Genomic DNA, 110,438 nt, shown 5'->3' on the forward strand with positions numbered 1-110,438 from the left:
CGGTGCGAGCGCGACGAAGATTCCCGCGCCGACCATCGAGCCCAGCCCGATGACGACGGCGTCGAAAACGCCGAGCCGCCGCTCCAGCACAGCCCCGCTCACGCTCCGCCCGTCGGTCCGATCTCGTCGATCTCGTCGAGCAGTCCGCGGATGCGCCGCTCGATCTCGTCGCGGACGGGGCGGACGGCGTCGACGTCCTGTCCGGCCGGGTCGGGGAGCTCCCAGTCGAGGTAGCGCTTGCCCGGGAAGACCGGGCAGGTGTCGCCGCAGCCCATCGTGATGACCACGTCCGACGACTGGACCGCTTCGACGGTGAGCACCTTGGGCACCTCGGCGGAGATGTCGATGCCCGCCTCGGACATCGCCGCGACGACGGCCGGGTTGACCGTGCCGGCGGGCGCGGACCCGGCGGAGCGCACCTGCACGCGGTCGCCCGCGAGGTGGGTGAGGAACGCCGCGGCCATCTGGGAGCGGCCGGCGTTGTGGACGCAGACGAACAGTACGGACGGACGTTCGGCGGAGATCGCCATGGCGGGAGTCTTTCTGGGCGGAGGCCGGTCAGGGAGATGCCGGGGCGGAGAGTTCGGGTTCGCCGCGGGCCGGGACGGTGTGGACGCGGGCGGTCGCCGGCCTCGCGAACACCGCGGCGACCAGCCCCACTCCCACTGCGGCGCCGACCAGTTGGGCCGCGACGAAGGGGCCGACCGAGGCGGGAGCGATGCCGGCGAACGTGTCGGTGAAGGCGCGGCCAATGGTGACGGCCGGGTTGGCGAACGACGTGGAGGACGTGAACCAGTACGCCGCTCCGATGTACGACGCCACCGCCATCGGGGCGAAGTGCGAGCGACCGGTCCGGCCGAGTCCGAGGACCAGCAGGACGAGACCGCTCGTGGCGACCAGCTCGCCCAGCCACAGGTGACCGGAGGAGCGGTCCCGCGTGGACCAGTGCACCAGGGGCTCGGCGAACATGGCGTCGGCCAGGATCGCGCCGCCGATCGCCCCGGCGGTCTGGGCGGGCAGGTACGCGGCCACGTCCCGGCCGCTCGTCCCGCCCTCGGAACGGCGGTCGGCGAACCAGGCCGCGAGGGTGACGACGGGGTTGAAGTGGGCGCCGGAGACCGGCCCGAGGAGCGCGATCAGCACGCCCAGGCCGAGGGCGGTGGCCAGCGAGTTGGCCAGCAGTCGTACTCCCGCGTCCTGGGTCAGTCCGGTGGCCTGGATCCCCGAGCCGACGACCATCGCGACCAGCGCGGCCGAGCCGAGGGCTTCGGCGAGGGCCCGCCGTGCCAGCGAGGCGCTCACACCGTGGCCTCTGCCGCCTGCGTGGTCGTCAGGAACGCGGAGAGCCGGTCCAGGGTGCCGGGAAGCACCCGGTAGTAGACCCAGGTGCCCCGGCGTTCGCAGTCGATCAGGCCCGCCTGCCGGAGCAGCTTGAGGTGGTGCGAGATCGTCGGCTGGGACAGGTCGAAGGCGGGGGTCAGATCGCATACGCAGACCTCGCCACCCGCCCGCGAGGCGATCATCGACAGCAGCCGCAGGCGGACCGGGTCACCGAGGGCCTTGAAGAGCTTCGCCAGCTCGACGGCCCGGTTCTCGTCCAGGGGCGCGGTCGTCAGGCCTGGACAGCAGGCGGCGGACCGGTCCTCCTGTCCGAGCACCACAAGTTCTTGCTTCGACATGCTTCTATGTTGACGTTTTTCGATCCAGCGCGCAAGGTTGCATCGACAGGTATCAATGCAAGCAGATGGGAGACCCGTCATGTCCCGTGTCACGTCCCGTGCTCAGCTGGCCCTGCGCGTCAGCGACCTGGAAGCGTCGATCACCTTCTACTCGAAGCTCTTCGGCACCGAACCGGCCAAGCGGCGTGAGGGCTACGCCAACTTCGCCATCGCCGAGCCCCCGCTCAAGCTCGTCCTGATCGAGGGCGAGCCCGGACAGGACACCCGCCTCGACCACCTCGGTGTCGAGGTCGGATCCACCGACCAGGTCACCGCCGCCACCAGCCGCCTCAGGGACGCCGGCCTGGCCACCTTCGAGGAGAACGACACCTCCTGCTGCTATGCCCTCCAGGACAAGGTGTGGGTCCACGGCCCCGGCCAGGAGCCCTGGGAGGTCTACGTCGTCAAGGCCGACGCCGGGACGCTCGGCAAGAGCGCGGACCCCGGCGCCCCCGGCGACGGCTGTTGCACCGGCCACAGCGGCGAGGCCGGCGAGGCCGTCCCGGCGGCAGCGGGATGCGCCTGCGGTCAGTAGGCCGAACGCGCACCGCCCCTTCCGCCCCAGGCCCTACCGTGTGGGCATGACAGCGAGCTGCCAGGTCTGCGGGGGCCCGATCGAGAGTGACGGCGGGCCGGGACGGGTCGCGTCGTACTGCTCGCAGGCGTGTCGTCAGCGTGCCTACCGGGAGCGGCGGCGACCGGCCGATGTACCCGCCCGGGAGCTGGTTTCCGAAATCGGGGACCGGCTGGGGCGGGTGCGGCTCAACCCCGGTCTCGCGTTCCACGCCGATGTCGAGGCTCTGTCGACACGGTTCGCGCAGCTACGGCGTCTTGCGCGGCAGGCTCATCAGGGGGCGGATCGGCACGATGGCGCCGCGGGGGGCGGCGCGGGCGACACGGGATTCGTCACACCCGCCGGCGTGACGAATCCCGACGTGCCCGGTCCCGGCGTCACGGAATCCGGCGTGACGAATCCCGACGTGACGGATCCCGGCGTGCCGAATCCCGGCAGGTCGTATTCGGCCGACGACACCCTCACCGCCCTCATCGAGCTGCACCGCCGCGAGTTGCGCGCGCACTGCTATCGGATGCTCGGGTCGTACGACGAGGCGGAGGACCTCACTCAGGAGGCGTTTCTGCGGGCCTGGCGGGCCAGGGAGACGCTGGAGGGCGTCGACAACGCGCGGGCCTGGCTCTACCGGATCGCCACCAACGTGTGCCTGGACTTCCTGCGCAGGCACAACCGGCGCCCGGCTCCCTACGAACCGGTGCCCGGCATGGACTCGGGTGGTGGGCCACCGCCACCGCGGATGCCGTGGCTGCAGCCGTTCCCGGACGACCAGTTGCCGCAGGCCCCCGCGCACCGGCACGAGCCCGCCGAACAGGCCGTGGCGAGCGAGACCCTCGAACTGGTCTTCCTGACCGCCATCCAGCAGCTCCCGCCGCGCCAGCGGGCGGCGGTGATCCTCCGGGATGTCGCGGGATGGTCGGCCCAGGAGACCGCCGAACTGCTGGGATCCAGCCTGACCTCGGCGAACAGTGCCGTCCAGCGCGGCAGATCGGCCCTGCGGCAGGCGCTGCCGGGCCGGCGTGAGGACTGGTCGGCCGGTGCGCCCAGCGCCGAGGACCTGGCGCTGCTTCAGCGCTACATGGACGCGGCCGCCCGGACCGACATCGACGCCATGATCGAGCTGGTGCGGGAGGACGCGGTGCTCACCATGCCTCCGAACCCGTTCTGGTTCACCTCCCGCGACGCGCTGTTCGCGTTCGTACGGCCGAATCTGGAGCCGGAGTCGCCCATGTTCGCCGGGCACTGGCGGCACCTGCCCGTGCGGGCCAACGGCCAGTTGGCGGTCGCCGGGTACCTGCGACGGCCCGGGACCAGCGTCTTCAGGGCCCAGCTCATCGACGTACTGCGGATCGAGGAGGGCCGGATCGCCGAGATCACCACCTTCGAGCCCCACCTGTTCGGCGCGTTCGGGCTGCCGATGACGCTCTGACCGCCGCCGAGCGATGAGTTTTCCCGGCGAGCGCGTCATAGGGGTGTCGGGCGCACACGGCGCCCCGGTCCCAAGGAGCCGAAGTCATGCTGAAGAACAAGGTCGCGGTCATCTACGGCGGCGCGGGTTCCCTCGGCGCGGGTGTCGCGAAGGCGTACACGGAGGCGGGGGCACGGGTCTTCCTCGTCGGCCGTACGGCGGCGACGCTGGAGAAGGCAGCCGCCGGGACCGGTGCCGAGTACGACGTGCTCGACGCCCGTGACGAGGAGGCCGTCGAGGCCCACGCGGCGTCGGTGGTCGAGCGGGCGGGCCGTTTCGACATCTCGCTCAACCTCGTGCCGCGGGGCGACTTCCAGGGCGTACCACTGACCGAGATGTCGGTCGAGGACTACACCCGGCCGGTCGTGCGGGGAATCGCCTGCCAGTTCATCACCGCGCGGGCGGCGGCCCGCCGGATGACCGCACAGGGCTCGGGCGTGATCCTTTCCCTGAACAGCGCGTCCGGCAACGGCAGTCCCATGATGGGCGGCACCGCGGCGGCCGACGGTGCGATCGACGCGCTGATCCGTCAGTTCGCCCAGGAGGTCGGCCCGGCGGGTGTGCGGGTCTGCGGGATCTGGACCGCCGGTGTCACCGACAGCCTCACCCCCGAGAAGCTCGCCGTCGCGGGCGCCGCGGGCCTGGACGAGGCCGCCGTGCAGGGCATCCGCACCCACCTGGACAGCCTCCGTATGACGAGGCGTTCGCCCCGGATCGCGGACATCGCCGCACTGGCGACGTTCCTCGCCTCCGACGCCGGCGTCACCGTCACGGGCACCTGGGTCAACGCGACCGCCGGGATGTTTCCGAGCTGAACCCGCCCGCTCCGCGTCATGGCGTCCGACGGCGGGCTCGGGTCTCCAGGCCTGAGCCGCCGTCCTGTTCGCCGCCGGAAGTGGATCGGAAGCAGATCGGTTCTGGTGGCGGAAGCGGCCGGGCTGGTGACCTCAGGAGTGTCAACCAGCCTTTCCGTACGCTCCCTTCCGTCGGCAGACGGGTCACAGCGGGTGCCGTCGGCCGAACCGGCAGTCGGGTGAGCGAATCGGTGCACTGCCGTGAACCGTTGGAGTACGCCATGAACAACCTCGGACCGCCGCCGCCCACCACGACACCCCACCCGCTGGCCACCCCGGTCGCACCGGGGCCGCCGCTGTCCTATCGCGGTGGCGGGCTGGTGCCGCCCGCCGGTCCCGCCCGCACGTGGGGGCTCACCGTCACCGGCGTACCCCTTCTGCTCGTCCTGATCGCGGGCCTGGTCGGCGGCTTCGACTCGAACGAGACGGGAAGCGCCGCCTCGCCCTGGGCGGAACCGGCCACGGAGTACAGCGAACCCGCCCTGCCGGAGGACATCTACAGCACCCCCGACCCGGCCCTCACGACGGACTCCGGGGACGGCGGGGGCCTCTTCACCGAGCCGACGGACGTGGCCACCGACACCGCCTCCGCGACGACGGGACCGGAGGCGGTCGTCACCGCCTACTTCACGGCGATCAACAACCGTGACTACGGAACCGCCTGGGAACTGGGCGGCAAGAACCTGGAGACCGACTACAACTCGTTCGTCTCGGGCTACTCCACCACCCAGCACGACACCATCAGCATCGTCTCCGTCCAGGGCAGCGTCGTACAACTGGTCCTCGACGCCCTGGAGACGGACGGCACGTCGCGCTCGTACGACGTCACCTACACCGTCATCGACGGCGTGATCACCGACGGCAAGGCAATCCCGACCACCTGACCCATGTGGCCGGTACGCCGGCACGAGCGGAGCGCTGAACCACCGTGACCACCCGGACACTGCACCACCCGCGTCCCCCCGGCCCGCCACCGGCGCCGCCGGTCCAACGCCGGTACGCGCGCACCAAGGCCACCCGCCTGCTGTCAGCGGGCACTTACCTCGATCCGGGCTATCGCCGGACCGTCATCCGGGAGTTGCTGAAGAAGCGCTTCCGGGTGGTCGCGCCCTCGTACGGCTACGACGCCGTGTCGGTCCTCGCCCACGCGCTCACGGCACGCCGGCTGCGCCGCATCCAGTGGAGCGCGGCCGTCGGCTCGCTCCTCGTGCTCGTCGTGCTGATGGAACAGGGCGTGCTCAGCCAACTGGTGGCCGCGCAGCTCATGTTCTGGGTGCTGTGGGGCGCGGCCTACCTGCGCCGGATCGTCACCCTGAACATCCTGATGACCCGGCTGAAGGAGACCGCCCCCGACGGCGGCTTCGACGGCTCCTACCCGGCCGACGGCAAGCTCACCGACGCCCTGATCCACAAGATCGACCTCGAGCAGGCCGCGGACAGCGGCCTGGTCTTCTACGGCGGGTTCCGGCCCTTCGTCGGCGCAGGTGAGCCCCTGCGCGACTGGTCGAACGCCCAACTGCTGCTCGGCGCCCGCAAGAACCGCTTCACCGCGCGCAGGGATTCCGAGGGGTCCAGCCTCGACCTGGACGTCATGGAGCGGAAGTCCGTCCTGCCGTTCACCGTCCACGACATCACCACGTACGTCGCCGCGAGGATGGCCGCGGAGCTGCGCGACGAGGCCCGCCGGGACGAACGTATCGAGGGGCTGACCGTCGAGCAGCGCCGCTTCACCACGGCGGTCCGCACCAACGACCGTACGCTCGGCGCGGGCTGGTCCCAGCTGCCGGGCGCCGACGACCTTCCGGACGTGCACTGGCGGGAGGACTACGACTCGGCCCGCGAGTACCTGTGCGTGCGCGTCGGATCGTGGAACGAGGAGCTGGTGACCTCGATCTTCGTCGGGTTCGACCTCAAGGGCGACACCCTGCACACCGAGTTCTACACCTATGTCCTCGGGCCGCTGGTACGGGAGTTCCACCTCGTCGACCAACTGCCCGACGCCTTCGACGCCCGCCTCGCGGTGCGGGTGGCGTGGGACATGGTCATGTCCGTGGTGCGCTGGTGCCTGGCGCTGTCACTGTGGCCGTTGTGGCTGGTCCCCGCGCGTTTCCTGCCCTCGCCGCTGCGCAAGCTGATGCACCCGCGGCGGGGCGAGCGGACCTTCACCGGGTACCGCACGGAGAGCCCGGTCGACAGCAGCGAGTTCCGGCTGGGCCGCTACGCGAACGAGGCGGTCGACTGCGGGGCGCTGACGAGCGTCCGCGAACTGGCCACCAGCGACACCTACCACCACTTCTTCCAGAAGTCCGACGCCGTGAAGTACACGCAGATCGTCGAGCGCCGTCTGCTCCTGAGCATCCGTTCGTTCCTGAGCGAACACAACGTGGACCTCGCCGACCACGACCGCGCGCAGACCAACATCCTCATGGGAGACGACAAGAGCCAGAACATCTACGGCGGCCAGAACGAGCACATCGGCTACAACTACCATGCGCCCGGCGGCAGTTCGCCCGACGGCGGCGGGGGGCAGTCATCATGAGCGAGAGCCACACGTTCGGCGAGAAGAGCCAGAACATCATCGGCGGGGAGAACCGGCACATCGGCTACAACTACTACGCCGCGCCCGCCCCCGAACCGGCGGCACCCGCAGCCGGGCGGTCCGGCACGGCGGACCGGCCGTCCGGGCAGGTGCCCTCCGAGTACGGCCGCAGCCGCAGCGTCTTCGTCGTGCACGGCCGGGACGAAGAGGTGCGCCAGGCGATGTTCGGTCTGCTGCGCCGGCTCGACCTGCGGCCGCTGGAGTGGGAGGAACTGGTGCGGGCCACCGGGAAGACCGCGCCCTTCCTCGGTGAAGTGGTCATGAACGCACCGGCGCAGGCACAGGCGGCCCTGGTGCTGCTCACCCCGGACGACATCGCCAAGCTCCACCCGCACCTGCTCGGCAACAGCGAACGGGACGACGAGACCCAACTGACCGGCCAGCCCCGGCAGAACGTGCTGATCGAGCTGGGCATGGTGCTGATGGCCTATCCCGAGCGGACCGTCATCGTCGAAGTGGGCCGGCTGCGGCACGTCGCCGACACCGCGGGGATCAACGTCATCCGGTTCGACGGCACGGAGGCCTCCCTCGCGAAGATCGCCGCGCGGCTGAGGCTGGCCGGCTGCCAACTCGACGACACCCGGCCGGAATGGCGCGAGACCTGGCACTTCCAGAACCTGTCCGCCTACCGGCGTCTCGCCTGATCCGCCCGCGGGTGGGGACGGGCCGTCAGGGTGCCCGTCCCCACCCGCACCTTTTCCCCGACCGGCGGACGGGAACACCACGGATCCCGTAACGGAAGCACCGAAGCACCGCCCATACCTCAACGGGGGCCGTCGCGGTTCCCACTCATGGGAATCACCCCGAACACACAGCTACCCCAAGACATCATGATAATCTTCCGGTCACTTCTAGTGACGTACGGTGACGCAGTGATGCGGCGGGGGTGGCTCGAGTGGCCGACGCACGAGCGCGCGTCCAGGTCAAGGTATTAGGACCGGTCCAGCTCGAGATCGACGGAGCTCCGGTCCGGCTGACACCGCTGACCACCCGGCTGCTGGTGCGTCTGGTGGCCGCCGAGGGCGAGGCCGTGCCGGTACGGCAACTGCGCCGCGACGTATGGGGTTTGGCGGACGAGCCGCGTCATCTGGCCCAGCGCAACCGCAACGAGGTACAGAAACGCGTCCTGGAACTGCGGCGGGCCCTCGACCCCGGCCAGGACGGCACCGCCGCACGCGTCCTGCGCACCGAGCAACAGGTCACCGTGCACGGCCCGGAGACCGCCTACCGCCTGGTGCTGCGGTCCGACGAACTGGACAGCGCACGGTTCACCGCGGTCGTCGGCCACGCCCTGCTCGCCCCGCCCGCCACCGCCGCCCACCGGCTCGCCGAGGCGCTGTCCCTGATCCACGGCCGGCCACTCGCCGAGGTCAACGGCGAGGGTTTCGCGGACCCTTTCATCCGCCGCCTCACCGCCCTGCAGGACACCGCCCGCCGTGAACTGGTCCGCGTCCAGACCGATCTCGGCCGCCCCGACCTCGCGCTGCCGGTCGCCGAACTGATCGTCCGCGACCACCCCGACGACCTCGAGGCCGCACGCGTCCTCGACTCCCTGCGTGCCGCCCTCCGCGCACGCCACGGCGCGGAACTGCTTCGCCACAAGGTGCCGTTGCCCGGCCAGCGGGCCGATGTCGTCCTGATCCGCGGCGACCTGTTCGAGCAGGCGGACTGCAATCTGGTGGTCGGCTTCACCGACACCTTCGACACGGAGAACGACCAGGACATCGTCATAAGCCGCGACAGCGTGCAGAGCCAGCTCGTCGACCGCCTATTCGCCGGCCGGCGCCGCCTGCTGGACGAGAAGCTGCGGACCGGGCTGCGCACCGTGCGGTCGGTCGGCACCGAGAGCGCGCGGGCCAAGCCCCGTGGTCGGCGGGTCCGTTATCCGGTGGGCACGACCGTCGTCCTGCCCGTCGACGGCCGCCGGGTGTTCGCGACCGCCTACTCGCGGCTCGGCAACGACCTGGTGGCCAGATCCGGTTACGCGGACCTCCAGTTGAGCCTGGACAACCTCTGGGCCTCGGTGTCCGTGCACGGCCTGTTCAAACCGGTCGCCATTCCGCTCATCGGCTCCGGGCTCGCCCGCATCACCGACCTCGACCGTGGCCAGCTCGTGGCCCTGATCGTCGACTCGTTCATCGACGCCTGCCGCCGGTATCCCGCGCTCACGCCCGAACTGCGCATAGTGGTACGCCCGGAGGACCTCGCCAGCACCGATCTGACGCCGGTCGAAAGGCGCTTCCAGGAGCTGGTGCCGGACCTGGATTCCGGTGCGGGCCCTGACCGGGTGGAGTGACCGAGGGCGGCGCATCCCCGCCGGGCCGTCGGCAGGGCCGAGTCCAAGGTGAGGCCGGGCAGTTCTCGGTGTCCGCCCCCCGGTCCGGTGGGTGCCTCCGCATCTTCCGGCTCCCCCATGCGGCCTCGTCCCACCGGTCGCGCGGTCCGCACCGCCCGGCCTCACCGGACCTCAGTGGACCCCTTCCGGCGCTTCCTCCGATAGCCGCCATCCGCTTCCGATCCGGTTCCGATGACAAGCGGGACCCGGGCCTCCGCCCTGCGAGAACGCGGGGACCGGGCGGCGCGCGGAGTCAGCCGGCCGGCATGCCACCAGGGCGGATCAGCCCGACCTCATAGGCCAGGATGGTCGCCTGCACCCGGTCCCGCAGCCCCAGCTTGGTGAGCAGGGCGTTGACATGGGTCTTGACGGTTCCGGTGGTCACGCCGAGGGTGGCCGCGATCTCCGCGTTGGCCAGGCCCGACGCGATGTGCAGCAGCACTTCCCTTTCGCGCGGGGTGAGTTGGCCGAGGGCGCCGGTGACGGCGGGCGGCGGGGGCGCGCCCTGGGCGAAGGTGTCGATGAGGCGGCGGGTGACGGCCGGAGCGAGGATCCCCTCGCCGGAGGCGACGACGCGGACGGCGGCCAGGAGGTCCTCGGGCTGGGCGTCCTTGAGCAGGAAGCCGGAGGCGCCGGCCCGCAACGCCTCGTACACGTAGGCGTCGTGGTCGAAGGTGGTGAGCACCAGCACGCGGGGCCCCGTCGCCGCGGCGGTGATGAGACGGGTCGCGGTCAGCCCGTCCATGCCGGGCATCCGGATGTCCATCAGGACCAGGTCGGGGGCCTCTTGGGCGGCGAGCTCCACGGCACTCGCACCGTCACCGGCCTCGCCGACCACGGTCAGGTCGGGTTCGGCGTCGACGATGGCGGCGAACCCGGCGCGGACCACCGCCTGGTCGTCGACGACGATCACACGTGTGGCGACGGGGACACCTCCGGGGCCGGGGCCGGACCCGGAACGGCGGGCAACGGCAGCAACGCCCTTACCGTACCGACCGGTTCGAGGGTGACCAAGCATTCTCCCGCGGCGGCCCGCACGCGCAGGCGTTCCGCGACCGGTCCCGTCACGGCCAGGCGTACGCCGGTGATCGTGAGGTGCAGCGCTCCCCGGCGCCGCCGCAGTCTCACCCGGGCGGGCCCCCGGTCTCCCGCACCGAGTGCCGCCTCCACGATCCGGTAGGCCGTCAGGATCACCGGCCCGGGCAACCCCGCGGCGGCCTCGGGGATTCCGCGCACGGTCACCTTCCGGCCGGTAGGACCCACTCTCCGGCACAGCGCGTCGAGATCGGCCGCGGTCGGCTGCGAGGCGGGCCTCCTCGCGGAGGCCCGGGCATCTCGTACGTCGCGGGCGTCGCGGGTGTCGCGGGCATTACGGGTGTCACGTACGTCGCGAGCATCATGGGCGTCACGTACGTCACGGGTGTCACGTACGTCATGGGCGTCACGGGCGCCGTATCCGCCCCGCCCGTCACCCTCGCCCCCTCCGTCGCGACCATCACGTCCGCCATCTCCATCACGTCCGTCGCGTCCGTCTCGTCCATCACGTTCGTCGTTCATGTCGTGGAGCAGTTCCCGCATGGCCGCGAGCGCCGCGCGGGCCTCCGCGGCCACGTCGTCCAGCCGTCCCTGGCGGGCGAGTTCGACGAGTGCCGAGGTGCGGTGCAGCACCGCGTCACGCAGCCGGGTGGCCAGCCGGTACCGCTCGGCACCCGCCGCGGTCTCCGCCTGCCACACGGAGTGGCTGAGGGCGAAGTCGTCGCGGGCCACCGCGCCCAGCCGCCGGCTCCGGACGATCAGCCCCACACCCCAGGCCGACGCGAACACCAGAAGCAGCAGCATTCCCAGCGGCACGATGACGAGCACCAGGATGAGCTCCGAGGCGGCCTCGCCGACGACCGCGCCGTCGGCGGCAGCCGTCGCGGTCAGCGCACCGGCGCTCGCCCCCGCGGCCACGAACGCCGAGGGCCAGGTGTACGCGGGGCCGCGACCGTAGGCTCCCAGGGCGTAGACGGCCAGCGTCTCGACCAGCAGACCGCCCACCATGAACTGCGACCACTGTCCCGACAGTGTGGTCGACACGCAGGCCACCGGCCACAGCCACGACGTGGCCAGCACGGCGGCGAGCACCCCCCAGGGCGCACGTCGCCGCCACAGCAGCGGCAGCGCGTGCAGAGCCAGCAGCGCGGACACCAGCACGATGTCCCAGGGGCCGCCCCCGGCGTCGTACCGCTCCCACTCCTCCGCGGCCACCAGCAGGACGACCAGGGGGAGCACGGTCGCGGTGAAGGCGAGTGCGCCGTCCGTCATCCGCTGCTCGCGCGGGAAGTCGCGCCGCCGGGGACGTACGGCGGCCTGCCGGGGCCCCGTGGTGTCGGGCAGTACGGCACGAACACGCCAGCCCCCGTCGGGCCCCGGGCCGGCGGTCAGTTCACCGCCGACGGCCACCGCGCGCTCCCGCATCCCCGCGACGCCCCTGCCGGAACCCATTCCCCCGTACTCGGCCGGACCGCGCGCGGCGGCGTTGTCCACGGTCAGCTCCAGCGTCCCGTCCTCCCGGCGTACGACGACCCGTACAGCCGCTCCGGGTGCGTAGCGCAGGGCGTTCGTGAGGGCTTCGCGCACGATGCCGTGCACCGCCTCGGCCGCGGGTCCCGCGAGGTCGTCGGGTATCTCGGTGGCGATCGGGCGACCCAGCCGGCCGAATCCGGACACGAGGTCCTGGATGCGGCCGGTCATCGGCTGGGGGCCGGCGTGGCCCGCGTCCCGCATCACGGCGACCAGCCGATGGATCGCGGTCAGGGTCTCGCGCCCCGTCCGCTCCGCGAACTCCAGTGCCTCGGCCACGAGTTCGGGCTTGCGGTCGCCGAGTCTGCGGGCCACGTCCACCGTGACCACGACCGATGTCAGGTGGTGGGCGCTGACGTCGTGCAACTCGCGTGCGAGCCTGCCGCGTTCGGCTTCGCCGGCCTGCTTGCGGCTCTCCTCCGCCCCGGCCAGCAGGCGGTCCGCCGCCAGCCTTCCGGCCAGCCACTGCCGCCGCGCCTGGCCGAGACCCGCGCAGATGACGTACGTGCCCGCCTGGAGCGCCAGTTGGGACGCGAAGGCGATGTGGAAGCCGGTCTGCACGGCCGCCGGCAGCGAGGCGGAGGCGATCGCCGCGAGGAGGACGCGTGCCGTGACCGTGGCGGAACAGCGGACCGCGACGGAGTAGAGGGCGACCGCCAGACCGAGATCGGCGTACTGGTCGTACGCCGTCGCCTGGCCGAGGGCCGACGCCCCCAGGGTCCACAGCAGCGCCCGCACAGGCGTGTACCGCCGCCGGCTCAGCGCCACGGTCTCCACCGCGACGGCGACGAGAAGACCGGCGACGCCCACCGGGCCCGGTGTCCCGATGTCCGCCAGGGCGAGCCCCGGCCACAAAAAGAGCACCTGTACGGCGGCGAGGAGCCCCGGCAGCGCCCAGTCCCGTGTTCTCTCCATGTCGGGCACGAGCGTAGGGCCCGCCGGGCGGTCAGGACACAGGGCCTCGGCCTCTACGGCGGGGGTGTCTCCACCCTGCGGTAGAGGCTCTGTTCGTCCGCTGCGCCGACGACTCGCCGCCCGGCCGACGGAATGCTGATGGGCATGGACATTACTTCGCTCGTCGTCGCGCTCAGTGCGGTCGTCATCATCACGGCCGCCCTCCTCACCGTCACCAACGAACCCCCGCTGTGGGTCTACCTGTTGTCAGGCGCGGGCACTCTGCCCCTGACCGGCGCCCTGCTCAAGACGTCTGCCCTCACCTCCGCCGTCGGGGGCAGCTCCGTCGGCGAATGGGCCGTACGGGTCGCCGTCGTCTCCACCGTCACGGCCACGCTGAGCTTTTTCATCGGCGGCAGCAGCCACAGCGGCGCCGACGACGACCACGCCTCCGACAGCCCGCCGTCCCCCCACCCAACGGCCTGAGCCCCTGGAGCAGGAGAGTGCCTCTGCCGCTCCCCGGCTCCCCACGGCCCGGCACCCGGCACGCCGACCGTCCGCAGGTCACCAGCCGCGGGAAGGAGCCCGCTCGTCCGACGGCGGGTTCCACCAGGCCGGCGGCGGGGGTGCGGGAGTCCAGTCCGGCCCGCGGTGCTCCCACCACCATCTCCCTATGACGTCGACCTTCTCCTCGAAGCCGCGGTCCCAGGCGAGGAACCCGGTGATGGGTGCGCGCAGCCGGGTACGGCGACCGCTCACCTCGTGGATGACGACCGTTCTAGTGCCCAGGAGCGGCTCGACACCGATGGCCTGGACGTCGCTCCAGGGGATGGTCCGGCGACGCAGGTTGTGCACGACGGCCGCCGCCGGGGTGAGGGTGATGCCGAAGTAGGAGGGGAGCGCGCCGCCCAGGACCAGGGCGGCGGCCCAGACCACCGACACGGCGATCAGACCACCGGAGTACATGCCGCCGGTCCAGAGCTGGCTGCCGAAGACCGCGGTCGCGAGGAACGAGGGCACGACGGGCAGCACCCGTTGCCAGACGGTCACCCGGTAGCGCGGTTCGACCGACGACGAGGTCCCGCCCGGCGAACGCCCCACCACAGCCACTCCGTTACCCGAGGCGGCCACCGCCGCGATGATCATCGGTGCAGCTTGTCGGCCCGCTGCCTCGGTGTCCAGCCCCTTCCTGTCACCAGGCCAGGGCGTCGGCCATCTCCGTCTGCCAGTACGAGACGCTGAGCGAGCTGTCGACGTACACGCCCTTCGCGGGCAGCGACGGCCTCGCGGCGGCACTCGCGCCCGTGTCGAAGTAGACCTCGAGGGACTTGGCCGTGTAGCCGTCCGAGCCGCTGCCGTCGGCGGCGGAGAGAAGGACGCTCGCGTAGCCCGACTCGCCGGGGACCAGCGTGACCACGGCCTGCGGCTTGGAGTCCTCGATGGCCGGCGGGACGGACTGGGCGTCGCCGAACCGGACGGCCGGATAACCGACGAGGTCACAGTTCTTCGAACCGGTGTTGGTGACGGTGAGAAGGACGTGGTTCAGCGGGCGCGAGACCACCGTCGCGGTCGTCCTCGTGGCGGCGGGGGAGCAGGGGTCGAGACGGGAAACCGAGCCGTTCGAGCCCGAGGAGCCGGAGGAGCCCTTGGAACCGGAGGCGCCCGCGGAGCCCGTCGAACCGGTCGAGCCGCTCGCGCCGCCGCTCGTCGAGCCCTTGGAGGTCGAGCCCGCGGGGTCGGCCTGCCCCGCCCCCGTGGACGTTCCCCCGCTCGCCTCGGGCGAGTTCGTGCCGGACGCCGTGGGCGAGGAGCCGGCCGTGAAAGCCCCGGAGGCGCCCTCGTCCTGGACGCCCTTTCCGGTGTTGCACGCCGTCAGCGTCAGCGTGGCGACCGTGAGGACGGCGGCGGCGAGCAGCTGGGTGCGGCGAGTACGTGTGGACATGTGATCCCCTTGGTGCGGTACGGGTCTGTGCACCGGCCGCTCGACCGGGTGCCGGGAGCGGCGTGCTTGGATGGCCAGAGCTTGTGCGGTGATCCGTCCCAGCCGCCACAGCCGCCAGGACATCCGGGACGCTGGAACGCTGGCACCACCTCTGACCTGGGGGAACGACCTCCCCCTGGAATGACGGTCCGGGACGGGACGAAGGGGAGGAACAGTGGCGGGGGAGGACTTCTCGGAGCTGTTGGGCCGGCTGAAGGAGCGGTCGGGGCTCAGTTACGGGGTGCTCGGAAAGCGGCTGCACATGAGTGCGTCCACGCTTCACCGGTACGTCAACGGGGATGCCGTACCGACGGACTACGCACCCGTGGAACGGTTCGCCCGGGTGTGCAGGGCGACATCCGAGGAACTGGTGGACCTGCACCGGCGCTGGATCCTCGCGGATGCCAGACGGGGACAGAAGGCGGCCGGGGCCTCCGTCGGGGGAGAGCCACGGACGGGAACGGCGGAGGTTCCCGAAACCGATCCCGAAGCCGTTCCCGAAACCGAGTCCGCCCCCGAGCCCGCTCCCCAGTCCTCTCCCGAAGCAGCTCCCGCGGCCGACCCCAAGGCCGTCCCCGCAGCCGTCCCCGAGGTCGAGCGGCCGACCCCGGCGGGGGCTCCTACAGCTCGCCGCCGGCGTACCGTCCTCCTCGCCGCCGTCGCGGTGGTAGCCGCTGTCGCCGCGGCCACGCTCGTGGTGAACCTGGTACCCGACAAGGGCCAGAACGACCGGGACGGTAAACGGTCCGTGGGGGCCGCCGCCTCCGAGTCCGCCGAGACGGCGGCCCGCTCCTCCAAGTCGCCCGACGGGAAGGGCGGTTCGGCCTCGCCGTCCGCCTCGCGCAGCGCCAGTCGTACGGCTTCCGCCTCTCCCGGTGGCGGGGCCGAGGCGGTCCCGTCCGGCGGTTCGGAGGACGACGGGGCCACCGCGCCCACCGTCACGGTCGATCCGTACAAGTGGGACAACCCGTGCAGCCAGCACTACCTGGTCGACCAGGAGGCCGGGCAGGTGCCTCCGCCGCCGGCCGAGCCGGACGCGCGTGGCTGGGTCAGGGCCCTCGGCGGAGTCGCCGCCGGGCAGCAGATGCTCGCGCTGACCGTGCAGGGCACCGGAGAGGCGACGGTCGTCCTGGAAGCGCTGCATGTCCGGGTGGTGGAGAAGAGCGCTCCGCTCGCCTGGAACGACTTCTCGATGGGGGTCGGGTGCGGTGGCGGCGTGGAGACGGCGTCGTTCGGTGTGGACCTCGACGACGGGCGCCCCTCGCTCTCGCCCAAGGCCGGGCAGCGCGACTTCCCGTACAAGGTGACCGAGTCCGACCCCGAGGTCTTCTACGTGTTCGCCGACGCGCGGGCGTACAACGTGAGCTGGTACCTGGAGCTGGACTGGTCGAGCGGCGACCGGCACGGCACCGTACGCCTCGACGACCAGGGCAACCCCTTCCACACCAGCGGAAACGCGGGGCGACCCGCGTACACCTATCCGCCCGGCTACTCCGAGTGGGGCCTGGACGAGTGGGAACCGGAGATCCCCGGCTGAGCGGGCCGCGCTCGCTGCCCACGGGTCCAGGGAGTCCCGCCCACAGGTCCAGGGAGTGGAACACCCCTTTCCGGCGGGCTGCCGCTGCTGTACACCTGGGACACATGACTCACGAGCTCCTGGTGCGAAGGCTGGTCATCGACCTGTGCCACCGCCCGGCCCCGTGTTGTCGCTGATCCGGCGCTTCTGACGCCCCCTTCCCGCCGCGCGGTCATGGCACCCGGCGAGGACCTTCCCCTGTAGCACCCCCTTGCGGACCGCCGTCGAGGACGGCGGTGTTCCGCGGCTCCCGCGGCTCGGTGCCGACCCCGTCCCGAACTCCCAGCAAAGGACACACAGATGAGCATCCTCAGCGACCGTCCTGCGGCGACGCGGCTGCCGGTCATCGAGCTCGGCCCGCACTTCGGGGCCGAGGTCCACGGCATCGACCTCGGCCGCCTCGACGACGACCGGGTCACCGCGATCCGGGAGGCACTCGTCCGGTACAAGGTGCTCTTCGTGCGCGGGCAGCACGGTCTCGGCGACGCGGCGCAGATCGAGTTCGGCCGCCGCCTGGGCGAGGTCACCGTCGGGCACCCGGTCCACGACTCCGGTGACGTGGCGCCCGAGGTGTACGCCCTGGACAGTCAGGACAACGGGTTCTCCGACGTCTGGCACACGGACGTGACGTTCGTACGGCGGCCCCCGGCGATCTCCGTCCTGCGGGCCGTGGTGCTACCCCCCAACGGCGGGGACACGAACTGGGCCGACAGCCAGCTCGCCTACGAGTCGCTGTCCCCCGGGCTGCGCACGTACGTCGACACGCTCACCGCCGTCCACGACGGCAGCCGCGAGTTCGGCTACTACCTGGCCCAGCGCAGGCAGGGCCGCGGCAACCTCTGGGACGGCGAGGTGTTCACCGAACTGACGCCGGTGGAGCACCCGGTGGTGCGCGTGCACCCCGAGAGCGGCCGCAAGGGCCTGTTCGTGAACCCCGGCTTCACGTCGCACATCGTCGGCGTCTCGGAGTACGAGAGCCGCGGCATCCTCGACATCCTGTACGCCCACCTCACCAAGCCCGAGCACGTCGTACGCCATCGCTGGCAGCCCGGTGACGTCGCCCTGTGGGACAACCGCAGCACGGCCCACTACGCCAACCGCGACTACGGCGACCGGCACCGCGTCATGCACCGCATCACCCTGCGCGGGGACACACCCGTGGGCCCGGCCCGATGAGCTGAGGACGCGGACCGGTCAGCGCCACGATCCCGACAGGCTCCGGGTGACGACCGCGCTGAGGACACGCACGCCGTGCGTCGAACCCGGGTCGAGGTCCGTGAGTTCGCGGACCCGGCGCAGCCGGTAGTCCAGGGTGCGCGGGTGGACGTGGAGGGCTTCCGCCGTGGGGCCGCGGTTCATGTCGTGGCGGTAGTACGCGTCGAGCGTGACGAGAAGGTCGGGGCCGGGCTCCAGGCGCCGGGCCACCCGGTGCAGCCAGTCGTCGACGAACGGCACGTCCGCGACCGCGAGTTCGACGAAGACGTCGGCCATGGTGTGCGGCCGCAGCCACGCGGACGCCGGCCGCAGCGGGGCCGCCCCGCTGATCCGCCGCGCCCGGTCGAGGCCGCCGGCGAGCCCGGACAGCGGTGCGCCGGCGGTGCCGACGGCGCAGGGGCGGCCGAGAACCTGGGCGAGGTCCCGCAGGAGTCCGCTCACGGCGGGCGGCCACGGGGTCTCGGCGGCTCGGGGCACCAGGGCGATCAGCTCGCCGGCGCCCCCTCCGCGCTCCGGATTCCAGGTGAGCGGCATCTGGTGGGTCTTCACCAGCACCTCGATCTCGCTCTCCAGGGCCCGATCGCCGACGGGCAGGTCCGGCACCCGGATCACCGTCACGTCGTAGTACTCGGCGAGTTCCATGCCCGCGACCAGGGCGAGTTCCTCGGCCGTGGGGTCCTCGGCCAGCAACGACCTTGCCAGCAGGGTGACTTGTTCGACGTACGGCAGGCGGCGCCGCATCACCGTCACGAAACCCTGACGGTAGGCGCCGATGCCGCGCTCGCCCTGCGGGGCGAACCAGCTCATGATCCGCATGAGTTCGTCGACGTTGCCGCCGCGCTGGGCGTCCGTCGCCTCGTTGATCTCGCGCAGCATGAGCGCGGTGTGTACGCGCAGGACCTGTTGCCGCGACTCCCGGGACATTCCCGACCCGGCCCGTGACTCGCCCATCGACGCGATGTAGCCGAGGTCGTCGTCGGTCAGCATGCCGTTTTCCGGGGCCAGTTCGACCGTACGGCGCCTGAACCACACCGAGTACTCCAGCGTCTCGGCCCTGGCCCGGGAGTTCACGTCCAGGGAGCCGAGTTCCGGGATCTCGCGCACGTACGTCTCGACCTCACGGCGGGCGTTGGCCGACGCGTGCCGGGCCAGCTCGGCGAAGAGGCTCCCCATGAGCGTGAGCATGTCACACAGGGTGAGGAGTCGACAGACGAAAACTGGACGGGGATTTGTCACTCCGGGTGAATCGGTGAGGATTGCGCCGCGGGCCCATTTGTCACCGTGCGCGAAGTTCCCGGAACCGGACGTTCCGATCGCTCGATCCGCTTGTCGGGCAGGGGCGGCCTGGGCTTAATGGAAACCGCGCTGCCGCCTGCGGAGTACACGCATCGCTTTCACCGCGCGAATCACCCGGAATCCCAGGCGGCCCCATTCTCCGCGCGCGCCGGAAAACCACGTTCATTCACCTGGGAGGGAAACACCCATGAAGTCTGCGAGCAGAAAGAGAATCGCGGCGGCGGTCGCGCTCATGTCCGCGGCGACCGCGCTCACGGTGGCCGCCCCCGGCTCCAGCTCCGCCGCCCCCACCGCCGTCCCCAGCCTGCGGGCGTTCGGGATCACCGGTGACGGCACCCTGATGGCCACGTTCACCACCGACCGGCCGCAGGTCCTCGACTGGGTCCGGGCCGTCACCGGTCTCGTCGGCGACACCAAGCTGCTGGGTATCGACCACCGGGTACAGAACGGACTCATGTACGGCCTCGGCGACAAGGGCGGCATCTACACCATCACCACTCCGCCGGCCACCGCCGACGTGGTCGTCACCAAGGTCTCCCAGCTCCAGACCGCGCTCTACGGCACGACCTTCGACATCGACTTCAACCCGGCGGCCGACCGGTTACGGGTGATCAGCGACTACGGCCAGAACCTGCGGCACAACCTCAACGACCACACCACGGTCACCGACAGCGCCCTGAACATCCCGCCCGCCACCACGATGGCCCAGGGCGTGACCGCCGCCGGCTACACCAACAACGACCTGGTCGGGTCCACCGGGACGACCCTGTTCGACATCGACACCCTCAACGACCAGGTAGTCATCCAGTCGCCGCCCAACGCCGGCAACCTGGTCGCCACCGGCCTCCTCGGCTTCGACGCCGGCCTCAACGCGGGCCTGGACGTCTTCAGTTACCTGACCAACGGCAAGACGACCTCGACCGCCGCCTTCGCCACACTCACGCCGTACGGCGCGAGCACGCCCTCGCTCTACAGCATCAACGTCCTCACCGGAGAACCGACGGCCGTCGGCCAGTTCCCGCTGAACATCACGGACCTCGCCATCTCCCTCACCGGAAGCTGAACCACTCCCGGCACTTCCCGCCTCGCCGCGGCCCGGCTCCTCCCGGACCGCGGCGAACCAGTTGCGCCCTTCGGGCGTAGGGTCGGCGTGCCCGCTGTCCACCAGCCGCCCGTACCCCGGCCGCGACCACACCTCGTGGGCACTCAGCCGGCACGAAGCACAGGGAAGTGGCACACAACCATGTACGACCAGACACGCGCCCAGCAGCCCGCGACCAACCTCCCCGGCCGCGCCGACCGCCGCACCCCGGGCCCGGAGCCACTGCTCCCGCCGGACGAACGCGAGCAGCTCGCCCTGCGCCTCCAGAAGGCCCTCAACACCTTCGCCGACAACCCGGCCCAGGCGCTGGGAGAGGCCGAGGCCGCCTTCGACGAGGCCACCGCCCAACTCGTGAGCGCCCTCGCGGAACGGCGCAGCGCCCTGCACGCGGCATGGCAGGAGCAAGAACGGGAACAGGAACAGGACCAGGGCCAGAACCAGGGCCAAGACCCCGAAGCACGATCGACGGAACTCCGCCTCGCACTGAGGCAGTACCGGGAGATCACCCAACGCCTGCTGCGCATTTAGGCAGTCGGCGATCGAGCCGTGCGAGCAACTCCAGTTCCAGCAGTCCAGGCGATTCCAGCAAATTTCCAAAAATTCACGAATGTACCGAGAAGTGCCATCCGCAGTAAAATGATCCGTGGGTCGGCGCACTCTCACGTGCGGCCGCCCGGAAGGGCGACTCCGGCGTGTCCGCGCCGGAGTCGTTGCCGCAGGCGCGGCGGGAAGGAAACGGCATGATCCAGGCAGCCGACATCCGGGAGTGGCGCACGCATGACGTCGTCGACGAGAAGGGCCACAAGATCGGCGTGCTCGAGGCGGTCTATGTGGACACCACCACCGACGAACCGGCCGTGGTCACCGTCCTGACCGGGCTGCCGACCCGCCGACGCCTGGTTTTCGTCCCCGTCTACAAGGCAGTCCTCGGGCCGGGCTACCTCAAGGTCTCCTACGACAGGAACCACGTGCGGAAGGCTCCCTCGATCGGCACGGACGACGTCCTGCCCGCCGAGCAGGAACCCGGGATCTTCGAGTACTACGGCCTGACCTACCAGCCCGGCGCGAGCGGCGAACGGCAGCTCGCGCGCCGCTGAGTCCCCCGTCCGGACCAAGGGAGGTGTTCGAGTCGTGGTGGTCTTCCTGCTGCTCGCGCTCGTGGCAGTCGTGCTGGGAATCATCGGCGCGGCAGCCGACGGCCTGGGCTATCTGCTGATCATCGGCATCGTGGTGCTCGTCGCCGACGTGGCCTTCGCCACCGTACGGCTGTCCCGGCGCGCCCGGCGGCGACCGCTGCGCTGACCGCCGGTACCGGCCGGACAGACGAAGGGCGGGCTTCGGAACCCGCGTCCGCCAGACGTCCATCCCCCGCCGCGGATCCTGCCCTTCAGGGTTCCCGCCCGCCCTCTGGGAGGACGGGGACGGGCCCTCGCCCCACCCGGCCGCCGTGGCCCTCAGCGTCCCGCCGGGCCCGCGGCGGCGGTCATGAGCGGCTCGGCGGTGTCCGGCGGGGTGTCGGGCGGTACGACCAGCAGGTCCCATCGCCCCCGGCTGGGGGCGAGCAGACAGACCGTGTGCGGAGCGGACACGGCGGTGGAGCTGTGCAGGCGCACCATCCGGTCCAGGACCAGCATCCGGGCGGGCACCGACGCCCAGGTCGCCCCGTTCACCGTGACGCTGCCGATGTGGCCCCAGCCGCGCGGCAACCCGGCGAGCAGCCGGGGGAGTTCCGCGAGCAGGTCGTACGAGCGGGGCCACCACGCACCGTCGATGCGGTGCGGCAGGCCGCCGTGGGGCGCGAGCCGCAGCCGGAGAAGGGGTTGCGCGGGGAGCGGGGACTGCGGTGCGGTGAGCATGAGGGCTCCTGTCGACTTCCGTACGGCGACGGACGGGAAGGGACGGCGAGGGTGAACCCGGGTGTTCACACCCGGCGGGCGGCGACGCGTTCCGGCGCCGGCCAGCGCACCTCGCTCACCCAGCCGAGACGTTCGAGAAGGCGGATGACGGCGGCGGACGGATCGAGCTGACCGCGGTCGACGCCGTGGCGGGCGCTGGTGGGGTCGGCGTGGTGGAGGTTGTGCCAGCTCTCACCGAAGGAGAGCAGGGCCAGCGGCCACAGGTTGGTGGCCCGGTCGTGGCGCCGGGTGCGGAACGGGCGCTCGCCGATCATGTGGCACAGGGAGTTCACGCTCCAGGTCACATGCTGGAGCAGGGCGATGCGCACAACTCCCGCCCACAGCAGGGCGGTCGCGCCGTGCTTCCAGGTCCCTCCGATGGCCCAGCCCGCAGCGAACGGCAGCACGAGCGTGAGGACGCACAGGGCCGGGAAGGCGCGGGAGACGGCGCGGATGTCGCGGTCGGCGAGCAGGTCGGGGGCGTAACGGGCGGCGGGCGTCGCATCGTTGCGGAACAGCCAGCCGATGTGCGCGTGCAGCAGTCCGCGCAACTGGCCGCGCAGATGGGTGCCGTAGCGGTACGGGGAGTGCGGGTCCCCCGGCCGGTCGGTGAACGCGTGGTGGCGTCGGTGGGTGGCGACCCAGCCGATGACATCGCCCTGGAAACTCATCGACCCGGCCACCGCCAGGGCGATCCGGACAGGGCGCACGGCTCGGTAACCGCCGTGGGTGAGCCCGCGGTGGAAGCCGACCGTGACGCCGAGGCCGGTGACCGTGTAGAGGACGAGGGCCAGCAGGATGTCGACGGGATGGATGAGGCTGCCCCACAGCAACCATCCGGCCAGGCCGAGCGCCACGAACGGCAGGGCGACGATCGCCGCGGTCACGCTGACGTACAGCCGCTCGCCGCTGCCGCGGGGCGGAGCCGGGGCGTCCTCGGGAAAGGGGCCCGTCCCGTCGTACTCGTCGTGCTGTTCCCGGGACGGCTGGGCGGTGTCCGGCGGGACGGCCTGCGGTGGGGGTTCGGCCGCGGACGTGGTGGAACTGAGCGTCATGAGGAGCTCCCTGACCTCGGTGCGGGTGGCGCGGCCGGGGTCACGGGCTGCTCCGGTAGACGGAAGGACGCTGTGCTGCGGCCGGGTGGCCGGGCCTTCGTCACAGGCGAAGAGCCGACGGAGCCACGCCGGTCGAGGAACAAGGGCTTCGGTGGTCACCGGGCAGAGCCTGCCCCGAGCGCGAAGCACCAGGTGTCATGGAACCGCGAGGCCGACACCGGCCTGAACGCCGGCATACGAAGGGTCCTCGCGTCCCCACCGTACTCCTGGACGCCCGAAAGGAGCCGGTCCCGGGCGCTTCGCCCCCGGCGGGCCGACGTCGGGAGGCTTCCTCCGGTCCGCGGACGCACAGGTCAGCGCGTCTGCCGCGGATCTTCTTCAGGGAGGCCTCAGGTTCCTGCTGGAGCCTGGGCGCATGTACGGACACGGACACACCCCCCGCTCTCCCGAAGCCGAGCGCAGCCGGCGCTGGTTCATGAACAAGTCGCTGCTCGTCGGCGGCGCCGCCGCGGTGACGGTCATGACCGGATGCTCCTCGGGCTCCTCGGGCTCGGCGAGTTCCGCCTCGTCCGCCGCGGCCTCGGGCCCGCCGAGCGGCATGCCCTCCGGCGGTCCCGGCGGAGGTGGTGGCGGGGGCGGGATGGGTCCCGGGGCCAGTGAGGTCAAGTACGCCGACTTCACCGGCGTCACCACGGACGGCAAGATCGTCGAGGACCTGTACTCGATCCACTCCACCGACGTCTCCACCGACAGGATCGTCAAGGCCGCGCAGGCCTTCCTGGACGGGCTGACGACGAAGGAGCGCAAGGCCTCCGTCTTCGACGTGGACGACGACGAGTGGCTGAAGTGGAGCAACGTCGACGGGTACGAGCGCGAGGGCGCCCGGATGGGCGACCTGACCGAGAAGCAGCGCGATCTCGGGTACGCGCTCCTCGGCGAGGCGCTGTCCGCCGACGGGCTCACCCAGACCCGCAACATCATGAAGCTGAACGCGTTCCTGGGCGACTACAACGGCGGCGGCAAGGACACCCTGACCGAGGGTGCCTACTTCTTCACGTTCATGGGCACCCCGTCCACCACCAAGCCGTGGGGCTTCCAGTACGAGGGCCACCACGTGGCCATCAACTACTTCGTCCTCGGCGACCAGGTCGTCATGACACCCACCTTCATGGGCTCCGAGCCGACCTCCGCCACGTACAACGGCGAGAAGATCGTCACCTTCAAGACGGAGACGACGGCGGGTCTGGCGATGCTGCGCTCCCTGACCACGGCGCAGCAGGCCAAGGTGGTCTCCTCGACGGTGGAGAAGAGTGGCGACGACATGCAGGCCGGCGCGGGCAAGGACAACGCCAAACTCGCCTACCAGGGCCTGGCCGGCTCCGAACTCACCGACGCGCAGCGGGACAAGCTGCTCGACCTGGTTCGCGTCTACGTCGGTTACATGAACGACGGGCACGCCGAGGTGAAGATGTCGGAGGTGGAGGAGCACCTGGACGACACGTACTTCTACTGGATCGGCGCGACCAAGGACACCTCCGCGTTCTACTACCGCGTGCACAGCCCGGTCGTGCTCATCGAGTACGACGCCCAGTCCCCGATCGCGTACGGGAACAAGTCCAGCGGCACCGCGTCCAGCAGCGGCGCTCCGGCCGGCGGCATGGGCGGCATGGGCGGGACGCCCTCGCAGGATCACATCCACACCATCATCCGCACCCCCAACGGCGGCGACTACGGCGTGGACCTGCTCAAGCTGCACCTGGAGAACGACCACTGAGATTCGCCGCGGGGGAGCCCGACTCCCCTTACTCCCCTGCCCACTTGCGCAGCAGTGCCTCGCGCTCCTCGCGGCGCGGGGTGCTGTCGTCGGCCTGGTCGCGGCGCCAGGCGAGCAGGTCGCCGACGGCCGCGGTGCCGTCGGCGAGGCGCTCCAGGAGTGTGCGGGAGAGCTCGCGCTCGCTCTCCAGGTAGATACCGCCGGGGGCCGCCGGGAGAGCGCTCACCTCGACGGTCTCGTCGAGGGTCGCCACGTGCACGGTGAAGGCGGGCGGGAGTTCGCCGTCGCCGGTCACCAGGACGACCAGCGAGTCCAGGGCCATGGAGGCGAGGCGCCGGCCCGCGGACCGTACGACGAGGTCGCGGGCCTCCAGCCGCCGTACCCGGTCCCAGCTCCAGGACGCGCCGTTGCCGAGCCCGAGGGTCTCGACCCCGTCCTCCGTCAGCCGCACCCCGGACGCCGTCCCGGTGGGCTCGGCCCCCACGTACACGGCGTCCTCGGTGATCCAGAACAGGCCGACCATGGCCATCGGGTGCCTCCAGCGGCTGTGCGGTGCTCGTGGGCGAACAGCCTCGCGACGCCCACGTGTTGGCCTGTGAGACGGCCGGGGCACCCGGGTGGTTTCGTCCGCGCCGATGAATTCGCGGATACGCGGCCGACGCGTTCGCGGGTACGCGGGCGGTGAATCGCGGATACGCACCCGGCCGGCGCCCGGTCCCGCACCACCCGAACTCGGCCACCGCGAGGGGCGGTTCACCGGAAACCCCCTCCTCATCTGTCACAGGCATGCCATACGCTTCGGACAGCAGCCGCGCCCCGCGCGTCACCGCACTTCAGCGGTCATGTCCGGGTGTTGCGCGGCGCACTCAACTCCCGGCCATCCACCGGGATTTCTTGTGGGGGTACATCACTGTGCGCAGGCGCAGCATTTCGACCGCGACGGCGCTCGCGGTTCTTTTCAGTTCGGCGGCGCTGAGCGTCGTCGCGGCGGGTCCGGCGTCGGCGGTCACCGCGACCTTCGGCTCGCCCGCAGGCGTCGTCGTCGACGGAACCCGCCAGCGGGTCTTCGTCGGCGACGATTCGAACGGCAGGATCGTCGCCGTCAACTACAGCGGCAACCGTGTCGACTCGGTGAGCGGCATCGACGGCATCTTCGACCTGGCCCTGTCCGACGACGGCACCACCCTGTACGCGGCGGCGCGAGGCAGTCACGAGATCGTGGCCGTCGACGCGGACACCCTCGACATCGTGGCCCGGTATCCCGTGGCCGCGAGCATCGGCCCGCTGTACGTCGAGTTCACCGGCGGCAAGGCCTGGTTCTCCTACGAGGGCCAGGCGGACGGCGACGGCAACCTGGGCTCCATCGACCCGTCGGCCGACCCGGCCGGGACCGACGCGGTGGCACTCGGGCAGCTCCCGGGAGGTGCGGGGGCCGGGATCACGCCGTTCCTCGACACCGACCCGTCCGCGCCCGGACTGCTCGCCGTCGCCGGGAGCGACTTCTACGACTCGGCCAAGAACGTGCTGGCCGTCGTCGACGTCTCCGGCGCCACCCCCCAGGTGACCGCCAGGCAGACCGGCGACTACCCGCTGGGCAGCGTCGACGACATCGACCTCGTACCGGGCGCCCCGCAGGTGCTCATCGACGGCGCGTCCCGGCACTCCTACGCGGACGGGGCGTTCACCGCCGCGGGCGCCTACCCGGCCGCGCGGGAGGCGGACATCGCCCCGAACGGTCTGATCGCCCAGGTGAACGGCAACCAGGTGTCGGTCTACCGGCCGAACGCGACCAAGGCGGTCCGCACGTACACCGGCGACACGTCCACCATCGCCTGGGCCCCGGACTCCTCCCGGATCTTCGCGCTCGTGTCGTCGCCGAACGGCTACACCGTCAAGTCTCTCCTCGACCCCTCCCTGAGCGTCCCCACCCTCACCGTGAGCGCCCCCGCGTCCGCCACCCGGGCCAGGAAGCTCACCGTCAGCGGCAAGATCTCGGCGACCGTGCCCGTGAAGGCGGGCGCCAGGCTGACGGTCACCCGGACCGACCTGGAGAGCCCCAACGGCAAGGCGCTGCCCGCCGCCACGGTGAAGGCGGACGGCACCTACGGCTTCTCCGACACCCCGCCGGCCGGCGGCACGGTCACCTACAAGGTCGGCTACGCGGGTGACGCCGAGCACACCGCGGCCACCGCGTCCGACAAGGTCACGGTCTCCCGCGCGAAGCCGGCGCTGACGCTCGACAAGAACGGCAAGGTCTACAACCACGGCACCGACGTCGCCTTCACCGCGCACCTCGGCTCGACGTACAAGAACCGCTCGGTGGAGATCTGGGCGAACCCCTTCGGCGGCGACAAGCCCAACAAGCTGGTGAAGACCGGGAAGGTCAACTCCAGCGGGAACATCGGCGCCTGGGTGGACATGACCCGCGACACGGAGATCACCGCGGTCTTCAAGGGCGACGCCCGCTACGCGCCCCGGACCGTGAAGGTGACGGCGTTCGCCCGGGTCAAGATCTCCACCGCCGTCTCCAAGCACTACAAGACGGCCAGGATCGGGTCGACTTCGTACTACTGGTTCCACAAGAACACCGACCCGGTCCTGACCACGAGCATGTCGTACTACCCGGGCCGCATGCAGCGCTTCGACCTCCAGGTCTACTACCAGGGCTCCTGGTACTCGTCCGGCTCGGAGTACTTCGCGCTCGGCACGAACGGCAAGTCCGCGGTCAGGCTCGGCGCGCCCGGCGAGTCCGGCATCCGGGCCCGGATGCGTTCGGTCTACGTCAACAACACGTCGGGCGACACCGTGAACTCGACGACGTACGGGGCCTGGAAGTACATGTACTTCTCCAACTAGCCCTCTGGGCAAGGCCTCTCACCGGCCCGGTTCCGGTCACGTGCGCGTGGCCGGGGCCGGGCCGACCAGTTCCGAGAGCACGTCCTCCATCGTGACGAAACCGAGCACCGCGCCCTTCTCGCCGGTGACCGCGGCCAGATGGCTGCCCGTGGCCCGCAGTGCGGTGAGGGTGTCGTCGAGCGGGGTGTCGATGCGGACCCGGGTGACGGGGTGCAGGGCGGCCGGCGGGAAGGGCCGGTCGCGGTCGGCGACGCCCAGGGTGTCCTTGATGTGCAGGTAGCCGAGCAGGGTGCCGTCCTCGCCGGTGACCGGGAAGCGGGAGAAGCCCGCCCCGGCGGCCTCCCGCTCCAGCCGCGCCGGCGTCACCGTGTGGTCCACCGTGCGCATCTGCGGCACCGGGACGAGGATCTCGCCGACCGGGCGGGTGCCCAGTTCCAGCGCGTCGCGCAGCCGCTCACCGTCCGCGGGCGTGAGCAGTCCGGCCGCGCTGGAGTCGACGACCATGCGGGCGAGCTGGTCGTCGGTGAAGGCCGACTCCACCTCGTCCTTGGGCTCCACCCGCAGCAGCTTGAGCAGCGCGTTGGCGAAGGCGTTGATCCCGAAGATCACCGGCTTCAGGGCCCGGGTGAGCGCCACCAGGGGCGGCCCGAGGAACAGCGCCGTCGGCACGGGCGCCGCGAGCGCGATGTTCTTCGGGATCATCTCGCCGATCAGCATGTGCAGATACGTCGCCACGGTCAGCGCGATGACGAAGGCGATCGGGTGCACCAGCGCGTGCGGGATGTGCGCCGCCTCGAAGGCGGGCTCCAGCAGATGGGCGATGGCGGGCTCGGCGACCGCGCCGAGCACCAGCGAGGAGACGGTGATGCCGAGCTGGGCGGTGGCCATCATCGCGGAGATGTGCCGCAGCCCCCACAGGGTCATCCGGGCACGCTTGTCGCCCTCCTGGGCGCGGGGTTCGATCTGGCTGCGGCGCACCGAGATCAGGGCGAACTCCGCCCCGACGAAGAACGCGTTGGTCAGCAGGGTCAGGGCACCGATGGCGAGCTGGACGACGGTCATCGGGCTTCCTCCGTGACGAGGTGCGGCGCCGCCGACGGTTCGGTGATGCGGACACGGTCGGCGCGGTGGTGCTCGACGTCCAGCACGGTCAGCCGCCAGCCGTCGAGGTCGACGGTGTCGCCCTCGACGGGGATACGGGCCAGGCGCGTGGCGACGAGTCCGGCGACGGTCTCGTACGGGCCGTCGGGGGCGGTCAGCCCCATGCCGGTCAGCTCGTCGATCCGTACGCCACCGTCCGCCTCCCACACCGCGCGGCCGTCCTGCGTGGCGGGCGCGGGCAGCAGGTCGGGGACCTCGACGGGGTCGTGCTCGTCCCGCACCTCGCCCACGACCTCCTCGACGATGTCCTCCACCGTCGCCACACCGGCCATGCCGCCGTACTCGTCGATGACGACGGCCATGGTGCGGCTCTCGCGCAGCCGCACCAGCAGCCGGTCGGCGGTCAGGCTGTCGGGCACGAGGAGCGCGGCGGTGGCCAGTTCGGTGACCGGCGTCACCGCCCGCGCGGCGGGCTCAAGGGCCAGGACGTCACGGATGTGGACGGTGCCGACGACCTCGTCGAGACTGCCGGCGTAGACCGGGAAGCGGGACAGCCCGGTGGCATGGGTGAGGTTCGCGGCGTCGGCGGCCGTGGCGTGCGCCTCCAGCGCGCGGACGTCCACCCGCGGGGTCATCACGTTCTCGGCCGTCAGCTCGCTCAGGTGCAGGGTGCGTACGAAGAGTTCGGCGGAGTCCGCCTCCAGCGCGCCCTCGGCGGCCGAGTGCTGGGCGAGCGCGACCAGTTCCTCGGGGCTGCGGGCGGAGGCCAGTTCCTCGGCGGGTTCGAGGCCGACCCGGCGTACGAAACGGTTCGCGGTGTTGTTGAGGTGGCGGATGAACGGCCCGAACGCGGTCGTGAACCCCCGCTGCGGCCCCGCCACCACCTTCGCGACCGCCAGCGGACGGGAGATCGCCCAGTTCTTCGGCACCAGTTCGCCCACCACCATCAGCACGACGGTGGAGATGACCACCCCGAGCAGCGTCGCGACGGACGAGGCCGCGCCACCGAGGCCGACCGCCTCCAGCGGACCGCGCAGCAGCACGGCGAACGACGGCTCGGCGAGCATGCCGATCACCAGCGAGGTGACGGTGATGCCGAGCTGGGCACCGGACAGCTGGAGGGTCAGCTTGCGTACGGCCTTCAGCGCGCCGTCGGCGCCCCGCTCCCCGGCCTCCGCGGCCCGCTCCAGATCACCCCGCTCGACGGTGGTGAGGGAGAACTCGGCCGCCACGAACACCGCGCAGGCGAGCGTGAGCAGCAGGGCCAGCAGCAACAACAGGATCTCGGTCACCGTGCCACCCCCGATCCCCCGCACATGCCGGTCGGGCGGGATGTGGCACGGCTGGTACTGGGAGGTTCACCCATCGCGGAACCGTCGCTCCTCTGTCGTCGTTCTCGTGGCCAGGTCCCGTCCAGTGTAAAGGGATCGCAAAGTTGGTCCACCCGGCACCCCGCCCGCGGCGCGCCGGCGCCCCGGGACCGCCACACTCCGCCGACCGGCTTCCCGGCAGAAACACTGGATCCCGAGGCAGCCAATATCTATGGCCGCGAAATGAGAATTTACCGCGACGCGCGATGAGAGTTTTTCGGCCGACAGGCGGAACACATTTACTCACCACACCCCGCCGATCGCAGCGTGCTACTGTTGATCTCAGTTGCAGTTGTGGTCCCCAGAAAATCCTGAGGGTAATCATCACGGCGACACGGAATGCGCACAGTGTGCAGTCCGACGCACCGCCCCGAAGGAGATTCAACATGGCTGCCGGTACTGTGAAGTGGTTCAACGCGGAAAAGGGTTTTGGTTTCATCGAGCAGGACGGCGGCGGAGCTGACGTCTTCGCCCACTACTCGAACATCGCCGCCCAGGGCTTCCGCGAGCTCCAGGAAGGCCAGAAGGTCACCTTCGACATCGCGCAGGGCCAGAAGGGCCCGACGGCGGAGAACATCGTTCCCGCCTGACGCTGACGCAGACTTCGCAGCTGGGGCCCGCACCTTGGGGTGCGGGCCCCAGCTAGCTGCGTTCCAGAGCACGGAATCGTCGGGCCGCCTTGATCAGGCACCGCATCCCGTGTGTTTTTACTGCCGACCAATTTCGGTCCGGCATTTTCTTCGGCTCGTTCTTGCGATTCTCTGCGCTGTTCATACGCTGCGGGAATTCCTTGATACGTGCCATATCAAGGAAGGTTTCGCATGAATCGCGACCGCACACGTAGCCGTACTAACGATCGTTTCTCGCGCACGCGCACCGGGGGCTCCAGCTCCGGCGGATATGGCTCCGGAAATTCCAGCTCCGGGGGTTCCGGTTTCGCCAGGGGCGCCGGCCGCTCCGGTGGCGCCGGCCGCGGGGCGGGTTACGGCCGTCGGCCGGCCGCGCCGCAGGGCGAGTTCGCGCTGCCGAAGACGATCACTCCGCCCCTCCCGGCCGCCGAGGCGTTCGCCGACCTCGACATGCCGGCGGCGCTGCTGACCGCGCTCGGCCAGGAGGGCATGAGCGTGCCGTTCCCGATCCAGGGGGCGACACTGCCGAACTCGCTCGCCGGCCGTGACGTCCTCGGCCGTGGCCGCACCGGCTCGGGCAAGACCCTCGCCTTCGGCCTCGCGCTGCTTGCCCGTACGGCCGGTCAGCGCGCCGAGCCCAGGCAGCCGCTGGCCCTTGTCCTCGTCCCCACCCGCGAACTGGCCCAGCAGGTCACCGACGCGCTCACCCCGTACGCCCGTGCCGTGCGGCTGCGCCTGGCCACCGTGGTGGGCGGGATGTCGATCGGCAGGCAGGCCGGTGCGCTGCGCGGTGGCGCGGAGGTCGTGGTCGCGACCCCCGGCCGGCTCAAGGACCTCATCGACCGTGGCGACTGCCGGCTGAACCAGGTCGCCATCACCGTCCTCGACGAGGCCGACCAGATGGCCGACATGGGCTTCATGCCCCAGGTGACCGCGCTGCTCGACCAGGTGCGTCCCGAGGGTCAGCGGATGCTCTTCTCGGCCACCCTCGACCGCAACGTCGACCTGCTGGTCCGGCGCTACCTGACCGACCCGGTGGTGCACTCCGTCGACCCGTCCGCGGGGGCCGTCACCACGATGGAGCACCACGTGCTCCACGTGCACGGCGCGGACAAGAACCGGACGACCACCGAGATCGCGGCCCGCGAGGGCCGGGTGCTCATGTTCCTGGACACCAAGCACGCGGTGGACCGGCTGACCGAGCACCTGCTGAGCAGCGGCGTCCGCGCCGCCGCCCTGCACGGCGGCAAGTCCCAGCCGCAGCGCACCCGGACGCTGGACCAGTTCAAGACCGGGCATGTGACGGTGCTGGTGGCGACCAACGTCGCGGCACGCGGGATCCACGTCGACAACCTGGACCTCGTCGTCAACGTGGACCCGCCCACCGACCCCAAGGACTACCTGCACCGCGGCGGACGTACGGCCCGTGCCGGCGAGTCCGGCAGCGTCGTCACCCTGGTGACGCCCAACCAGCGCCGCGAGATGAGCCGGCTGATGGTAGCCGCCGGCATCACCCCGCAGACCACCCAAGTGCGTTCGGGTGAGGCCGAGTTGAACCGGATCACCGGCTCCCAGACCCCCTCGGGCGTCCCGGTCGTCATCAGGGCGCCGGTCGTGGAGCGGCCGCGTCGCGGCGGCTCCGGCTCGTCGCCCTCCTCGTCCCGGGGCCGGCGCGGCCGCACCGGGCAGCGGCGGCCCGCCGTCAAGCCCGCGGCCTAGGCTCCGTCGAAGGCGGGTGGATCCGTCCACCCGCCCCCGGTCAGCAGCTCGTCCCCTCCCCGCCCCCTCCTCAGCCCCTGTGAGGCATCATGCGCTGTGTCATCGCTCGTTTCCCGTTCGACCTCACCAAGTTCGGCGTGCTGGAATCGATGAAGGGTGTCAAGCCCGAGCCGATCACGGGTGAGTCCGTGATCATCGGCCGCACCCACTACCCCGTCAAGCAGGTGGGCGAGGTCATCACCCGGCAGGACCGCCGCGACTTCACCGGCGGCGAGGTCACCCGGGCCATGGCCCGGCTCGGCTTCACCTGCCGCAGCGGTCAGGAGACCGCGCCCGCCGCACCCGTGGCGCCTCCTCTCACCCCGCTGGAGAACGCGTCGGCGCTGCTCGGCAGCCCGGCCCCGCTGGAAGTCTGAGCAGCACAGCGGTCCTGGTAACACAACGTTGAGGGCCCTGCCGACACACGTCGGCAGGGCCCTCGTCGCGTTTCGACGGGTTCTCAGTGGTCGGAGTAGCTGAAGTCCCCCACGGTCCAGGCGCTGACGTCCTTGATCGCGACGCGGAACATCCCGCCGGTCTCGGGGATCCCGACGTTGCCCTGGAGGATCCGGGCGAGGTGGAAGTGCAGGTGGGTGGGCGCCTCACCAGGGTCGGGCCGGTCCGGCGTCCGGTCCGGCGACCCGTCCGGAGCCTGGTCCGGCGCCTCGTCCGGCATTCGCTTCGCGGTGAAGACGCCGGAGAACGTGCCGAGGCGGTCCGAGTCCTTGAGGACCTCCGACACGCGCTCCCTCCACACGGTTTCGGGGGCCAGCCGGCCGGTGATGACAGCGCCGCCGACGACCACGGTGAGCGACATCTGATTGCTTTGCCCGGACTCCACCATGGCGGAGATGTCAACGAGCAGCTCGTCAGGGTTCGACATGGGAGCTGATTCTATTACCGGCCGCCCCGCCTCGCCCCCAATCCCGCAGGCCGTAGAATACTTGCCTCTCCAGCCCTCCGAAATCTACTCTTGACAGAGTAGACATTGATCGGTGCCCTGGCTAAGGTTTCTCGCAGAGCTGTAGTCGAGCAGGACCCGCGGACACGGACCGGCGGGTAGCGGTACCTGAAGTTCGCAGATCGGGAAGGTTCGGGAAAGTCGACGCAGCGGCAGCACCTGCCGATGGTGTTGAATTTCCTGCGGGGCCCTGGTGCCGTACGGCGCCAGGGCCCCTTGACGCGTTGCACATCGAGGTGAAATGACAGCAGATACTCCGCTCAGTGGCCATCTGGACGATGACGACTACCCGGCGTACACGATGGGCCGGGCCGCCGAGATGCTCGGCACCACCCCCGGCTTCCTCCGGGCCATCGGTGAGGCCCGTCTCATCACTCCGCTCCGCTCGGAGGGCGGGCACCGGCGGTACTCCCGCTACCAGTTGCGGATCGCCGCCCGCGCCCGCGAGCTCGTCGACAAGGGAACCCCGGTCGAGGCCGCCTGCCGCATCGTCATCCTCGAGGACCAGCTGGAGGAAGCACAGCGCATCAACGCCGAGTACCGCCACTCCACGAAGGAAACGACCGACAGTTCGAGCTGAGCGTCCGGGTGGCCGGGCGTGCGGGTCAGGGCTGGACGAGGACCTTCAGGGCGGTGCGGTCGGCCATCGCGCGGTAGCCGTCCGGGACACCCTCCAGGCTCACCGTGCTGTCGAAGACGCGGCCCGGCAGGATGCGGCCCTCCAGGATGTCGGGCAGCAGTTCCCCGATGTAGGCGCGGGCGGGAGCCACCCCGCCGGTGAGGGTGATGTTCCGCATGAAGTCCGGGAAGCCCATCGGCACCTCGGCGTACTGCGGGGCGCCGACCCGGCTGACGGAGCCGCCGGCGCGGACCACGCCGAGCGACATCTCCATCGCCGGCAGCGTGCCGACACACTCCAGCACGGTGTGGGTGCCGTCGCCGCCGGTCAGTTCCCGTACCCGCTCGACGCCTTCCTCGCCGCGCTCGGCCACCACGTCGGTGGCACCGAATTCGCGCCCGAGGTCGGTACGGTCCCGGTGCCGGCCCATCAGGATGATCCGCTCGGCGCCCAGCCGCCTGGCGGCGAGTACGGCGGAGAGGCCCACCGCTCCGTCGCCGACCACCGTCACCGTCGTACGGGGGCCGACGCCCGCCGTGACCGCGCAGTGGTGGCCGGTGCAGAGCACGTCCGACAGGGTCAGCAGGGAGGGCAGCAGGACGGAGTCCTCCGCGACGGGCAGCCTGACCAGCGTGCCCTGCGCCTGCGGGACCCGTACGGCCTCGCCCTGGCCGCCGTCGACGCCGTCCGCGCCCCACTGGCCGCCGTGGCGGCAGGAGGTCTGCAGGCCCTCGGCGCAGAAGTCGCAGGTGTTGTCCGCCCAGACGAAGGGCGCCACGACCAGGTCGCTGGCCTTCAGGCCGGACACGTCGGAGCCGGTGTCCTCGACGACGCCGAGGAACTCGTGGCCGATGCGGTCGCCGTGCTCAGTGGCGGGCCGCGAGGCGTAGGGCCACAGGTCGCTGCCGCAGATGCAGGAACGCAGCACGCGGACGACGGCGTCGGCCGGGTGCTGGATCTTCGGGTCCGGCACGTTCTCGACGCGGATGTCACCGGCGCCGTAGATCAGGGTTGCTCGCATCAGTTCTTCCGTTCTCTGTTGCCCGACAGGGGCGCACCGGCGCGCCTCTCCCCCCGCCACTTGGCCCGATGAACGCTACTTTCCGTTCCGGCCCGGCGCCCGCTCAGCTGTCGAGGTCGTCCGCGTAGTGCCGGAAGCCGTGCCGCGCCCGGTGGATGTTCCACAGGGCGTCGGCGAGCGCCGCGGGCGCCTTCCTGTCGTGGCCCTCGATGATCGCGCCGGGGATGACGAGCTGCGCCACATGGATGCCCTCGCCGGCGAGGGTGTCGTGCAGCAGGTGGCCGTACGCGCTCTCGGCGGCGAAGGCGATCGAGGTGCCGGCCCGGTCGGGGTGGGGGACCGCGGCGGTGCCGCCGTTCACGAGGAGGACGGTGCCGCGGCCCAGCGACCGCATGGCGGGCAGCACGTGCCGGACGGCCGCGGCGGGCCCGTACACGGAGAACTCGATCGGGCCCACCAGATCGGCGGGCGCCGTCTCCAGGACCGGCCGCATGAAGTCGCGGTGCGGAACGGGGCTGTACTGGAGGATCTCGATCGGGCCCAGGGTGGCCGCCGCGGCGTCCAGGGCCGCTTCGAGGGTTTTCGGGTCGCGTACGTCGGCGGTGAAGCCCCGCGCCGTGACGCCGGCGCCGGCCAGGCTCGCGGCGAGGGCGTCGACGCGTTCGCGGCTGCGCGAGATGAGGGCGACCTCGTGGCCCTCCCGGCCGAACCGCCGCGCGACGGCGGCTCCGAGTCCGGGTCCCGCACCGATGATGGCGATGGTGGTCATGGGATGGGCTTCCTTCGGTGAGGGGGCAAAGGCCTGCGGGTGACGTCCGGGGGAGGACCTCCCACGAGCATCCAGAGTGCTGGCCCGACGCGCATCCCGACAGGGCCCTGTCCGGGCCGGCCGCCCTCGCGGAAGGGCGCGCGCCCTGTCCCCGGGGCCGGGCCGCGGTCCATGATTCTTTCGACGGGGGCGAACTCACGGCCGACGGAGCGCGGATGCGGATGACGACAACAGATGACGGTGTCGAAGGCGTCGGAGGCACCGAGGGTGTCGAAGGTGTCGAGGTGAAGCCCGTCGCCGGACGGATCGGCGCGGAGATCACGGGGGTCGATCTGGCGGCCGGGCCGCTGGACGACGCGGTGGTCGCGGTGATCCGGGCGGCGGTGCTGCGCTGGAAGGTGGTGTTCTTCCGCGACCAGCGGCTGGACCACGCGGCGCACATCGCGTTCGCGCGCCGGTTCGGCGAGCCGGTGACGCTGAGGAAACGCGGAAGCGCGTCGCCGGAGGGGTTCCCCCAGGTGGAGACGACGGCCGACCGGCTGGAGCTGGGCGGACGGTACGGCATGGACCACGCCGAGTGGCTGGAGCGGCGCCGGCACACCCTGCTGCGGGGCTGGCACTGCGACCACGGCGCCAGGATCGACCCGCCGGCCGCGACGATCCTGCGCGCCGAGACCGTACCCCCGTACGGCGGCGACACCACGTGGTCCAGCCTGGCGGCGGCGTACGCCGGACTGTCGGAGCCGGTGCGGAACTTCGTCGACGGGCTGCGCGCCGAGCACCGGCTCGGGGTGGGGTACCAGCCGCGGCCGGGCGACGACGCGTACGTACGTCATCTGCTGGACCGGCAGGTCGCCTCCAGCCATCCCCTGGTGCGGGTGCACCCGGAGACGGGTGAGCGGGTGCTGTTCGTCAACGGCTACTACGTGGAGCAGATCCAGGACGTCTCCCGCGCGGAGAGCCGCCTGCTCCTGGAGATGCTGCTCGAACAGGCGACCAGGCCGGAGTACACCGTCCGTTTCCGCTGGGAGCCGGGCAGCGTGGCCTTCTGGGACAACCGCGCCACCATCCACCTGGCCCCGAACGACCTGGGGCATCTCGACTTCCCGCGCGTCATGCACCGGGTCATGCTCACCGGCGACATCCCGGTCGGCGTGGACGGCAGGCCCTCCGAGGCGATCGTCGGGACGGAGCCGGGCCGCTGGTAGTGGCTCAGGCCGGCAGGGAGGCCAGCCAGTCGACGAGGAGGCGGTTGGTCTCGGCGGGGCGTTCCTGCTGGAGCCAGTGGCCGCAGCCGTCGAGGATGTGGCAGGAGGACAGGCCGGGCAGCGTGGCCGGGTAGGCCTCGATCGCGTCGGCCAGCCAGGTGGTGGAGGCGTCCAGGGCGCCGCCGACGAACAGCGACGGCTGGGTGACCGGGGCGCCGTCGAAGCCGGCGAGGTCCTCCCAGTCGCGGTCCATGTTCCGGTACCGGTGCAGCGCTCCGCTCAGGCCGGTCCGCTCGAACTCCCCCGCGTAGAAGTCGAGTTCGTCCTCAGTCAGCCAGCCGGGCAGCCGTCCGTCGGGACGGAACCGGTCGCGCAGTGTGCCGCCGGGGCTGACGAAATGCGGGTCGGGCGCGCCGGGTCCCGGCATGGTGTCGGCGGACAGGGCGGCGTAGAAGCCGGCGAGCCAGCCGCGTACGTCGGGCTCGATCTCGGCCTCGGCGCGGCCGGGCTCCTGGAAGTAGGAGACGTAGAACTCGTCCTTCCCCGCCCCGCCCATGCCGGCGAAGATCTCGCTGGGCCGGGGTCCGCCACGCGGTGCGTACGGCACGCTCAGCAGCCCGACCGCGCGGAATACGTCCGGCCTGAGCAGGGCCGAGTCGGCGGCGATGGTCGACCCCCAGTCGTGACCGACGATCACCGCGGACCGCTCGCCCAGGGCGTGCACCACCGCCGCGTTGTCCTCGGCCAGTTCGAGCATGCGGTACGCCTCCGGTGCGGCGGGCCTCGATGAGCGGCCGTAGCCCCTGACGTCGATGGCGACCGCGCGGTAACCGGCCGCCGCCAGCGCCGGGAGCTGGTGGCGCCAGGAGTACCAGGACTCCGGGAAGCCGTGCACGAGCAGCACCAGGGGACCGCTGCCCTGCTCCACCAGGTGGATCCGGCCCGCGGGTGAGGGGATCAGCCGGTGGGTCGCGGCCGGGGCGGGAACAGGGGCTTGGTGCGCCATGGGGGTCCTCCGGGGAGCTCGGGCTCGGCCTGCCGTTCGGTCGACCCGCTGTCGGGCCGGTCGGCCTGCCGTCGGGGCCGTCCCGTCGTCGGGCCGGCCCGCCCTTCGATCATCCGGAGAACGGCGCGCTCGTGGCCAGCCGCGTTGCCGCTTCGGCAACACGGCGGCGGCTGCCGGTCAGGACCTGCGGTGCGCGTCGTCCAGGTAGTGCAGTACGGCGGCCACCCGGCGGTCCGTGCGGTCGGTGGGCGCCAGGTTGAGCTTGGCGAAGATGCTGCGGATGTGTTTGTGGACGGCGCCCTCGGTGACGACGAGGCGTTCGGCGATGGCGGTGTTGCCCAGCCCTTCGGCCATCAGCGCGAGCACGTCGTGTTCGCGGGGACTGAGGCGGTTGAGCCGGGTGTCGGGGCGGGTGCGGGCGAAGAGCTGGGCGACGACCTCGGGGTCGATGGCGGTGCCGCCGTCCGCGACCCGGTGCAGTGCCTCCAGGAACTCCTGGACGCGGCCGACCCGTTCCTTGAGCAGATAGCCGAGCCGGGCGCTGCCCTCGGCGAGCAGATCGGTGGCGAAGGCCTGCTCGACGTAGGCGGAGAGCACCAGCACGGCGAGGCCCGGCTGCCCGCGCCTGGCCTTCACCGCCGCGACGATCCCCTCGTCGGTGTGCGTCGGCGGCATCCGTACGTCGACGATGGCGACGTCCGGTTCGTGCTCCACGACGGCGGCCAGGAAGTCGTCCGGCGTCCCGGCGGTGGCCACGACGTCGAGGGACTCCGCGCGCAGCAGCAGCGCGAGCCCTTCCCGCAGCAGCGGGTCGTCCTCGGCGATCACGATCCGCACGGCGGGCTCACTTCCTGGTCGGGGGTCACAGACCGCACGGCAGGCTCACTTCCATGGTGGTGGGGCCGCCGGGTGGGCTGGCCAGGGCGAAGGTTCCGTCGTGTGCTTCCGTACGGCGGCGGATGCCGACCAGACCGGAACCGCCCGCCTCGTCCGCGCCGCCCCGTCCGTCGTCGGTGATCCGCAGCAACAGCCGGTCCTCGCGGCGCCTGACCATGACGGTGGCCTGCCGGGCCCCGCTGTGCTTGGTGATGTTGGTGAGCGCCTCGGCGACGACGAAGTAGGCGGTCGCCTCGACGGAGGCGGCGAACCGCTGGGGCACGTCGGCGTCGATCCGGCAGGGGACGGGACAGCCGGCGGCGAGGCCGGAGAGCGCGTCGGTCAGGCTGCGGTCGGTCAGGACCGGCGGCAGGATGCTCCGTACGACCGCGCGCAGTTCGGCGAGGGCCTGCTCGGCCGCGCCCTGCGCCTGTTCGAGCATGGCGTCGGCGCCGGACGGATCGCGTTCCACCGCGCGGCGGGCCGCGCCGAGCAGGACGGTGACGGCGACCATGCGGTTCTGGGTGCCGTCGTGCAACGACCGTTCGATACGGCGCAGTTCGGTGGCGTGCGCGTCCAGGGCGGCGGCCCGTGTCGAGGTCAACTGGGCGACGCGCAGGGCGAGATCGGTGCCGGGGTCGGGCGCGAGGAGCCGCCGTCCCGGCCAGGCCTGAAGCCAGGCCAGGGCCGGTTCGAAGCCCACGGCGACGGCGAACCAGCCGAGGCCGAGCAGGCTGACCGCGAAGGCACTGGGCCAGCCGTCCACGGTCACCAGGCCGAGGGAGTCCGTCGCCTCGTCCGCCGGCAGCAACTGCCACCACAGCGGGAACGTGGCGTTGGTCGCCGCGGTCAGCGGCAGCGTGAGGCCGACCATGCCGAGAAACAGACCGCCGAAGGCGTGGCTGACCAGCCAGCGCAGTTCCCGCCGGGTGGCGCGGTCCGCGACGGCCTCCCGCAGCCGGCCCGGTCCCGTGCCCGGTTCACGGCCGATGATCTCCGGGCCCCACTGCGACAGCCGTGCGCGTTCCCGGTCGGCGAGCGCCCGCACCGCGCGCAGCGTGCTGGGCACCAGGAGGAGGCCCACCCCGACGAGGCACGCGACCGCGGTGACCGCCACCCACAGCAGCAGGACGAGCGCGAGGACTGCGGTGCCGAATCCGCCGACGAGGTGCTCGAAGGCGTCCAGGGCGGTCCGCGCACGGGCGAACGCGTCCCACGGGCGGGCGGGCCGCGGGCCGGTGGCCGGTCCGGTGTCGTCGGCGGGTATGACGTCGATGGCATCACTCGCGGGCATCCGCACCTCCTGGACGGTGACGATAGGGCACCCCGCGAGGCATCGCCCCACCGCCCTCGCGAGGGGCCAAGTACAGCCTGCTGTACCTCGGTCGGCCCGCTGGCCGGATCGTTCGCGGCGGTGATCGTTCGTAACTTCGTGGTGTGCCCGAGAACCCCGCGAACACTACGGACAAGGAGCGACCCATGACCGACGCACACCGCGACATCATGACCCCCGAGCCCTTCCGACCCGAGCCTCCCGCCAGGGACGACGGCGGGATCGTACGACCCCTGCTGTGGACGCTGCTGCTGCTCGGCGCCGTCGCCAACATGCTGACCTCGTCGATCGGCGGACCCGGCGTGTACGTCGGGATCGGCTTCGGTGTCCTCACCCTGGCCTGTGCCGCCGCGCTCGTCGCCCACCACCGTCGGAGCCGGGGGCGGTCATGAGGAACAGGGCGGTCGCGAGAAACATGACGAGCCGGGCCGGACACGCGTCCGCCGTCGAGCTGGCCGGCGTCAGCAAGACCTACCCCGGCGGGGTGCGCGCCCTCGACGACGTCTCCCTCGCCGTGGAAGCCGGCACCTTCCTGGCCGTGATGGGGCCTTCGGGTTCCGGCAAGAGCACCCTGATGCACTGCGCCGCCGGGCTGGACTCACCGACCGGCGGGCAGGTCTTCATCGACGGCACGGAGATCGGCGGCCTGAACGAGACCCGCCGCACCGAACTCCGCAGGAAGAGCGTCGGGTTCGTCTTCCAGTCCTACAACCTGGTGCCTTCGCTGAGCGTCGAGGACAACATCCTGCTGCCGCTGCGGCTGGCCGGCCGACGGCCCGACCAGGAGTGGGTGCGCGGCCTTGTCGAGCGGGTCGGAATGAGCGGGCGGCTCGCGCACCGGCCCGCCGAGCTGTCCGGAGGGCAGCAGCAACGGGCCGCGATAGCACGGGCGTTGGCCACAAGGCCCGCCGTCGTGTTCGCCGACGAGCCGACGGGCGCGCTGGATCTGCGGACCGCCCGCGAGGTGCTCGGACTGCTGCGCGACCTGGTGGACAACCTCGGCCAGACCGTCGTGATGGTCACCCACGACCCGGCCGCCGCGGCACACGCGGACCTGGCGGCGGTGATGGCCGACGGACGGGTCGTCGACACGTTCAAGGCACCGAGCGCCGCCGAACTGGCCACGTGCGTCACCAACCTGGAGACGGAGTAGTCCCATGCCGAAGGCCCTGTCGAAGCCGACGTCCGAGCCCATGTCGAAGGCGATGTCGAAATCCATGCCGGCGCCCATGCTGTACTTCGCCCGGCGGATGGCGCGCCGCAGGACAGCCGCGCTGCTGGCCGTCGGCTGCGCGACTCTCGGCGGTGCCGCGATGGTCACCGGCATCGGCGTGCTCGCCGAGTCGGGTTGGCGCTCGCACGCGCCGGTGCAGCGGCTCGGCGGCGCCGACGTCGTCGTCTCCGCGAGCCAGACCCACCACCCGGCCGGGGACCTGCCGATCAGCCTGCCTGAGCGGGCCAGGGTGCCCGCCGGTCTCGCCGGACGGCTGGCCCGGCTGCCCGGGGTGGCGAGCGCGGTGGGGGACGTGAGCTTCCCCGCGGCCGTCGTCGACGGCAAGGGCGCCGCCGTGGCGGCGGGCGATCCCGGTGCCGCCGGCCACGGCTGGTCCTCGACCGCCCTGCTGTCCGGCGCGCGGGTCGAGGGCACGGCACCGACCGGTCCGCTCAACGTGGCCCTGGACAAGGGCACGGCCACCGCGGCGGGCGCCCGGCCGGGCGGCCGGGTCACCGTGGTCGCGGCCGGGCACTCGGCCACCTACCGGGTCGCGGCCGTGGTCGACACCCCGGTGACCGGCATCTACTTCTCCGACGTGACGGCACGGAAACTGGCCGGCTCGAAAGGCGTCGATCTGATCGCCGTACGCGCCGAGAAGGGTGCCGCCGACGAGGTGGCGGCCGAAGTACGCCAGGCCGTCGGGCGGGACGGCCTCATCGTCTCCACCGGAGCCGCCCGGGGCGACGTCGAGTCCCCCGAAACCGCCGCCGCCCGCTCCCTCCTCCCGCTGCTCGCCTCCTCACTGGCCGGCATCACCCTGCTGGTCGTCGGCTTCATCGTGGGCGGTGCCCTGTCCGTGTCGGTCGCGGCCCAGCGGCGTGAACTCGCCCTGATGCGGGCGGTGGGCGCGACGCCCCGGCAGATCCGCCGGCTCGCCGCCTGCCAGGCCGCGGTCATCGCGGTCGCCGCGGCCCTGCCCGGAGTGGGCCTCGGCTACCTCCTCGCCGAACGCTTCCGGGGGCTCCTCGTCTCCACCGGGATGCTCCCGGACACTCTGCCGCTGACCCTCGGCCCGCTCCCCGCCGTCGCCGCGGTGCTCCTCCTGACCGGCGTGGTGAGCATCGCGGCCCGCTGCGCGGCCTGGCGCACCTCGCGGATGCCGGCCACCGAGGCGGTCGCGGAGTCGCGCAGTGAACCCCGTACGCCCTCGAAGGCGCGCGCCCGCACCGGAGCCGGGGTGATCCTCGTCGCGACCGCGGTGTCGGTCGTTCCGCTGCTGGCCCGTTCGCAGGCCGGGGCCGCGGCCACCGCCGTGTCCGGGATCCTCGCGGCGATCGGTCTCGCGCTGGCGGGTCCCGCGCTGGTCAGCGGGGTCACCCGGTGGCTGGCGGGCAGGCTGTCGGCGAGGACGTCGGCGCCGACCTGGCTCGCGGTGTCGAACAGCCACGGGTACGCGCTGCGCGCCGCCGGTGCCATCAGCACCCTCGCGATGGCCGTGGTCTTCACCCTCACCTACACGCTCACCCAAACCACCGTGATCGCGGCCACGCACAAGGACGTCCACGACGCGACGCGGGCCCAACTCAGCCTGACCGCACCGGGACTCGGCGGTCTCCCCGACGACCTGCTCCCCGCCGTGCGGGACACGCCGGGTGTGCGCGCCGCGGCTCCCGTCACCACGACCACCGCGCTGTGGGCGTACAAGATGGCGGGCGACGACACGATCGAGAGCAGTTCCGCGCTGGTACTGACGCCGGCCGCGGCGGGCGTCCTGGACCTCGACGTGCGCACCGGCGGCCTCGCGCGGCTCAGCGGTTCCACCATCGCCGTCGGGACGGATGTCGCCGAGTCGCGGGACGCGCGGGTGGGGAGCCGGGTGAAGCTGATCCTCGGTGACGGCACCCCCGTGACCGCCCGGGTCGTGGCGACGTACGCCCGCGGGCTCGGGTTCGGCCCCGTCGTGCTCTCCCGCGACCTGGCCGCCGGTCACACCACGAAGGACCTGGCCCAGTCCGTGCTGATCCGCACGGACGGCACCGAGACCGCCCACCGGAACATCACTGAACTGGCCGCGTCCCGGCCGGGGTTGGCCGTGACGGACAACGCCGAGCCGGGAGGCGTTGGCGGGGTCGCGCCCGAGCTGTGGATCAATGTCGCCGTGCTCGCCGTACTGCTCGGCTATCTCCTGCTCGGCATCGCCAACAAGCTCGTCGCCGGCACCGCGGCCCGCCGCACCGAACTCGCCACGCTCCAGCTGATCGGCGCCACGCCTGCCCAGATCCGCTCGATGATGCGCCGCGAGGCGGGCCTGATCACCGCTCTCGCGCTGGTCATCGGCCCGCTGCTGTCCGTCGTCCCGCTCGCGCTGCTCTCGCTGGGCTTCCTGCACCGGCCCTGGCCCGCGGGACCGCTCTGGCTGCTGCCGGCCATCGCGGCGGTGGTCGCCACCATCGCCTTCCTCACCGTCGAACTGCCCACCCGCCAGGCGCTGCGCACCCCGCCCGTGAACGCGCTCGCCCGCGGCTGACCATCACGCGGGGCGGCTCAGCGGAGGCCGGCGGCCGCGGCGGCCATCAGCGGCTCGGCGTCCGCCGCGTCGACCTCGGGCGGTACGACCAACAGGTCCCGGCGGCCCCGGGCCTGACCGCTGAGCAGGCAGAGGACGTGGCGGCCGTGCGAACCGGAGGTCCTGTGCAGCCGGACGACATGGTTGGCGACGAGCATCCGCCCGGGGGACGCGTGCCACATCTCGGTGTTCACGGAAACGCCGGTGATCTGTCCCCACCCGCGGGGCAACTCTCCGATCAGCAGGGGAAGTTCGACCAGCAGATCACGCGAGCGGGGCCACCACGCCCCGTCGACGCGCCGGGGCACGACGCTGTGGGGCGCCAGGCTCAGGCGGGCGAGGCGATGGGAAGGCAGGGACTGAGCGGCCGTCATAGGGCGGAACCTGCCCCGGGCGATGAGCGGCCCGGCGTCGTCCTGCGCCGAGAACGAGACCGGCCCGATCACCGGCGTACGAGGTGCCCTCGGTCCTGTCACCGTACCTCGCCCACAGGCAAAAGGGACTTCGGGGACCGGACAGCCCGGACGACGGCCGCGAAGACCCCCACCCTTGCAACTTCCGCCCCCGAACCACCGGTAACCGGCCAGGAAGTGGCTCTTCGTCCGCCGACTCGACAGATACCGAAGCGAGCCGCTTCCCACCCCCGCACGGCAGTACTTTGGTTGTGCGGCAGCCCCTGTCCCCGGCCCTCTCCGTGCAGTCCCGTTACGCGCAACAGAGGCCCTGCGCGAGGCGAAAGCCATTCCGGAGACCCGAGGAGCTGGGGACATGAGCCCACAACCCGACGAGTGCCGTACGGTCCGCGCCGCCGGTGAACTGGATCTGACGACCGCGCCGGAGTTCACCCGTGCCCTCGAAGACGCCCGCCACGGCACCGGGCGGCTCTTCCTCGTCATAGACCTGAGCCGCGTCACGTTCATGGACGGCAGCGCCCTGACCCCGCTGTGCGCGGCGTGGGACGACTGCCACGAGCGGCGCGGGTGGGCACGCGTCGTCTACACCCGGCCGGGCGTAGGTCTGCTGTTCCGGGCCGGCGGCGTCCAGGAGCGGTTCCCCCGGTACGCGAACGCCCAGGACGCCTGGAGGGGAGTGACCGCGGATCCCGGCGGGCAGTACACCCCGGCGGGAGAACTGTCCGCGTAGGGTACGGCGAAGACTGCTCGGCGCCTCACTGCGAGGAGCCCCGGCCACGGCGGAACGGAATCCGGTGATCAGCGACGGCATGGCCGACTTTCTGCGGTCGTTGCGCCTGGGCGGGCGCGGGAATCCTGCCCAGGCTTGCGCGCGGGCGCTGTGCGCCGAGGGCGTCGCACTGTCACTCCTCGTGGGCAAGGACCGGACGGCCGAGCCGCTCTGGTGCTACCCCGATCTGAGCGCGCGTTTCGAGGAACTCCAGTTCACGCTGGGCGAGGGACCGGGCCCGGACGCCGTCCGCACCGGCGTCCCCGTCACGGAGCCGGACCTGGACCGGGTACGCCCCGACCGCTGGCCCGCGCTGCTGCCGTCGGCGCGGGAGATGGGCGTACACGGTGTGAGCTGCTTCCCGCTGAGCATCGGGGCGATCCGGGTCGGCGTACTGACCATGCTGAGTGACGGCGACCGGCGGATCAGCGACCAGCAGTGGACGGACGCCACGGCCCTGACGGGCGCGCTGACCGGCGCCTTCCTGGACGGGGACCGGCGGCCGGACGGGGACGGAGCCGCGCTGGGGCCCGGCACGTTCCTGGAGTGGCCGACAGGACTGCACAGAGCGAAGGTGCACCAGGCCACGGGCATGATCAGCGTCCAGCTCGGCACGTCCATGGAGGACGCCCTGCTGCGCCTGCGTGCCTTCGCCTACAGCAGTGAGCGTCCTCTCGGAGAGGTCGCGGACGACGTGATCGCCCGCAGGCTCCGTTTCGACGACGATGACAACTACGCCGATGGCGACATCGACGACCTGAGCGGGCCGCATTCGCCCGACGCTGGAAAGGGATGATCGGCATGGCCCGCGAACGACGCCTGGCGGAGATCTTCGTGGAGGTCGCGGACTCCCTCGTCGAGGACTTCGACGTCATCGATCTGCTGCAACGGCTGTCCACACGCTGCGTCGAACTGCTGAACGTGTCGGCGGCCGGGATCCTGCTCGTCGACGCGCAGGGCGAACTGCAGCTCATCGCCGCTTCGGACGAACACACGCGGCTGCTGGAGCTGTTCGCGCTCCAGCACGACCAGGGACCGTGCGTCGAGTGCTACCGCACCGGTGCGGCCCGCACGAACATCGACCTGACACGGCAGGAGGTGACCGCGGACTGGCCGCGCTTCGGCACCCGCGCGCGGGAGACGGGTTACGTGATCACCCACGCCCTTCCGCTGCGCCTGCGCAACCGGGTCGTCGGCGCGCTCAACCTCTTCCAGACCACGTCCCAGCGCCTGAGCGACGACGACATCGCCCTCGCGCAGGCACTCGCCGACGTGGCCACCATCGCGATCCTCCAGCAGCGCACGCTGGAACGGTCGCACCTCGAGAACAGCCAGTTGGAGAACGCGCTCACCAGCCGCATCCTGGTCGAGCAGGTCAAGGGCGTACTGGCGGAGCGCTGGAACACCTCGGTGGACGACGCCTTCGCCGCGTTCCGCTCGTACGCGCGCGCCCGTCAGCTGCGTCTGACGGAGCTCGCCGCGCGGATCATGGCCGGCGACTTCGACACCGCGGACATCCCGGCCCCGGTCCTTCCCGAGGAGCGCCACGGCTGATTCCGCTCAACGGAGCGTGCGGAAGCCCGCCTTGACCTTGTCGAAGACGGGCCGGTAGGTGTCCCACTGCTTGTCGGGGGCCGAGAGGTAGAGGTCGTACTCCTTGTCCCCCTCCCGCCCGAAGCCGAAGTCGATGGCACGGAACACCCGGACCCGGCCCTCGAAGGTGAACTCCCATACGGCCGCGGGCTGTCCCTGGAAAGTGGTGTGCTGCATCCGCAGTTTCCGGTACGTGGGGTAGTTGACCTTGGTGTTCGACTCGATGCTCAGGAAGTGCGACAGCACGTCGGAGCCCGCGGGGTCCACGACGTCGATGGTGAGACCGGCGAGGCCCGTCGGGTCGGCGTAGTTGACCTGCGCGCTCGTCGACCTGCCGCGCTTCCAGTCGTCCGGAACGGGGAAGGCGATGCCGGTCGCCTTGTCCGTGACCAGGTGGTAGCCCGCGGGAACGGGCACCGGCGAGGAGGCGGTCGCGGAGCCGGTGCCCGGCGCACCGCCGCTGGTGCCGCCGCCGTCCTCGCGCGACATGACGTGGACCCCGCCCGCCACGACCGCGGCCGCCGCCGTCACGGCCACCGCGCTCCACAGCAACGCGCGCCCCCTCTTCCCGGCCTTCGCCGGGACGGGCGCGGTGGCGACGCCCGTGGTCCCGGCGGCCGGGACCGGCGCCGGTGAAGTCGCCTGCCGGGTCGGGGAGGGCGGCTGCGATGCGAAGGCGGGGGACACGGCTGACATCGATGTCGCCGAGGTCCCCCGATCCGGGGCGAACAGCGCCGGCGCCTCCCCGGGCACGGCCCGCAGCGCCCGTTCCGTCTCCTCCGCCGAGGGCCGCGCGTCCGGGTCCTTCGCGAGCAGCGCCTCGATGAGGGGTTCGAGCGGGCCGGCCCGCTTCATGGGCTCGACCGGGTCGACGACGACCGCGTACGCCGTCTCCACCGCCGTGTCCTTGCGGAACGGGGGCCGCCCCTCGACCGCCTGGAAGAGGGTCGCGCCCAGCGCCCAGAGGTCGGCGGCGGGTCCCGGCTTCAGGCCCCGCATCCGCTCGGGCGCGATGTAGTCGATCGAGCCGAGGATCTCGCCGGTCCTCGTCAGCGTCGAGGTGCCGCTCGCCATGGCGATACCGAAGTCGGTGAGGACGACACGGCCGTCGGGGCCCAGGAGTACGTTGCCGGGCTTGACGTCGCGGTGCAGGACCCCGGCAGCGTGCGCGGCCCGGAGCGCGGCGGTCATGCCGAGCCCGATCCGGGCGGCCTCACCGGGCGGGACGGCTTCGCCGCCCTTGAGCAGCGCGGCGAGGGTCGTCGAGGGCACGTACTCCATGACGATGCAGGGGAGCCCCTCGTCGTCGACGACGTCATGGACGACGACCACGTTGGGGTGGGCGATCCGGGCGGCGCTGCGGGCCTCGCGGCGGGTGCGTTCGTAGAGCGTGGCGAGCTCGTCGTCGGTGAGGTGGCGCTGGACGTGCAGCCGTTTCAGCGCGACGTCCCGGCTGAGGACCTCGTCCCCGGCCCGCCACACGGTGCCCATGCCACCGCGCCCTATCTGCTCGACCAGCCGGTACCGCCCGGCGATCAGCCGCCCCTCGTCCGACACAACGCGCCCTCGCCGACTCTCTCCGTGCCACGTGCTCCGTGCTGCCTACCGTGTTCGGTGTGCCTTGTGTTCGATTCGCGTCGACACCATAACCGGCGCATGTTGCGGAACTGTCTCAGTGCGGGCGGGACCACGCCCGACGGGGGACGCGGGACACGGGAGGCGTCCGGCGGGGCGCACGCCGGGCTGCACGTATCGTGACGCGTATGCAGTCCTACACAATCGGCCAGGCCGCCCGGCTGCTGGGCGTGAGCCCGGACACCGCCCGGCGGTGGGCGGACGCCGGGCGGGTGACCACCCACCGGGACGAGGGTGGGCGGCGGCTCATCGACGGCCGGGATCTGGCCGCGTTCTCCGTCGAACTGGCGAAGACCGGCGCCGAGGAGGACGCGACCTCCTACACCTCCGTCCGCAACGCCTTCGCCGGCATCGTCACCGCCGTCAAGCTCGGCGACGTCGCCGCCCAGGTGGAGATCCAGGCCGGTCCGCACCGGCTGGTCTCCCTCCTCACCCGGGAGGCGGTCGAGGAACTGGGCCTGGAGGTCGGCATGGAGGCCACGGCGCGGGTGAAGTCGACGAACGTGCACATCGACCGGGCCTAGAGCCGGTTTCTCAGCTCCGCACATCCAGGTACGTGTGGAGCAGCGCGTCCAGCGCGTCCCGTACGCCCGCCTCCCGCGCCACCTTCAGCAACGCCTCCGCCAGGACCGACTGCGGATCCCCCTCGGCCACCACCAGCCCCACCCGCGGCCCGTGCGCCGGGCCTTCCAGCGGGACCACCCGCATCCCGTCCGGTACGCCGAACATGTGCAGCCACGCGTGCGAGATCACACTGGACCAGCGGCCGCCCCGCAGATGCGCGTACAGCCCGGCGACGCTGTCCGACTCGATCGCGGGCTCGGCCTTCGCCCCGTCGGCGGCGAAGTACTCGTCGATGATCCGGCGGTTGCGCATCCGCTGGCCCAGCAGACACAGCGGCAGCGCCGCCACGTCCGCCCAGCGCGCCGTAGCCGCCGTGGCCGGCGGGCCCTGGTCGGGAGTCGGGCCCCGGTCGGGAGTGAGGAGCACGTACCGCTCCTCGTACAGCGGAAACCGTCGTACGTGACGGAGCTCGTCGTCGTCCAGATACGTCATCGCCGCGTCCAGCTCGAACCGGGCGAAACCATGGGTGATCTCGGCGGACGACAGCGACTCGAGGCTGACCCGGGCCCGCGGGTGACGCTCGCAGAACGGGTTGGTGAGGAGGGAGGCGGCGGGCAGCGCGGTGGGGACGATGCCCAGGCGCAGCGTGCCGGTCAGGCCGCCGCGCAACGCCGACAGTTCCTGGCGCAGGGCGTCCCGCTCGGCCAGGATGCGGTGCGCCCAGGCGAGGACGACCTCGCCCTCCGGGGTCAGCCCCTCGTACCGCCTGGCCCGCCGCACGATCGGCACGTCCAGCTCGTGCTCCAGGCGCCGGATCGCGGCGGACAGCGAGGGCTGCGACACGAAACAGGCGGCCGCCGCCCGCGCGAAGTGCCGTTCCCTGGCGAGCGCGACCAGGTACTCGAGCTGACGCAGCAGCATCAGTCACCTCCGTGACGACGGTACCCGGACGCCCGCGGCCCGGTACGAACGCACATACCAGCCCCCTTGGCTGATCATCCCGCTCATGCGATGTGACAGGAGACTTACACCTCGCATATGCGGAAGTATGATCGGCACATGCCTGCCCGAGGGAGAAGCCCCGTGAAGACCCGTTCCGTACGCCTCGCCGGTGGCGCCGCCGCCGTCCTCCTGGCGCTCAGTGCCTGCTCCTCCTCCGACTCCGACTCGTCGTCCTCGTCATCGGACCCGTCGGCGTCCGGCTCCCCGGAGCTCTCCGGCACGGTGACCGTCTTCGCCGCCGCCTCGCTCAAGGAGAGCTTCACGACGCTGGGCGAGGACTTCGAGAAGGCCCATCCCGGTACGAAGGTGACGTTCAGCTTCGGCGGCAGTGACACGCTCGCCGCGAGCATCACCGGGGGTGCCCCGGCCGATGTGTTCGCCTCCGCGAGCCCCAAGACGATGGCGATCGTGACGGACGCGGGGGACGCGTCCGGCACCCCCGCCACCTTCGCGCGCAACCAGCTGGAGATCGCGACCCTGCCCGGCAACCCCGACAGGATCGCCTCCCTGAAGGACCTCACCAAGTCCGGCCTCAAGGTGGTGCTCTGCGACAAGACCGTGCCGTGCGGCGCCGCCGCGCAGAAGGCCCTGGACGCGAGCGGCATCGAGCTCACCCCGGTCTCCTACGAGCAGGACGTCAAGAGCGCCCTGACGAAGGTGGAGCTGAAGGAGGCCGACGCCGCGGTCGTCTACAAGACCGATGTGAACGCGGCGGGTGACAAGGTGGAGGGCGTGGACTTCCCCGAGTCGGCCGAGGCCGTCAACGACTACCCGATCGCCCTGCTCAAGGACTCGCCGAACGCCGAAGCCGCCAAGGCGTTCATCGCGCTGGTCCAGTCCGCCGAAGGCCGGCAGGTGCTGACGGCCGCGGGGTTCCTGAAGCCGTGAGCCCGCTGGGCAGGCCCGACGCCGCGACCGACACCGTCACCGGTGGGGCGCGGCGTCGGCGCGTCCGGGGCGGGGTGCCGCTTCCCCTTCTGCTGCCCGGCCTCGTAGCGCTGGCCTTCCTGCTCCTCCCGCTGATCGCCCTCCTCGTCCGGGCCCCCTGGCGCAGCCTCCCGGACCAGCTCAGCAGCCCGGAGGTCTGGCAGGCCCTCCAGTTGTCGCTGCTCACGGCGACGGCGGCGACGGCCGTGAGCCTGGTCCTCGGGGTGCCCCTCGCCTGGCTGCTGGCCCGCACGGACTTCCCCGGACGCGGTTTCGTACGGGCGCTGGTCACGCTGCCCCTCGTGCTGCCCCCGGTGGTCGGCGGTGTCGCGCTGCTCCTCGCGCTGGGCCGCAACGGCGTCGTCGGGCAGTGGCTGGACTCGGCCTTCGGGATCACGCTGCCGTTCACCACGGCGGGGGTGGTGGTCGCCGAGGCGTTCGTGGCGATGCCGTTCCTGGTCATCAGCGTGGAGGGCACGCTGCGGGCCGCCGACCCGCGCTACGAGGAGGCCGCGAGGACCCTCGGCGCCTCCCGCTTCACCGCGTTCCGCCGGGTCACCCTGCCGCTGATCGCGCCCGGCATCGCGGCGGGTTCGGTACTGGCCTGGGCCCGTGCGCTCGGCGAGTTCGGCGCGACGATCACCTTCGCCGGCAACTTTCCCGGCCGCACGCAGACCATGCCGCTCGCGGTATACCTTGCCCTCCAGAGCGACCCGGCCGCCGCGATCGCACTGAGCCTGGTACTGCTCGCCGTATCGGTCGCCGTCCTCGCGGGACTGCGGGACCGCTGGATGACGGGGGTGTCATGAGGACCGGCACATCCCCGGCGACGGGGGTCTCATGACGACCGACGCACCCTTCGCCGCCGGCAAGGGGCCCGGGTCCGACCAAGGACTCGCGTCCGGTAAAGGGCTCGGGTCCGGCACGGGATCCGAGTCCGGCAAGGGACCCGGGGCCGGCAAGGGATCCAGGGCCGGCACGGGACTCGACACCCGTCTCCTCGTGGACCGTGGGGCCTTCCACCTCGACGTGACGCTCGCCGCCGCGCCCGGCGAAGTCGTCGCGCTCCTGGGCCCGAACGGCGCGGGCAAGACCACCGCGCTCCGCGCCCTGGCCGGGCTCACGCCGCTCTCCGACAGGGGCCATCTCCGTCTGGACGGCGCCGATCTGGACCGTACGCCGCCCGAATCCCGCCCGGTCGGTGTCGTCTTCCAGGACTATCTGCTCTTCCCGCACCTCAGCGCGTTGGACAACGTCGCCTTCGGGCCGCGCTGCCAGGGCGTACCGAAGGCGGCGGCCCGCGCGCAGGCCGCCGACTGGCTGGACCGGATGGGCCTGGCCGACCACGCGGGCGCCAAACCGCGGCGACTGTCGGGCGGACAGGCCCAACGCGTCGCCCTCGCCCGCGCGTTGGCCACCCACCCCCGGCTACTGCTGCTCGACGAGCCGCTCGCCGCGCTCGACGCCCGCACGCGCCTCGACGTACGGGCCCAACTCCGGCGCCATCTCGCCGCCTTCGAGGCCGTCGCCGTACTGGTGACGCACGATCCACTGGACGCGATGGTGCTCGCCGACCGGCTGGTCGTCATCGAGGACGGCCGCGTGGTCCAGGACGGCACGCCGTCGGACATCGCACGCCACCCCCGCACCGACTACATCGCCCAGCTCGTCGGCCTGAACCTCTACCGGGGCCGGGCGGACGGCCACACGGTCCGCCTGGACACCGGTCCGGCGATCACGACGACGGAGAACCTCACCGGGCCCGTCTTCGTGGCGTTCCCGCCCAGCGCCGTCACCCTCCACCGCGACCACCCCACCGGCTCCAGCGCGCGCAACCTGTGGAGTTGCGAGGTCGGCGGCCTGGAGACGCACGGCGACCAGATCCGCGTGGACCTCACCGGCGAACTCCCGCTGGCCGCCGACCTCACCACCGTCGCCGCCGCCGAACTCGACCTGCGTCCGGGAGCTCCGGTCTGGGCGACGGTGAAGGCGGCCCAGACCCACGCCTATCCGGCGTGATCCAGTCGAAAGGACCTCGTGATGCCAACTCCCAGCGAATCCGAGCCCGTTGCCCCCGACGAGTCGGAAGTCCCGGCACTGGCAGCCGCGTTGGGCATGCGGCGACACCCGGAGGGCGGCTGGTTCGCCGAGACGTGGCGGTCCTCGCAGACCTTCCGGCCCGACGGCTACCCCGGCCCCCGCGCCGCGGCCACCGCGATCCACTTCCTGCTCACCCCCGGTGACGTCTCCGCCTGGCACACGGTCCGCTCCGACGAACTCTGGTTCTGGCACCGCGGCGGCCCACTGGAACTCCTCCTCGGCGGCGACGCCGACCAGCCCGGCCAGGCGCCCACGGTCATCCGCCTCGGCTCCGACGTGGAGAACGGCGAACTCCCGCAGGCCCTCGTCCCCGCCGGCATCTGGCAGTCCGCCCGCCCGGCAACCGACCAGGAGGTCCTGGTCAGTTGCGTCGTAGCACCGGGCTTCGACTACGAGGACTTCCGGATGGCCCAGGACCTGACCTAGCCGGTGGGCCGCCGAGGCCGGTGGGCAACCGGGGCCAGTGGGCACCCGCGCTCGGATCCCCTAGCGCGTGTCCGGCTCCCGCAGCGCCGCCTCGATCTTCCCGAGCCAGCGGTCGACGGGGCCGAGGGTGAGCAACCCGCTTCCCGCGCCCGCGAGTTCACCGGCCGCCGGGAGCAGCCGGGCATGGCCGCGCTCCAGGGCGGTCCGGTCGCCCAGGGCGAGGGCGGCGCTGACCTCCAGACAGCACAGGGCCTCGTACAGCAGGTCCCTCGGCGGTTCCGGGACAGCCCGCAGCGCCACGACGGCCTCCGTGCGGCGGCCCGCCGCCAGGAGGATCAGCGGTTCGGCCCAGGGCCGGTACGGGCCCCAGTCGGCGTCCGGGTCCGCCCCGCCCGGCCCCACCCGGAGGGTGAGCAGGGCGAGGGCGAGAAGTCCGCGCTCCAGGCCGGGCATCCCGGCGCCGTCCAGCCGCGCGGCGGCGGCCCGGTAGGCGGCCTCCGCTTCCTTCCCGTCGGCCGACGCGGCAAGCCGCAGCGCCCGGTACCACTCGGTGAACACCCCTACCAACGGCAGTTCATGACGGTCCGACAGGCGGTCGGCGGCAGCGGCGTGTTCGTCCGCGGCGGTGAAGTCGGCGAGAGCGGCGCGGGACTGAACGCGGATGAGATGGCCGAGGACCTCGAAGGTCGTCAGGCCGTGCCGGGCGGACAGGGAGATCAGTTCCGCGCCGGTCCCGTCCCGACGCGCGGCGAGCCCGGCCCGGGTGAAGGACTGCATGAACGTCCCGTTGAGGGCGAACGCCAGCAGTGCCGGGTCGTCGAGGCGGCGGGCGATCCCCTCGGCCTCACGGGCGGCCTCCGGTCCGCGTGACCCGTGCGCACCGCGCGTCTCCAGCGCGATCGTGGCCAGCAGCCGGCAGCGCGCCCCGTCGTACGCCGGGCCCTGGGGCAGCGCGCCGAGGGTCCGCTCGGCCGCCGCGACGAGCTGCCCGGCCAGGTCCGGGTCGTCGCCGCGCGTCCAGATCGCGGGAACGTCGAACGCGCCGATCACCCGGGCGGTCAGCTCCACGTCACCGGACTCCTCCGCCGCCGCGACCACCGCCATACGTTGTTCCCGCGCCGCCTCCAGCCCGCCGCCCCCGGTCACCGCGAGGTTCCGCATCAGCCCCACGGCCGACTCCAGCCGAGCGCGCGACCCCGCACCGACGACCCGGTCGTAGGCGACGGTGGCCCGCGTCCAGATCCGCGCGGCGACGTCATCCGGGTGCGGGCCATGGGTTTCCTCGCCCCCTCCGCCCCTGCCCGTCGGAGACAGCCCCTCCGGCGTTCGAGCAGCGGGGGTCTGGGGGCGGAGCCCCCACGTGACGGGAGCCGGCAGGGACGGAGGGGGCGAGAAGACCACCCCGCCCAACCCCTCCGCCTGCACCAGGATGTCCGCCTCCAGCCGCCGCAGCCCCGGCCCGGGGTCCAGCCCCAACTGGTCCGCCAACGCGACCCGCGCCCGCCGCAGCACAGCGAGCGCGTCCGCCTGACGCCCCGCCCGGTAGAGCGCCAGGCCGAGCAGACACCAGGCGTCCTCGCGCCAGGGATGTTCGGCGACGTGGGCCTCGAGATCGGGAACCGCCTCGGCGGCACGACCGAGCGCGAGCCGAGCCGCGGCCCGGCGTTCGACGGCCTGAAGCCGAAGCTCGGCGAGCCGCGAGCGCTCCGCCCGAGCCCATCCCTCCCCCGCGAACTCGGCGTACGCGGGCCCCCGCCACCACCCGAGCGCCTCCTCCAGCCTCCCGAGCGCCTCCTCGGCCGGCAGCTTCACGGCATCCCCGACGACCGCCTCGAACCGCCACGCGTCCACCGCGTCCGCCGGGACCCGCAACGCGTACCCGGGACCCTCGGTGACCAGCGACCGAGCCGGGGCACGCGGCGGCCGCTCCGGTTCCAGGGCCCGGCGGAGCGCGCCGACGAAGGTCTGTACGGCACCCACCGCACCCGGGGGCGGTACCTCCCACAGGTCGTCGACCAGGCGGGCGACCGGCACGACCCGCCGACGGGCCACGATCAGCCGGGCGAGCACGGCCCGGTGCCGCGGCCCCTTCAACGCGAGCGGGTCCCCGTCACGCTCGGCCACGACGGCCCCGAGCACCCCGAAAACGGTCCGCTGCTCCACGTCACCACCCTCTCCGGCCGCCCACGCGCCACCGTACGCGCGCTGATTCGCCGCTGATTCACGCCCGGCAGGCTGAAGTCATCCCGCGACCGCACCACTCCGAGAGGCAGCGAACCATGTCCCCGACCATCCCGGGCTTCGCCCGGCACCGCATCCCCGTCGCCGCCGACGTGTCCCTGAACGTCGCCGTCGGCGGCTCCGGCGGCACCCCCGTCGTCCTCCTGCACGGCTTCCCGCAGACCCACCTGATGTGGCGGCACGTGGCGGCCGACCTCGCCGCCGACCACACGGTCATCTGCCCCGACCTGCGCGGCTACGGCGCGAGCGACAAGCCGGCCGAAGCCGTCGAACCCGCGGAATCCGCCGAGGCCGGGCACTCGACGACGTACTCCAAGCGCACCATGGCCGCCGACGTCGTCGCCGTCGCCCGTGAACTGGGCCACGACCGCTTCGCCCTCGTCGGCCACGACCGGGGCGCGCTGGTCGCCGTCCGTGCCGGACTCGACCACCCCGACACGGTCACCCACCTCGCCTCGCTCGACGTCCTGCCCACGCTGGACATGTGGAACGTCATGCACGGCACGAGCGCGGCCGTCGGCTTCCACCTCTATCTCATGGCCCAGCCGCCGGGCCTGCCGGAGCAGCTGATCGGCGCGGCCCCGGACGCCTTCTTCGGCCACTTCCTCGACCTGTGGGTACAGAGCCGGGGGACGGGGGACACGGCTACGCCGGCCATCCCGGACGACATCCGCGCCGCCTATCTGAAGGCGTCCCGCGAGGCGGTGCCGTCGATCGTCGCCGACTACCGCGCGTCCGCCGGCATCGACGTCGTACACGACCTGGCCGACCGCGAGTCCGGCAACCGGCTGCGGATGCCGGTCACCGTCCTCCAGCAGGACTGGGGCGCCGCGCTCGGGTTCGACGCCGCCGCGCTGTGGGCCGCCTGGGCGACCGATCTGTCCCACTCGACCGTGTCCTGCGGCCACTTCATGGCCGAGGAGGCACCTGCCGAAGTGACCAAGGCGATCCGGGACCTGCTCACCCGGACACCCTGACGGCGAGCTCGGCCGCTCCCCGCACCCTCCGTAACCCCCGTAACTCTCTTAGCGCCTTTGTGACGCCGGACGCCGGTTGCGGATCACTCAGCGTGGGCATGACCCGTAGGCAGGACCGGCCGCGCACCGTATCGCGCGGGCCCGGACGGCGGGGGGTCCGACCGCCGGGAGTGCCGACCGTCCTGGAGGGGAGTGAGGTGTCATGCGTGCGCACGAGCGCGCTGTCCGGCAGACCGCCCGTGTCGAGTACACACTGCCGCGCACGGCGGTGTCGGCGGGGAGGGCCCGCAGGCTCACTTCGGCCTTCCTGACCCGGCCGCGGACGGACGCGCCGACCGCCGCCCAGGTCGACGACGCCACGCTCATAGCCTCCGAACTCGTCGCCAACGCCGTCCGGCACGGCAACACCGGCTGCCGCCTCCGCCTCCAGCTCGCGCACGGCGAGGTGACCGTGGAGGTGCACGACGACTGCCCGGACCGGCCCAGTGTGGGCCCGATGGACACCGACTCGGAGAGCGGCCGCGGTCTCGCGATGGTCCAGCAGCTCGCCAACCGCCTGGAGATCGTGCGCACCGGCTTCGGCGGAAAGACGGTCCGCGCGGTCCTGGCGGTCTGAGCGTCGGCGGTGTCGGCCGCGGCTGACAGGGTCGGGGTGCGCCCGGGAGAGTGACGCGGAGCGGCCCACCGGCCTACGTAGGCCGATCATCACTCCGCCCGCATGTAGAGACGAACCATGCGCCTCTCTCGTATCCCCAAACTCGCCCAAGTCACCCGTGTCTCCCGTGCCGGGAAGGTCTGGGTGTCGGCCGGGGTGGCGGCCACGGTCGCGGGCGCCGCGCTGACCGCGGCGCTCGTCACCGGCAGCGGAACCGGCGGCGAAAGCACCCAGGAGGGTTCCGGCCGAGCGGATTCCGGTTCGGCGGACGAGGCCCAGCGCACGGCCATGGCACTGACCCGGTTCCGGACCTCCAGGGCGGACGGCCCCTCGGAGGTCACGGTGCGGCTCCCGTCGTCGGAGGCCGGGACGGTGACCGTGCGCGGAGTCGCCGACCACCGCCTGCATCGGGCGGTCGGCGTGTACGAGGTGACGGAGGACGGCCACTCCATGCGGGGCCTGCTCGCGTGGGACCTGGAGAGCATCGCCGTGGCCGGTTCCCCGGCGGCGGCCCCCGACACCGCCCTCGGTCCCGAGGCACGGCCCGAAGCACGGCCGGCCGCCCCGGGCCCGGTGACGACCGCGGTCCAGGCCGCCCGGCGGGCGGCCACCCTCAAGTCCGGCCAGTGGAAACGCCGCCCCTACGGCACCGCTCCCCTGGACCGGGCACTGCACCTGGCGCTGTCCGTGGCCGCGGACCGCCCGGGCGGCACCCGGCTCCCCGTCGAGTCCCGCCGGCTGTGGCCCAGGGCCCCACGCCCGGAAGGCTCCGCCGCCGCCCCCGAGGCCTCGGCGCTCGCCCAGACCTACTCGCTCGACGCGGCCGGCGATCTGCGCCGCGTCACGGCCGACGTCGCCCCCGGCCGGAAGGCCACGGTCGACTTCGCGACGGGCCGGGCCCGCACGGGTGTACCCGGGGCGCCGTGGGGCTGATTCCCGGTCCGCCGGGCGTTTGAGGACGGGGCCTTCGGGTAACCGGGGAATTCGCCACAGGTGTCATGTGGAATTCGCCGGGAATTCAATACGAGGATAAACAAAAGCAGGTGGCCGGGACTCACACCCCGGAGGGTGTCAGTCCCGGCCACCTGTAAGCATCAACCGACTCAGAAGTCAGGCGTCAGCGGGTCCCGGACTAGGCGGGGACGATGTTCTCCGCCTGGGGGCCCTTCTGGCCCTGCGTGACGTCGAAGGTCACCTTCTGGCCTTCCTGGAGCTCACGGAAGCCCTGGGTGGCGATGTTCGAGTAGTGAGCGAAGACGTCAGCGCCGCCGCCGTCCTGCTCGATGAAGCCGAAACCCTTTTCAGCGTTGAACCACTTCACGGTGCCAGTAGCCATAATAAAATCTCCTTCGGGGCAAAGCTCGAGGACCCACACTGTGTGGGTCCGCGTCTGCGCGATGTTGCCCCCTCCGGAAAAAGCACCGGATATTCAGAAGCGAACCGCCCGGTACGGACCGGAAAGTAAGCTCCAAGACTTTGGGAACCACAACTGCAACTGATATCGACACTAGCACGTGACGAGCCCGATGTGGACGCGCTATCTCACCTCTCCCGGGGGAATAGAGAAACTCCCCGCACTGCGAGCCAATTTTCTCCGTCCGTCAGGATAGATATTCATCCCCGCCGGAGGCAGTGATCACCGGCGGCCCGCTGTCGGCGGGTGCGCTCCCGACTTGCCGGGCCCGGCCGCCCGGGGTGCGCTGGAGGCATGACGACCGAGCCCGGCGCGGTCTCCGAGACCTTCGCGTTCGCCTGCGGGAACTGCGGGCACACCTGGGAGGCGACCTTCCAGGTGATGTTCTTCACCGATCCGCTCGACCCGACAGGACAGACCTCCCAGGAGTACGTCGACGAGGACGGCACCGCCGTCAGGTCGCCGCTGACCGACGCGGTGTGCGTGAGGTGCGGGAGCCGGCGGGTCCGGGTGTCGGCCGGCTGACCGGCGCGCCGGGCCCGGACTCACCCGGACGGACCGGTGCGCTGGTGGGCGCCGGGGTCCGGTGGTGGCGTGGGAACTCTCGCGCCCCCAGGAGGCCCCGCCATGAACCGTCGTCCCTCCCGTGTTCTCGCCTCCGCGCTGACGGCGGGCGTCCTGGTGTCGGCGTCCGCCTGTTCGTCCGTCCAGGGCGTGGAGCCGACCAACGAAAGGCCCACGGTGTCCTCCGCCGCCCCGTCGTCACCCGCCGCGAAGGCCACCTCGTCGCTCACCGTCACCCAGGCCCGCGACGCCCTCCTCGGTCCCGCCGAGCTGGGCGAGCGGTGGTCGGCGACGCAGGGCGGGGCGACCTGGCGTGACGGTCTCCTCAAGGGCAGGACGGACACCCCGGACTGCCAGCGGCTGCTCGACGGCCTGTACGCCGAGGACCTGTTGGGCGAACCGAAGGGCGTCGGCGCGGTCGTCGGCCTCGACGAGAGCGACACGGCGGCGCAGTTGCGCTACCAGGTCGCGGCGTACGGCGGACCGGCGGAGGTGGACGCGAAGATGGCCTGGCTGCGGACGCTGCCTGTGAAGTGCGCGGAGTTCACGTCCACCGATGTCAGAGGCGGGCGGCAGACGGTACGGGTCGAGCCGGCGGCGCTGCCAGGTGTGGGCGACGCCCGCGAGGGCCTGCGGATGACCGTGAGCGCCGAGGGCGACCTGTACGGCGAGACCCCGACGCTGACCCTGGACTTCGCCGCCGTACGCGTCGGCGACCGGGCCGTCACGCTCACCAACGGCGGACTCGGCGGCGCCGAGAAGGACTTCACGGCCCAGGCCGTCCAACTGGGCACCCAGCGACTCCACGACGTCCTCACCGATCGCCCCCCGGCGACGCGCCCCAGCGACCGGCCCACCGACCGGATCGACCGGCCCACCGCACAACAGGGCTGACAGCGACGGAAGTCCGGCCCTCCTCCCGGCAGACGCATCCTGGAGGCCGGCGATCATGAGCGCGGCGATGGGCAGGAGCCCTGCCATCTCCATGGGGAGGGACCCTAGGCACCGTCCACGCGGGTGCCCACCCTGCTCAACAGGCCGAGCAGCGTGGCCCGTTCGGCGTCGGTGAGGGGGGCGAAGGACGCGCCGAGGACGTCGAGGGTGACGGCACGGCCCGCGGCGAGGACCCGTTCGCCCTCCTCGGTGAGGTGGTGCTCGATCCGGCGCCCCCGTCCCTGGCGACGCTCGATGAGGCGCTGGGCCGCGAGCCGGCCGGCCAGCGTGCCGAAGGACTGGTCCCCCTGGAAGGTGGCGAGGGCCAGCTCGTGCGCGGAGGCGCCGGGCTCGCGGGCGATCGCGCGCAGCGCGTCCCACTGGGCGAGGCTCGTGCCGACCGCCGCGAGGCGGGTGTCGAGCGCGCGGTGATGCCGGTACTGCGCCTCCTTCACGGCCCGGCCCAGCACCTCCAGGTCCACTGACCCGTCATGGTCGTTCGCAGTCATGCCGCGAGTCTAGCCGCGTAAGTAAGCTTGCTTATATACGCATGCGTATATAGCCTCTGCCGTATGGCTGATACTCGCGATGACGCGCTCGATGACCACCCCGCCGACATGGTTGCCACCCCCGTGACCCGGACCGTCCGCCCCCACCCCGATCTCCCGCTCACCCTCACCGAGAGCGGGCCGCCCGGCGGTCGGGTCGCGCTCGTCCTGCACGGTGGCGGCGGGCCGGACACCGTGCGGGGCATAGCCGCGCATCTGGCCGGGCGGATGCGGGCCGTCGTGCCGACCCACCCCGGGTGGAACGGGACCGAGCGACCCGGCCGGCTCGCCGGCATCGGCGATCTGGCCGCCGCCTATCTGCGCTGGCTGCGGGACGAGGGCCACCGGGACGTGCTCGTCGTCGGCTCGTCGATCGGCGGCTGGACCGCCGCCGAGATGGCCCTGCGTGACGAGGAAGGGCTCATCACCGGGCTCGTGCTGGTGAACTCCGTCGGCGTGGCCGTTCCGGGGGAGCCCATCCGCGACATCCTCGGCCTCGGGCCCCGGGAGATCGCCGCGTACTCCTTCCACGACCCCGCCCGTCTCCCCGTCGGCCCCGCCGTCACTCCGGAGCGGGCCGCGGTCCAGCGGGCCGACATGGCGACCGTCCGGGCCCTGGCCGGTGACCCGTACATGCACGATCCGACACTGCTGGACCGGCTCGGCCGGGTCCGGACGCCGGCCCTCGTGGTGTGGGGCGAGAGCGACCGCGTCGTCACCCCCGCGTACGGGCGCGCGCTCGCGGCGGCGCTTCCCGGCGGGCGGTTCGTGACCGTGCCGGAGGCCGGTCACCTCCCGCACCTCGAACAGCCCGCCGCGACCTTCGCCGCGCTGGACGCCTATCTGGACGCCGACCCGGACGTCACGACGGTGCGGCCGTCACCGCACCCGCGCTCGCGTCGGCCCCGGCCGTGAGCGAGGAGTGGGACGGGGACGGCTCGCTCGGCGACTTGGGCGCGATTCCCTCGACGTCGATCACGGACCCCACCGCCAACTGCCCGTACAGCCACTGCGCGTCGGTCGAGCGCAGGCCGATCCAGCCGGATGTGCGGTCGTAGTTGCCGGGAGCCATCTCGTCGAAGCTGAGGGCGGCGATGTAGTTCGTGGTGCCGTCCGGGGCGCGCAGTTCGACGTACCAGAAGACCTTGAGGTCGTATGTCGAGTCGACCAGATCGTCGCCGGGCACCACATTCGTGCTCTTCTTGCCGGTGACCGTCATACGGCCCGTAGCCGTGGGCGTCTTCGACGCGCCTGAGGAGAGCGGCAGTTCGCGGCCCGCGACCGTCATCACCCGCCGGGACAGGTCGACCGTGGCGTCGGCTGGCGCGGGGATGCTGGGGGTGCCGGTGGGGCTCGCCGCCGGCGTGGCGTGCCCGTCCGTTCCGCCGCCGAGGTTCAGGGACACGACCAGGGCGAGTGCCGCGAGGGCGGAGGCACCGACGGCGGTCACGGCCGTACGGCGGTGGCGTCGGCGGCGTACGGCCCTGCCGCGGATCTCCGCGCCGGACAACGGCGGAGGTGTCTCCCCGGTGGCGGCCAACTCGCGCAGTTCCGCGACGAGTCCGGAGGTGAGTTCATCGGACACGGTCGTCCTCCCTCTCCCCTTCGCCGGCCGGACCGCCGGAACCGGCCGAGCGAGCCGGGCCCGTCGAGTCCCTACCACCCGACGCGCCCGCCGAATCCACCGACAGCTCCCGGGCCAGCGCCGCCCGGCCACGGGACAGCCGGGCCTTGACCGTCCCCACGGGGGCGCCGGTTTCGGAGGCTACCTGCTCGACGCTCAGGTCGCACAGATGGTGCAGAACCAGGGCCATTCGCTGCGGCTCGGGCAGGGTGCGCAACGCGGCCACGAGGGTGGCGCGTTCGGGGCCGGGCCCGGGGACGTGCTGCGGCGGCGGATTCCGGCGCACCAGTTCCAGCCAGCGGCGCGCACGGCGCCAGCGGCTCACCGCGAGCCGCATCGCCACGGTCCGTATCCACGCTTCCGGCGCCCCGTCGAGAAGGAACTCCCGGCGCTGGTCCCAGGCGCGTACGAACGCCTCCTGGACGACGTCCTGTGCCTCGCCGTGGTCCCCGGTGAAGGCGTAGAGCTGGCCGGTCAGCCGGGGGAACGCGGTCGCGTAGAACGCGTCGAACTCTTCCTCGGTCATGCCCCCCGCCCGGAGTTTCCGGAGAATCCCAAGTCCCGTGCAACCCGGCGGTCGGTGCCGTGCGTACAGGTCCCGTACGACGCAATCGAAACACATCACAGGGGGATCTGGATGACCACGGGGACCAGGACGACCGCGAGGAGCGGGGGAGTGAGAAGCGGCCGGGCGGCCCGCGCCATGAGCGCGGCGGCCCTGTGCGCGCTCACGCTCGCGGGCTGCACGGCACAGGCGGTGGCCGGGGGGCCACAGCGGGAGACGAACGCCCGGGTGGCGGAGGCGAGTCCGAGTGTCACGGCGAAGCCCACGCCCACCCGGACGCCGCTCAAGGCGCTGGAAGGCGCGCACATCAACATCGCCGACGGGCAGACGGTCGGCGTCGGCATGCCGATATCCGTCACCTTCGACCGGGCGATACCGGCGGGCGAACGGGCCGACACGGAGCGGCAGTTGAAGGTCGGGAGCGGGATCGAGGGGTCCTGGAGCTGGGTCAAGGACCGCAACCTGCTGGACGGCCAGCGCGTGGACTTCCGGCCGCGCGAGTACTGGACCCCGGGCACCGAGGTCACCGTACGGGCGGGCGCCGGAATCACCCGGAACTTCACCGTGGGCCGCTCGCTGGTCGCCACGGTCGACGTCCGCAACCACACCATGAAGGTCGTCAAGGACGGACAGACCCGGACCGTTCCGGTGACCACGGGCGCCCCGGGCATGGAGACCTGGAACGGCACGATGGTCGTCTCCGACAAGCAGCGCGAGGTCTTCATGGACTCGCGCACCGTCAACTACGGCGACGCGTACGCGGGTTACTACTCCTACGCCGTCCACCTCACCACCTCGGGCACCTACCTGCACGAGAACCCGAAGGCCAACACCTACGCGGGCCGGCAGAACGTCACGCACGGCTGCGTCGGGCTCGCCACGGACGGCACGGCGAAGCGGTTCTACGACGAGGTCATTCCCGGCGATGTCGTCGAGGTCGTCGGCTCGAAGGACACGGTCGCCGTCGGCAACGGATACGGCGACTGGAACGCGAGCTGGGAGGAGTGGCGGGCAGGCAGCGCGCTGGCGTGACCCATCGCCCGAAGAAATCCGGCGCCGGTGTCAACCCGCCTGTGACCGGGGGGAGTTTGAACGGGTGGAGAGGCGCCCTCCGACCCACGGCGGTACTCGTGTCCAGCGGTACTCGTCCAGCAGTACTCGTCCAGCTACTCGTCTCACTCATCCGGATCCCCAAGGGTCCGCGCAGCAGGAGGAGTTGTCCGTTCATGACACGGATACAGAAGTACGTCGCCGTCGCGGCGGTCGCCGCCGCGCTGGTGGGGGCGCCCACGGTGTCGTACGCCGCCGCACAGGGGACGGCGGCGCACGGCACCGTGGCGCATGCCCCGTCCGCCCGGATCGCCGCCCCCGGCGAACACGTCACGGGCGCTCCCGGCTTCGAGCTCTGGCTCACCGCCGAGGGCAAGTTCTGGACCACGCCCTGGGATGCGGAGCCGCAGTTCCGCAGTGTGGTCGACGGGAACATCGACCTCGGCCGGCCGGGCGTCTCGCTCCAGGCGGAGGGCGACCAGGGGCACTACGTCCTCTCCGGCCTCTACTACGGCGGCAAGGGCACCGCCTCCCGGGTCGCCGTCAGGACGTCGGCCGGGACCGTGCACGGTGAGCTGCTCGAGCTCGCGGGCAGGCCCGGCTGGGGCGTCTGGTACGCCACCGCCGACGTGCCGGTGGGCGAGGAGGGCGGCTTCGACGCCTTCCGCTCCGTCACCGTCCACGACACCAGAGGCCGGGTGTACTCGCAGCTGAAGCTGAACTGAGCCAGCGGGCGGGGGAGCCGTGTTGTTCAGGTCTCGGCTCCCCCGCACCGCCTCCTCCCCCCACGCAACCGATTCCGAGGACACCGCCGGCCGTGCAGCACAACTCATCCGCCGTCCCCGAAGTCCCCGCCCCCGAAGTCCCTGCCCCCGCGCCTTCCCCGGACGGCGACTTCGCCGCGTACGCCGCCGCTGCCTGGCCCCGCCTCGTCCGCACCGCGCACCTGCTCACCGGCGACTTCCACGAGGCCGAGGATCTCGTCCAGACCACGCTGGCCAAGGTGTACGCCCGCTGGCGGCGCATCCCGCGCGACGACGTCGACTTCTACGTACGCCGCTCGCTGGTCAACAACAACCGCAGCCGGGTACGCAGAAGACGGGTCGTCCATCTGCTGACGCCGTTGCTGCCCGAGCGGATGCACCAGCGCGAGCCGGGGCACGCCGAGACGGTCGAGCAGCGGGCGGCGCTCGGCCAGGCGCTGGGTTCGCTGTCGGCGCGGCAGCGTGCGGTGCTGGTGCTGCGCTACTGGGACGACCTGAGCGAGGCCGAGATCGCCGAAGTGCTCGGCTGCTCGGCCGGCACGGTCAAGACCCATGCGCGGCGCGGCCTCGAAGCCCTGCGCGCCCACCCCTTGTTCGCCGGCCGTCCCCCCGTCTCCGGAGCCCGCCCATGAACCGCCCCTCCCGTTCCCAGAGTCCGCCGGCCGAGGCCGAGCGGCTGCGCGAGGCGTTCGCCGAGGCCGCCCTCGACGTCACCCCCTCCGTGGTCCCGATGGCCGCCATCGAGCGCGCGGGCCGCCGCCTGAAGCGGCGCCGCAGGGCCGCCGTGCTGGGGGCCACCTGCGGGGTGCTGCTGGCGCCGCTCGCCGTCGTGGTGCTCCAGGGGGGCATCTCCCCGGACGAGAGCGAGCGGGTCGCGCCGCCGGCCGGGAGCTCCGGTCCCAGTCCCTCGGTCTCCGCGGAACGGGCCGGGAAGGTGCGGGTCGTGACGCCCGGTGAGCGGGTGGAGGTCTCGCCCGGCACCGAGATCTGGCTGACGGAGGACGGCAAGCACTGGTCGGAGCCGGACCAGCCCACCCAGTTCCGCAGCGTGACCGACGGCAACCTCGACCTGAGCGGTCCCGGGGTCAGCCTCCAGGAGTCCGGGCAGGAGGGCGGCGTCTCCTTCCTCTCCGGCGTCTTCTACGGCCAGGGCGAACCGGCCCGCGTCGACATCGAGACCGTCGCGGGCGACATCGACGGTACGGCGCTCACGCTGGCCGGCCGGCCCGGCTGGGGCGTCTGGTACGCCGAGGTGAAGGTGCCCGAATCCGTGACGTCGTCCTCGGACCCGCCGACGGGGGTCACCGAGAAGGTCACGGTGTACGACTCCGCGGGCGGCGTGATCGCGAGCCAGGAGTACCCCACATGAGGGCCGCGGTACGGGGCGCGGCGGCCGCCGTCCGCGCCGGTCTCGTCCGCCGGGTCCGGGCCCGGCGCAGGCGCGTCCGTCGCACCCGCGGGCGCCGCCTGCGCCGCGTTCTCGCCGTACTCCTCGCGCTGCTCCTCGCCGTCGCCGGCGCGGCCGTGGTGGCGTACGAGATGACGGACATTCCCAGGCCGCACCCGGAGACGGCGATGCAGAGCACCGTCTTCGTCGACTCGCACGGCGAGTACCTGGGCAGACGCGGCCCGGTGGACCGGCAGCAGGTGCCGCTCTCCCAGGTCCCGCGCCATGTGCAGGAGGCGGTGATCGCCGCCGAGAACCGGTCCTTCCGTACGGACACGGGGATCGCGCCGACCGCGATCGCGCGGGCGGCGCTCGCCGCGGTGACCGGGGGAGCGCGGCAGGGCGGTTCGACGATCACCCAGCAGTACGTGAAGAACGCGCTGCTGAGCCCGGAGCAGTCGCTGTCCCGGAAGGCGCGGGAGGCCCTGATCGCGGTCAAGCTGGACCGCACCCGGTCCAAGGACGAGATCCTGGAGGGCTACCTCAACACGGTCTACTTCGGGCGCGGAGCGGCGGGCATCCAGGCCGCCGCCCGGAACTACTTCGGCGTGGACGCGAAGGACCTGACGGTCAGTCAGGGAGCGGCGCTCGCGGGCATCGTCAACATCCCCTCGTACTACGAGAAGGCGGGCTCCGACCCGGAGGTGACGGCCACGCTGACGGACCGGTGGGAGTGGGTGCTGGACGCGATGGCCGACAGCGGCGCCGTCACGGCCGCCCAGCGGAGCGCGGCCCGCTTCCCCGCCTTCCGTTTCTATCCGCCCGGTGGCACGGACGGGCAGCGCCAGTACCTGATCGACGTGGCCTCGGCGGAGGCCGCCGACCGCCTCGGCATCACCCAGGACGAGCTGGCGCGCGGCGGTTACACCGTCCGCACCACCTTCGACCTGACCGCCCAGAACGCGGCGGCGGAACTGGTGGAGGACGCCGGGCTGTCCAGGAAGGATCTCCAAATCCACACGGCGGTCGTCGCGTTGGTGCCCGGCGACGGCGCGGTGCGGGTGCTGTACGGCGGCGCGGACTACGCGCGCCAGCCCTTCAACGACGCCCTGGACGGCGCGGTGGAGGCGGGCACGGCGCTCGGGCCGTTCACGGAGACGAAGCTGGGCGCGCCACTGACGGACCTGCCGCGCAGCACCGCGCCCACGCCGATGGAGCTGGCGTCGGCGTGGGCCACGGTGGCGGACCGCGGTACGTACGCGGAGCCGTACACCGTCGCGAGGATCACCCGGGGCGGGCGCACCGTCCACCGGGCCGAGCCGCGCACCCGCACCGCGATGGAGCCCTTCGCCGGTGACGTGATCGCCAAGCGGCTCTACAGCGAGGGCATGGACGAGCCCGCCGTGTCCATGGCCGGCAGCCTGGGCTCGCACACCGGCGGCGCCGGGACCCGTACCCGGTGGGAGACGACGTACGACGGGCGGCTCGCCGTCACCGTCGCCCTCTTCGCGCAGGAGCCGGCGCGGGGCGAGCGGAAGGCCCGGCCGGGCCGGCTTCCCTCCGGCGCCTCCGGCCTGGCCTTCCGTGTCAACTGGGACGTGCGGGACCGGCTGACACCCGGACCCTGGAAGACGGCGGAGCCCGCCCCCGGTCCGACGAACGAGGTCCACTAGAACACCTGTCCAAATACCTCGGGCGTCCGTTCGCGCCCCAGAGCATCCAGGCCACGGCCCCGTCGCCGTGACCTCTGTCTCGTCCACTTTCTCGTCCACTGTTTCGTCCACGACATACCGGCCCGGTGGACCGTCCCGCGAACCAAGCTGATCAGCGACGCCTACCCGAACGGTTGAGCGCACCGGCCCCGTCCGGAGGCGAGATCAACTCCGCGCAGAGCCGGGATCGAGACCTTCAAGCCCTACCGCGCGAAAAAATAGGGCCCATACTGGTTCTACGATGACGAAGCCATCCGCGCCCCGGCGCCACCTGCCCACCAGCCCCTTCGCCGCCCCGGTCGTCCCCGTGGCCAAGGAGTTCAGCCTCGGAGACCGCGTCTCCCACGACCAGTACGGCCTGGGCACGATCGTCGGCGTCGAAGAGGGCATCGCGATGCTCGTCGACTTCGGCGCCCGCCAGGTCCGCGTCCTCAGCCCGTACACCCGGATGGACCGACTCTGACCCACCCGCGGTGACTGGTCCGTCCCCCGTCTCCCGTCCCCCGTCCACCTCCACCCCCGTCCACCTCACCCCGCTGAAGCCGCCTCCACAGCCTGCGGAGCTCGCGGTGCGCGGCGGTGCAGGTGGACGACTACGTTCGTGTGAAAACGGTCGACGGATTCATCGACGCTGCGAATGAAGCCGGTCTCCGCGTTGCCCCGGGTGTTGCCCATGCCCCGGAAGAGGGAGAGCCGGAAACCGGAGATCTGAGCGCCGTTCCTGGGCAGGATGTCCGCCGGTTCGGGGCGCAGTCGCTCCAGGGTGCCCCGGGGCCCGGCCATCCGGCCCTCCACGAGGGTTTCCACATGCAGGTCGGCCGGGGCCTCGTCCAACTGGCGGACGAGGCGCTTGGCCCACGTGAGCGGGTATCCCTGCTCGGGCGCCGCGATCTCGATGGACGTACGCAGCTTGCCCGTTCGCAGGTCGGCGCAGAGGGCGAGGATGCCGGACGTCCCCTCGATACGCAGTTCGGCGTCCAGCTTCCCCTCCAGGCAGAGCTGGTCGGCCATGGCCGCCCGGCGGGCCCGGGGATCGGTGCCGCGCCCGGCCCGCTGGACGGGAAGCACCTTCTGGCCCAGTTCGCCGCCCAGCCGCAGACAGACCTGGCGGACGAGCCGCTCCCAGCTCTCGACGACGACCACGGCCCGCGGGTCGCCCTGGCACAGGGTCTCGTCGTCGATCCCCTTGCGCACGGGCACCCAGGCCGGACCCATGTTCTGGAAGCCGTGGCAGCCGGAGTTCTCGTGCTGGAGGTAGTGCAGGAGTTCCTGGAGCAGCCACGCGTGGGCGGCGTTGGCGAGGCCCTCGTGGCGGATCAGCATCTGGGCCTGATGGGTCACTTCGGCCCATGACAGATGCCAGAGCGCGATCTTGTTCTTCCGGCGTCCGTCCATCTTGACGTCGACGAGCGGAGTGCCGTCCAGCTCCACGTCGTTGGACAGCGTGATCACGGCCTCGTAGCCCCGCCGGGCGGCGATGTCGGCGTACGCCTGCACCTGGTCCGGCTTGAGGGAGTTCCCGTTCGTCTTCGTCTCCACGAGCGCGGTCCACAGCTTGCCGGCCCGCTCGACGCGGATCACGCCGTCCGGCCGCCGCGGAGAGTCCCCGTTCGGCAGGGAGACCTCCGTGAACATCTCCATCCGCCCGGCCGGCGCCCCGAAGGCCGCCGTGAGCCGGCGTCCGAACTCGGGCACCTGCGCCATCACCGAGAGCAGCACCGACGTCGCCCGGGTCTCGCGCTCCCGGTCGCTCTTGAGGGCGGAGGCCGGGAAGAGCCGGGCCGTCCGCCAGGCATCGTTCTCGGCGAGGGACTTCTTGGCCACCTTGGGCAGGGTGACCTTCTTCTTGGCGGTACGGGGACGTGCGGCCACCTTCACGGCGACCACCACCTCCACGGGCTCGCTCACGGCCTGCGCCGGAACGGTGACCACCACGGCCGGCACCGGGGTCTGGGCGGCCGTCACCTCGGTCACCGCCTCGGCGTCCTGCGGTTCCGTGTCCTCCGGCTCCGCCTCGTCGTCGATGTCGACGCCGAAGTCGGTGGCCAGACCGGCGAGACCCGACTCGTAACCCTGTCCGATGGCGCGGAACTTCCAGTCCCCGCCCCGCCGGTAGAACTCGCCGAAGAGCAGTGCGCTCACCGCTCCCGCGTCCCCGATGGAGAACCGCAGCAGGTCCTCCCCGGCACCGTCGGCGAGTGTCAGACGCAGGTCGTGCAGGTCCCCGAATCTCGCGCCCTCGTAGCGGCTCGCCGCCACGACGATCCGTTCGACCTCCGGCGGGATCGCCGTCAGGTCGAAGGTGATGCGGTCCTCGTTGCCGTCCGCCGTGGGTGACTTGCCCAGGAGCTGCACACAACCGTCGGGCGCGACGGGGTTGTTGTAGAAGAAGAAGTCCGTGTCGGCGCGTACTTTCCCGTCGGCGGTCAGCAGCAGGACGGAGACGTCCGCGTCGCCCTCCCCCGTCGGGCTGCTCCAGCTGAGACTCACCATCACCGAGCCGGTGTCCTCACTCAAGGAACCCAGTCCGACGTTGCCGCCCTTGACCATCTCGTGCATGAGGCCCCCCAGATGCACAGCAGCCCGGGAGCGAGCCCGGACGGCCATTTTCGAAACAATGTGTGACGCGCCTCACACTCGGCGCATCCTCGTCACCTTAGCGCCGACTCGACTGATTGGCGGCGATTCGTCACCTCTGCCGCCCCACCCCGGACGGCCCACACCACTCGGGCTGTACCGCCACCATCGCGGGGAGCGGCCCGTCACCCCGTGATCCCCCACGACGGCGTCGGGTCGGACGGCGACCCGGCGTCGCCGTCGGGGGCGGGGTCAGCGGCGCTCGTACGGGTTCGCCGGCTCCGTCACCTTCTTCACCGACTTCGAGTCCAGTACGGGCGGCCACGCCTCGTCGGAGCCGAGCTCGCCCTTGGGGTGCCAGGTGCCGGTGACGGTGACCCAGGTGTCGTTCGCGGGGGCGTCGGCGCCCCTGATCTCGATCTTGTACGTGCTCGCGTCGGCCGCGCAGCAGGTGATGAGGAGCCGGGCCAGGTACCAGGTGCCGTCGTCGCCCCGGGTGACGAAGCCGGTCATGCGGACCGTCCGGCCCGTCAGCGACCTGTCGCTGTCGTAGATCGCCCGCGAGGTGTACTCGCCCAGGGTCAGGGCCACCGGATCCCCGGAGGGCAGCGCCGGGAACGTCCCGACACCCTGCGCCGCGCGCTGTTCGGCCTCACGGTCGGCGCTGTACGAGCCGAGCGCGGGCGGCGGGAAGAGGAGGAGCGCGGCGGCGGGGACGGCGAGGAGCCAGGCGATGCGCGGAGTGCGGTGGTGATCGTGGCCGTGGTCCTGGTCGACCTCGTCGTCGAACTCCTCGTCGACGTCGGCCGCCTCCTCGTCACCGTCCAACCGCTCGTCGTCGTCCGGCGTTCGCGTCGCGTGTACGGCGCTCAGCGCGCCCAGCGCCAGCAGGAGCACCCCGGACGCGATCAGGTAGACCTTCAGCCCCGCCTGCACGTACCGCAGATACAGGTCGCTGAAGACGGTGATCCTCAGGACGGCCGCGCCGCTGAACAGCAGCAGCGCCGCGGGCCCGAAACGCCTCACAGCAGCCACCACCCGACCAGGACACTGCTCACGAGGGCCACCACCCAGGTCACGGAGGAGAAGCGGACGGCGAAGGACTTTCCGAAGGTGCCCGCCTGGAGGGCGATCAGTTTCAGGTCGACCATCGGGCCGACCACCATGAAGGCGAGCCGCGCGGTCGGCGAGAAGCCCGTCAGGGAGGCGGCCACGAAGGCGTCGGCCTCGCTGCACACGCACAGCACGACGGCCAGTACGGCGAGCAGCAGGACGGAGAGCCACGGGGAGCCGGTGAAGAGGTCCAGGACGGACCTCGGGACCGCGATGTTGAAGGTCGCGGCGGCCGCCGCGCCGAGCACGAGGAACCCGCCCGCGTGCAGGAAGTCGTGCTGGAGCCCGGCGCGGAAGCCGTCCCAGCGGGAGCCGTTCGCCTTCGTACGGGCCGGTTTCGGCAGGCGGATCCACTCCTCGCGTCCGAAGCGGACCCACAGCCAGCCCATCACGACGGCCGTCGCGAGGGAGGCGAGCAGCCGGGCGAGGACCATCATCGGACTGGCCGGGAAGGCGATCGAGGTGGCGACCATGACGACCGGGTTGATCGCGGGCGCGGACAGCAGGAACGCGAGCGCGGCGGCCGGGGTGACCCCGCGCCGCATCAGGCTCCCCGCGACGGGGACCGAGGCGCACTCGCAGCCCGGCAGCACGACACCGGCAGCTCCGGCCACGGGTACGGCGAGGGCCGGATTACCGGGGAGCAGCTTGCTGAACACCCGCTCGGGGACGAAGGCGCCGATCGACGCCGACACGAGCGTGCCGAGCAGCAGGAAGGGGATCGCCTGGACGACGACCGCCGTGAAGACCGTCCACCACGCCGACATCGCGGGGGTGGCGAGGTCCAGGACGACCATCGGGCCCAGCACCGAGACGACGGTGCCGATCGCCAGCAGCGCGAGGCCGCCGACGACCAGGTAGAAGAGGGCGCGTGCCCCGAGCCGGACCCCGTCGCCCAGCCCGCGCCGGCGCGCCGAACAGTGCTGGTCCTCCACGCGCCTGGTCCCGCCTTGCCCTTGGATGTGCTGATCGCCCGCCTCCGACAGGCTAACCGGGGACGCTGTGCGGGGGCTGGGGGTGGTTTTTTCGCCCCCTCCGCCCCTACCCGTCCCTTGTTCCTGGGGCTCCGCCCCAGACCCCGCTCCTCAAACGCCGGAGGGGCTAATTTTTAGCCCGTCCGGCGATTGAGGACGAGCGCGTCAGCGCGAAGCGGGGGTCTGGGGGCGGCAGCCCTCAGGAACGGGACGGGAAGGGGTGGAGGGGGCGAGAGAACTCAGAGCGGGGGCTGGGCCGGGGCCGGGCCCAGGGTGGTGGTGCCGGGGGCGGTGCGGTGGCCGAGACCGGTGCGGTAGGCGTCGAGAGCCGCCTCCACCCGGCCGGTGCGGCGGAAGAGGTCACCGAGGAGCCGGCAGAGGTCCGCGAGGTCGCCCGCGGCCCCGGCACGCTCCAGAAGGCTGAGAGCGCGGACGTAGTGCTCCTCGGCCGACTCCGTGTCGCGCACGTCCTCCGCGATGATGCCGAGAAGACGGTGCGCACCCGCCGAGTGGACGGCGCCACGCTCGGAGCTGAGGTCGCCGAGCACCTCGTGGAGCAGCGTGGCGGCCTCCTCGGACTTGCCGCGCCGGTGCAGTACGTCCGCCAGCTCCACGGCGACCTGGCTGGTGTAGAGGGCGGCGCGCTTGGCGGAGAGCATCGTGCGGGCTTCCCGCAACTCGCTCTCGGCCCGCTCCAGTTCACCGTTCTGGACGAACAGGTAGCCGCGCATCCAGTGGCAGTTGGCCAGTTCCGTACGGATCTGGAGCTGGCGGTACAGCTCCGCGGCCTTGGCCAGTGAGGCGTCCGCCTCCGCCATCCGGCCCTCGGCGATCATCGTCCGGGCGACCGACCGGTGCATCCGGGCCACCAGCGCCGGGTCACCCACCTGCGGTGCCAGCGCGAGCGCGAGCTCGGCGGCCTGGGCGGCCCTGGCGTGCGCGCCCATGTCCATGTAGGGCGCGATGACGCCGGCGTAGAGGAGCAGGAGGGCGTCCGGATCGTGCAGCCCGGTGCGGTTCAGCTCGTCGATGGTGGACTCGAACAGGTAGCAGGAGTAACGGAGTTCACCGGCGAGGTAGTGGGACACCGCACGGCCGCGCAGTGCGGGCACGCGGTTCGGCAGCGGGGCGTCCCCCAACCGGCCCTCGGACTCCTCGAACCGCTTCCGCGCCGTCTCCAGGTCCCCTGTCTCCAGGGCGCATTCGCCGAGCCCCAGCAGCGCGGCGGCCTGCTCCGCGACCAGCCCGTGCGCTTCCGCCTCCGCGAGGAGACCGTTGTACTGCTCCGCCGCGACCTCCGCCTCGCCGGTGGCGAGGGTGCGCTGGGCGTCGGTGAGGCGCAGTCGCAGGCCGGTGGCGAGGTGGGCGGGGCGGCCGGTGACCAGCTCCTCGTACGCCACCCCGAGGCGCTCGGCGATGTGCCTGAGCGCCGACTCGGAGGCCCGCACGCGGCCGGCCTCCAGGGTGGAGACGTAGGCCGGTGTGTAGACCGGCTCCGCCAGTTGCTTCTGCGTCAACCCGCGTTCCGTACGCAGCTGTTGAACCCTGCGCCCGATGATCTCCGGGTCGTCGCGCTCCGCCATGGCTTAAGCATGCCAGTAACCGGACTTACATTCGGTCAACTGCTGACTATTATTCCAACTCCCCTTGCTTCCCTTGCCCTTTGACACTCCCAACCCCTACGTTAAGCGCCAGATTAAGCCCGCTTAATACGCCGCTGTCGTTGCGAGGTCGCCATGCTCCGACGTATTTCCACCCGCTACACCAGAGGGTTCGGCGCGGCTGTCATCGCCGTGGCGGCGCTCGTGCTTGCGGCGCAGGCGGGGCCCGCGCGGGCGGCGGACCCCACACCGGGGGCCGGTGTCATCTCCGCGCGGCCGTAACGCCCTCAGAGAACACCGGAAGCGGCGGCCGCGGCGAACGCCGCGAACGTTTCCGGGGCGACCTTGAAGGCCCCCGACTCCGGTGCCTTGGAGTCGCGCAGCGCTATGTGGGGGGTCAGGTCGGCGACCTCGACACACTCGCCGCCGCTGCTGCCGCTGTACGAGGACTTGCGCCAGTCGGCGGTTCCGAGGGGGGCGCACTCGACGCAGTCGCCGCCGCTGGATCCGCTGTACGACGACTTACGCCACTGAGCGCGCGTCAGGTCCTGGCTGGTGCCCATAGCGTTCCTCCATCACACGGCCGATCAGTGCCGCCGACTCCCTCGGGGAGAGGGCCTCGGCCTGCAATCGAGCGTATCCGACAGAACGCCCCCTGATCACTTGCGGGTTGGCGGTCATGTGACCCGAGTCGTAGCTCTCGCTGTAGTGGATGTCCGGGTCGTCGTCGAAGCGCAGGAGTGTGAACGAGCCCATCATTCCGGCGTGCTCGCCCACCGAGAACGGGAGTACCTGGAGCTCCATCCACGGCTGCCCGAAGAGACCCAACAGGTGGGCTAGTTGCTCTCGCATCACTTCCCGGCCCCCGATCTCCCGGTATAGGACGGCCTCGTCCAGCACCGTCCACACCACCGGCGGGCGCTCCCGCGTCAGGATGCGCTGGCGCTCCATCCGGGCGGCCACCATGTCGTCGAGCTTGCCCTCCTGCTCGACGCCGAGTACCGCCCGTGCGTACGCCTCCGCCTGGAGGAGCCCGTAGACCAGTTGGCACTGATAGGTGGAGATGTACTCGGCCCGCGCCTCCATCTCCGCATACTGCTGAAACCAGTGCGGGAGTTGACTCCGCAGCACCAAGCCCAGCAGCCGCGACAACGCCCCCTCCGTTCCCAGCGCCGCGTCCACCCGCTCGGCGAACTCCCTCGTCGGAACCTTCTTCGCCGTCTCGATCTGTCCGATCAGGGAGCCCGTGCAGAAGACGATCGAACCCAACTGCTTCTGGTTGAGGTCGGCACCCTCTCTGAGGCGGCGGAGCTCGGAGCCGAAGTAGTCCAGTGGGCTCGCGCTGGGATCGAGGTCGCGGATGTTCACCACGGCGTGGCACCCCCAAGTCGACGTGTCAGGTCGTTGATTCCTGGTCGTAGCCGAGCGTAACCACTCCACTCCACGCTGGTGACATGAATCACGCAACTGACCTGCCCGACAGCGTCATCGACGCCAGGTACGGCATCAACTTCACCGTCGGTGACCACTCCGCCCGGCACCTCCGGCGGATCCTGCGGGCGTACCTCATCGCCTGGGAGATGCCGGAGCTGACCGACGCGGCGGCGCTCGCGCTGACGGAGCTGCTCGCGAACGTCGTACGGCACGTACCGGGGCGACGGGCGGCGTTGCTGATGCTGCGGCGGGTGAACGGCGTACGGGTGGAGGTGACCGACACGTGTCCCCGGCCACCGTTGTCCACAGCTGTGGACGAGCTCGGGGAGGCCGGCCGGGGGCTGGTGATCGTGGCGGGCGTCACCGACCGGTGGGGATGGCATCCGCTGCCGGGGCGGGGAAAGACCGTGTGGTTCGAGTGCCACACCGGCGAACGGGACACCGGCGCCGTCCCGGGCGCGATGTGACGGAAACCATGACAAAGGCCTCTCCCGCACACATGCGCGGCGCACCTACCTTGGAGGGATGTCAGCCCTGGTCGAGATCAGCCGCGCGTACGCGCCCCGTTTCGCGGAGTTCGCGTTCGAGCCCGCCTTCACGGCGGCGGTGGACCAGCATGTTGCGGAACTGCGGGACCGGCTGGAAGCCTCGGGCGGCGGGCTCGTCCCGGGTACGCCGGACCGGGAGAGCCTCGCCGACTACGCACTCGGGTTCCTCGACGGGCTCGCGGAGCTGGACTGGCGCGAGCCCGTCGGTCACGACTACGCGGTGTGCCGGCTGACCGCGATCACCTGGCTGGTGACGCGGCACGGGCTGCTGCCGGAACAGCGGACGGGCGAGGAGTAGCCGTCGGCTACATGTTGTCCGTCGTACCCGGCATGTCCGTCCGCTCCTGGACCGGCTGGTTGGACATCGCGTCCTGGCGGCCGGCCTGGTAGGCGGACATGCTGCCCTTGGCGTTCATCGTCTCGCGCTCGGCGGTCGTCAGCCAGCGCTCCCAGCGCTGGCGCATCGGGCCGATCATGCCGCCGCCGACACCGACGATCAGGATGCCCGCGACGGCGGCGAGGGCCGCGTACAGGACGGGCTGGGTGACCGTGGTGGCGATGCCCGCCTGGCCGAGCGCGGCGATGACGCCGAGGGCGAGGATGCAGGCCCACATGATGGTGGCGACCGTCCTGCCGTACGAGACGGAGGACAGCGCGCTGCCGACGATCCCGCGGACCGCGTTCGCGATGGCCATGGCGATGACGACGAGGACCACGGCGACGATGCCGCGCGGGATCCAGGCCACGATTCCGTTGATCATCGTGCTGACCGGGTTGGCGCCGAAGACGCCCAGCGCGAGCTGGAGGGTGATCAGCATCAGCGCGTAGAAAACGATCTTGCAGACGATGCCTGTCATGTCGTACTTGGAGTCCTGGAGCAGGCGGGTCGTGCCCGCGCGGTCCGACAGTCGCTCGGAGCCGACCTTGCGCAGGACCCGGTCCAGGACCTTCGCGATCAGCTTCGAGACGAACCAGCCGATGGCCAGGATGACCAGGAAGCCGATGAGCTGGGGGACGAACGTCGCCACCTTCGACCAGGCGTCGTTCAGCCCCTGGGTGAAGTCTACGGAGAGCGTGACCATGAGCGGTTCTTCCTTCTTCGGTGGACGGCGTCCCCCTCCCTCGTGGATAGCAGCGAACGGCCCCGCGGACCGTGGTGAACGCCGCCGTACAGGTGACAGGCAGCCGGTCTAGGCTGCGTTTATGACCTCTGCCGCAGCACGCGCCGCGCTGGACATCACCGCCGGCCTCCCGGTCCCCGCGCTGGAGGACTTCTACCGGGACCTGCACCGCCACCCGGAGCTGGCCTTCCGGGAACACCGCACGGCGGCCGGACTGGCCGGGCGGCTCACCGGGGCGGGGTTCGAGACGGCCGAGGGCATCGGCGGCACCGGAGTGGCCGGGCTGCTGCGCAACGGCGAAGGACCGACCGTGCTGCTGCGCGCCGACCTGGACGCGCTGCCGGTGACGGAGGCGACCGGGCTGCCGTACGCCTCCGAGGCGCCCGGGGTGATGCACGCCTGCGGGCACGACATGCACGTGACCTGGCTGGCCGGCGCGGCGGCGGCGCTGGCCGCCGGGCGGGACGCCTGGTCGGGGACGCTGCTCGTGGTGGGGCAGCCCGCCGAGGAGTCCGGCAGGGGCGCCGCCGCGATGGTCGCGGACGGGCTCTACGACCGCGTTCCGCGCCCCGACGTGCTGCTCGGCCAGCATGTGGCGCCGGGGCCCGCGGGCCTGTACGCGCATGTGCCGGGGCTGATCATGTCGGCGTCGACGGACGTCGACATCGTCGTGCACGGGCGGGGTGGGCACGGGTCGCGGCCGGAGACGACCGTGGACCCGGTGGTGACCGCCGCGTACATCGTGACCCGGCTGCAGACCGTCGTCAGCCGCGAGATCGCCCCGCGCGAGTCGGCCGTGCTGACCGTCGGCCGCATCGAGGCGGGCACGGCCCCGAACATCATCCCCGCCACCGCCCGTATCTCCCTCAACCTCCGTACGCAGTCGGAGGCGGTCCTGGACCGGATGCTCGCCGCCGTCCGCCGCATCGCCGAGGGCGAGTGCCTCGCCGCGGGCTGCCCGCGCGGGCCCGAGATGACGCTCGGCAACAGCTTCCCGGTGACGGTGAACGACCCGGACACCGACCACCGGGTGGCCGGTGTGCACCGCGAGGTGTTCGGCCAGGCCAGCGTCTTCGACCCCGGCCCGGCGATGGGCAGCGAGGACTTCTCCCAGCTCGCCGAGGGCGAACTTCCCTACTCCTACTGGTTCGTGACGAGCACGCCGGCCGCGGTCTGGGACGCGGCGCCGGGCGACGACCTGATGTCGAGGTTCGACGCCGTCCCCAGCAACCACAGCCCGCTCTTCGCCCCCGACCTGTCCGTGGTCGCACCGGGCGTACGGACGCTGGTGTCGGGGGCGCTGGCCTGGCTGGCCTGAACTCCGTTGCTCAGCCGGTGAGTTCGGTCGCCCAGAGGGCGTCCAGGTGCTGCCGCACATGGCTCAGCGCGCCCTCGCGGCGGCCGGGCACCCGGCGGCGCAGGTCGGCGATGGCGGAGCCGAGTTCACGGGCCCGCGCCGCGTCGCCGATGCTGCCCCACTGGTGGTGGGCGTGGTCGGCGGCCGTCTCGACGGCGGGCGCGTCCGGGCGCTGGCCCGCGTCGAGCCGGGCGGTCGCGACCGCGAGCCAGGTCCGGCAGCTGCGCACCGGGTCCCCCGCGAACATCGCCAGGTCCGCCCGGACCTCCATCCAGTGCAGCACCTGCTCGGAGCCGGGCCCGTGCGTGCGCGTCGCGTCCTGCTCCCACTGGGCGGCGAGCGCGTCGGCTTCGCCGTGCCGCTCGGACTGCACGGCCGCGGCGATGAGCGCATGGGGGTCGACGCTCTCCGGCCCGTCCGGGGGAGTCTGCGGACGAGCCCGTTCAGGCAGGTACGGGGGTCTGGGCGGGGGCGGGGAACCCTCCGGAACGGGCACGGCTGGGGCGGAGGGGGCGAGACCGCCCGCCACGGCGCCGGCTCCGGGCGCCGGCGCGGCCCGCTGCTCCAGCACCATGTCCGCGTACCCGCCCTCCCCCGCGACGCGCGCCAGCGCGTGCTCGTGGAGTTGCGGGAGCGGCGGCCGGTGGCCGCTGCGCAGGAGGGTGGCCACGGCCTTCATGTACGTCGGTGACGCCACCGTGCGGCGGGGCGGCGGCGGGGCGACGCGGCCGTACAGCTCGGCGGTCGGACCCACGGTGAGGGGGTGCGCGAGAAGGTGCTGCCAGGCCGCCGGGTCGGCGTGCAGGTCGGCCACGACGGCGGTCGTGCCGGGCGGGCGGAGCCGGAGTTCCTCGGCGATCCAGTGCCAGGGGAAGGCGGTGTAGCGGACCGTCGACGGGGTGGTGCGGGCCAGGGCGAGATGGGGCAGGTGCTGGCGGCGGTCCAGATTGAGCTGGCCGGTCAGGAACACCGTCAGCGGGCCGGGAGCCGCGGCCGCCGCACGCAGCCGGGTGAGGACGGCCTGCGGCTCCAGCGGGTCGGCCAGTTCCACCACGTTCGCGGTGTCCGCGCCGGACAGCACCTCCGGGGACACCGCCGCGAGTACGGGGAGCACGGAGGCCGCGTCCACGAGACACCCCTTGCCCACCGGCGAGGCCGCGAGGAGCAGCACGGTTCCGGGCATAGGTTCCCTCCCCATCGATCACGTACGCCAGCACCGTAACCGCTGCGCCTGCAAAGGGGCACGGCCGGAGTGCAAACGCCCGGCTATGAGGCTGCTTGTACCCGTCCGGGGCGGGAGTTACGGCTGCGGCTCCGGTGGTTGCCGGCGACGTACCGCGAAGATCGTCGTGTCGTCGGCCAGGTGGCCGCCGCAATGCCGCAGGGTCGCGTCGCGGACGAACTCGGCGAGGAGCTGCGGGTCGGCGGTGCGCGGGTCCTGGGCGACGGCCCGGGTCACCCGTTCCCTGAGCGGGAAGAACTCCCCGGCGGAGTCGCGGGCCTCGGTCACGCCGTCCGTGACGAGGAGGAGGGTCTCGCCGGGTGCGAGGGTGACATGCAGCAGCGGCGGCGGGTGGTGGGCCAACTCGCTGAGCCCGAGCAGGAGCCCGTCCCCGGGCGGCAGTGACCGTACGCCGTCGGGCGAGATCACCAGCGGGGGTTCGTGCCCGAAGTTGACGACCTCGACGGTGTAGGGGGCGGGCGGCGGAATCGGCGGGTCGGCGGGATCGGGCGGGCGCGGATGGCCACCCCACAGAGCCGGGCCGTCCCCACCGGCCGGGCCGTCCCCACCGGGCGGGCCGCCGGCCGGGCTCTTGGGGAAGGCGACCAGGATCGCCGTCGCGAAGCGGTCGTCGTCGTCGTAGCCCAGCGAGGCGCAGTAGTTGACGTGCCGGAGCATGCGGATCTCCAGGCGGTCGGCGACGGTGCGCAGCAGCGGCTCGTGGTACGCCGCCTCGCGGAACGTGCCGAGGAGGGCCGCCGCCGACTCCACGGCCGCGAGGCCCTTGCCCTGGACGTCGCCGAGGAGCACGCGGGTGCCGTGCAGGCCCGGTTGGATGTCGTAGAAGTCGCCGCCGACGCGGGCCTCGCTGTCGGCGGCGAGGTACACGGCGGCGTGGTCCAGGCCGCCCCAGCCCGGTGCCAGCGGACGCAGCAGGGTGCGCCGGGTGGTCTCGGCGACGTCCCGCATGTGCAGCATGCGCTGCTCGCCGCGGACCCGGACCGCGCAGGCCAGCGTCGCGAGGATGCCGCCGACGGCGACGAGGATGAAGTCGGGCAGCCCGGTCTGGTACTGGTGCGGCCAGGACGTGTCGACGGCGAAGTACGTGATCAGCGAGAGCGCCGCGAACGCGCCCGTGCCCCACACCCCGCAGATCGCCGCCGCGATACCCGGCACCAGCACGATCCAGGAGATGATCCGGAACTCGCCGGAGGTGTTCGCGTCGAGCAGGGTGATGCCGAGGAGCAGGAGCAGCGGCGGCAGCCAGGCGACGCTGCGGCCGCGCAGCCGCAGGACCCGCTGCCGCTGGACAGCGTCCGCCCGCCCGGCGGGAGGCAGTTGCTCGATGGCGGACCGCCGGCCGCGCACCTCGCCGTACCGCCTCTTCCCCGTGCCCGTCAGTACGCGACCGACATCCGGGCCCGCGGATGAGCGTTCTTCTCCAGCTCGTCGACGAAGGCGACCGCGTAGTCCTCGGCACTGATCCGGCTGTCGCCGTGCTCGTCGGTGAGCAACTGGTCGCCGCCGATACGGAACCGTCCGGTGCGGCGGCCGGGGGCGATCTCGGAGGCGGGCGAGACGTAGGTCCAGTCGAGGCCGTCGTCGAGGGTGCGGAGGTAGGTGAGGACGTCCTGCTGGGCGAGGGCCTCGGGGAGGTAGGCCTCGGGGAAGCCGGGCTGGTCCGCCTGCGCCCGGCCGGGCGCGATCTCCAGGCTGCCAGCTCCTCCGACGACCAGCAGGCGCCGTACACCCGCCGCCCTGGCACCCTCCGCCAGCGACTGGTTCAGTACGAGGAAGGGGGCCCGGGGGTCCGTGCCGTCGCGGGGCGGCGCGCACGCCGAGGCCACCGCGTCCGCGCCCGCCGCCAGCTCGGCGACCGTCGCCGGGTCCGAGACGTCCGCCGCCGTCGCGGTGACGCCGGGGACCGGGGACTGCCCGGACCGGCTCACGGCCGTGACCTGGTGTCCGCGCGCCGACGCCTCCGTGGCGATACGGCTGCCGACCATCCCGGTGGCACCGAAGAGTACGAGCTTCATGAGGCCCAGCGAAGCACGGTGCGCCGGGCACCGCATCCCGACTTGCCAGCCACCTGGGCGGGGTGTGCCCTGGAGTCAGGGGCGAGGAGAGAGGAGTGCTCCCATGGCTCAGGCAGCACCCGCGTCACCGGTGTCAGGGACACCGCGTACAACAGGACCGGACTCCGGTCTCATGGCCGACTTCGTCGGCGAGCGCGCGGCGACCGTCCTTAAATGGGCCGGGCCCGTGGCCGGCGGCCTTGTCTACGGCTTCTGGGCGGCGGCCATCAACCGACACGCGGACGCGGTCACCGGCTGGAACGTGCTGTTCGGCTTCGTCTGCGCGATCGTGTTCGCCGGTGTCTGGACCGGCGTACGCGCGATGGCGCCACTGATGAGGCGTGAACTGCACGCGCTGCTGTGGATGGCGTTCGCGGGTATCGCGTTCGGCTTCATCTACAGCCAGAGCGGCGCGAGCATCCTGCGGTGCGTGCTGATGTCGCTGGCGGTCGCGGCCGGCGTGTACGCCACGCTCTTCTACCGCTACTACACCCACGAGGACGCCGAGGGTCACCGGGTCAAATGACTCCGGCGTACCACGCGAGAGGCCCCGGCCGCGGCCGGGGCCTCCTGCGTTTCCCTCACTCACCTACCCCCTGGGACCCCAGTCCCAGGAGCTCGCGGAGGAGCCGGAGATGCTCCAACTCCATGATCCGGAGGCACTGAAGCTCCAGGCGCCGGACGAACTCGAGGCGGAGTCACCGTGGTTCCACCTGTCGTCGTTCCAGCTGTTGTCGCCGTCCTTCCAGTTGTGGTCGTCCCAGGCTCCGTCCTTCCAGCCGGGGCACGGGTCCTGACAGCTGGGCACCCACTGACCGTCGGTGTCCACGAACGCGGCGCTGGCCCAGCCCTGCGCCCCGACGAGCCAGTACCACTCCGGGTTGCCGAAGACGCTCTGTCCCTGCACCGCGCACAGGACGCGGTCCTGACTGCCCGGCGAGAGCCTGTCGACCACCGACGAGTTCGCGGTGGGCTGCTCTCGTACGTTCATGTGACCGCGGGAAACGACGGTGCCCCATACGGGACTGTCCGAGCCGTCGCCACGGCTGGTGGAGTGCGCCGGCGTGGCCGCCGCCGAGGTGCCCGCCACGGCGGCGGTGAGAACGCCGCCGGTGAACAGGCCCACGGCAAGGGTCCGCAGGGCCGGATTGGTGCGCATATCGGCCTCCTTCTCCCCAGAACCAGGTAACACCCGTTCGGGTGAGGCCTCCACCGGAGAGCGCGCGGGCCGTGCGGTTACTGGGCTGCGCGCGGGTGGCCGCGGACCCCGTACGGCTTGCCGTGTGCGCCCATTTGCAGCCACACCGCTCGCGCCCGGTGCCCCGGGGGCCTTGCCTGGTGGGGTGTCACACCGCGCCCGCGGCGCCCTGTCGGCCGCGCTGATCCTCCTCGCCTGCGTGCTCGCACCGCTCGGCGCGCTCTCGGCCTGGGCGCTGTACGGGATCGGCGACACGGCCCGTTACGAGGCCACGGTGGCGCCGCTCGCCGCCGACGCCGACGTACGGGACGCGATCGCGGCCGGGGTGACGGACGGAATCCTGCGGGAGGTTCACGTACGGCCGCGCATGCGGGAGCCGGTGAACTCCTTCGTACGGGACGCGGTGCGCTCGTTCACGCAGACGGAGGCCTACCGCACGGCGTGGGAGACGGCGAACATGGCCGCGCACGACGCCGTGATGCGGGCGCTGCGCGACGACAGCGAGGGTCCTGTGACCGTCGACCTCGCGTCGGTCACCGAGCGGGTCAAGCGCCGACTCACCGACGACCACACGCCGTTGGCGAACCGAATCCCCATCGAGCACAGCCGGATCACAGTGCTCGGGGCCGAAGAACTGGTCCGGCTCCGGAAGGGTTTCCACGTGCTCGAAGTCGCCGCCTTCTGGCTGCCGGCCGCCTCCGTCGTCCTGACCCTCGCGGGGATCCTCGTCGCGGTGTGCCGCCGCCGCGCGGTGCTCGCGACGGGGCTCGGCACCGCGCTGGGCGCCGCGCTGCTCGGCGTCGCGATCGCCGTCGGCCGCCGCCTGACCCTCTCCGACCTGCCGCCCGGCGTCTCCCACACGGCGGCGGGCGCCGTGTACGACGCCCTCACGTCCACGCTCCGCCTCGCCTGCTGGCTGCTCCTCGCCCTCGGCGTCGCCGTGGCCGCCGCCGCCCTGCTCACCGGCGCGTACACCCGGCACCGGCGGGCGGCACCCGCCGAGATTCACCCGTTCGGCCCACCCGCGCTGCGTGACCCCGTGTCCGGGGCGAACCTGTCGTTGACCTCTCAGGTCCGTCCCGAGGAGACCCCATGACCCAGCAAGCCGCAGCACCCTTCGACCCCAAGCACCGCACGGCCTCCGACGGAGGCTCGAGCTGGGCCACCGGCGGCACCGTGTTCGCCGGTGTCCTGATGATGGTCAGCGGCATCCTGAGCGTCCTCAACGGCATCGCGGGCATCGCGGCCGACGACGTCTACACGCGCCTGGGCAGCTACGTCTACGAGTTCAACCTCACCACCTGGGGCTGGATCCACCTCGTCATCGGCGTCCTGGTGGCCGTCACCGGCTGGGGCATCCTCCAGGGCAAGGGCTGGGCCCGCGGCGTCGGCATCGGCCTCGCCGCGCTCTCCATGATCGAGTACTTCATGTTCCTGCCCTACGCGCCCTTCTGGTCGATCGTCTCCATCGCCATCGCGATCTTCGTGATCTGGGCGCTGGCCACGGCCGGACACTCGTCCAGGGCCGCGTAACCTCCGCGTCCAGGCCCGCCCCCTCGCCGCACGACCGCCTTCCAGGGCAACCCCGCACCGCTCCGCCCCGTCCTTAGGGGAGAATTCCGGCACCCCTGGACAAGCGAAAGGGCGGGCCCTGGACTTGGACACCGCGACGGCGGAGCACACCGAGCAAGGCGAGCGTGCCGGGCGGCGGCGCGGGCGGACCGTGGGGGCCCGGCTCGCGGGGGCGATGCTCGCCGTCGTGAGCGTGGTCCTCGGCTGCCGGGCCGGGGACACCGACGGGATCACTCCCGTACCGCAGTTGCTGGCGTTCCTGCCGTGGCTGCTCGCCCCCACCGGGCTCGCCCTCGCACTCGCGATGCTCACCCGATGGCGCACAGGGATGGTGTGGGGCGTCGCCGTACTCGGCGGTCTCGCCTGGTACATCGAGCCGTACGGGAAGATCAGCGAACCGACCGGGACCCCCCTCGCCGGACTCCGGGTCATGACCGCCAACGTGCAGTTCGGGTGGGCGACCGACGCGCTGATCGCCGCCGTCGAACGGAAGAGGCCCGCCATCGTGTTCGTGGCGGAGTGCGAGTACACCTGCTCCCGCGCGCTGACGGACGCCTTCGGCGGGCCCGACGGGGCGCTGCCGTACCGGACGGCCGTCGAGGGCGCCGAGTCCGACGGGTCCGTGATCCTCAGCCGGTTCCCGCTCAAGGACGCCGACGGCGTGCGCGGGACGTCCATGGGCATGCCCGGCGCAGTGGCCGACGTGAACGGCCACCCCGTACGGCTCCAGCTCGCCCACCCCATGCCCCCGGTCCCCGGCCAGGTCGACGTCTGGCGGCGCGAGCTGGGCGCGCTGCGCGACTACGCGGCGGCGAGCGACGAATCCACCATCCTGGCCGGGGACTTCAACGCCTCCCAGGACCACGCCGCGTTCCGCCGCATCCTCGACACCGGCCTGCGCGACGGCTCCCGGCTCGCCGGAGCCCCCCGCACCCCGAGCTGGCCCTCCAGGACCGCCCCCACCCTCGGCACCCAGATCGACCACGTCCTGGTCTCCCCGGACTTCTCGGCGCGCAAGGCCGCCTTCCTCGGCCTCACCCGCTCCGACCACCGCGCACTCGTCGTCGATCTCACTCTCCGCCGACGCGGCTGAGCGGGGACCGCCCGCCATACTGAGGGCATGCTCCGCCAGTTCCCCATCAGCCGTCTCACCCCTCCCGACTGGCTGGTCAGGAACCTCCAACCGCAGCGGGCGCCCATCCCCTGGGCCGCCGCCGCCCGCGCCGCGATCGCGATGGCCCTGCCGCTCGCCGTCGGCCTCGCCGCCGGCCGCCCGGAGTACGGCGCCCTCGTCTCCATGGGCGCCCTGTCCGGAGTCATCGGCGACACCGCCGACGCCTACCGCATGCGGATCCTCAACATCGCCGTCCCCCAGCTCTTCGGCGCGATCGGCGTCACCATCGGCTCGGTCGCCTTCGGGCACGGCTGGGTCACCGTCGGCGCCGTCACCGCCGTGGCACTGCTGTCCGGGATGATCTCCTCGATCGGCGCGGTGGCCTCCGTGTCCGGCCTGCTGCTGCTCCTCAACTGCGTGGTGGGCGCCGGACTTCCGATGCCGGGCCAGTGGTGGCTGGCGCCCCTGCTGATCTCCGGCGGCGGACTCCTCGTACTCGCCCTGGCGCTGCTCGCCTGGCCGCTGCGGTCCGGGGTGCCCGAACGGGCCGCGGTGGCCGGCAGCTACCGGACGGTGGCGGATCTGCTGGCCGCGAGCGGAACCGCCGACTACGACGGCCTGCGCCTCACCGTCACCGAGTCCCTCAACAAGTCCTACGACCTCGTCCTCGCCCGGCGCGCCTTCCACCACGGCCGCAGCCCCGATCTGGTGCGGCTGCTGGCCCAGTTGAACGCCATGACGCCCGTCGTGGAGGCGGCCCCGGCGGCCCACCAGTACGGGAAGCCGCTGCCGGCCGAGATCCCCGCCGCCGTACGCCATCTCGCCGACGCCGTGGAGACCGGCTACAGCGGCCCGATAGGGATCAGGCTGCCGCCGCCCACGAGCGAGACCGCGCGCGCCGTCGACCACGCCCTGCGGCACGCGGCCGACGTGGTGACCGGCCAGGCCCCGGACGCGCTCAACGTCGACGACCGGCTCGGCAGGCCAGCCGCCCTGCGGGTACGTGCCGTGCGCGCCGCCCGAAACGTCCTGCTGTCCGGCGCCTCCTGGCGCTACGGCCTGCGGCTGGCCCTGTGCATCGGCATCGCGCAGACCCTCGTCTCGATCGTCCCGGTGGCCCGGTCGTACTGGGTCGCCCTCACCATCACCTTCGTGATGAAGCCCGACTTCGGGTCCGTCTTCTCCCGGGCGCTGCTGCGGGCCCTCGGCACGGTCGTGGGGCTCGTCGTCGCGGCCGGGGTGCTGGCCGTCGTACCGCTCGGCTGGTGGGACGTGCCCGTGATGGTCCTCCTCGCGCCCCTCATCCCGGCACTCACCCCGCGCGGCTACGGCTACCAGACCGCCGCCGTCACCCCGGCGATCCTGCTGGTCTCCGACATCCTCAACCACCAGGGCACCGCCCTGCTCCAGCCCCGTCTGGTCGACTCCCTCATGGGGTGCGCGATCGCCATCGTCGCCGGGTACCTGCTGTGGCCGGAGAGCTGGCACACCCGGGTCGGCGACCGGCTCTCGGAAGCGGTCGCGGACACCGCCGGATACGTGGAGTACGCCTTCGGCGACGACGCCGATCCCGCCGCCCGCGCCCGGATGCGCCGCCGCCTCTACCGCGACCTGTCCGCCATCCGCACCGAGTTCCAGCGCGCCCTGACCGAACCGCCGCCGAACGGACGGCGGGCCGCCGCGTGGCTGCCGCTCGTCGTGGCCGTCGAGCGGATCGTCGACGCGACCACGGCGGCGGGCGTCCGGGTCAGACACGGGGCCGCTCGGCCCTCACCCGCCGAGGTCTCCCAAGTCGCCCTGCAACTGCGGGAGTTGGCCGAGGGCGTGCGTGAGACGGACGTACTCGTCGAGGTCCGCACCGACCTCACCGGGCCGTCGGGGAGCGTCCTGGAACCCCTGCGGCAGGAGGTCGCGGCGGCCCGGGCGATCGCTTCACCGCACTGACGCACTTGGGGGTACGACGACGGGGGCGCCCCCGGGCAAGGGCGCCCCCGTCGTCGTCACCGCTGCCGGAACCGGCCGTCAGACGCCGATGTCGCAGCCGTCCTTGCGCCACACCGCGACGACCGCCGGGCGGACGATCCTGCCGGGTCCGTCGGGCCAGACGCTCGCGGGCTTCTCGACGGTGGCGCCGGTGATCTCGCCCGGGTGCTGGACGGCGACGAGCACGCGCCGGTCCTGGACGAGCGGGCCGCAGGTCTCCGCGCCGGTCGGGACGGTCAGGAACTGCTTCAGCTCACCGCGCCGGTCGCCCTTGGTCGCGACGCCGAACAGGCCGTCGTGCGAGCCGAGCTGGTTGCCGTCGGTGGAGATCCACAGGTTGCCGTGCGGGTCGAAGGCCACGTTGTCCGGGCAGGAGATCGGGCTGACCTTCTCCTTCGGGAAGCCCGCGAAGTAGGTGGCCGGGTCGGTCGGGTCGCCCGCGACGAGGAACAGCGACCAGGCGAAGGACGTGGCCTCGGGGCGGTTGCGGCGCTCGGTGAGTTCGAGGATGTGCCCGTGCTTGTTGGCGTTGCGCGGGTTGGGCTCGTCGGCCTTGGCGTTCGTACCGACACCGCGGTTGGTGTTGTTCGTCAGGGCGACGTACACCTTGCCGCTGGTCGGCGAGGGCTCGATGTCCTCGGGGCGGTCCATCTTGGTCGCGCCGACCTTGTCACCGGCGAGGCGTGTGAAGACGTAGACCTCCTCGGCGGTCATGCCCTCGACGTGCGAGACGGCGCCCTTCGCGGTGGCGGTCGCGATCGGGATCCACACGCCGCTGCCGTCGAACTCGCCGTCGGCCGGCAGCTTGCCGGTGCCGTCGATCTCGGCCGCCGGGGAGTCGCCGGTGAGCTTGGCGACGTACAGGGTGCCCTCGTCGAGCAGGGTGAGGTTGTGCTCGCGGGCGGCCCTGGAGCTGCCCCGCTTCATCTTCTTGCTGCCGACGAACTTGTAGAAGTAGTCGAAGCGCTCGTCGTCGCCGGTGTAGAGGACCGGGCGGCCGTCGTCCGTGAGGCGGGCCGTCGCGCCCTCGTGCTTGAAGCGGCCCAGCGCGGTGCGCTTGCGGGGCGTGGAGGTCGGGTCGTACGGGTCCAGCTCGACGACCCAGCCGTGGCGGTGCACCTCGTTCGGCTCCTGGGCGACGTCGAAGCGCTTGTCGAAACGCTCCCACTTGCGCTCGGTGGCGCCGGTGCCGATGCCGTAACGGGCGTCGGTGGGGCGGCTGCTGTTGGCGAAGTACTGGTTGAAGTTCTCCTCGCCGTGCAGCGTCGTGCCCCAGGGGGTCTCGCCGCCCGCGCAGTTGTTGAGCGTGCCGAGGACCTTCGTGCCGGTCGGGTCCGCGGAGGTCCTGAGGAAGGCCGACCCGGCGGCCGGGCCGGTCACCTTGAACTCGGTGGTGGCGGTGACACGGCGGTTGAGGTGGTGACGGGGGACCGGCGTGAGCTTGCCGCTGCGCCTGTCCTCCTCGACCACGACGACGGACAGGCCGTGCGCCGCCCAGGCGATCTCGGCCTGCTCACGGGTCGGGTTCGCGGCGTCGTACGCCTTGAACATCAGGATCTCGTCCGTGTACTCGTGGTTCGCCACGAGAATCTGGCGGCCTCGCTCACCGGGGAGCGGCAGCAGCGCCAGGAAGTCGTTGTTGTAGCCGAACTGGCCCGCCTGGGCCGCGGCGGTCTGCCTGTCCGGGTCGAAGGCCGGGGCGCCGCGCAGGATGGGCTCGCCCCAGCGGATCACGACGTTCTGGGCGTATCCCTCGGGGATCACCACGGCGTCGGTGAGGTTGGGGGCGACGGGGGTGAAACGGAGGCCGCGCGCGGCCTTGCCGTGCCTGGACGAGGTCGCGGCGGCACCGGCGGCCGGGGCGGCCTGCGCCTGCGAGGCGCCGGTGCCGACGACGGCGGTGCCCGCCGCGGTGGCAACGGTCACGACGGCCGCGGCCCGCATCATCGAACGGCGGCTCAGCGCGGTCGCGATGACGTCACCGACGTACTCGTTCTCGCTGGTGTTCGGAATGTCATGGAAACAGGCGTTGCCACAGCGGTAGAGACAGGTCATCGCGGACCTGCCGCCGGGATGCGAGTCGGGTGTTCCGATCAACGGCAGAAGTCTGCGCACTTTGCTCTCCCCATGCGGTCCCTTGGTTTAAGCGTGACGCTAGGTGGTGCGTATGTGCGGAAACAGGCTTGTGGGATGAACGGGGAGTGAACCCCCATGGTCCATGGGGGTGTTGACGTGACGCGGGTAGCGCCGCCCAGGTGGCCGATGCGGTGGGGTACGGGTCTGGCCGGGGAGGCGGTCTTGACGGATGCCGACCTCGTTCTCCGCCCCTGCCAAAGATCACCAGCTGTGACCGCTAACCTTACGTGTCCGTCCTGGCCAGGGATTGACGGGCATCAACTCACGCGAAGGGTTGCGCACATGGGCATTCTCACCGTCTTGCGGAATGCGTTCGGCCGCTCACGCAAGGGTCGTGACGCCGACGGGGAGACCTCGCGGGAGGCTTCGACTCCGACGGTTCCGGCACAGGCCCCCGCATCGGAGGCCGAACCCAGGATTCCGGCGCCGTCGACCGAACTCCAGCCGGAACCGGCCGCGGTGGTCCCGGCCCCGGCCACCGAGCCCCAGCCGTCCGTCGTGGACGAACTGGTGTCGGCGGCATTCGACAACGTGACCGTGCCGCCGGCCCGGACACCGGAGCCGGTGGTCGAGCCCAAGGCCGTGGTCGAGCCGACGCCGGTCGTCGAGCCCGAGTCCGAGGGCGAGCGCGAGGTCGCGGCCGAGGCGGAACCGGAGACGGTCGAGCCGGTGGTCGCGCCCGAGCCCGTGGTCGACCCCGCGCCGGAGGCCGAGCCGGAAGCGGTCGTCGAGCCCGCGCCGGTCATCGAGCCGACGCCGGTCGTCGACCCCGAGTCCGAGGGTGAGCGGGAGGTCGCGGCCGAGGCGGAACCGGAGACGGTCGAGCCTGTGGTCGCGCCGGAGCGGGAGGCCGTGGCCGAGGCCACGCCCGTCGTCGAGCCCGCGCCGGTCGCCAAGCCCGCGCCGGTCATCGAGTCCGCGCCGGTCGTCGAGCCGGAAGCGGTCGTCGAGCCCGCGGCGGTCGTCAAGCCGACGCCGGTGATCGAACCGACGCCGGTCGTCGAACCCGAGTCCGAGGGCGAGCGCGAGGTCGCGGCCGAGACCGAGCCGGAGACGGTCGAGCCGGTGATCGAGCCGGAGCCCGTCGCCGAGGTCTCCGAGCCGGAGGCGCAGCCGGTCGCCGCGGTCGCCGCCGTCGAGGAGCCCGCTCCCGCCGCCGCGCAGGTGGACGAGCCGGAGACGCCTGAGCCGGTGATCGAGCCCGAGCCCGTCGCCGCTGTCGTCGCCGTCGCCGAGGAGCCCGCTCCCGCCGCCGCGCAGGCGGAGACGCCCGAGCCGGTCGCCGCTGTCGTCGAGGAGCCCGCGCAGGCGGACGAGCCGGCGGCCGCCGACGGCGATGAAGCCCCACAGGGGCCACCCGCGGCCGACGACGAGAGCGTCACGGGTGGTGCGGGCGGGAAGAACGACGCGGCCGAAGGCCGTGTGTCCACCCACCGGCCCGAGGCCGACAAGACCCTTGACGCCGAGAGGGCTCCCGACCGGGAGCCGAACCCCGTGGGGGCCAACCTCCCCGCGACCCTCGTCACCCCCTACAACGAGGCCGCCGACACCCTCAAGGCCCGCAACCTCACCGGCACCCGCGCGAAGGTCTACCTCGTCCTCGACCGCTCCTCCTCCATGCGGGCGTACTACAAGGACGGCTCCGCCCAGGCCCTCGGCGAGCAGACCCTCGCCCTCGCCGCCCACCTCGACCCCGAGGCCACGGTCCACGTCGTCTTCTTCTCCACGGAGCTGGACGGCACCGGCGAGCTCACCCTCGCCGACCACGACAACAAGATCGACGAACTCCACGCCGGCCTCGGCCGCATGGGACGTACGAGCTACCACGCGGCCGTGGAGGAAGTCCTCACGCACTACCAGAAGTCGGACACCTCGGTCCCCGCACTCGTCGTCTTCCAGACGGACGGCGCCCCGGACGCCAAGACCCCCGCCACCCTGTCCCTCACGGACGCGGCGAAGAGCCACCCCTCCGTCTTCTTCTCCTTCGTCGGCTTCGGGGAGCAGGACAGCAAGGCCTTCGACTACCTGCGCAAGCTGAAGACCGCCAACACGGCCTTCTTCCACGCGGGCCCGACCCCGCGCGAGCTGACGGACGCCGAGGTCTACGAGGGCGTACTCGCGAACTGGCGCCCGTAACCCACACGGGCACCCGCACCGGCAGCTCACCACGGCCGCCCGCTTCCCACCCCGTAAAACGGGAGGCGGGCGGCCCACCCGTGTCGGATACGATTTCAAGGTTCGCGAGACGACCGACGAGACGACCGAAAACGACGATCGTCACCCCACGTACCGACCTGGGAGCAGCCCCCGATGGCTCGACACCTCATCACCAGCGCCCTTCCGTACATCAACGGAATCAAGCACCTGGGCAACATGGTGGGGTCCATGCTCCCGGCGGACGTGTACGCCCGGTACCTCCGCCAGCGTGGTCACGACGTCCTCTACATCTGCGCGACGGACGAGCACGGCACCCCGGCCGAGCTGGCCGCGAAGGAGCGGGGCATCCCGGTCGACGAGTTCTGCGCGCAGGCGCACGACGCGCAGAAGGCGGTGTACGACGGCTTCGCGCTGGCCTTCGACTACTTCGGCCGCAGCTCCAGCCCGCAGAACCGCGAGATCACCCAGCACTTCGCCCGCCGCCTGAACGAGAACGGCTTCATCAAGGAGCGCGCGATCCGTCAGGTGTACTCGCCGACGGACGGCCGTTTCCTCCCCGACCGCTACGTCGAGGGCACCTGCCCGCACTGCGGCTACGACAAGGCCCGCGGCGACCAGTGCGAGAACTGCACCCGTGTCCTGGACCCGACCGACCTGATCAACCCGCGCAGCGCCATCTCGGGCTCCACCGATCTGGAGGTCCGGGAGACCAAGCACCTCTTCCTCCTTCAGTCGAAGCTCCAGGGCGAGGTCGAGGCGTGGATCGACCAGGTCGGCGACGAGTGGCCGCAGCTCGCGTCCTCCATCGCCCGCAAGTGGCTCACCGAGGGCCTGCACGACCGCGCGATCACCCGCGACCTGGACTGGGGCGTCCCGGTCCCCGCCGACACCTGGCCCGAGCTGGCCGCCGAGGGCAAGGTCTTCTACGTCTGGTTCGACGCGCCGATCGAGTACATCGGGGCGACGAAGGAGTGGTCGGACCTGGACCCGGAGAACCGGGACTGGAAGTCGTGGTGGTACGACGCCGACTCCGGCGAGAACCCGGTCCGCTACACGGAGTTCATGGCCAAGGACAACGTCCCCTTCCACACGGTGATGTTCCCGGCCACCGAACTCGGCGTCCGCGAGCCGTGGAAGAAGGTCGACTACGTCAAGGCCTTCAACTGGCTGACGTACTACGGCGGGAAGTTCTCCACCTCCCAGAAGCGCGGCGTCTTCACCGACCAGGCGCTGGCCGTCCTGCCCGCCGACTACTGGCGCTACTTCCTGATCGCCAACGCCCCGGAGTCGGACGACTCGTCCTTCACCTGGGAGCACTTCACGACGACGGTGAACAAGGACCTGGCGGACACGCTGGGCAACTTCGTCAACCGCGTCCTCTCCTTCTCCCGCAAGCGCTTCGGCGACGAGGTCCCGGCGGGCTCGGCGGCCGGCGAGGCGGAGACGCGGCTCGGCGAGGAGATCGCGGGCCTGCTCGCGGAGTACGAGACCCAGATGGAGGCCCTCCAGTTCCGCAAGGCTGCGGCCGCGCTGCGCGCCCTGTGGTCGGCCGGCAACTCCTACCTGGAGGAGAAGGCCCCCTGGCTGGAGATCAAGACGGACCCGGACGGCGCGGCCCTCACCCTGCGTACGGCGATGAACCTGATCCACCTCTACTCGGTGGTGTCGGAGCCCTTCATCCCTGCGTCGGCCAAGGCCATGCGCTCGGCGTTCGCGCTGGCCGACGACACCGCGGCCTGGGTGTCGGCGGACGAGGCGAAGGCGCTGACCGCGGTCCCGGCGGGTACGGCCTTCACCGTTCCCCCGGTGCTCTTCGCCAAGATCACGGACGAGGACCTGGAGTCGTACAAGGAGCGCTTCGGCGGCGCACCGGAGTAGTCGACGCGTGAGACAGGGGCCCGGCACCACCTGGTGCCGGGCCCCTTCACACAATCCGCCAGGCCGAAAACCGCCCCCGGCGCTGGCATGTTCGCGACCACCCGTATGGTTTCGCCATGGCAGTTCCCGAGGTCATCCCGATCGCCTACGAACCGCACCACCGCACCGAGGCCATCGGCCGGTACGCGGATGGCCAGTTCCTGGCGTCGGTCACGTACGCCTTCCCCGAGGGGTTCCGTCCCGACGACGGCTGGGAAGAGCACAAGCGCCTCTACACGGTGCTTCACACCTTCGACTCCGCGGGCCACTACCGCGACTCGGAGATCTGGTGCGCGGGCACCTGGGCCGAACAGCACCGCGCCCCGCACGCCGACGGCTCGGTCCTCGCCCGCGCCGAGGCCCACCTGGGGAAACTGCTGCGGAGCCTGCCCCGGCGCTCCTACACCAGCATCGCGATCCGCCCCTTCCAAGTCACCGTGGACGGCGTCCTGTTCGGCCTGGTGGTCAAGCAGGACGAGGAGGAGAGCTGGGCCGAGCTGTACCCCGACCGCCTCGCCTTCGGCGAACCGTGGGACGGCTCGTACGACACCTGAGCGCACAGCGCGCCCCGAACCCACTGGTAGCATCCGCTCACTTGTGCGAGGGAGGGGACCCTCGCGGGGAGGGAATTCCAAGTGGGCAGACACGCCCTGAGACGGGGCGGTCTTGCCGCCGCCGTCTCCGCACTCGCGGTCGCCGTAGCGGCCGTCACCATTTACTCCGAGGGCAGCGGTTCCGCCGAGGCGGCCACCACGGAAGCCGTCGGCACCACGGAGATCACGCTCGTCGATCCGAGCTCGGCCACTCCGCGCGTCGACCGGCCGCTCACCGCCGGCACGACCGGCTTCCTGCACCGGCAGAGCGGAGTCGCCGGACTGCTGTGGACGGACTACGCGGACGGCACCACGGTCACCGTGGAGAACGCGAGCGGCGTCTACACGCCCTCCGCGCCCTGCGCGTCCCTCGGCTCGGCATGCCGGACGGCCTGGTACGGCTCGGACGGCGACCTCGTCGCCCTGCCGACCGCCGCGACAAGCAAGTCCGTCACCCTCTGGGACCCGGCGACGCACAAGACGTCGGCCTTCACGTCCTCCTACGAATACCGGGCGCTGGCCGGTGACACGGTCGTCACCGCGAGCACCCTGGTCGACACCGTGGACGGCGTACGGCGCTCTCGCCCCATCACCGGCCTCGGTGGCGTGTACGGCATCGGGGCCTCCGAAGTCGTGGCCGCCGACTCCGCCGGAGTGCTGTACGGGTACGGCAGTTACCTGTCCTACGTCGACGTCGACACGGCCGTCGCCACCCTGGCCTTCACCGACGTCGGCGCCAACGTGTTCTACGTACAGAGCGAGGACCGGTTCGGCTGGTACGAGCCCGGCACCGGCGACCTCCACCTCAAGTCCCGTACCGACCCGTCCGCGGCGGAACAGGTCGTCGATCTCCCGCCGGTCACGATCATCGGCCAGCCCGCCCTCGGCGCCCTCGACGGCGAGCCGGTCCTGATCGGCGACTGGCTGCTGCTGCCCACGCACACGCGCACCGGCACCGCGATCACGGCCCACTCGCTCGCCGACGGCTCCACGCGGACCCTGCTGGCCGACGCCGACGAGTACGCGATCCGCACCGCCGGCGACGACGCTCTCGTCACGGGCGGCACCGGCGCCACCGACTGGTGGGTGCGGCGCGCGAGCCAGGCGACGGACGGCTCCCTGGAGCTGGCGAAGGTGTCCGAGGCCCCGGCGGCGGAGAACGCCAAGACGGGCCTCGCGCTCAGCCGTGGCAGCCTGCGCGTGGTCGAGAACAACCCCTCCTCCACCAGCAGTGACACCACATCGGTCCGGACCCTGACCACGGACGCCCGCACCACACTGACCGCCTCCGGCGCCACGGCGGGCTCCGGGGTGAGTGCCGCGTGCCCGTACGCCGGCACCAGCTGCTCGGTGGTGTGGGGGAACAAGGGCTACTCCCCCGACGACGTCTACCTCCAGACGGCCGACGACAGCGACACCTCGGCCGCGGACAGGCTGATCAAGACCGGTGACGGCTTCGGGACCGTCGACATGGAGTTCGCGACCCAGGGCGGCGCGATCGTCGACGTCTCCGACGACTACGCGGTCTACAACTCCGGCGACACCACGCCCGCGCAGTACGTCGGCAACTTCAACCAGGGGCAGCTGCTGAAGCGTTCGGTGCGCGCCGCCGCCCTCGACGGCCCCATCCTCTGGAGCGCCACCACCACCGCCGGCAGGATCACCTCGTACAGTCTGGCCTCGAAGAAGACCCTCTCCACGGTCACGGTCCCGGGCGCCGCCTGTGTCCCGACCGAACTTCAGGCGGCGGGCCGCTGGGTGTACTGGTCCTGCGGGACCACCTCGGCGGGCGTGTACGACACCAAGGCCGGTAAGTCGGTCGCCACCGCGCCCGGTGACGTCCTGCTCGGCGACGGATTCGCCGTACGCCACGACCACACCACGGACCGACTCGTCCTGACCGACGCGACCACCGGCGCGACCCGCGTGATCGCCGCCGGGCTCCCGGACTCGGGCCTGGCCACCGACCGCCGCTACCGGTGGACGGTGGACGAGTACACGGGCCTGGTCGCCTGGTTCGACACGTACGAGCGGACGCACGTGGCGACGACCGGGGTGACTCCGTCCGCCCCGAGCGTGTTCGAGACCGAGGTCGCCGACGACCTCGTCTGGCCGAAGGCGTCGGACACCGGCTCCAGGACGTGGAACGGCCAGTGGCTGCTGTCCCGCCCCGTCACCTCCTGGTCCCTGGCTTTCGCCTCGGTCGAGAGCGGCGAGACCGGCAGGGCCGGCCGTACGGTCACCGGCGGCGCCACCGCGGAATGGCTGACGGCGACCTGGAACGGCAAGGCGACGAACGGGAGTTACTTCCCCAACGGCTCGTTCAGGTGGACCCTCAAGGCGACCGGCCTCGGCAGCACCGCCGCGACCACGGTGACCAGCGGCACGGGAACGGTGTTCGGCGGCGCGGCGGTACGCCATGACTTCAACAGCATCGAAGGCGAACCGGACGGCGTCGGCGACCTCCTCACCCTCAGCTCCTCGGGTGCCCTGAGCTACCAACACGGCACCGGCGGCGGCAAGTTCTCCGAGAGGACGACCGGCACGGGCTGGGCCACCAGCATCAAGGCCATCCCCTACGGCGACTTGAGCGGCGACCGCTGCAACGACGTCATCGTCCGGCTGAGCAGCGGGGCCGCGCGCCTCTACAAGCCCGGCTGCGGCAACGCGGTCAAGCCGGCAACGGCGTACACGACACTCGTGACCAGCGGCTGGACGTCGTACGACATCCTCACCTCACCAGGCGACGTGAGTGGTGACGGCCGTCCCGACCTGATCACCCGCAACGCCTCCACGGGCGCCGTCTACCTCTACAAGGGCACGAGCACGGGCAAGCTGTCCGCCCGCGTGAAGCTCTACGACAACTGGAAGACGTACAGGAAGATCGTCGGCGTCGGCGATCTCGACGGCGACGGCGTCGGCGACCTGATCGCCCAGGACAAGGCCGACAACCTGTACCGGTACACCGGTAAGGGGAACGGCACCTTCGCGGCCCGCGTGAAGGTGTTCAGCGACTGGGGCGGCTCCTACGACGTCGTCGTCGGGGCCGGAGACCTGAACAAGGACGGCAAGGCCGACCTGGTCTCGCGTGACACCAGCGGCAACGTCTGGCGCAACTACGGCAACGGCGCCGGGTCGTTCGGGGCCCGCACGAAGATCGCCACCGGCTGGGGCGGCTACAAGTCCCTGTCGTGACCGTATGACCGAGGGCGCCCGGGGTCTTGCGGCCCCGGGCGCCCTCTCGCGTTGTCCTAGTCGGTGAGGACGCCGGCGCCGGTGGTGGTCGCCAGTTCCGTCGGGAGGTTCTTCGCCGAGGTCTGGAGACCGGCGGTGAGGGCCGGGGTCCAGTTCACCGTCGTCTTCAGCTTCTTCGAGTTGGCGGCGTTGTACGCGGCGACGAGGTCGGTCGCCGTGCCGTTGACGAGGTTGCCGCTGCCCGCGACCGAGCCGGTGCCGTCGCCGCTGAGCAGCTTCGCGACCTTGGCGCCGGACGGGAGCGTCCAGGAGTTGTACTCGGCGACGACCTGGGCCTTGGCGCGGGAGTCGAGGCTGTACTTGGGCTCGTAGCCGTTGAGGGACGCGGTGTCGTAGACGTTGTTGTAGAGGTGGATCTGGCCGATACGGGCCAGCGGAGCGCGCTGGGTGATGCCCTTCCACACGTTGTGGTGGATGGAGACGCGCAGCTTGCCGACACTGTCGGTGTCGCTGCTGCCGATGAGCATGGTCTTGTCGTGGTTGGTGAACTGGTTGCGCTCGACGGTCACCAGGTCGGATCCGTTGGTGATGTCGAGGGCGCCGTCGTGGATCTGGTACTTGCGGCCGAAGTACGTCGTCTCGGACTTGTCGAAGAACGGCGAGTCGCTGAACGAGTTGTGGTCGGCCCACACATGGGTCGCCCCGCGCAGGGTCACCGAGTCGTAGTTGGAGTTCCACTCGCCGAGCGAACCGTCGGTCGGGTCCCACTGCGGGAAGCAGTCCTCGGTGGCGGTGAGGGTGAGGTTGCGGATGATGACGTTGTCGACGTCCTTCACCTGCAGACTGGCGCCGGTCAGCCCGGCCTTGGTGCCCGGGACACCCACGATGGTGGTGTTGGCCGGCACCTTGAAGACGATGTTCTTCGCCTGCTTGGCCTGCGCGGCGGCACGGGCGGTCTCCTGCGTGCCCGACGGCAGCTTGGACGTGCCGTAGGTGGCCGGGTCGAACGCCTTGAGATAGGCGGCCAGCGAGTACCCGGTGCCGGAGGCGTAGGTCGCGCAGGTCAGCTTCTTGCCCGCGTCGTCCGTGTTGGCGTCGATCGTGCCCTTGATCTGGATGATCTTCGCGGTGGAGTTGCCGCTGGAGCCCAGCGCCTTCACCAGCTGTGCCCGGGTGCTGACGGTGTACACGTGCGCGGAGTCGGCCTGCGAGCCACCGGTCGTGCCCGAGCCGGAGGCCGCCCAGCCGTCCTTGGCGGGCAGCGACTGGTGGGCCAGGTCGACGGCTCCGGCGTTCGCGTTCATCACGAAGGCGACGGCGCCGAGGCCCGTCGCCGCGAGGGCGGCGGACGCGACGACGATCGTGCGCCGCTTGCGGAGGGACCGGCGGTGGGAGGGGGATGCCACGGATGAGTCCTAACGTGGTGGTGGGACACGTGCGGTGTGAAGCTCCGGTGGGGGGCTTCGACTCATCAGTGGTCGCGGAGCTCGGAAAAGGTTGCCGCGTTTCCGAGCGGGCGGTCACCGGGCAGGCCCTAGACGCCGGCGCCGCGGCGGGTCTCCTGCGCAGGGCCCCCGCCCGTGCGGCCTCGGTCCACGGGGTACGCGTGAACCGTGCCGTCGGTCACACCCGGTTCGCTCGCACCTGCCGCAGGAGGGCGATCAGACTGTCGCGGTTCACGGGGAGTATTCGACCGGGGTCGTCACTCTCACGGAGGAGCAACGTGCCGTCCGCTGCGGCGAGTTCCACGCATTCGTTGCCGTCCGCGCCACCGGAGAACGAGGACTTCTGCCACTGAGTCACGTCCTACAGCTCCTTCGCCAGACGGTGGATGTAATCCCGAGAACGGGTGGGTTCGAGGGACACCGCCTCCACTTTACGAAAGAGCGTTCGCATGGATCGCAGTCGTGCCGCTGCGTCCATGAATGCCGAGCCCTCAGGGGTGTCTCGCTGGGCGGTGTCCAGTGCCGGAACTCTGCCACCCGCGTACAACAGCTCCGCGCTGGCTCCCGCGAAGCCGTCGACGTCGAACGGGATCACCCGCACAGTGACGCCGGACAACTCCGACTGGTCCAGGATCGCGTCGAGTTGCGCACGGGTCGAAGACCTGTTCGCGGAGGGCCCCGAGGTCCCGGGAGATGACTGAGCCGGACCCGAGCTGACGCGGCGCGACAGCCCGAGGGGCCCGGAACCAGTGGAGTTCCGGGCCCCTCGCGTACCTGTGTGGGTCAGCCGGCCGACGCCGACGCGCTCGGCACCGTGTCCGTGCTGTCGTGCGTCTCGTCCGGGGCGACGCCCATCGTCAGTGAGGCGATGACGCCCTTGGCGATGTCGTTCTTCTTGTACTTGAGCTTCAGCAGCCCGCCCTCGGTGCCGTTGTCCGGGTAGATCGTGTCCTCGTCGAGCGTGGTGCGGGTGGTGGTGTTGGTGGAGTACGGGGACACCTCCGCAGAGGCCAGGACGGACTCCTCGGAGAAGAACAGCTGGCCGGTGTGGCAGGCGTGGCCGCCCTCGTAACCGGCGGAGGTCCACTCGCCGTCCACGTGGACCTTCACGTGGATGTGGACGCAGCGGCCCTGGTACCAGCCCGGGAAGACCGTCTTGAAGGTGACGTAACCCTGCTTGTCGGTCTTCCAGGTGCCGCGGAGGTAGCGCTCGTCGTCGGTGGGTTCGGAGTGGCCGCCGCCCGTGCCACCGGAGGGCGCGCCCGACGGGGGCTCACTGGTCGGGGTGCCGGTGGGGGTGCCGGTCGCGGTACCCGAGGGGGCGTCCGTCGGGGCGCCCCCACCTCCGCCGCCGTTGCTCATCGCCTCGTAGCCGGAGTAGACGCCCAGCGCCGTGCAGTGCCAGATGTCGACCGCCGCGTTCCGCACGGGCTTGCAGGTGTCCGCGTCGATCACCTTGAGCTTGAGGGTCATCGGAATGCCCTCCTCGTCCTCGGTGATGTCCTGCCGGATCTTGTCCGCGTCGATGTAGTACGGGCCCTCGGTGGTCTCCGAGGTGAGCGTGTAACACGCCTCCGCGGAGCCGGTGGAGGAACTCGGAGTCGCGCCCTTCACCTGGCCCGCGTTCGCGGTCGCGGCGATACCGCCGCCCACGCCCACCGCGGCCACAGCCGCGCCGCCCGCCACGACGACCTTTCGCCGCGTCATATTCCGTTTGTGTGCCGGTCCTTGGGTCTCAGTCATGGCCCGGACGCTAGGTAAGACGCCTGTCAGGACCGTGGGAAAGCACTGTGGCTTTCCCTGAGAGAGCAAAAAGAGGCCCGAAATATACGGCGTTCTCGAGCCCCTTCTGATAATGGAATTAGGCAAGGCTTTCCTTATTTCCACAGCAGGGCCGACGTGCACGGCGGAAAGGCCCGGAACCAGTGGAGTTCCGGGCCTTCGTCGACCGGTCGAGGGCTACGACGCCGACGCGCTCGGCGGCGTGTCCGTGCTGTCGTGCGTCTCGTCCGAGGCCACGCCCATCGTCAGCCGGGCGTGGACACCCCGGGCGATGTGCCTCTTGTCGTACTTGAGGTGGAGCAGGCCGCCCTCGGCACCGTTGTCCGGGTAGATGGTGTCCTCGTCGAGGGTCGTCCGGGTGGTGGTGTTCGTCGAGTACGGCTCCACCTCGGCGGAGGCCAGCACCGACTCCTCGTCGAAGAACAGCTGGCCCGTGTGGCAGGTGCGCCCGCCCTCGTACCCCGCGTCGGTCCAGGTGCCGTCCACGTGGACCTTCACATGGATGTGCACGCAGCGGCCCCGGTACCAGCCCGGGAAGACGGTCCTGAAGGTGACCTGACCGCGCTTGTCCGTCCGCCACGTACCGCGCAGATAGCGCTCGTCGTCGGTCGGCTCCTGGTGGCCGCCGGGACCGCCTGGGCCGCCCGTCGGGGGCGGGCCGGTGGGTACGTCCGTGGGGGCGCCGGTGGGCGGGGTGCCGCCACCGCCGTTGCCCGAGTCCTCGTAGCCCGAGTAGACGCCGAGCGCCGAGCAGTGCCAGATGTCGACGGCGGCGTTCCGTACCGGCCGACAGGTCTCGGCGTCGATCACCTTGAGCCCGAGGACGAGGGGGATGCCCTCCTCGTCCTCGGTGACGTCGGGGCGGATCTTGTCCGCGTCGATGTAGTACGGGCCCTCGGTGGTCTCCGTGGTCAGGACGTAGCAGGCCTCCGGGGTGCCCGACGGGCTCGCGGAGTCCGTCGCCAGGGGCCCGGATCCTGTGGCCTCGGTCGCGTCGCCCGCGAAGGCGTTCGCGCCCAGGCCGGCCGCCAGCCCCGCGGTCACGACCGTCGCACCGCCGGCGACGACGACCCGACGGCGCGTCAGTTCCCGTTCTGCTGCTGTCTGTTGGGGGGTCTCAGTCATGGCTGTGGAGATTATGGAGTGAACCTGTCAAACGACTGTGATTCACGGGGTTCCCAGAGGACCGCATGAGAATGGCTCGGAATCGGTGTTCGATTCCGAGCCATTCGAAACGCGTGGGGCTGGCAGCGAAGGCCTACTTCGGCTGCGGCTTCCGTACGGAAATGTGCAGCTCGCGCAGGCGGGACTCATCCAGCTCCGTCGGCGCGCCCATCATCAGGTCCTGCGCGTTGCCGTTGAGCGGGAACGCGATGGTCTCGCGGATGCTCGGCTCGTCCGCGAGGAGCATGACGATGCGGTCGACGCCGGGCGCGATACCGCCGTGCGGCGGGGCGCCGAAGCGGAACGCGCGGAGCATGCCGGCGAACTGCTCCTCGACGGTGTCGCGGTCGTAGCCCGCGATCTCGAAGGCCTTGAGCATGATGTCGGGCTCGTGGTTCCGGATCGCGCCGGAGGACAGCTCGACGCCGTTGCAGACGATGTCGTACTGCCAGCCCAGGACGTCCAGCGGGTCCTGGGTCTCCAGGGCCTCCAGGCCGCCCTGCGGCATCGAGAACGGGTTGTGCGAGAAGTCGAGCTTCCCGGTCTCCTCGTCCTTCTCGTACATCGGGAAGTCGACGATCCAGCAGAACCGGAAGACGCCCTCCTCGAAGTGACCAGCGCGCTTCGCGGCCTCGACCCGCACCGCGCCCATGATCTTGGAGACCTCGTCGAACTCGCCCGCGCCGAAGAACACCGCGTGACCGGGCGCCAGGGACAGCCGCTTCGTCAGCTCGGCGACGTTCTCCTCGGTGAGGAACTTCGCGATGGGACCGCTGAGCGAACCGTCCTCGGCCACCCGCACCCACGCCAGGCCCTTCGCGCCCTGCTCGACCGCGTAGTCACCGAGGCCGTCGAAGAACTTCCGCGACTGGCCGGAGACGTCCGGCACCGGCAGCGCGCGCACGTGCTTGCCCGCGAACGCCTTGAACTCCGAGCCCGCGAAGACGTCGGTGATGTCGACGAGCTCCAACTGGGCTCGCAGGTCCGGCTTGTCGGAGCCGTACTTCAGCATCGACTCGCGGAACGGGATGCGCGGGAAGGGCGAGGTGACGTCGCGGCCGCCGCCGAACTCCGTGAACAGCTCCGTCATGAGCTTCTCGATCGGCTGGAAGACGTCCTCCTGCTCGACGAAGGACATCTCCACGTCGAGCTGGTAGAACTCGCCCGGCGACCGGTCCGCCCGCGCGTCCTCGTCACGGAAACAGGGCGCGATCTGGAAGTAGCGGTCGAAGCCGGAGATCATCAGGAGCTGCTTGAACTGCTGCGGCGCCTGCGGCAGCGCGTAGAACCTGCCCGGGTTGAGACGGGACGGGACGACGAAGTCGCGCGCGCCCTCGGGGGAGGTTGCGCTGAGGATCGGCGTCGCCATCTCGTTGAAGCCCAGCGCCGTCATCTTGTGACGGATCGCGGAGATCACGGCCGTACGCAGCAGGATGTTGCGGTGCATGCGCTCGCGGCGCAGGTCCAGGAAGCGGTACTCGAGGCGCCGCTCCTCGTTGACCCCGTCATCGGCGTTGATCGTGAACGGGAGCGGGGCGGCGGCGCCGAGCAGCTCGACCTCGCTCACCTCGACCTCGATCTCGCCGGTCGGCAGCTCCGGGTTCACGTTCTCCGAGCCGCGTGAGACGACCTTGCCGTCGACCCGGACGGTCGACTCCTTGGAGATCTTGTCGAGAGCCTCGTACGCGGGGGTGCCGGGGCGGGCGACGAGCTGCGTGATGCCGTAGTGATCGCGCAGATCGATGAAGAGGATGCCGCCCAGGTCGCGCCGATTGTGCAGCCAGCCGCTCAGCCGGACGTCACTGCCGACGTCAGAGGCGCGGAGCTCGCCGCAGGTGTGGGACCTGTACCGATGCATCGTCGTTTCATCCAGTCTTCGCGGATCGGGGTCTGTCTTCACGTGAGCGGGTGGTGCTCTGTTCACGTGAGCGGATCGTGCTCTGTTTCACGTGAAACTTCCCCAAGAGTACCGGCCACACCAAGATCACTCCGCCCGATATCCGCCGCATACCGCCGTACCCCCGCCAGGCCTAGGTGGCAGGTCCGGATCACCTCTCCCTACAGTGGGTCAATGCGCACTGGTGAGCCCCTGCCCGCACTGGGGGACGTCCTGGCCGCCCTCGCGACCGGTCTGTGGCGCTGGGACAACGGCAAGGGACGGATCACGTTCGACGCCGAGGCCGCCCGGCTCATCGGGCTGCCCGCGGAGACCACGACCCTCACGGAGGGAAGCGTGCGGGCCCGCTTCCACCCCATCGACTGGAACGAGGTCCACGGGGTCGTCCAGCTCGCCCTCGTCGAGGACTCCATCGCCGAGGTCCGGATGCGGGTCATGGACGTGCAGGGCCGGGTGATCCGTACCGTACGCAGCCGCTCCAAGCCGGTCCTGGACCCCACGAACGGGGAGTTCGAGCTGTTCGGCACCCTCCAGGAGGTCACCGATCCCTCACCGGCCACCGCCGCCCGCGCACCCGTCACGGGTGACTGGCGGCGCTCGCGCGAGGCGTTCCTGCTCGACGCGGGGCGCGCGCTGGCGGAGGCGCGGTCCACGGCGGAGGTGCTGCGGGTCGCGGCCGGCCTGTCGATGCCGGGATTCTCGCCGGACGGTCTGGCCGTCTTCGGCGCGGAGGGCGACCGGCTGACGGTCATCGGGCATCACGGCCAGCAGCCGGGCGACGAGGGCCCGTTCTCCCACATGTCCCTCGCCACGGACTATCCGGCCGCCGAAGTCGTACGGACCGGCCGCGCCGTCTACCTCTCCTCCCCGGAGGGCTACAAGGAGCGCTATCCCGTCTCCTGGCCGCTGGCCCGGCACTTCGACCGGCAGTCCTGGGCGTTCCTGCCGCTGACCGTCGCGGGCCGCACGATGGGCGCGTGGATGGCGGCCTTCAAGTACCCCGTCACCTTCACGCCCGACGAACGCGCGGTCCTGACGACCGTGGCCCGCATGCTCGCCCAGGCCCTCTCCCGCGCCGGTGCCGCCGAGACCCAGCGGGAGCTGACCGACGGCCTCCAGCGCTCGATGATGCCGACGCTGGGCCCCCAGATGCCGGGCATGACGGTCGCCGCGCGCTACGTCCCCACCGGCGGCGGGCTCCAGGTAGGCGGCGACTGGTACGACATGATCCCGCTCCCGACCGGCCGGTTCGCCCTCGTCATCGGCGACGTGCAGGGCCATGACGTCCGCGCGGCGGGCCTGATGGGCCAGCTCCGGATCGCCCTGCGCGCGTACGCCTCCGAGGGCCACCGCCCGGACGCGGTGCTCTCCCGGGCCTCCCGCTTCCTGTACGGGGTCACGGACTCGGTGACGTACGGGTCGAGCGACGGCGGTGAGAGCGAGGGCGACGCGGGGGACATGCGCTTCGCGACCTGCCTGTACGTCGAGGTCGACCCGGCGACGGGGACGCTGGACATCGCCCGTGCCGGACATCCGGACCCGGCGATACGCATGGCGGACGGGACGGTGCTGACGCGGCCCACCGCGGGCGGGCTGCCGCTCGGCATCGACCCGGACGCCGACTATCCGACGACGCGGCTCGTGCTCGAGCCCGGCGAGACCATGCTGATCTGCACGGACGGGCTGATCGAGACCGGCGGTCACGACCTCGACACCGGCTGGCGGCGCATCCGCCGGATCCTGGAGTCCCACGACGGCGACATGGAGACCCTCGCCGACGCCCTGGTACAGGCCGTCCACGGGCCCTCCTCGCACCACACCCCCGGTCCGCTGGTGGACCGGCGCGAGGACGACATAGCGGTGCTGCTGCTGTGCCGGATGGGACCGGGATGCGGCTGCGGCGACCCGGTCACGGCGATACGGCCCCTCGGACGGCGCACGGTGCTGACCGTGGCGCAGGCCGAGCCCGAGGGCGTCGCGACCGCCCGCCAGCAGGTGCGGGAACTCCTCCACGACTGGGCGTCCGAGGACCAGCTCGACTCCGCCGTGCTCCTGGTCTCCGAAATGATGACGAACGTCCTCGTGCACACGGACGCCGACGCCCTCCTCGTCGCCGAGGTCACCGGCGAGATGACCGGCGAGGGCGGCAAGCGCCGGATGCGGGTGGAGGTCACCGACGCCAGCGACGACCTGCCGCACAAGCGGGACCCCGGCGAGCTGGCCTCCTCCGGGCGCGGGCTGGTCCTCGTGGAACTCCTCGCGGACCTGTGGGGGGTGGATCCGCGGGGGCAGGGGAAGAGCATCTGGTTCGAGTTCTACGAGCCGGCTCCCGACGCCTCGGCCGGCCCTGTCACCCCTGACGCCTTCGACGAGTAGCGCGTCCGCAGCTCCGACAGCACCCCGAACGCCGCCGCCGTCAGCGGTACGGCGAGCAGCATGCCCAGGACCCCCGCGACGGACGCTCCCGCGGTGATCGCCAGCATCACCACCGCCGGATGCATCTGCACGGTCCGGCTCTGGATCGCCGGCTGGAGCACATGCCCCTCGAGAACCTGCACGGCGAGCACGACCCCGAGCGCCCACAGCGCGATGACGAACCCCCGGTCCGCCAGCGCGACCAGGACGGCCACGGCACCGGAGAGGCACGCGCCGAGGTACGGGATGTACGCGCCCACGAAGACCAGCGCGCCCAGGCCCACGGCGCCCGGGACGTCGAGGACCAGCAGCCCGACCGTGATGCACACGGCGTCGATGAACGCGATGATCGTCGTCCCGCGCATGAAGCCCTCGACGGCCTCGAAGGCGCGGCGGGCCATCGCTTCGACGGTGTCGGCCGTGCCGCGCGGCGCCAGTGAGCGCAGGGCCCCCACCGCCCGGTGTGAGTCCCGGAGGAAGAAGAAGACGAGCAGCAGGGCCAGCACCGCCATGGCGATCACCTCGCCGACGACGCTGATCCCGCTGATGACCCCGGAGGCCGCCGTACCGCCGAACTTGGACAGCAGTTCCCTGGCGTTGGTCGCGAGGTCGTCGAGCGAGGTGCCCGCCGCTCCGAAGTGGTCGGAGAGCGACTGGGCGGCCTGCTTGAGCGAGGCCACGATCTCGTCGCCGGTGTCGATGAGCGCGGCGACGACGATGTAGACGGCCCCGCCGACCACCGCCACGACCGCGACACAGGTGAGCCCGGCGGCAACCGAGCGGTTCACCCCGGCCCTCACCAGCCGCTGGTGGAGCGGTCCCAGCAACGCCGTCCCCAACAGCGCGAGGAGCACCGGCACGACGGCCGTCCTGACCTGGGAGCACAGTTCGATCCCGACCCAGCCGACCCCGGCGGCCAGCAGAACGACGGCACACCAGGCACCGACCCGCCGGGCCCCTTCGGGAAGTAGCAGCACAGCACCACCTGACCACGTGTCAGACAGCGAGTCACCTCGGAACGGCCGAACGGAGGAGCGGCGGCTCGGCCACGGGCGTACGAACGCGAAGGGCCCCGTCCGGAACCCGGACGGGGCCTGCGCGCACTCGTTCCCGCTCGTACTCGATCACGCCTGCTCCCGCACTCGGCCAGGCGTGATCAGCCTCGGTCAGCGGAGGCTCACAGCCCGCCCTCGGTCATCCCGTGCACCGCGGGGACGGTGCCCAGGCGGCCCTTCTGGAAGTCCTCGAAGGCCTGCTGGAGTTCGTCACGGGTGTTCATGACGAAGGGGCCGTAGTGGGCCATCGGCTCACGGATGGGCCGGCCGCCGAGGAGCACGACCTCCAGGTCCGGGGTGTTGGAGTCCTGCTGCTCGTCCGCGCGGACGGTCAGCGAGGTGCCGGTGCCGAAGACGGCGGTCTGGCCGGCGTGCACCGGACGCCGCTCCGCACCGACGCTGCCGCGGCCGGCGAGGACGTACGCGAGGCCGTTGAAGTCCTCGCGCCACGGGAGGGTCAGCTCCGCGCCGGGCGCCACGGTCGCGTGGACCATGGTGATCGGCGTGTGCGTGATGCCCGGACCCTGGTGCCCGTCGAGCTCACCGGCGATGACGCGGAGCAGCGCGCCGCCGTCGGCGGTCGAGAGCAGCTGGACCTGGCCGCCACGGATGTCCTGGTACCTCGGGGCCATCATCTTGTCCTTGGCCGGGAGGTTCACCCACAGCTGGAGACCGTGGAAGAGACCGCCGGACAGGACGAGCGACTCCGGCGGAGCCTCGATGTGCAGGAGGCCCGAGCCCGCGGTCATCCACTGGGTGTCACCGTTGGTGATGGTGCCGCCACCGCCGTTGGAGTCCTTGTGGTCGAAGACGCCGTCGATGATGTAGGTGACGGTCTCGAAGCCGCGGTGCGGGTGCCAGGGGGTGCCCTTCGGCTCTCCCGGCGCGTACTCCACCTCACCCATCTGGTCCATCATGATGAACGGGTCGAGGTGGCGGTAGTTGATCCCGGCGAACGCACGGCGGACCGGGAAACCCTCGCCCTCGAACCCGCTGGGCGCGGTCGTCACGGTGAGCACCGGGCGGGCCACGGCGTCGGTGGACGCGGCCACACGGGGCAGGGTCAACGGGTTCTCGACGGTCACTGCAGGCATGTCGGTACCTCCTTGTGCGTTCACTTTAGTTGATTGTTGAACTTTCTGCTACCCGTAACGGCGAACGCCCGGAGGGCATTCCCTCCGGGCGTTCGCCGTGTCCGTCGCTACGGGCAGGGCAGTTCGGCCGTCTGCGCGGCGATGGCGCTAGCCGTACATACGGCGCATCGCGAAGTCCACCATCTGCTCCACCGCCTTGGCGTCGAACACCATGCGGTGCTCGCCCTCCATGTCGACCACGAAGCCGTAGCCGGTGGGGAGCAGGTCGATCACCTCGGCGCCGGTGATCACGAAGTACTTGGACTCCTTGCCGGCGTACCGGCGGAGCTCCTTGAGCGAGGTGAACATGGGGATGACCGGCTGCTGGGTGTTGTGCAGCGCGAGGAAGCCGGGGTTGTCGCCGCGCGGGCAGTACACCTTCGACGTGGCGAAGACCTGCTGGAAGTCCTCGGCGGCCATGGATCCCGTGGTGAACGCGCGAACCGCGTCCGCGAGGGACGGCGGAGACGGCTCGGGATAGAGCGGCGGCTGCTGCCCGTACCCGCCGGGCATCTGGCCGCCCGGCATCTGTCCGGGCATCTGCTGCTGGGGCGCGGCGTACCCCTGTTGTGCGGCAGTTCCGTCCGCGTGCTGGCCGTATCCGTACATGGGCGCAAGCGTACCGAGGCCACCGGGCGGGCGGGCCGGTACGGGGCTACCCACGGTCCCGGCGCGAGGGCCGCCGGGGTCGCGGTCTGACGCCTCACATATGTCCGTCCGGGGTTGCGTCTTATTACCGACGGGTAGCATCATCGTAGCTACTAGCTGGTACGTGTAACGAGGCCGTGAGCTCTCCCCGAGGTGCTCCGGCCTCCCCGATCCCTTACGGAGCCGTCGCCATGGGGCACTACAAGTCGAATCTCCGCGACATCGAGTTCAACCTCTTCGAGGTGCTCGGGCGCGACAAGCTGTACGGCACCGGCCCGTTCGCGGAGATGGACGTCGAGACCGCCAGGAGCATCCTCGAGGAGCTGACCAGGCTCTCGGAGAACGAGCTGGCCGAGTCCTTCGCGGACGCCGACCGCAACCCGCCCGTCTTCGACCCGGAGACCAGCACCGCGCCGGTACCGGCGTCCTTCAAAAAGTCGTACAAAGCCTTCATGGACTCCGAGTACTGGCGTCTGGGGCTGCCCGAGGAGATCGGCGGCACGACCGCCCCCGCGTCCCTGATCTGGGCGTACGCGGAGCTGATCCTCGGCGCCAACCCGGCTGTCTGGATGTACTCGTCCGGGCCGGCCTTCGCGGGGATCCTCTTCGACGAGGGCAATGACGTACAGAAGAAGATCGCCAAGATCGCGGTGGACCGGACCTGGGGTTCGACCATGGTCCTCACCGAGCCCGACGCGGGCTCCGACGTGGGCGCCGGGCGCACCAGGGCGGTCGAGCAGGAGGACGGCTCCTGGCACATCGAGGGCGTGAAGCGGTTCATCACCTCCGGTGAGCACGACATGGAGGAGAACATCCTTCACTACGTGCTGGCCCGTCCCGAGGGTGCCGGTCCCGGCACGAAGGGGCTGTCCCTCTTCCTCGTACCGAAGTACCTCTTCGACTTCGAGACCGGCGAGCTGGGCGAGCGCAACGGCGTGTACGCCACGAACGTCGAGCACAAG

At 71.6% G+C, this 110,438-nt stretch carries 109 protein-coding genes (2 of these 109 cut by a window edge); 59 read left to right on the forward strand and 50 right to left on the reverse strand.

The annotated features are described in order from the left end of the window. The 4 genes in view from ACIBLC_RS13345 to ACIBLC_RS13360 are tightly spaced (at most 28 nt apart) and all read right to left on the reverse strand, a layout consistent with a single transcriptional unit that may run on beyond the window. Positions 1-102 carry the 5' end (the start) of an APC family permease gene (locus ACIBLC_RS13345; protein ID WP_399211008.1) on the reverse strand. It extends 1,152 nt beyond the left edge of the window, so only the first 102 of its 1,254 coding nucleotides appear in the window; its start codon is at positions 100-102; its stop codon lies beyond the left edge, outside the window. Further along, entirely contained in the window at positions 99-530 is a 432-nt protein-coding gene (locus ACIBLC_RS13350; RefSeq protein ID WP_399211009.1) for an arsenate reductase ArsC, read from the reverse strand. The genes ACIBLC_RS13345 and ACIBLC_RS13350 overlap by 4 nt, the downstream gene beginning before the upstream one ends. Before the next feature lie 28 nt (positions 531-558). Next, positions 559-1,302, reverse strand: a complete 744-nt coding sequence (locus ACIBLC_RS13355) for an aquaporin (RefSeq protein WP_399211010.1) — start codon at positions 1,300-1,302, stop codon at positions 559-561. Next, the gene (locus ACIBLC_RS13360; protein WP_399211011.1) at positions 1,299-1,679 is read right to left on the reverse strand and encodes an ArsR/SmtB family transcription factor; all 381 of its coding nucleotides are present in this window, start codon (positions 1,677-1,679) and stop codon (positions 1,299-1,301) included. The genes ACIBLC_RS13355 and ACIBLC_RS13360 overlap by 4 nt, the downstream gene beginning before the upstream one ends. Before the next feature lie 79 nt (positions 1,680-1,758). On the opposite strand from ACIBLC_RS13360, the gene ACIBLC_RS13365 reads away from it, so the two are divergent. From ACIBLC_RS13365 to ACIBLC_RS13395, 7 genes are all read left to right on the forward strand, one after another. Next, complete coding sequence (locus ACIBLC_RS13365; RefSeq protein WP_399211013.1) at positions 1,759-2,253, forward strand: ArsI/CadI family heavy metal resistance metalloenzyme; 495 nt, start codon at positions 1,759-1,761, stop codon at positions 2,251-2,253. A 46-nt stretch (positions 2,254-2,299) separates the two neighbouring features. Then, entirely contained in the window at positions 2,300-3,718 is a 1,419-nt protein-coding gene (locus ACIBLC_RS13370) for an RNA polymerase subunit sigma-70 (protein WP_399211014.1), read from the forward strand. An 86-nt stretch (positions 3,719-3,804) separates the two neighbouring features. Continuing rightward, complete coding sequence (locus tag ACIBLC_RS13375) at positions 3,805-4,572, forward strand: SDR family NAD(P)-dependent oxidoreductase (RefSeq protein ID WP_399211015.1); 768 nt, start codon at positions 3,805-3,807, stop codon at positions 4,570-4,572. Positions 4,573-4,832: 260 nt separating this feature from the next. Beyond that, positions 4,833-5,495 carry a hypothetical protein gene (locus ACIBLC_RS13380; RefSeq protein ID WP_399211016.1) on the forward strand — a complete coding sequence of 221 codons (663 nt, stop codon included), beginning with the start codon at positions 4,833-4,835 and terminating at the stop codon, positions 5,493-5,495. Positions 5,496-5,539: 44 nt separating this feature from the next. Then, positions 5,540-7,150: a hypothetical protein gene (locus ACIBLC_RS13385; protein WP_399211017.1), complete on the forward strand. Its 1,611-nt coding sequence runs from the start codon at positions 5,540-5,542 to the stop codon at positions 7,148-7,150. Beyond that, entirely contained in the window at positions 7,147-7,854 is a 708-nt protein-coding gene (locus ACIBLC_RS13390) for a TIR domain-containing protein (protein ID WP_399211018.1), read from the forward strand. The genes ACIBLC_RS13385 and ACIBLC_RS13390 overlap by 4 nt, the downstream gene beginning before the upstream one ends. A 251-nt stretch (positions 7,855-8,105) precedes the next feature. Next, entirely contained in the window at positions 8,106-9,506 is a 1,401-nt protein-coding gene (locus tag ACIBLC_RS13395) for a macro domain-containing protein (RefSeq protein WP_399211019.1), read from the forward strand. A gap of 292 nt (positions 9,507-9,798) precedes the next feature. Here ACIBLC_RS13395 and ACIBLC_RS13400 read toward each other — a convergent pair whose 3' ends face one another. Next, positions 9,799-10,458 (reverse strand): response regulator, encoded by a 660-nt coding sequence (locus ACIBLC_RS13400; RefSeq protein ID WP_399211020.1) that lies wholly within the window; start codon positions 10,456-10,458, stop codon positions 9,799-9,801. Beyond that, the gene (locus ACIBLC_RS13405) at positions 10,455-13,025 is read right to left on the reverse strand and encodes a sensor histidine kinase (protein ID WP_399211021.1); all 2,571 of its coding nucleotides are present in this window, start codon (positions 13,023-13,025) and stop codon (positions 10,455-10,457) included. Before ACIBLC_RS13405 ends, ACIBLC_RS13400 begins: the two co-directional genes overlap by 4 nt. Positions 13,026-13,169: 144 nt before the next feature. Here ACIBLC_RS13405 and ACIBLC_RS13410 point away from each other — a divergent pair, with 144 nt between their 5' ends. Beyond that, on the forward strand, positions 13,170-13,490 hold the full coding sequence (locus ACIBLC_RS13410) for a hypothetical protein (RefSeq protein ID WP_399211022.1): 321 nt from the start codon (positions 13,170-13,172) through the stop codon (positions 13,488-13,490). Between the two features lie 78 nt (positions 13,491-13,568). Here ACIBLC_RS13410 and ACIBLC_RS13415 read toward each other — a convergent pair whose 3' ends face one another. Then, positions 13,569-14,150, reverse strand: coding sequence for a hypothetical protein (locus ACIBLC_RS13415; RefSeq protein WP_399211023.1), 582 nt, complete (start codon positions 14,148-14,150; stop codon positions 13,569-13,571). Between the two features lie 46 nt (positions 14,151-14,196). Further along, positions 14,197-14,946: a DUF4232 domain-containing protein gene (locus tag ACIBLC_RS13420; protein WP_399211025.1), complete on the reverse strand. Its 750-nt coding sequence runs from the start codon at positions 14,944-14,946 to the stop codon at positions 14,197-14,199. 214 nt (positions 14,947-15,160) lie between these two features. On the opposite strand from ACIBLC_RS13420, the gene ACIBLC_RS13425 reads away from it, so the two are divergent. Together ACIBLC_RS13425 and ACIBLC_RS13430 are read left to right on the forward strand one after the other, a co-directional pair. Continuing rightward, entirely contained in the window at positions 15,161-16,522 is a 1,362-nt protein-coding gene (locus ACIBLC_RS13425; protein WP_399211026.1) for a helix-turn-helix domain-containing protein, read from the forward strand. Between the two features lie 339 nt (positions 16,523-16,861). Beyond that, a complete protein-coding gene (locus tag ACIBLC_RS13430; protein ID WP_399211027.1) occupies positions 16,862-17,737 on the forward strand; it encodes a TauD/TfdA dioxygenase family protein in 876 nt (291 codons plus the stop codon). An 18-nt stretch (positions 17,738-17,755) separates the two neighbouring features. Here the strand turns inward: ACIBLC_RS13430 and ACIBLC_RS13435 are convergent, their stop codons facing one another. Further along, the gene (locus tag ACIBLC_RS13435) at positions 17,756-18,961 is read right to left on the reverse strand and encodes a PucR family transcriptional regulator (protein ID WP_399211028.1); all 1,206 of its coding nucleotides are present in this window, start codon (positions 18,959-18,961) and stop codon (positions 17,756-17,758) included. A 298-nt stretch (positions 18,962-19,259) separates the two neighbouring features. Between ACIBLC_RS13435 and ACIBLC_RS13440 the strand changes: the two genes are divergently transcribed. The 4 genes from ACIBLC_RS13440 (at position 19,260) to ACIBLC_RS13455 (ending at position 21,476) form a co-directional block, all read left to right on the forward strand. Further along, complete coding sequence (locus ACIBLC_RS13440) at positions 19,260-20,135, forward strand: DUF4394 domain-containing protein (protein ID WP_399211029.1); 876 nt, start codon at positions 19,260-19,262, stop codon at positions 20,133-20,135. Positions 20,136-20,315: 180 nt separating this feature from the next. Next, positions 20,316-20,702, forward strand: a complete 387-nt coding sequence (locus ACIBLC_RS13445) for a hypothetical protein (protein ID WP_399211030.1) — start codon at positions 20,316-20,318, stop codon at positions 20,700-20,702. 212 nt (positions 20,703-20,914) lie between these two features. Further along, positions 20,915-21,271 carry a PRC-barrel domain-containing protein gene (locus ACIBLC_RS13450; RefSeq protein ID WP_399211031.1) on the forward strand — a complete coding sequence of 119 codons (357 nt, stop codon included), beginning with the start codon at positions 20,915-20,917 and terminating at the stop codon, positions 21,269-21,271. Positions 21,272-21,305: 34 nt separating this feature from the next. Continuing rightward, positions 21,306-21,476: a hypothetical protein gene (locus ACIBLC_RS13455; RefSeq protein ID WP_399211032.1), complete on the forward strand. Its 171-nt coding sequence runs from the start codon at positions 21,306-21,308 to the stop codon at positions 21,474-21,476. Between the two features lie 152 nt (positions 21,477-21,628). Here ACIBLC_RS13455 and ACIBLC_RS13460 read toward each other — a convergent pair whose 3' ends face one another. Next, positions 21,629-22,030 (reverse strand): DUF5994 family protein, encoded by a 402-nt coding sequence (locus ACIBLC_RS13460; RefSeq protein ID WP_399211033.1) that lies wholly within the window; start codon positions 22,028-22,030, stop codon positions 21,629-21,631. A 65-nt stretch (positions 22,031-22,095) separates the two neighbouring features. Then, positions 22,096-23,124 (reverse strand): acyl-CoA desaturase, encoded by a 1,029-nt coding sequence (locus ACIBLC_RS13465; protein ID WP_399211034.1) that lies wholly within the window; start codon positions 23,122-23,124, stop codon positions 22,096-22,098. A gap of 415 nt (positions 23,125-23,539) precedes the next feature. Between ACIBLC_RS13465 and ACIBLC_RS13470 the strand changes: the two genes are divergently transcribed. Continuing rightward, a complete protein-coding gene (locus tag ACIBLC_RS13470; RefSeq protein WP_399211035.1) occupies positions 23,540-24,898 on the forward strand; it encodes a DUF3500 domain-containing protein in 1,359 nt (452 codons plus the stop codon). A 28-nt stretch (positions 24,899-24,926) separates the two neighbouring features. On the opposite strand, the gene ACIBLC_RS13475 is transcribed toward ACIBLC_RS13470, so the two are convergent. Continuing rightward, entirely contained in the window at positions 24,927-25,427 is a 501-nt protein-coding gene (locus ACIBLC_RS13475) for a hypothetical protein (protein WP_399211036.1), read from the reverse strand. Positions 25,428-25,810: 383 nt separating this feature from the next. Between ACIBLC_RS13475 and ACIBLC_RS13480 the strand changes: the two genes are divergently transcribed. After that, positions 25,811-27,754, forward strand: a complete 1,944-nt coding sequence (locus tag ACIBLC_RS13480) for a YncE family protein (protein WP_399211037.1) — start codon at positions 25,811-25,813, stop codon at positions 27,752-27,754. A 36-nt stretch (positions 27,755-27,790) separates the two neighbouring features. Here the strand turns inward: ACIBLC_RS13480 and ACIBLC_RS13485 are convergent, their stop codons facing one another. Together ACIBLC_RS13485 and ACIBLC_RS13490 are read right to left on the reverse strand one after the other, a co-directional pair. After that, positions 27,791-28,816 (reverse strand): hemolysin family protein, encoded by a 1,026-nt coding sequence (locus ACIBLC_RS13485; protein ID WP_399211038.1) that lies wholly within the window; start codon positions 28,814-28,816, stop codon positions 27,791-27,793. Further along, the gene (locus ACIBLC_RS13490; protein WP_399211039.1) at positions 28,813-30,147 is read right to left on the reverse strand and encodes a hemolysin family protein; all 1,335 of its coding nucleotides are present in this window, start codon (positions 30,145-30,147) and stop codon (positions 28,813-28,815) included. The genes ACIBLC_RS13485 and ACIBLC_RS13490 overlap by 4 nt, the downstream gene beginning before the upstream one ends. A gap of 464 nt (positions 30,148-30,611) precedes the next feature. On the opposite strand from ACIBLC_RS13490, the gene ACIBLC_RS13495 reads away from it, so the two are divergent. After that, complete coding sequence (locus ACIBLC_RS13495; RefSeq protein WP_055611897.1) at positions 30,612-30,815, forward strand: cold-shock protein; 204 nt, start codon at positions 30,612-30,614, stop codon at positions 30,813-30,815. 52 nt (positions 30,816-30,867) lie between these two features. On the opposite strand, the gene ACIBLC_RS13500 is transcribed toward ACIBLC_RS13495, so the two are convergent. Beyond that, positions 30,868-31,029, reverse strand: a complete 162-nt coding sequence (locus tag ACIBLC_RS13500) for a hypothetical protein (RefSeq protein ID WP_399211040.1) — start codon at positions 31,027-31,029, stop codon at positions 30,868-30,870. Positions 31,030-31,046: 17 nt separating this feature from the next. Here ACIBLC_RS13500 and ACIBLC_RS13505 point away from each other — a divergent pair, with 17 nt between their 5' ends. Both ACIBLC_RS13505 and ACIBLC_RS13510 read left to right on the forward strand, forming a co-directional pair. After that, positions 31,047-32,573, forward strand: a complete 1,527-nt coding sequence (locus ACIBLC_RS13505) for a DEAD/DEAH box helicase (RefSeq protein WP_399211041.1) — start codon at positions 31,047-31,049, stop codon at positions 32,571-32,573. Between the two features lie 89 nt (positions 32,574-32,662). Next, the gene (locus tag ACIBLC_RS13510) at positions 32,663-32,989 is read left to right on the forward strand and encodes an SCO5918 family protein (RefSeq protein ID WP_399211042.1); all 327 of its coding nucleotides are present in this window, start codon (positions 32,663-32,665) and stop codon (positions 32,987-32,989) included. An 83-nt stretch (positions 32,990-33,072) separates the two neighbouring features. Here the strand turns inward: ACIBLC_RS13510 and ACIBLC_RS13515 are convergent, their stop codons facing one another. Continuing rightward, positions 33,073-33,495: a hypothetical protein gene (locus tag ACIBLC_RS13515; RefSeq protein WP_399211043.1), complete on the reverse strand. Its 423-nt coding sequence runs from the start codon at positions 33,493-33,495 to the stop codon at positions 33,073-33,075. 319 nt (positions 33,496-33,814) lie between these two features. On the opposite strand from ACIBLC_RS13515, the gene ACIBLC_RS13520 reads away from it, so the two are divergent. After that, the gene (locus ACIBLC_RS13520; RefSeq protein ID WP_399211044.1) at positions 33,815-34,153 is read left to right on the forward strand and encodes a MerR family transcriptional regulator; all 339 of its coding nucleotides are present in this window, start codon (positions 33,815-33,817) and stop codon (positions 34,151-34,153) included. A gap of 25 nt (positions 34,154-34,178) precedes the next feature. On the opposite strand, the gene ACIBLC_RS13525 is transcribed toward ACIBLC_RS13520, so the two are convergent. Together ACIBLC_RS13525 and ACIBLC_RS13530 are read right to left on the reverse strand one after the other, a co-directional pair. Next, on the reverse strand, positions 34,179-35,213 hold the full coding sequence (locus ACIBLC_RS13525; protein WP_399211045.1) for a zinc-binding dehydrogenase: 1,035 nt from the start codon (positions 35,211-35,213) through the stop codon (positions 34,179-34,181). A gap of 103 nt (positions 35,214-35,316) precedes the next feature. After that, complete coding sequence (locus ACIBLC_RS13530) at positions 35,317-35,982, reverse strand: SDR family NAD(P)-dependent oxidoreductase (RefSeq protein ID WP_399211047.1); 666 nt, start codon at positions 35,980-35,982, stop codon at positions 35,317-35,319. 221 nt (positions 35,983-36,203) lie between these two features. On the opposite strand from ACIBLC_RS13530, the gene ACIBLC_RS13535 reads away from it, so the two are divergent. Next, positions 36,204-37,190 (forward strand): TauD/TfdA dioxygenase family protein, encoded by a 987-nt coding sequence (locus tag ACIBLC_RS13535; RefSeq protein WP_399211049.1) that lies wholly within the window; start codon positions 36,204-36,206, stop codon positions 37,188-37,190. A 4-nt stretch (positions 37,191-37,194) separates the two neighbouring features. Here ACIBLC_RS13535 and ACIBLC_RS13540 read toward each other — a convergent pair whose 3' ends face one another. The 3 genes from ACIBLC_RS13540 to ACIBLC_RS13550 all read right to left on the reverse strand — a co-directional run bounded on the left by ACIBLC_RS13540 (position 37,195) and on the right by ACIBLC_RS13550 (position 40,366). Then, positions 37,195-38,196: an alpha/beta fold hydrolase gene (locus ACIBLC_RS13540; protein WP_399211050.1), complete on the reverse strand. Its 1,002-nt coding sequence runs from the start codon at positions 38,194-38,196 to the stop codon at positions 37,195-37,197. A 177-nt stretch (positions 38,197-38,373) separates the two neighbouring features. Beyond that, on the reverse strand, positions 38,374-39,033 hold the full coding sequence (locus ACIBLC_RS13545; protein ID WP_399211051.1) for a response regulator: 660 nt from the start codon (positions 39,031-39,033) through the stop codon (positions 38,374-38,376). Positions 39,034-39,058: 25 nt separating this feature from the next. Continuing rightward, positions 39,059-40,366, reverse strand: a complete 1,308-nt coding sequence (locus ACIBLC_RS13550; protein ID WP_399211053.1) for a sensor histidine kinase — start codon at positions 40,364-40,366, stop codon at positions 39,059-39,061. Between the two features lie 185 nt (positions 40,367-40,551). Here ACIBLC_RS13550 and ACIBLC_RS13555 point away from each other — a divergent pair, with 185 nt between their 5' ends. The 3 genes from ACIBLC_RS13555 to ACIBLC_RS13565 all read left to right on the forward strand — a co-directional run bounded on the left by ACIBLC_RS13555 (position 40,552) and on the right by ACIBLC_RS13565 (position 44,148). Further along, on the forward strand, positions 40,552-40,797 hold the full coding sequence (locus ACIBLC_RS13555) for a hypothetical protein (RefSeq protein WP_399211054.1): 246 nt from the start codon (positions 40,552-40,554) through the stop codon (positions 40,795-40,797). Continuing rightward, the gene (locus ACIBLC_RS13560) at positions 40,794-41,558 is read left to right on the forward strand and encodes an ABC transporter ATP-binding protein (protein ID WP_399211055.1); all 765 of its coding nucleotides are present in this window, start codon (positions 40,794-40,796) and stop codon (positions 41,556-41,558) included. The genes ACIBLC_RS13555 and ACIBLC_RS13560 overlap by 4 nt, the downstream gene beginning before the upstream one ends. Before the next feature lie 76 nt (positions 41,559-41,634). Next, positions 41,635-44,148: an FtsX-like permease family protein gene (locus ACIBLC_RS13565; protein ID WP_399211410.1), complete on the forward strand. Its 2,514-nt coding sequence runs from the start codon at positions 41,635-41,637 to the stop codon at positions 44,146-44,148. 17 nt (positions 44,149-44,165) lie between these two features. On the opposite strand, the gene ACIBLC_RS13570 is transcribed toward ACIBLC_RS13565, so the two are convergent. After that, positions 44,166-44,561, reverse strand: a complete 396-nt coding sequence (locus ACIBLC_RS13570) for a DUF5994 family protein (RefSeq protein WP_399211056.1) — start codon at positions 44,559-44,561, stop codon at positions 44,166-44,168. A 394-nt stretch (positions 44,562-44,955) separates the two neighbouring features. Between ACIBLC_RS13570 and ACIBLC_RS13575 the strand changes: the two genes are divergently transcribed. The 3 genes from ACIBLC_RS13575 to ACIBLC_RS13585 all read left to right on the forward strand — a co-directional run bounded on the left by ACIBLC_RS13575 (position 44,956) and on the right by ACIBLC_RS13585 (position 46,923). Continuing rightward, positions 44,956-45,330 carry an STAS domain-containing protein gene (locus ACIBLC_RS13575; protein WP_399211057.1) on the forward strand — a complete coding sequence of 125 codons (375 nt, stop codon included), beginning with the start codon at positions 44,956-44,958 and terminating at the stop codon, positions 45,328-45,330. A 79-nt stretch (positions 45,331-45,409) separates the two neighbouring features. Beyond that, complete coding sequence (locus ACIBLC_RS13580; RefSeq protein ID WP_399211058.1) at positions 45,410-46,165, forward strand: ANTAR domain-containing protein; 756 nt, start codon at positions 45,410-45,412, stop codon at positions 46,163-46,165. Then, positions 46,162-46,923 (forward strand): GAF domain-containing protein, encoded by a 762-nt coding sequence (locus tag ACIBLC_RS13585; RefSeq protein WP_399211060.1) that lies wholly within the window; start codon positions 46,162-46,164, stop codon positions 46,921-46,923. The genes ACIBLC_RS13580 and ACIBLC_RS13585 overlap by 4 nt, the downstream gene beginning before the upstream one ends. Positions 46,924-46,929: 6 nt before the next feature. Here the strand turns inward: ACIBLC_RS13585 and ACIBLC_RS13590 are convergent, their stop codons facing one another. After that, on the reverse strand, positions 46,930-48,519 hold the full coding sequence (locus ACIBLC_RS13590; RefSeq protein WP_399211061.1) for a protein kinase: 1,590 nt from the start codon (positions 48,517-48,519) through the stop codon (positions 46,930-46,932). Between the two features lie 206 nt (positions 48,520-48,725). On the opposite strand from ACIBLC_RS13590, the gene ACIBLC_RS13595 reads away from it, so the two are divergent. Further along, positions 48,726-49,121 carry a molybdopterin-binding protein gene (locus ACIBLC_RS13595; protein ID WP_399211062.1) on the forward strand — a complete coding sequence of 132 codons (396 nt, stop codon included), beginning with the start codon at positions 48,726-48,728 and terminating at the stop codon, positions 49,119-49,121. 10 nt (positions 49,122-49,131) lie between these two features. Here ACIBLC_RS13595 and ACIBLC_RS13600 read toward each other — a convergent pair whose 3' ends face one another. Next, on the reverse strand, positions 49,132-50,082 hold the full coding sequence (locus ACIBLC_RS13600) for a LysR family transcriptional regulator (RefSeq protein ID WP_399211063.1): 951 nt from the start codon (positions 50,080-50,082) through the stop codon (positions 49,132-49,134). Positions 50,083-50,220: 138 nt separating this feature from the next. Between ACIBLC_RS13600 and modA the strand changes: the two genes are divergently transcribed. Genes modA through ACIBLC_RS13620 form a run of 4 tightly spaced genes read left to right on the forward strand, consistent with a single transcriptional unit; the run spans position 50,221 to position 53,616 of the window. Then, complete coding sequence (modA, locus tag ACIBLC_RS13605) at positions 50,221-51,051, forward strand: molybdate ABC transporter substrate-binding protein (RefSeq protein WP_399211064.1); 831 nt, start codon at positions 50,221-50,223, stop codon at positions 51,049-51,051. Beyond that, positions 51,048-51,899, forward strand: a complete 852-nt coding sequence (locus ACIBLC_RS13610; RefSeq protein ID WP_399211065.1) for an ABC transporter permease — start codon at positions 51,048-51,050, stop codon at positions 51,897-51,899. The genes modA and ACIBLC_RS13610 overlap by 4 nt, the downstream gene beginning before the upstream one ends. 31 nt (positions 51,900-51,930) lie before the next feature. Then, positions 51,931-53,109 (forward strand): ABC transporter ATP-binding protein, encoded by a 1,179-nt coding sequence (locus tag ACIBLC_RS13615; RefSeq protein ID WP_399211066.1) that lies wholly within the window; start codon positions 51,931-51,933, stop codon positions 53,107-53,109. 21 nt (positions 53,110-53,130) lie between these two features. Then, on the forward strand, positions 53,131-53,616 hold the full coding sequence (locus ACIBLC_RS13620; protein ID WP_399211067.1) for a cupin domain-containing protein: 486 nt from the start codon (positions 53,131-53,133) through the stop codon (positions 53,614-53,616). Between the two features lie 60 nt (positions 53,617-53,676). On the opposite strand, the gene ACIBLC_RS13625 is transcribed toward ACIBLC_RS13620, so the two are convergent. Then, positions 53,677-55,779 (reverse strand): BTAD domain-containing putative transcriptional regulator, encoded by a 2,103-nt coding sequence (locus ACIBLC_RS13625; RefSeq protein WP_399211068.1) that lies wholly within the window; start codon positions 55,777-55,779, stop codon positions 53,677-53,679. 116 nt (positions 55,780-55,895) lie between these two features. On the opposite strand from ACIBLC_RS13625, the gene ACIBLC_RS13630 reads away from it, so the two are divergent. The 3 genes from ACIBLC_RS13630 (at position 55,896) to ACIBLC_RS13640 (ending at position 58,422) form a co-directional block, all read left to right on the forward strand. Further along, positions 55,896-56,834 carry an alpha/beta fold hydrolase gene (locus ACIBLC_RS13630; protein WP_399211069.1) on the forward strand — a complete coding sequence of 313 codons (939 nt, stop codon included), beginning with the start codon at positions 55,896-55,898 and terminating at the stop codon, positions 56,832-56,834. 202 nt (positions 56,835-57,036) lie between these two features. Then, positions 57,037-57,450, forward strand: coding sequence for an ATP-binding protein (locus tag ACIBLC_RS13635; protein ID WP_399211070.1), 414 nt, complete (start codon positions 57,037-57,039; stop codon positions 57,448-57,450). A gap of 117 nt (positions 57,451-57,567) precedes the next feature. Next, entirely contained in the window at positions 57,568-58,422 is an 855-nt protein-coding gene (locus tag ACIBLC_RS13640) for a hypothetical protein (RefSeq protein WP_399211071.1), read from the forward strand. Between the two features lie 199 nt (positions 58,423-58,621). Here ACIBLC_RS13640 and ACIBLC_RS13645 read toward each other — a convergent pair whose 3' ends face one another. Beyond that, the gene (locus ACIBLC_RS13645) at positions 58,622-58,825 is read right to left on the reverse strand and encodes a cold-shock protein (protein ID WP_010986199.1); all 204 of its coding nucleotides are present in this window, start codon (positions 58,823-58,825) and stop codon (positions 58,622-58,624) included. Between the two features lie 372 nt (positions 58,826-59,197). Between ACIBLC_RS13645 and ACIBLC_RS13650 the strand changes: the two genes are divergently transcribed. Both ACIBLC_RS13650 and ACIBLC_RS13655 read left to right on the forward strand, forming a co-directional pair. Further along, positions 59,198-59,428 (forward strand): hypothetical protein, encoded by a 231-nt coding sequence (locus ACIBLC_RS13650; RefSeq protein ID WP_399211072.1) that lies wholly within the window; start codon positions 59,198-59,200, stop codon positions 59,426-59,428. Between the two features lie 102 nt (positions 59,429-59,530). After that, on the forward strand, positions 59,531-60,361 hold the full coding sequence (locus tag ACIBLC_RS13655; RefSeq protein ID WP_399211073.1) for a hypothetical protein: 831 nt from the start codon (positions 59,531-59,533) through the stop codon (positions 60,359-60,361). A gap of 104 nt (positions 60,362-60,465) precedes the next feature. Here ACIBLC_RS13655 and ACIBLC_RS13660 read toward each other — a convergent pair whose 3' ends face one another. Then, positions 60,466-60,909, reverse strand: coding sequence for a MarR family winged helix-turn-helix transcriptional regulator (locus ACIBLC_RS13660; RefSeq protein WP_399211074.1), 444 nt, complete (start codon positions 60,907-60,909; stop codon positions 60,466-60,468). Positions 60,910-61,017: 108 nt separating this feature from the next. On the opposite strand from ACIBLC_RS13660, the gene ACIBLC_RS13665 reads away from it, so the two are divergent. Beyond that, positions 61,018-61,863: an alpha/beta fold hydrolase gene (locus ACIBLC_RS13665; protein ID WP_399211411.1), complete on the forward strand. Its 846-nt coding sequence runs from the start codon at positions 61,018-61,020 to the stop codon at positions 61,861-61,863. Here the strand turns inward: ACIBLC_RS13665 and ACIBLC_RS13670 are convergent. Both ACIBLC_RS13670 and ACIBLC_RS13675 read right to left on the reverse strand, forming a co-directional pair. Continuing rightward, positions 61,811-62,533 carry a L,D-transpeptidase gene (locus ACIBLC_RS13670; protein ID WP_399211075.1) on the reverse strand — a complete coding sequence of 241 codons (723 nt, stop codon included), beginning with the start codon at positions 62,531-62,533 and terminating at the stop codon, positions 61,811-61,813. The genes ACIBLC_RS13665 and ACIBLC_RS13670 overlap by 53 nt on opposite strands. Beyond that, positions 62,523-63,098 (reverse strand): SigE family RNA polymerase sigma factor, encoded by a 576-nt coding sequence (locus ACIBLC_RS13675; protein ID WP_399211077.1) that lies wholly within the window; start codon positions 63,096-63,098, stop codon positions 62,523-62,525. The genes ACIBLC_RS13670 and ACIBLC_RS13675 overlap by 11 nt, the downstream gene beginning before the upstream one ends. A gap of 150 nt (positions 63,099-63,248) precedes the next feature. Between ACIBLC_RS13675 and ACIBLC_RS13680 the strand changes: the two genes are divergently transcribed. The 6 genes from ACIBLC_RS13680 to ACIBLC_RS13705 all read left to right on the forward strand — a co-directional run bounded on the left by ACIBLC_RS13680 (position 63,249) and on the right by ACIBLC_RS13705 (position 68,513). Next, entirely contained in the window at positions 63,249-64,169 is a 921-nt protein-coding gene (locus ACIBLC_RS13680) for a L,D-transpeptidase (RefSeq protein ID WP_399211078.1), read from the forward strand. A gap of 194 nt (positions 64,170-64,363) precedes the next feature. Next, positions 64,364-64,912, forward strand: a complete 549-nt coding sequence (locus ACIBLC_RS13685; protein WP_399211079.1) for a hypothetical protein — start codon at positions 64,364-64,366, stop codon at positions 64,910-64,912. Between the two features lie 92 nt (positions 64,913-65,004). Next, positions 65,005-65,583 carry a SigE family RNA polymerase sigma factor gene (locus ACIBLC_RS13690; protein WP_399211080.1) on the forward strand — a complete coding sequence of 193 codons (579 nt, stop codon included), beginning with the start codon at positions 65,005-65,007 and terminating at the stop codon, positions 65,581-65,583. After that, positions 65,580-66,320 carry a hypothetical protein gene (locus ACIBLC_RS13695; RefSeq protein ID WP_399211081.1) on the forward strand — a complete coding sequence of 247 codons (741 nt, stop codon included), beginning with the start codon at positions 65,580-65,582 and terminating at the stop codon, positions 66,318-66,320. Before ACIBLC_RS13690 ends, ACIBLC_RS13695 begins: the two co-directional genes overlap by 4 nt. Next, positions 66,317-68,011: a transglycosylase domain-containing protein gene (locus ACIBLC_RS13700; RefSeq protein WP_399211082.1), complete on the forward strand. Its 1,695-nt coding sequence runs from the start codon at positions 66,317-66,319 to the stop codon at positions 68,009-68,011. Before ACIBLC_RS13695 ends, ACIBLC_RS13700 begins: the two co-directional genes overlap by 4 nt. Before the next feature lie 280 nt (positions 68,012-68,291). Further along, positions 68,292-68,513, forward strand: coding sequence for a hypothetical protein (locus ACIBLC_RS13705; RefSeq protein ID WP_081218430.1), 222 nt, complete (start codon positions 68,292-68,294; stop codon positions 68,511-68,513). A 65-nt stretch (positions 68,514-68,578) separates the two neighbouring features. Here ACIBLC_RS13705 and ACIBLC_RS13710 read toward each other — a convergent pair whose 3' ends face one another. The 4 genes from ACIBLC_RS13710 to ACIBLC_RS13725 form a co-directional block, all read right to left on the reverse strand. Continuing rightward, complete coding sequence (locus ACIBLC_RS13710; protein WP_399211412.1) at positions 68,579-70,600, reverse strand: TerD family protein; 2,022 nt, start codon at positions 70,598-70,600, stop codon at positions 68,579-68,581. Positions 70,601-70,879: 279 nt separating this feature from the next. After that, a complete protein-coding gene (locus tag ACIBLC_RS13715; protein WP_399211083.1) occupies positions 70,880-71,653 on the reverse strand; it encodes a TIGR03943 family putative permease subunit in 774 nt (257 codons plus the stop codon). Continuing rightward, positions 71,650-72,675, reverse strand: coding sequence for a permease (locus tag ACIBLC_RS13720; RefSeq protein WP_399211084.1), 1,026 nt, complete (start codon positions 72,673-72,675; stop codon positions 71,650-71,652). Before ACIBLC_RS13720 ends, ACIBLC_RS13715 begins: the two co-directional genes overlap by 4 nt. A gap of 278 nt (positions 72,676-72,953) precedes the next feature. Beyond that, the gene (locus ACIBLC_RS13725) at positions 72,954-74,297 is read right to left on the reverse strand and encodes a helix-turn-helix domain-containing protein (protein WP_399211085.1); all 1,344 of its coding nucleotides are present in this window, start codon (positions 74,295-74,297) and stop codon (positions 72,954-72,956) included. 153 nt (positions 74,298-74,450) lie between these two features. Here ACIBLC_RS13725 and ACIBLC_RS13730 point away from each other — a divergent pair, with 153 nt between their 5' ends. Then, positions 74,451-74,597 carry a hypothetical protein gene (locus ACIBLC_RS13730; RefSeq protein ID WP_399211086.1) on the forward strand — a complete coding sequence of 49 codons (147 nt, stop codon included), beginning with the start codon at positions 74,451-74,453 and terminating at the stop codon, positions 74,595-74,597. Between the two features lie 5 nt (positions 74,598-74,602). Here the strand turns inward: ACIBLC_RS13730 and ACIBLC_RS13735 are convergent, their stop codons facing one another. After that, the gene (locus tag ACIBLC_RS13735; protein ID WP_399211087.1) at positions 74,603-74,878 is read right to left on the reverse strand and encodes a DUF397 domain-containing protein; all 276 of its coding nucleotides are present in this window, start codon (positions 74,876-74,878) and stop codon (positions 74,603-74,605) included. After that, on the reverse strand, positions 74,838-75,686 hold the full coding sequence (locus tag ACIBLC_RS13740; RefSeq protein ID WP_399211088.1) for a helix-turn-helix domain-containing protein: 849 nt from the start codon (positions 75,684-75,686) through the stop codon (positions 74,838-74,840). The genes ACIBLC_RS13735 and ACIBLC_RS13740 overlap by 41 nt, the downstream gene beginning before the upstream one ends. Positions 75,687-75,769: 83 nt before the next feature. Between ACIBLC_RS13740 and ACIBLC_RS13745 the strand changes: the two genes are divergently transcribed. Both ACIBLC_RS13745 and ACIBLC_RS13750 read left to right on the forward strand, forming a co-directional pair. Further along, complete coding sequence (locus tag ACIBLC_RS13745) at positions 75,770-76,216, forward strand: ATP-binding protein (RefSeq protein ID WP_399211089.1); 447 nt, start codon at positions 75,770-75,772, stop codon at positions 76,214-76,216. Between the two features lie 58 nt (positions 76,217-76,274). Then, positions 76,275-76,595, forward strand: coding sequence for a DUF6401 family natural product biosynthesis protein (locus ACIBLC_RS13750; protein ID WP_399211090.1), 321 nt, complete (start codon positions 76,275-76,277; stop codon positions 76,593-76,595). 7 nt (positions 76,596-76,602) lie between these two features. On the opposite strand, the gene ACIBLC_RS13755 is transcribed toward ACIBLC_RS13750, so the two are convergent. Beyond that, complete coding sequence (locus ACIBLC_RS13755) at positions 76,603-77,379, reverse strand: hypothetical protein (RefSeq protein ID WP_399211091.1); 777 nt, start codon at positions 77,377-77,379, stop codon at positions 76,603-76,605. 121 nt (positions 77,380-77,500) lie between these two features. Here ACIBLC_RS13755 and ACIBLC_RS13760 point away from each other — a divergent pair, with 121 nt between their 5' ends. After that, the gene (locus ACIBLC_RS13760) at positions 77,501-78,736 is read left to right on the forward strand and encodes an amidohydrolase (RefSeq protein ID WP_399211093.1); all 1,236 of its coding nucleotides are present in this window, start codon (positions 77,501-77,503) and stop codon (positions 78,734-78,736) included. 10 nt (positions 78,737-78,746) lie between these two features. On the opposite strand, the gene ACIBLC_RS13765 is transcribed toward ACIBLC_RS13760, so the two are convergent. The 3 genes from ACIBLC_RS13765 to ACIBLC_RS13775 form a co-directional block, all read right to left on the reverse strand. Next, positions 78,747-79,958, reverse strand: coding sequence for a hypothetical protein (locus tag ACIBLC_RS13765; RefSeq protein WP_399211094.1), 1,212 nt, complete (start codon positions 79,956-79,958; stop codon positions 78,747-78,749). 117 nt (positions 79,959-80,075) lie between these two features. Next, a complete protein-coding gene (locus tag ACIBLC_RS13770; RefSeq protein WP_399211095.1) occupies positions 80,076-81,365 on the reverse strand; it encodes a PP2C family protein-serine/threonine phosphatase in 1,290 nt (429 codons plus the stop codon). A gap of 29 nt (positions 81,366-81,394) precedes the next feature. After that, positions 81,395-82,033 (reverse strand): NAD(P)-dependent oxidoreductase, encoded by a 639-nt coding sequence (locus tag ACIBLC_RS13775; protein WP_399211096.1) that lies wholly within the window; start codon positions 82,031-82,033, stop codon positions 81,395-81,397. A 103-nt stretch (positions 82,034-82,136) separates the two neighbouring features. Here ACIBLC_RS13775 and ACIBLC_RS13780 point away from each other — a divergent pair, with 103 nt between their 5' ends. Next, entirely contained in the window at positions 82,137-82,598 is a 462-nt protein-coding gene (locus tag ACIBLC_RS13780) for a hypothetical protein (RefSeq protein WP_399211097.1), read from the forward strand. Positions 82,599-82,661: 63 nt separating this feature from the next. Here ACIBLC_RS13780 and ACIBLC_RS13785 read toward each other — a convergent pair whose 3' ends face one another. After that, entirely contained in the window at positions 82,662-83,231 is a 570-nt protein-coding gene (locus ACIBLC_RS13785; RefSeq protein ID WP_399211098.1) for an SH3 domain-containing protein, read from the reverse strand. Between the two features lie 184 nt (positions 83,232-83,415). Between ACIBLC_RS13785 and ACIBLC_RS13790 the strand changes: the two genes are divergently transcribed. From ACIBLC_RS13790 to ACIBLC_RS13805, 4 genes are all read left to right on the forward strand, one after another. After that, positions 83,416-84,366 carry a hypothetical protein gene (locus tag ACIBLC_RS13790; RefSeq protein WP_399211099.1) on the forward strand — a complete coding sequence of 317 codons (951 nt, stop codon included), beginning with the start codon at positions 83,416-83,418 and terminating at the stop codon, positions 84,364-84,366. After that, positions 84,363-84,803, forward strand: a complete 441-nt coding sequence (locus ACIBLC_RS13795; protein WP_399211100.1) for a hypothetical protein — start codon at positions 84,363-84,365, stop codon at positions 84,801-84,803. The genes ACIBLC_RS13790 and ACIBLC_RS13795 overlap by 4 nt, the downstream gene beginning before the upstream one ends. A 124-nt stretch (positions 84,804-84,927) precedes the next feature. Further along, the gene (locus tag ACIBLC_RS13800; RefSeq protein ID WP_399211101.1) at positions 84,928-85,935 is read left to right on the forward strand and encodes an endonuclease/exonuclease/phosphatase family protein; all 1,008 of its coding nucleotides are present in this window, start codon (positions 84,928-84,930) and stop codon (positions 85,933-85,935) included. 27 nt (positions 85,936-85,962) lie between these two features. After that, entirely contained in the window at positions 85,963-87,900 is a 1,938-nt protein-coding gene (locus ACIBLC_RS13805) for an FUSC family protein (protein ID WP_399211102.1), read from the forward strand. Positions 87,901-87,978: 78 nt separating this feature from the next. Here the strand turns inward: ACIBLC_RS13805 and ACIBLC_RS13810 are convergent, their stop codons facing one another. After that, positions 87,979-90,054, reverse strand: a complete 2,076-nt coding sequence (locus ACIBLC_RS13810) for a PhoX family protein (protein WP_399211103.1) — start codon at positions 90,052-90,054, stop codon at positions 87,979-87,981. Positions 90,055-90,357: 303 nt separating this feature from the next. Here ACIBLC_RS13810 and ACIBLC_RS13815 point away from each other — a divergent pair, with 303 nt between their 5' ends. The 4 genes from ACIBLC_RS13815 (at position 90,358) to ACIBLC_RS13830 (ending at position 97,937) form a co-directional block, all read left to right on the forward strand. Beyond that, positions 90,358-92,211 (forward strand): VWA domain-containing protein, encoded by a 1,854-nt coding sequence (locus ACIBLC_RS13815; RefSeq protein WP_399211105.1) that lies wholly within the window; start codon positions 90,358-90,360, stop codon positions 92,209-92,211. A gap of 174 nt (positions 92,212-92,385) precedes the next feature. Continuing rightward, positions 92,386-94,110, forward strand: a complete 1,725-nt coding sequence (gene metG, locus ACIBLC_RS13820) for a methionine--tRNA ligase (RefSeq protein WP_399211106.1) — start codon at positions 92,386-92,388, stop codon at positions 94,108-94,110. Positions 94,111-94,226: 116 nt separating this feature from the next. Continuing rightward, positions 94,227-94,703 (forward strand): hypothetical protein, encoded by a 477-nt coding sequence (locus ACIBLC_RS13825; RefSeq protein ID WP_399211107.1) that lies wholly within the window; start codon positions 94,227-94,229, stop codon positions 94,701-94,703. 81 nt (positions 94,704-94,784) lie between these two features. Beyond that, entirely contained in the window at positions 94,785-97,937 is a 3,153-nt protein-coding gene (locus ACIBLC_RS13830) for an FG-GAP repeat domain-containing protein (protein WP_399211108.1), read from the forward strand. A 56-nt stretch (positions 97,938-97,993) separates the two neighbouring features. Here ACIBLC_RS13830 and ACIBLC_RS13835 read toward each other — a convergent pair whose 3' ends face one another. The 6 genes from ACIBLC_RS13835 to aspS all read right to left on the reverse strand — a co-directional run bounded on the left by ACIBLC_RS13835 (position 97,994) and on the right by aspS (position 104,186). Beyond that, positions 97,994-99,343, reverse strand: coding sequence for a polysaccharide lyase family 1 protein (locus tag ACIBLC_RS13835; protein ID WP_399211109.1), 1,350 nt, complete (start codon positions 99,341-99,343; stop codon positions 97,994-97,996). A gap of 217 nt (positions 99,344-99,560) precedes the next feature. Further along, entirely contained in the window at positions 99,561-99,740 is a 180-nt protein-coding gene (locus ACIBLC_RS13840; protein ID WP_399211110.1) for a DUF397 domain-containing protein, read from the reverse strand. A 3-nt stretch (positions 99,741-99,743) separates the two neighbouring features. Continuing rightward, entirely contained in the window at positions 99,744-100,169 is a 426-nt protein-coding gene (locus tag ACIBLC_RS13845) for a Scr1 family TA system antitoxin-like transcriptional regulator (RefSeq protein WP_399211413.1), read from the reverse strand. Further along, positions 100,166-101,089, reverse strand: a complete 924-nt coding sequence (locus ACIBLC_RS13850; RefSeq protein ID WP_399211111.1) for an intradiol ring-cleavage dioxygenase — start codon at positions 101,087-101,089, stop codon at positions 100,166-100,168. Before ACIBLC_RS13850 ends, ACIBLC_RS13845 begins: the two co-directional genes overlap by 4 nt. Before the next feature lie 252 nt (positions 101,090-101,341). Continuing rightward, positions 101,342-102,289 carry an intradiol ring-cleavage dioxygenase gene (locus tag ACIBLC_RS13855; RefSeq protein WP_399211112.1) on the reverse strand — a complete coding sequence of 316 codons (948 nt, stop codon included), beginning with the start codon at positions 102,287-102,289 and terminating at the stop codon, positions 101,342-101,344. Positions 102,290-102,422: 133 nt separating this feature from the next. Beyond that, positions 102,423-104,186 (reverse strand): aspartate--tRNA ligase, encoded by a 1,764-nt coding sequence (aspS, locus tag ACIBLC_RS13860; RefSeq protein WP_399211113.1) that lies wholly within the window; start codon positions 104,184-104,186, stop codon positions 102,423-102,425. A gap of 213 nt (positions 104,187-104,399) precedes the next feature. Here aspS and ACIBLC_RS13865 point away from each other — a divergent pair, with 213 nt between their 5' ends. Next, complete coding sequence (locus ACIBLC_RS13865) at positions 104,400-106,601, forward strand: SpoIIE family protein phosphatase (protein WP_399211114.1); 2,202 nt, start codon at positions 104,400-104,402, stop codon at positions 106,599-106,601. On the opposite strand, the gene ACIBLC_RS13870 is transcribed toward ACIBLC_RS13865, so the two are convergent. The 3 genes from ACIBLC_RS13870 to ACIBLC_RS13880 all read right to left on the reverse strand — a co-directional run bounded on the left by ACIBLC_RS13870 (position 106,541) and on the right by ACIBLC_RS13880 (position 109,437). Continuing rightward, entirely contained in the window at positions 106,541-107,617 is a 1,077-nt protein-coding gene (locus tag ACIBLC_RS13870; RefSeq protein ID WP_399211115.1) for an AI-2E family transporter, read from the reverse strand. The genes ACIBLC_RS13865 and ACIBLC_RS13870 overlap by 61 nt on opposite strands. Positions 107,618-107,817: 200 nt before the next feature. After that, positions 107,818-108,789 (reverse strand): pirin family protein, encoded by a 972-nt coding sequence (locus ACIBLC_RS13875; RefSeq protein ID WP_399211116.1) that lies wholly within the window; start codon positions 108,787-108,789, stop codon positions 107,818-107,820. Positions 108,790-108,936: 147 nt separating this feature from the next. Continuing rightward, entirely contained in the window at positions 108,937-109,437 is a 501-nt protein-coding gene (locus tag ACIBLC_RS13880; RefSeq protein ID WP_329546583.1) for an SseB family protein, read from the reverse strand. Between the two features lie 230 nt (positions 109,438-109,667). Between ACIBLC_RS13880 and ACIBLC_RS13885 the strand changes: the two genes are divergently transcribed. Continuing rightward, positions 109,668-110,438: the beginning of an acyl-CoA dehydrogenase gene (locus ACIBLC_RS13885; RefSeq protein WP_399211117.1), read on the forward strand. It continues 1,071 nt past the right edge of the window; 771 of the gene's 1,842 nt are visible here — the first part of the coding sequence; it begins with the start codon at positions 109,668-109,670; its stop codon lies beyond the right edge, outside the window.

Origin of the sequence: Streptomyces sp. NPDC050535 (assembly GCF_044457665.1) — a bacterium.
Lineage (GTDB): Bacteria > Actinomycetota > Actinomycetes > Streptomycetales > Streptomycetaceae > Streptomyces.

Bases quoted from the DNA above. Each gene is read 5' to 3' on its own strand.
- ACIBLC_RS13825 (WP_399211107.1), top strand. From the start codon at position 94,227: ATGGCAGTTCCCGAGGTCATCCCGATCGCCTACGAACCGCACCACCGC.
- ACIBLC_RS13375 (WP_399211015.1), top strand. From the start codon at position 3,805: ATGCTGAAGAACAAGGTCGCGGTCATCTACGGCGGCGCGGGTTCCCTC.
- ACIBLC_RS13760 (WP_399211093.1), top strand. From the start codon at position 77,501: ATGACCTCTGCCGCAGCACGCGCCGCGCTGGACATCACCGCCGGCCTC.
- ACIBLC_RS13525 (WP_399211045.1), bottom strand. From the start codon at position 35,213: ATGCGAGCAACCCTGATCTACGGCGCCGGTGACATCCGCGTCGAGAAC.
- ACIBLC_RS13765 (WP_399211094.1), bottom strand. From the start codon at position 79,958: ATGCCCGGAACCGTGCTGCTCCTCGCGGCCTCGCCGGTGGGCAAGGGG.
- ACIBLC_RS13405 (WP_399211021.1), bottom strand. From the start codon at position 13,025: ATGGAGAGAACACGGGACTGGGCGCTGCCGGGGCTCCTCGCCGCCGTA.
- ACIBLC_RS13675 (WP_399211077.1), bottom strand. From the start codon at position 63,098: ATGACCGAGGAAGAGTTCGACGCGTTCTACGCGACCGCGTTCCCCCGG.
- ACIBLC_RS13750 (WP_399211090.1), top strand. From the start codon at position 76,275: ATGTCAGCCCTGGTCGAGATCAGCCGCGCGTACGCGCCCCGTTTCGCG.
- ACIBLC_RS13450 (WP_399211031.1), top strand. From the start codon at position 20,915: ATGATCCAGGCAGCCGACATCCGGGAGTGGCGCACGCATGACGTCGTC.
- ACIBLC_RS13475 (WP_399211036.1), bottom strand. From the start codon at position 25,427: ATGGCCATGGTCGGCCTGTTCTGGATCACCGAGGACGCCGTGTACGTG.
- metG (WP_399211106.1), top strand. From the start codon at position 92,386: ATGGCTCGACACCTCATCACCAGCGCCCTTCCGTACATCAACGGAATC.
- modA (WP_399211064.1), top strand. From the start codon at position 50,221: ATGCCTGCCCGAGGGAGAAGCCCCGTGAAGACCCGTTCCGTACGCCTC.
- ACIBLC_RS13430 (WP_399211027.1), top strand. From the start codon at position 16,862: ATGAGCATCCTCAGCGACCGTCCTGCGGCGACGCGGCTGCCGGTCATC.
- ACIBLC_RS13725 (WP_399211085.1), bottom strand. From the start codon at position 74,297: ATGGCGGAGCGCGACGACCCGGAGATCATCGGGCGCAGGGTTCAACAG.
- ACIBLC_RS13570 (WP_399211056.1), bottom strand. From the start codon at position 44,561: ATGACGGCCGCTCAGTCCCTGCCTTCCCATCGCCTCGCCCGCCTGAGC.
- ACIBLC_RS13640 (WP_399211071.1), top strand. From the start codon at position 57,568: ATGCGCCTCTCTCGTATCCCCAAACTCGCCCAAGTCACCCGTGTCTCC.
- ACIBLC_RS13540 (WP_399211050.1), bottom strand. From the start codon at position 38,196: ATGGCGCACCAAGCCCCTGTTCCCGCCCCGGCCGCGACCCACCGGCTG.
- ACIBLC_RS13380 (WP_399211016.1), top strand. From the start codon at position 4,833: ATGAACAACCTCGGACCGCCGCCGCCCACCACGACACCCCACCCGCTG.
- ACIBLC_RS13365 (WP_399211013.1), top strand. From the start codon at position 1,759: ATGTCCCGTGTCACGTCCCGTGCTCAGCTGGCCCTGCGCGTCAGCGAC.
- ACIBLC_RS13880 (WP_329546583.1), bottom strand. From the start codon at position 109,437: ATGTACGGATACGGCCAGCACGCGGACGGAACTGCCGCACAACAGGGG.
- ACIBLC_RS13775 (WP_399211096.1), bottom strand. From the start codon at position 82,033: ATGAAGCTCGTACTCTTCGGTGCCACCGGGATGGTCGGCAGCCGTATC.
- ACIBLC_RS13650 (WP_399211072.1), top strand. From the start codon at position 59,198: ATGACGACCGAGCCCGGCGCGGTCTCCGAGACCTTCGCGTTCGCCTGC.
- ACIBLC_RS13615 (WP_399211066.1), top strand. From the start codon at position 51,931: ATGACGACCGACGCACCCTTCGCCGCCGGCAAGGGGCCCGGGTCCGAC.
- ACIBLC_RS13565 (WP_399211410.1), top strand. From the start codon at position 41,635: ATGCTGTACTTCGCCCGGCGGATGGCGCGCCGCAGGACAGCCGCGCTG.
- ACIBLC_RS13465 (WP_399211034.1), bottom strand. From the start codon at position 23,124: ATGACGCTCAGTTCCACCACGTCCGCGGCCGAACCCCCACCGCAGGCC.
- ACIBLC_RS13735 (WP_399211087.1), bottom strand. From the start codon at position 74,878: ATGGGCACCAGCCAGGACCTGACGCGCGCTCAGTGGCGTAAGTCGTCG.
- ACIBLC_RS13555 (WP_399211054.1), top strand. From the start codon at position 40,552: ATGACCGACGCACACCGCGACATCATGACCCCCGAGCCCTTCCGACCC.
- ACIBLC_RS13695 (WP_399211081.1), top strand. From the start codon at position 65,580: ATGAACCGCCCCTCCCGTTCCCAGAGTCCGCCGGCCGAGGCCGAGCGG.
- ACIBLC_RS13785 (WP_399211098.1), bottom strand. From the start codon at position 83,231: ATGCGCACCAATCCGGCCCTGCGGACCCTTGCCGTGGGCCTGTTCACC.
- ACIBLC_RS13485 (WP_399211038.1), bottom strand. From the start codon at position 28,816: ATGACCGTCGTCCAGCTCGCCATCGGTGCCCTGACCCTGCTGACCAAC.
- ACIBLC_RS13435 (WP_399211028.1), bottom strand. From the start codon at position 18,961: ATGCTCACGCTCATGGGGAGCCTCTTCGCCGAGCTGGCCCGGCACGCG.
- ACIBLC_RS13705 (WP_081218430.1), top strand. From the start codon at position 68,292: ATGACGAAGCCATCCGCGCCCCGGCGCCACCTGCCCACCAGCCCCTTC.
- ACIBLC_RS13560 (WP_399211055.1), top strand. From the start codon at position 40,794: ATGAGGAACAGGGCGGTCGCGAGAAACATGACGAGCCGGGCCGGACAC.
- ACIBLC_RS13875 (WP_399211116.1), bottom strand. From the start codon at position 108,789: ATGCCTGCAGTGACCGTCGAGAACCCGTTGACCCTGCCCCGTGTGGCC.
- ACIBLC_RS13470 (WP_399211035.1), top strand. From the start codon at position 23,540: ATGTACGGACACGGACACACCCCCCGCTCTCCCGAAGCCGAGCGCAGC.
- ACIBLC_RS13710 (WP_399211412.1), bottom strand. From the start codon at position 70,600: ATGGTCAAGGGCGGCAACGTCGGACTGGGTTCCTTGAGTGAGGACACC.
- ACIBLC_RS13415 (WP_399211023.1), bottom strand. From the start codon at position 14,150: ATGATCATCGCGGCGGTGGCCGCCTCGGGTAACGGAGTGGCTGTGGTG.
- ACIBLC_RS13515 (WP_399211043.1), bottom strand. From the start codon at position 33,495: ATGTCGAACCCTGACGAGCTGCTCGTTGACATCTCCGCCATGGTGGAG.
- ACIBLC_RS13815 (WP_399211105.1), top strand. From the start codon at position 90,358: ATGGGCATTCTCACCGTCTTGCGGAATGCGTTCGGCCGCTCACGCAAG.
- ACIBLC_RS13350 (WP_399211009.1), bottom strand. From the start codon at position 530: ATGGCGATCTCCGCCGAACGTCCGTCCGTACTGTTCGTCTGCGTCCAC.
- ACIBLC_RS13410 (WP_399211022.1), top strand. From the start codon at position 13,170: ATGGACATTACTTCGCTCGTCGTCGCGCTCAGTGCGGTCGTCATCATC.
- ACIBLC_RS13645 (WP_010986199.1), bottom strand. From the start codon at position 58,825: ATGGCTACTGGCACCGTGAAGTGGTTCAACGCTGAAAAGGGTTTCGGC.
- ACIBLC_RS13755 (WP_399211091.1), bottom strand. From the start codon at position 77,379: ATGGTCACGCTCTCCGTAGACTTCACCCAGGGGCTGAACGACGCCTGG.
- aspS (WP_399211113.1), bottom strand. From the start codon at position 104,186: ATGCATCGGTACAGGTCCCACACCTGCGGCGAGCTCCGCGCCTCTGAC.
- ACIBLC_RS13390 (WP_399211018.1), top strand. From the start codon at position 7,147: ATGAGCGAGAGCCACACGTTCGGCGAGAAGAGCCAGAACATCATCGGC.
- ACIBLC_RS13595 (WP_399211062.1), top strand. From the start codon at position 48,726: ATGCAGTCCTACACAATCGGCCAGGCCGCCCGGCTGCTGGGCGTGAGC.
- ACIBLC_RS13585 (WP_399211060.1), top strand. From the start codon at position 46,162: ATGATCGGCATGGCCCGCGAACGACGCCTGGCGGAGATCTTCGTGGAG.
- ACIBLC_RS13370 (WP_399211014.1), top strand. From the start codon at position 2,300: ATGACAGCGAGCTGCCAGGTCTGCGGGGGCCCGATCGAGAGTGACGGC.
- ACIBLC_RS13550 (WP_399211053.1), bottom strand. From the start codon at position 40,366: ATGCCCGCGAGTGATGCCATCGACGTCATACCCGCCGACGACACCGGA.
- ACIBLC_RS13630 (WP_399211069.1), top strand. From the start codon at position 55,896: ATGTCCCCGACCATCCCGGGCTTCGCCCGGCACCGCATCCCCGTCGCC.
- ACIBLC_RS13850 (WP_399211111.1), bottom strand. From the start codon at position 101,089: ATGACGCGGCGAAAGGTCGTCGTGGCGGGCGGCGCGGCTGTGGCCGCG.
- ACIBLC_RS13440 (WP_399211029.1), top strand. From the start codon at position 19,260: ATGAAGTCTGCGAGCAGAAAGAGAATCGCGGCGGCGGTCGCGCTCATG.
- ACIBLC_RS13635 (WP_399211070.1), top strand. From the start codon at position 57,037: ATGCGTGCGCACGAGCGCGCTGTCCGGCAGACCGCCCGTGTCGAGTAC.
- ACIBLC_RS13445 (WP_399211030.1), top strand. From the start codon at position 20,316: ATGTACGACCAGACACGCGCCCAGCAGCCCGCGACCAACCTCCCCGGC.
- ACIBLC_RS13505 (WP_399211041.1), top strand. From the start codon at position 31,047: ATGAATCGCGACCGCACACGTAGCCGTACTAACGATCGTTTCTCGCGC.
- ACIBLC_RS13510 (WP_399211042.1), top strand. From the start codon at position 32,663: ATGCGCTGTGTCATCGCTCGTTTCCCGTTCGACCTCACCAAGTTCGGC.
- ACIBLC_RS13745 (WP_399211089.1), top strand. From the start codon at position 75,770: ATGAATCACGCAACTGACCTGCCCGACAGCGTCATCGACGCCAGGTAC.
- ACIBLC_RS13855 (WP_399211112.1), bottom strand. From the start codon at position 102,289: ATGACTGAGACCCCCCAACAGACAGCAGCAGAACGGGAACTGACGCGC.
- ACIBLC_RS13580 (WP_399211058.1), top strand. From the start codon at position 45,410: ATGGCCGACTTTCTGCGGTCGTTGCGCCTGGGCGGGCGCGGGAATCCT.
- ACIBLC_RS13805 (WP_399211102.1), top strand. From the start codon at position 85,963: ATGCTCCGCCAGTTCCCCATCAGCCGTCTCACCCCTCCCGACTGGCTG.
- ACIBLC_RS13360 (WP_399211011.1), bottom strand. From the start codon at position 1,679: ATGTCGAAGCAAGAACTTGTGGTGCTCGGACAGGAGGACCGGTCCGCC.
- ACIBLC_RS13530 (WP_399211047.1), bottom strand. From the start codon at position 35,982: ATGACCACCATCGCCATCATCGGTGCGGGACCCGGACTCGGAGCCGCC.
- ACIBLC_RS13495 (WP_055611897.1), top strand. From the start codon at position 30,612: ATGGCTGCCGGTACTGTGAAGTGGTTCAACGCGGAAAAGGGTTTTGGT.
- ACIBLC_RS13575 (WP_399211057.1), top strand. From the start codon at position 44,956: ATGAGCCCACAACCCGACGAGTGCCGTACGGTCCGCGCCGCCGGTGAA.
- ACIBLC_RS13660 (WP_399211074.1), bottom strand. From the start codon at position 60,909: ATGACTGCGAACGACCATGACGGGTCAGTGGACCTGGAGGTGCTGGGC.
- ACIBLC_RS13665 (WP_399211411.1), top strand. From the start codon at position 61,018: ATGGTTGCCACCCCCGTGACCCGGACCGTCCGCCCCCACCCCGATCTC.
- ACIBLC_RS13865 (WP_399211114.1), top strand. From the start codon at position 104,400: ATGCGCACTGGTGAGCCCCTGCCCGCACTGGGGGACGTCCTGGCCGCC.
- ACIBLC_RS13535 (WP_399211049.1), top strand. From the start codon at position 36,204: ATGACGACAACAGATGACGGTGTCGAAGGCGTCGGAGGCACCGAGGGT.
- ACIBLC_RS13685 (WP_399211079.1), top strand. From the start codon at position 64,364: ATGACACGGATACAGAAGTACGTCGCCGTCGCGGCGGTCGCCGCCGCG.
- ACIBLC_RS13795 (WP_399211100.1), top strand. From the start codon at position 84,363: ATGACCCAGCAAGCCGCAGCACCCTTCGACCCCAAGCACCGCACGGCC.
- ACIBLC_RS13780 (WP_399211097.1), top strand. From the start codon at position 82,137: ATGGCTCAGGCAGCACCCGCGTCACCGGTGTCAGGGACACCGCGTACA.
- ACIBLC_RS13520 (WP_399211044.1), top strand. From the start codon at position 33,815: ATGACAGCAGATACTCCGCTCAGTGGCCATCTGGACGATGACGACTAC.
- ACIBLC_RS13655 (WP_399211073.1), top strand. From the start codon at position 59,531: ATGAACCGTCGTCCCTCCCGTGTTCTCGCCTCCGCGCTGACGGCGGGC.
- ACIBLC_RS13460 (WP_399211033.1), bottom strand. From the start codon at position 22,030: ATGCTCACCGCACCGCAGTCCCCGCTCCCCGCGCAACCCCTTCTCCGG.
- ACIBLC_RS13420 (WP_399211025.1), bottom strand. From the start codon at position 14,946: ATGTCCACACGTACTCGCCGCACCCAGCTGCTCGCCGCCGCCGTCCTC.
- ACIBLC_RS13500 (WP_399211040.1), bottom strand. From the start codon at position 31,029: ATGGCACGTATCAAGGAATTCCCGCAGCGTATGAACAGCGCAGAGAAT.
- ACIBLC_RS13600 (WP_399211063.1), bottom strand. From the start codon at position 50,082: ATGCTGCTGCGTCAGCTCGAGTACCTGGTCGCGCTCGCCAGGGAACGG.
- ACIBLC_RS13730 (WP_399211086.1), top strand. From the start codon at position 74,451: ATGCTCCGACGTATTTCCACCCGCTACACCAGAGGGTTCGGCGCGGCT.
- ACIBLC_RS13700 (WP_399211082.1), top strand. From the start codon at position 66,317: ATGAGGGCCGCGGTACGGGGCGCGGCGGCCGCCGTCCGCGCCGGTCTC.
- ACIBLC_RS13620 (WP_399211067.1), top strand. From the start codon at position 53,131: ATGCCAACTCCCAGCGAATCCGAGCCCGTTGCCCCCGACGAGTCGGAA.